Source organism: Corallococcus sp. CA049B, assembly GCF_003611685.1.
In the GTDB taxonomy this organism is placed as follows: Bacteria; Myxococcota; Myxococcia; order Myxococcales; family Myxococcaceae; genus Corallococcus; species Corallococcus coralloides.
Genome location: NZ_RAWC01000007.1, coordinates 1 through 96,275, shown reverse-complemented (window position 1 = coordinate 96,275; position 96,275 = coordinate 1). Strand labels below are relative to the sequence as shown.

Genomic DNA, 96,275 nt, shown 5'->3' with positions numbered 1-96,275 from the left:
GTATAAGAGACAGGAGTGGGCATCGTCATGTGGAACAAGGCGCCGCCCCTCCAGCTGCGCTCCAGCCCCGAGCAGGGCAACAACGTCTTGGGGAGCCTGGCGTTCAACACCCCCGTGCAGGTGATCGCGCAGATGCCCGGCGGCTGGCTGTCGGTGAGCACGCGGGACGGGCGCGTGGGCTTCGTCTCCGCTGACTACGTCTGGTCCGCGCCGCGCCACCCGATGCCCGAACCGAACGCCCGGCTCCACCGGGTCGTCAGCGGCGTGAGTGGCACGGCCATCGCCATCGCGGAGGCCTACTACGGCGACGTCGCGCACGCCTGGGGCGCGGACCTGCGCTTCTTCGTGGCCGTGCTCGCCCAGGTCAACCGGCGGGCCATTCCCAACACCACGGCGGGCTGGAAGTCGCTCGAGTTCAAGGCCGACACATACATCTGGATCCCCAGCAAGGAGTTCGCCAAGGGGCTGCGCGGCAGCGTCAACTCGGGCTCATACAGCTTCAACGTGGTGGACGCGTTCGCGGCCGGCTTCCAGCGGGTGTCCGAGCTGCTGAGCGACATCTGGGAGGCCATCAAACTGTCGCTGAAGTACATCCCCGAGGCGGTCACCCGGCACGTCGAGCAGGCCCTGCGCACCGTCCTCATCGCGCTCCTGGAGATGGCGGTGGGCGCCATCCTCTTCCTCGCCATCTGCACGGCGGTGGGCGCCGCGCTGGGAGCGCTCGCGGGCGGAGCGGGGGCCGCGCCGGGTGCGGCCGCGGGGTTCGAGGTGGGGCTCGCGCTCCTGGAGTGGATGGGGTTGGCCTTCCTGGCCAGTTGGATCTTCAGCTCGCTCAAGAAGATTGGCGCCGCGTTCGGGAAGTTCTTCAGCAAGGTGTGGGACGCGCGCGGGAACGCGCAGCGGCTGGACGAGGCGGCGCAAGAGCTGGCCGAGACCATCGGGGTCCTCGCGGGCGTCCTGGTCGAGGCCCTGGCGATGTGGGCCGCGGCCAAGGGCGTTGGCGCCGCGCTCAAGGCGCTCAAGGGCACCGCGGTGGAGAAGGCCTTCGGTTCGACCCGGCTTTCGTCCTGGCTCAAGGAACGCGCCGCCAATCACTCGGCGGGCAAGTCCAAGGTGCCCGGCCCCAGCCAGGTCGTAAAGCGCCTGCGTGAGCGCGAAAAGCCTCCCTCGCCGACCATCGCGGAGCTGGCCGAGCAGGCCGCGCCCCTCTACGAGAAGGAGCTGACGCCCGCTCGCAACCTGATTGCACGGGTGTTCAAGGAGATGGGCTCGGTGCAGGCGCGCGCGAAGGATCCCGTCTCCGCGGCCAACCGGTTGCAACGCGCGGTCGACAGGTTCGGGGCGAAGGTCTCCACCGTCCAGGAGGCCATCACCCACCTCTGGGACGCCATTGGGACGCGGCTCGTCCTGTCGGACACCTCACCAGCGGCGATGACGCGGGTGGTGAACCGGCTCGCGGAGGCCATCCGGCTGGGGGAGGTGGAGGTCATCGAGATCAACAACCTCCATGGGCCCGGCGGGAAGCCCTACTTCACCGCCGAGCACCTGGAGGCGTTGCAGATCGCGGCGTTCGAAGGCGGGAAGCCGCCCCTGCGCATCACCGAATCCAAGCTGATGGACAGCGGCTACACGGTGGTGTGCGCCTACCTGAAGCATGGCAACGGGGTCCGGGGCGAGCTGCAGATCATCGGCAAGGAGGTGCTGACGATCGCCAACGCCGAGCACATCCCCTACGACGTGATGCTGGGCAAGCCGCTCGTTCGCAACGTGCCGAAGGCCGCGGAGGTCGAGCTCCAGAACCTGGTCAAGCCCGTGGAGACGGCCATGTCCGCGCTGACCGAGGCGCAGCAGGCGCAATACCTCCAGTACCTCAATCAGGCCTATATCCACGCCCGCATGATGGAGCTCGGGCAGGCGTCCAACACGCCCCCGCTGCCCCCGGGGCTGAGTCCGGTCTTGAGCATCGAACGGATCCAGGCGCTCGAGCGCTCCATCGCGGCCATCAAGGCCAAATACAAGCAACCCTGAGGAGCCCCATGCAGATCGTCCTGAACGAACAGAAGCTGCAACAGGCGATTGGCGCCGCGCTCCACGAGCTGTCGGGGCGCGCGCTCCAGGGCGTGCCCGACACGGGGGCGTTCACCGCGCTGAGCACGCGCTTCGCGGGCGGAGCGCTCGTGGACGGCGTAGGCGATGTCGAGTTCCGCGTGGCCCCACTGACGGGGGACAAGGGCAAGCTGGAGCGCTTCTTCGAGGTGCGGGTCTCCACTCCGAGCGGAGGCAGCCACTCCTCCACCTGGGTGTTCTACGGGAAGACGGCCGCGCTCAAGGATGTGCTCAAGAACGAGGCGGCCCTGAAGGGGAAGATCCGCGCGGCCATCGTGGCGGAGGCGGAGTCCCTCCAGCGCCATGAACTGGCGTGAGGGGTTGGCTCACGCGTCGCTGAAGCTCGCCGTAACGGCGTGATGGTCGGAGGCCGAGCCCACGTCCACCACGTGAGCTACGAGCAGCCGCCGGGCCAGCGCGGGTGAGGCGAAGACGTAGTCGGTGCGGAAGTCGATGACCTCTCCCTCGCGTTGGCGCCGGGCGGTGGCCCACGGGGAGGAGCCTGGCTTGAGGCGCAGCGTATCCAGCCAGCCAAAGGACTCCAGGTCATCGATGACGTCGAAGCGTGGCGGGTGGCCGTACTTGTCCACCCGCGCGCGGCGGACGCGGTCGGCCAGGTCCACCGGATAGGGGTCCGCGCGAGACAGCGAGTTGAGGTCCCCGGCCAGGATGAAGTCCCGGGCACCGAAGGCAGCGGGGTCGATCAGGGAGCGCAGGTAGCGCGCCTCCACGAAGCGCAGGGCCTCATGGTGCGAGTCGAAGTGGGCCGCGAAGAGGGTCAGCGGCTCCGCGCCCGTCTCCAGCTCGCATTCGAGGAGGCAGTGGCCGATGAAGTGGGCATTGGCGTGGGCGCGGACCGAGCGCAGGGGCAAGCGGCTGGCGACGGCGACATGGTAGCGGCTGCCGCTGGGACGGGGACGCGCGGTGCCCAGCCGCACGTGGGCCTCGGTGGCGGGGAGGTCGAGCGCGGCGGCGACCTGACGGAGCCGCTCGCCGTCCTCCCAGCCCAGACACTCCTGCAGCACGAGCACGTCCGGGTTCTCACGGGCGATGAGGGCCAGGAGCAGCGGCATCCGGTCCTCGCCTCCCATCAGGATGTTGAGCGTCATCACCTTCAGCGGCATGCCGGGCAGCCTACCCCTGCGCGATCTTACGGCGGGGCCTTCGTCGGCTGAAGGACTCCGGGGTTGACAGGGCGGGCCCCTGGCCCTCTTAACTCCGCGCGCCACTGCCCTTTCAGGAGCCCCATGAGCCCGCTTCTCCATGACCCCGCTTCGGGTCACCTTCCACAGGACCTGCTCGCCGCCATCCAGGATGCCTATGTGCCGGCCGGGATGACCGTCACGACCCAGGCGGTGCGCGAAGAAGAGAGCGCCGAGTATGGCGCCTGCCGCCTGGGGCTCAATGGCCGGGAGGTCGTCTTCCGTGTGGCCAAGACGACGCCCACCAAGATCGGCCAGTTCGTGACGCTGTGGAAGCGCCCCACCCCTGGCGCGGAGATCGCCCCGCTCGACAGCGATGACGGCGTGGCGATCGTCGTGGTGAGCGTGGCCGATGCGACGCACCGCGGGCAGTTCGTGTTCCCCCGGAAGACGCTGTTGGACAAGGGCGTCATGTCCCGCGCCCAGCAGGGCGGCAAACGCGCCATCCGCGTCTACCCGCCCTGGTCCAAGCCCGTGGTGCCGGAGGCCATCCGCACCCAGAAGTGGCAGCTTCAATACTTCCTCTCGCTGCCACTCGAAGTGGGCACCGGACAGGCCCGGCTCCGCCAGCTCTTCGCCGCGTGAGCCCCCACGCTCAGGGCGCCGTCCTGCGGTCCCAGCCCTCCGCGCCCGAGTCGACCAGCTGGCGCAGCTGGACCTCCAGCCCCGGGGTGAACGGCGGGTAGACGTGCTGTCCCGCATGCCGGAACTCGGTGGCGCGCGCGTAGTCCGAATAGAAGTGCGGCGCCGCCCCCAGGAACACGTCCATGTCGTTCTCCCCCACGATCTGCAACATGGGGAGCGACAACGGCCGGTCCGGGCGGAACAGCCCCTCCTCCTGATGAAGCGGCGAGCGCCAGGGCGACATGGCGACGAAGAAGCGCACCGTTCCCAGGCCCTGGTCCTCTCCACGCGCCTGGAGGTGGAGCGCCACGGACGCCACCGCCGCTCCCTCGCAGAAGCCCGCGATGCCGTCGAAGGGCCCGTACCTCCGCACCACCTCGCGCAGGTATCCCAACGTCAGCGCCCACTGCTCGCGGACCTCCGGGGTCACCTCGAACGCGGTGCCGTGGTGGTGCCGCGCGTAGAGCGCCTCGAAGCCCGCGCGCCACTCGCGGTAGCGAGCCCCCTTGTCGTAGAGCCCCGTGCTGACCAGCTGGCTCAGGCCCACCTGCTCCAGTTGCAGCGCGTTGGTGAAGGCCGGCATCTCGTACGGCGCGTCCGGCACGACGAAGTCCAGATGCGAGCGGTCGATCCACCCGGTCCGCTCCAGCAGGATCCGCGCGAGGCGCGCGTTGGTCCCCTGCCCCGGAAGGAACAACACCCTCGGGCGGCGCGGCACGAACACCGACAGGTCGCCCAGCTGGGGGTGGCGGCTGCGCTGCTCGACGGGCGCGCGCGGGTTGCGGCGGTGCACGAGCGAGAGCGCCGGGCCCAGCAGCGCCCACAGCTCGCGGCCCTCCTCGCCGGTGCCGCCCAGCATGCGGCTGTAGCGCTCCCACTCGGCTTCCCGCTCGACCTGGAAGCGCTCGAAGGGGAGCAGCTCCAGGGTGCGCTCGGACAGCACGCGCTTGGCCGGCTCGATGAAGTCCCACAGCTCCAGCAGCACGCGCTCGGCGTCGGTGCTGGTGGATGACGCGGAGGTGAGCCGGGCCAGGGCGCGCGCATGCGCGTCGCGGTCGTCTCGGAAGTGCACGTAGGCGGGCGCGAAGGCCTGCACGAAGAACGCGTAGCTGGCGCACATCAGGGAGCGGACCCTGCGCGGCACCTGCGCCCCGTCGTTGTAGGTGATGAGGTTCGGGTCGCCGTTGATCCACAACCCCTGCACGCGGCTGCCCTCCCCGAAGAGGCCGAGCAGCACCGAATCATCGGTGTGCGAACCCAGGCACTTGAGGAAGACGTCGGCCTTGAGCGTCTCTCCCGCCTGGGTCACCACGGCGTCGGCGGTGAGGTGGTCCGTCTCTCCCACGACGATGCGCAGCCGGCCCATGCGCTGGGCGAGGAAGTAGAGGTCGGAGCCGGCGGGAACGGTGGACTGGTCCATCGTCCACTCTCCCGTCGCGTCACGCGCCAGGCAGTCCAGAGACTCCACGTCCACGCCACACGCGGCGTAGAAGGGGCGCATCACGCTCACCACGTCGGACACGGGCATGACGCCCTTGCTCGAGTTGAGCAGCCAGTTGCAGAACGTGGAGAGCACCATGTGCTGCTGACGGCACAGCAGCGTCACGTGCCGGGCGCCGTTCTCCAGGGCGGTGCGCATGTTCTCCACGGCGAACGCGCCGTGCCCCACGATGACCACCGAGGCGCCCTGGAACGAGGCCAGCGGCGTGTCGTTGGAGATGCCCAACCCGATGTGCCCCTGGAACGCGTCCTCGCCCGGGAACGTGTGCTGGCGGGGGCGGTGCAGGCCGCCGGTCATCGCGGCCACGCCGGACACGCGCATCCGCTGCGTCCGCCCTGCGCGCTGGTAGGTGACTTCGTATTCGGCGTCCGCGACCTTGCGCACGGCCTGGACGCGCGACTCCAGATACACGGGGCCCAGCAGGGACCCGGCCATGTCCTGACAGCCGGTGAGGATCTCCTGCTGTGAGGGGAAGCTCGTCCTCCAGCTGTGGCCCCCGGGCGACGGCATCGTGGTGCTGTCGAAGTCGTAGGCCGGCGAGTCGATCTGCAGCTTGGACGACGCATTGGCCAGCGTGCGCCAGACGCCGCCCACGCGCGGAGCCGCATCCATCACGACCACGGACGTCCCGGCCTTCTCCAACTGCCGGGCGAAGCTGAGGCCCCCCATCCCCGCGCCAATCACCAGCACCGGCAGCTGGGGCCGGGGCGCCGAGGCCACGGGACGCGCTGCCACGGCGGCGCGAGGCGCCAGGGACGCCAGGTGACGGGCCATCGTGCTGATGCTCGGGTATTCGAAGACGAAGGCCGCCGACAGCTCGACGTTCAGGCGCGAGGCGAGGCGGTTGCGCAGGGACACGCTGCCCAGCGAGTCCAGCCCGCTGTCCAGCAGGGACGCGTCGTCCGCGACAGGCCGCCCCACGGACTCAGCAGCCGCCTGACGGACCATCGCGAGCAGGTCCTCCGCCGCGACGAGGGTGGCGCTCGGAGCGGGTTCGGTCCCCGGCCGGGCCGGACTCCCACTGCCCTTGGGCCGGAGACGGGAGAGCAGCGGCAACTCCAGCCGCAGCCGGCTCCAGTCGATGGGCGAGACGCACACCGCGCCCCGTTTACCGGTGGCCAGCAGCTGCTCCAGCACCTCGGACCCCAGCGCGTCGCTGATGCTGCCGAAGCCTCCGGTCTCCGCGCGCCGGGCCGCGTCGTGCCGCGCCGCCATGCCGCCGTCGGACCAGGCACCCCACTGCACGGACAACACCGGCTCGCCTGCCGAGGACCACTTGCGCGCCAGCACATCCAGGGTCGCGTTCGCCGCCGCGTAGCTGCCTTGCCCCACGGAGCCGAAGACCGCCGCCGCGGACGAGAAGAGCACCAGGAAGTCCGGCGGACTGAACACCTCCCGCAGGTTCCTCGCTCCGTGCACCTTCGCTCCGTAGGCCTGACGCAGCTTCTCCACCGACTGGCTCGGGAGCGTCCCGTCGCTCAGCACTCCGGCCGCGTGGACGACGCCGCCCACCGTGGGCCAACCCGAGTCCTCCAGCCAGGCCTTCGCCTCGCGCACGCTCTCTACACGCGAGACGTCACACGCCACGCTCGCCACTTGTGCCTTCGCGCGCAGTGCTTCCAGCTCCGGCGAAAGCGTGGCTCCCGCCGTGCGCGACAGCAGCAGCACGTGCGTGGCTCCGCGCTCCACCAGCAGCCGGGCCACCACCTTGCCCAGCGCGCCCTGCCCTCCGCTGATGACGTACGTCGCGTCCGGACGCACCTGGAGGCGTTCGGCGGTGCCGATGTCGCTCGTGCGTCGCAGGCGGGGAACCCTCACCACTCCCGCCCCGTCCACCGACAGCTCGTCCTCCGCGTCATCGCTCGTCGCCAGCGTGAGCAGCTTCGCCAGCGTGCTCCCCGCTTGCTCGATGCAGCGCACCCGGAGGTCCGGACGTTCCAGACGGAAGGTCCTCGCCAGGCCCCACAGGCCCGCGTCGTCCTCGCTCCCGGCTTCCGTCACGAATACGCGCCGGTCGGCCTGGGCCGTCTGGAGCAGCCGCAGCCCCAGCGCCACGTCCTCTTCCGCGCCATGGCTCCAGAGCGCCACCGTCGTCCAGCGCTGGTCGGACAGCGCGGCCTGCGCCTGCGCCTCATCCTCCACGACCACCGCCTGCCAGCCCGCGGGCAGTTCTCCTTCCGGTGTCCTTCGCGTCAGCAGCAGGTGTGCGCCGCTACCGCTGGGACGTGTCTCGATTGGCGGAACGGGCGTCCACGCTGTCTCATAGACGCAGGTGGCGGGTGTCGCCTGCTCCACCGGCGCGGCCTTGGCGGCTCCCGGTTTCGATCCGGGCCGGGCCCATCCCAAGGGGACGTGCCGGAACAAGCCGGGCCCTCGTCCCCACCGGAGCGCCTGACTCGATGCCACCCATTGCGGCCCGGCCTCGCCCACGATGCGCTGTGCAAGCTTGAGCAGCGTGGAGCCCGGTCCCAGCTCCACGACCGTCTTCGCCGGCCCTTGCGCCCACGCCGTCTCCACCGCCCGCAGGAACAGCACCGGACTCAGCAGCTGCTCCGCCCAGTACTCCGCCGTGCGCAGCCGCGAAGTCTCCACCGCGCCCGTCAGCGTGGAGATGAACCGCACGCCTTGCGGCTCGCGCAGCTCCACCTCTTCCAGCCGCTGACGGAACGCCGCCGCCGCGGGCGCCATCATCGGTGAGTGGAACGCGTGCGACACCGCCAGCATCGTGTGGGCCACGCCCAGCACTTCCGTGACGAACCGGTGCAGCGCGTCCTTCGGGCCCGCCACCACCGTCGTCGTCCGCTCGTTCTCCGCCGCCACCACCAGCTCCGCTGGCAGCAACGGCCGGACCAGGTCCGCCGGACTCCTCACCGCCGCCATGCCGCCGCGCGGGCACTCCGACATCAGCCGGCCTCGCAGCGCGGCCAGCTCCAGCGCCTGCTCCGCGCTCATCACCCCTGCCACCGCCGCCGCCGCGAACTCGCCGACCGAGTGCCCCAGCACCGCCGAGGGACGCATGCCTCGCGCCTGCCACATCGCCGCCTGCGCCAACTGGAGCGCCACGATGGCCGGCTGCGCGTACTGCGTCTCCTGCACCTGCGCCGCCATGTCCTTGTCGTCGGAGAGCAGCAGCTTCAGCAGCGGCACCTCCACCTTCGACTCCAGGAACGCCGCGTAGCGGTCCAACGTCTCCTTGAAGACGGGGTTGGCTTCGTACAGGCCCTTCGCCGCTCCCGGCACCAGCGAGCCCTGTCCGGTGAACATCCAAAGCACGGTCATTCCCTGCCCCCCACTTCCTTCGCGAACGCATTCGCCCGGCCTGACGCGGCCGCATCCCAGGATTCAAGTACGACGTGAGCATTGGTGCCGCCGAAGCCGAACGACGAGACACCCGCGACGAGCGGCCGCTTCTCACCGTTCCGGCCCAGCGCCGTGGGCCGGGTCGGAATGACGGCGGAGAAGCCCGCGAGGTCGATCTTCGGATTCAGCGTCTTGAAGTGCACGTTGCCGGGCGCTTCCCGGCGGCGCAGCACCTCCACCGCCTTGATGAGCCCCACCACACCCGCGGCGCCCTCCAGGTGGCCGATGTTGCTCTTCACCGCGCCCAGGACCACGGGCTTGTCCCGCTGGGACCCCAGCACGTTCTTCAGCGCTTCGACTTCAATCGGGTCGCCCAGCGACGTGCCGGTGCCGTGGCACTCGACGTAGTCCACGTCGCGTCCCTCCAGCCCCGCCACGTCCAGCGCCTGCCGGATGACCGCCTCCTGCGCCAGGCCATTGGGCGCCGTCAGCGAAGCGCTGCGCCCGTCCTGGTTCACCGCCGTGCCGCGAATGACGGCCAGCACCTCGTCGCCATCCGCCAGTGCGTCACTGAGGCGCTTGAGGACGACCGCGCCCACGCCCTCGCCACGGCAGTAGCCATCCGCGGCCGCATCGAAGGTCGCGCAGCGGCCCTGGATGGACAGCATCTTGGCTGCGGAGCAGCCCACGAACGAGCGGGAGTGCAGCATCACGTTGACGCCACCCACCAGCGCCGCCGAACACACGCCGCCGCGCAGCTTCTCCACCGCCAGGTCCACCGCGACCAGGGACGACGAACAGGCGGTGTCCAGCGTCATGCTGGGCCCCGTGAGCCCCAGCAGGTACGAGATGCGATTGGACGTGATGGACGCCGACGACCCCGCGCCGAAGAACGGATCCGACAGCTGGTCCTCGCCGTTCATGTGCGCCCAGTCGTGGTTCATCTGGCCCACGAACACGCCGATGCGTGACGAGCGCAGGCGCTCCTTGTCGTAGCCGGCGGCATGGAAGGCCTCGTAGGCGACCTCCAGCAGCAACCGCTGCTGCGGATCCATGGCGCGAGCCTCCGCGACCGGGATGCCGAAGAAGTCGTGGTCGAAGCTCTCCACCTCGTTCATGAAGGCGCCGCGCCGGGTGTAGCTGCGTCCCACCGCGTTCGGATTGGGGTCGTACACCGCGTCGATGTCGAAGCGGGACGAGGGGATGTCCGTCACGCAATCCCGCCCCGCGAGCAACATCTCCCACATCTCGTCCGGTGACAGGACGTCTCCGGGCAGACGGCAAGCACGGGACACGATGGCGATGGGTTCCTCGGAGCGCCGCGGCTGCCGCTGCGTCCGGGGGCGAGGGGCTGGCGTGCTCGGAGTCGTGCTCTCCAGCCGTGCGGCGAGCGCCGCGGCCAGCTCCTTCAATGTCGGGTGATTGAGCACGAACACCGCGCCCACCGTGAGGCTCAGTTCGCGGCTGAGGCTCTGGGCCAGTCCGACCGCGCCCAGCGAGTCCAGCCCCTGCGCCATCAGCGGTTCGTCGTCGATGACCTGGCCGCCCGCGGACAGGCCCATCGACTCCGCCGCCACGCGACGCACCAGCGCGACCAGCTCCGCCATCGTCGGGCCGCCCTTGGCCTCCGCGCGCTTCGGGCCCTGCGTCTCGACGCGCCTGGTCCGGAAGCGCGACACCAGCGGCAGCTCCAGTTGCAACCGGTTCCAGTCGATGGGCGAGACGCACACCGCGCCCCGCTTGCCGGCGGCCAGCAGCTGTTCCAGCGCCGCCGTGCCCAACGCGTCACTGATGCTGCCGAAGCCTCCGGCCTCCGCTCGCTTGTAGGCCTCTTGCCGGGCCGCCATGCCGCCGTCGGACCACGCACCCCACTGCACGGACAACACCGGCTCGCCTGCCGAGGACCACTTGCGCGCCAGCGCATCCAGCGTCGCGTTCGCCGCCGCGTAGCTGCCCTGCCCCGAGGAGCCGAAGACCGCCGCCGCGGACGAGAAGAGCACCAGGAAGTCTGGCGGGGTGAAGACCTCCCGCAGGTTCCTCGCTCCGTGCACCTTCGCTCCGTAGGCCTGACGCAGCTTCTCCACGGACTGGTTCGGCAGCGTCCCGTCGCTCAGCACTCCCGCTGCGTGGACGACTCCGCCCACCGTGGGCCAGCCCGAAGCCTCCAGCCAGGCCTTCGCCTCACGCACGCTCTCCGCACGCGAGACGTCGCACGCCACGCTCTCCACCCGTGCCTTCGCGCGCAGCGCTTCCAGCTCCGGTGAAAGCGTTGCTCCCGCCGTCCTCGACAGCAGCAGCACGTGCGTGGCTCCGCGCTCCACCAGCAGCCGGGCCGCCACTGTCCCCAGTGCACCCTGCCCTCCGCTGATGACGTACGTCGCGTCCGGACGCACCTGGAGGCGTTCGGCAGTGCCAATGTCGCTGGTGCGCCGCAGACGAGGGACTCGCACCACTCCCGCCCCATCCACCGACAGCTCGTCCTCCACGTCATCGCTCGTCGCCAGCGTGAGCACCTTCGCCAGCGTGCTCCCCGCGTGCTCGATGCAGCGCAGCCGCACCTCCGGGCGCTCCAGACGCACCGTCCTGGCCAGGCCCCACAGTCCGGCGTCGCCGTCGCTGCCCGCTTCCGTCAGGAACACCCAGCGCTCGGTCTGGGCCGTCTGGAGCAGCCTCAGCCCCAGCGCCACGTCCTCCTCCGCGCCGTGGCTCCAGAGCGCCACCGTCGTCCAGCGCTGGCCCGACACCACCGGCAGCCACTGTTCTTCGTGCTCCGCCATCAGCACCTGCCAACCCGGCGGCGTCGCCCCCTCGATCTTCACGCGCGACAGCAGCAGCCCGGTTCCCTCGCTCCTGACGGGCAGCAGGTTGGGCGCGGGCACCTGGGGCGTCCACTCCGTCTCGAAGAGGCTGTCGTGGAGCTGCGTGTCCACGTTCGCCTGCCGGCACGTCAGCCCCTCCAGGACCGCATACACCTCACCGGTGTCGCCGAAGAGCGTCACCGTTCCCTCCACGCTCCTGGCACCGCGCTCCGTCACCCGGGCGTAGGCCCACAGCTTGCGCGGCTGCTCCTCCACGGAGAACAGCCGGGCGCTCTGGACGCTGAACGGCAGGCAGACGCCACAGGTCTTCAGGCCGCACAGGCCCAGCAACTGGATGCCCGCGTCCAGCGTGGCCGGATGCAACAGCGTCAGGCTCCGATCCACCACGGAGCTGTGCTCCACCTCGATCCGCGCGATGGCTTCCTCTTCACCCAGGTGCAACCGCGTCAGGTTGCGGTAGCCACGACCGAAGTCGGCCCCGAGCCGGGACATCGTCTCGTACACCGCCCCCACGTCCTCCGGAGCGCAGCGGCCGAGCACGGCGTCAACATCCACGTCGCTGGTCATCAGGTCGATGCTGTTCAGGACCCGCGCGGAGCGGCAGCTCGCCACCTTCTCAGGGAAGGCTCCCTGCCCGCCCTCCACGATCCACTGGCCGCCGCTTTCGACACAACGAACCCGAGTGCCTTCACCGCTCACCACGAGCGGACGCGGCATGATGATGTCTTCCACCTGGACGCCAGGGGCCTTGATGCCGTCCGCGCCCTGCTTCAGGAGCGCGGCGCCGCCCAGCAGCGTCAGGTGGCTCGCGGCGGGCACCAGCACCTGCTCCGCGATGCGGTGGTCCTTCCAGCGCTCCGCCTGCTCTCCCGCGAGCACGGCCACGAAGCCGCCGTCCTCCTTGCGGCTCAGGAACGGATGCGGCAGCCGCCGCCACGGCAGGAAGCGCGGCGCGTACTCCATGCGCGCCCGCCGCTCCGCCACCGCGCCAGCGTACGACTCCAGCACCACGTGGGCGTTGGTTCCGCCGAAGCCGAAGGACGACACGCCCGCCACGAGCGGTCGCGTGTCCCCCTTCTTGCCCAACGCCGTTGGCGCCGTCGGGATCACAGCGGGGAAGCCGCTCAGGTCGATCTTCGGATTCAGCGACTGGAAGTGCACGTTGCCAGGCGCTTCCCGGCGGCGCACCACCTCCACCGCCTTGATCAGACCGGCCACTCCGGCCGCCCCTTCCAGGTGGCCAATGTTGCTCTTGATCGCCCCCAGCACCACGGGCTTCTCGCGCCGCTCCCCCAGGACGGTCTTGAGCGCCTCGACTTCAATCGGGTCGCCCAGCGACGTGCCGGTGCCGTGGCACTCGACGTAGTCCACGTCGCGCCCCTCCAGCCCCGCCACGTCCAGCGCCTGCCGGATGACCGCCTCCTGCGCCAGGCCATTGGGCGCCGTCAGGGACGTGCTGCGTCCATCCTGGTTGACCGCCGTGCCGCGAATGACGGCCAGCACCTCGTCGCCGTCCGCCAGCGCGTCACTGAGGCGCTTGAGGACGACCGCGCCCACGCCTTCGCCCCGGCAGTAGCCGTCCGCGGAGGCGTCGAAGGTCGCGCAGCGGCCCTCGGAGGACAGCATCTTGGCGGAGCAGCAGCCGACGAAGGTGCGGTGGTGCAGCATCACGTTGACGCCGCCCACGAGCGCCGTCGAACACACGCCGCCGCGCAGCTTCTCCACCGCCAGGTCCACCGCGACCAGGGATGACGAACAGGCGGTGTCCAGCGTCATGCTGGGCCCCGTGAGTCCCAACAGGTACGAGATGCGGTTGGACATGATGGAGGACGACACGCCGGCCCCGAAGAAGGGGTTCTTCGCCTCGGTCTCCCCGCAGACGATCATCCAGTCCTGATTGGCGACCCCGACGAAGACGCCCGTGGGGGAGCCTCGCAGGCGCTTCTTGTCGTAGCCCGCATCGTGGAAGGCCTCGTAGGCCACTTCGAGCAGCAGGCACTGATGCGGGTCCATCGCCCGCGCCTCCGCGACCGGGATGCCGAAGAAGTCGAGGTCGAAGCTCTCCACCCCGCTCATGAAGGCGCCGCGCCGCGTATAGCTGCAGCCCGCCACGTCCGGGTTGGCGTCGAACACCTCGTCGATGTCGAAGCGGGAGGACGGAATCTCCGTCACGCAGTCCCGTCCCGCGAGCAGCATCTCCCACAGCTCGTCCGGGGAGCGGACGTTGCCGGGCAGACGGCAGGCGGTGCCCACGATGGCGATGGGCTCCTCGGAGCGCTGCATCCGAGGACGCGGAGCCGGGGTGCTCGACGCCGAGTTCTCCAGCCGTGCGGCGAGCGCCGCGGCCATCTCTTCCAGCGTCGGGTGATTGAGCACGAACACCGCGCCCAGCGTCAGGCCCAGCTCGCGGCTGAGGCTCTGGGCCAGTCCGACCGCGCCCAGCGAGTCCAGCCCCTGGGCCATCAGCGGCTCGTCGTCGATGACCTGGCCGCCCGCGGGCAGGCCCATCGACTCCGCCGCCGCGCGACGCACCAGCGCGACCAACTCCGCCATCGTCGGGCCGCCCTTGGCCTCCGAGCGCTTCGGGCCTTGCGTCTCGACGCGCCTGGTCCGGAAGCGCGACACCAGCGGCATCTCCAGTCGCAGCCGGTTCCAGTCGATGGGCGAGACGCACACCGCGCCCCGCTTGCCGGCGGCCAGCAGTTGCTCCAGCACGGCCGTACCCAGCGCGTCACTGATGCTGCCGAAGCCTCCGGCCTCCGCTCGCTTGTAGGCCTCTTGCCGGGCCGCCATGCCGCCGTCGGACCAGGCACCCCACTGCACTGACAGCACCCGCTCTCCCGCTGCCGACCACTTGCGCGCCAGTGCGTCCAGCGTCGCGTTCGCCGCCGCGTAGCTGCCCTGCCCCACGGAGCCGAACACCGCCGCCGCGGACGAGAAGAGCACCAGGAAGTCCGGCGGGGTGAAGACCTCCCGCAGGTTCCTTGCTCCGTGCACCTTGGCCCCGTAGGCCTGACGCAGCTTCTCCACGGACTGGTTCGGCAGTGTCGCGTCGCTCAGCACTCCCGCCGCGTGGACGACTCCGCCCACGGAGGGCCAGCCCGAAGCCTCCAGCCAGGCCTTCGCCTCGCGCACGCTCTCCACACGCGACACGTCACATGCCACGCTCGCCACTTGTGCCTTCGCGCGCAGCGCTTCCAGCTCCGGCGAAGGCGTTGCTCCCGCCGTCCTCGACAGCAGCAGCACGTGCGTGGCTCCGCGCTCCACCAGCAGCCGGGCCGCCACTGTCCCCAGTGCACCCTGCCCTCCGCTGATGACGTATGTCGCGTCCGGGCGCACCGACAGCTTCTCGGCACTTCCGACATCCGCGCAGCGCCGCAGGCGGGGGACTCGCACCACTCCCGCCCCATCCACCGACAGCTCTTCCTCCGCGTCATCGTTCGTCGCCAGCGTGAGCAGCTTCGCCAGCGTGCTCCCCGCGTGCTCGATGCAGCGCAGCCGCACCTCCGGGCGTTCCAGGCGCACCGTCCTGGCCAGGCCCCACAGTCCGGCGTCGCCGTCGCTGCCCGCTTCCGTCAGGAACACCCAGCGCTCGGTCTGGGCCGTCTGGAGCAGCCTCAGCCCCAGCGCCACGTCCTCCTCCGCGCCGTGGCTCCAGAGCGCCACCGTCGTCCAGCGCTGGCCCGACACCACCGGCAGCCACTCCGCCTCGTCCTTCACCACCAGCGCCTGCCAGCCGGAGGGCAGCGGTCCCTCGACGGCCTCACGCATCAGCAGCAGGTGCGCGCCGTCCTGTTCCGGATGCAGCCGTGGCGTCGCAGCCGACGTCACCCACTCCGTCTCGAAGACACTCTCTTGGACTCGCGTATCCACGCTGGCCTGCCGGCACGTCAGGCCCTCCAGGATCGCGTACACCTCGCCGGTGTCACCGAAGAGCGTCACCGTTCCTTCGACGCTCCTCGCGCTGCTCGCTGTCACCCGGGCGTAGGCCCACAGCTCGCGCGGCTGCTCCTCCACGACGAACAGCCGGGCGCTCTGGACGTTGAAGGGCAGGCAGACCCCGCAGGTCTTCATTCCCCACAGGCCCAGCAGCTGGATGCCCGCGTCCAACGTCGCCGGGTGGATCAGCGTCAGGCCCCGGTCCATCACGGACGGATGCTCCACCTCGACCCGCGCGAGGGCCTCTGCCTCGCCCAGGTGCAGCTGCGTCAGGTTGCGGTAGCCGCGTCCGAACTGCACGCCCTGGCGAAGCAGCAAGCCATACAGCGCCTCCACGTCCGCCGGAGCACACCGGCTCCGGACGGCTTCGACCTCCACGTCCGCCCGAGCGGCCTCGGCACTCCCCAGGAGGCGCGTGGCCCGGCAGCTCGCCACGAACTCACGGCTCCCGGCCCGCTCCTCCTGCACGCTCCACTGGCTGCCATTGGCGACACAGCGGACGATGCTCGCTCCGCCCACCACCAGCGGACGGGGCATCACCACGTCCTGGACCTCCACGCCCACGGACCGGGAGGCATCGCGCCCCTGCTTCAGGAGCGCGGCGCCGCCCAGCAGCGTCAGGTGGCTCGCGGCGGGCACCAGCACCTGCTCCGCGATGCGGTGGTCCTTCCAGCGCTCCGCCTGCTCCCCCGCGAGCACCGCCACGAAGCCGTCTTCCTCCTTGCGGCTCAGGAACGGATGCGGCAGCCGCCGCCACGGCAGGAAGCGCGGCGCGTACTCCAGGCGCGCACGCCGCTCCGCCGCCGCGCCGGACTTCCCGTACGACGCCAGCACCACGTGGGCATTCGTTCCGCCGAAGCCGAACGACGACACACCCGCCACGAGCGGCCGCGTGTCCTCCCCTGTCGCCAGCGGCGTCGCGCCCGTCGGAATCACGGCGGGGAAGCCGTTCAGGTCGATCTTCGGGTTCAGCGACTGGAAGTGCACGTTGCCGGGCGCTTCCCGGCGGCGCACCACCTCCATCGCCTTGATGAGGCCCACCACGCCGGCCGCGCCCTCCAGGTGGCCGATGTTGCTCTTGATCGCCCCCAGCACCACCGGCTTCTCGCGCCGCTCCCCCAGCACGCTCTTGAGCGCGCCGACCTCGATGGGGTCGCCCAGCGACGTGCCGGTGCCGTGGCATTCGACGTAGTCCACGTCGCGCCCTTCCAGGCCCGCGACCTTCAGCGCCTGCCGGATGACCGCCTCCTGCGCCAGGCCGTTGGGCGCCGTCAGCGAGGCGCTGCGTCCGTCCTGGTTGACCGCCGTGCCGCGAATGACGGCCAGCACCTCATCGCCGTCCGCCACGGCATCGCTCAAGCGCTTGAGGACGATGGCGCCCACGCCTTCGCCACGGCAGTAGCCATCCGCGGCCGCGTCGAAGGTCGCGCAGCGGCCCGCGGGCGACAGGGCCTTGGTGGCACAAGCGCTCACGAACATGCGGTGGTGCAGCATCACGTTGACGCCGCCGACCAGCGCCAGGGAGCTGATGCCGTTGCGCAGCTTCTCCACCGCCAGGTCCACCGCCACCAGCGACGAGGAGCAGGCGGTGTCCAGCGTCATGCTGGGGCCCGTGAGTCCCAGCAGGTACGAGATGCGATTGGAGGCAATGGACCCGGAGACGCCCGCGCCGAAGTGCGGGCTATGGGCCTCATGGTCGCGGCCCATCGTGGTCCAGTCGTCGTTCGCCAGACCGATGTGCACGCTCGTCGGTGAGCCCTTCAGCCGCTTCTTGTCGTAGCCCGCGTCGTGGAAGGCCTCGTAGGCGACCTCCAGCAGCAGGCGCTGCTGCGGGTCCATGGCCCGCGCTTCGGACACGGAGATGCCGAAGAAGTCGTGGTCGAAGCCCTCCACCTCGTTCATGAAGGCGCCGCGCCGGGTGTAGCTGCGGCCCGCCACGTCCGGGTTGGCGTCGAACACCTCGTCGATGTCGAAGCGCGACGCCGGGATGTCGGTGACGCAGTCCTTGCCGGCGAGCAGCATGGCCCACAGGTCGTCCGGAGAACGGACGCCCCCGGGCAGGCGGCACGCGCGGCCCACGATGGCGATGGCCTCCGTGCCCTGCTCCCGGGCGGGCGGGGCCAGGAGGTCGCGCTCGATGCGCGCGGCGAGGGGTTCAACGTGCTTGTGGAGGAGGTTGAAGTGGTGCCCGTCGCTCCGGATGAGCTCCATCCCCGGGCACATCGCGCGGCAGCGCTCCAGCGCGCCCGCGTCATCCTGGAAGGAGCGCGACGCCTCACGCATCATCTCCGACTGGCGCTCCCACGGCGGAATCGCGCACTGGAAGACGAGCACCGGCGAGCGGACCACGTCCGACGGCGTGTAGTGCTGCACCAGCAGCTCGAAGGGCGCGGGGCCCTCCGGCGCGACGAACGGCGGCATGTGCCGGGGGTCCAGCATCACGACCCGGGCGAGCTTGCCTTCGCGCTCCAGCTGCAGGCCCATCTCGAACGCGACGGCCGCGCCGAAGGACAGGCCTCCGACGGAGTAGGCCTCACCCGGCGCGGTGCGCTCCATGGACAGGCGCAGCTCCGCGGCGATCCCTTCCAGGTTCGTCACCGCCGGGTCGATGACCGCCGGGATGCCCGGCATGGCGGCGTAGACCGGCACCGACATCGCGGCGGCCAGGGCCCCGAAGGTCTTCTCCGCCGTGCCCATGACGCCGCCGACGAGGAAGAGCGGCGGGCCCTGGGTGCGGCCGTTCAACAGCGTCCACAGCCCCTCGGGGTCCGCCGTGGGCGCGGACCGGGCCTGGAGCTGTTCGAACAGGTGCTGGGTGACGTCCTCCTCGGTGGGGTAGTTGAAGGCGAAGTGGACCGGCAGCTCCACCGTGTCCGGAAGACGTGCCAGCAGCTGCCGGCGGAACTGCACCAGGTCCAGCGAGGAGAAGCCCGCCTCCATGAAGGAGCGGTTGACCTCCACCGAGCTGGACGGAATGAACTGGAGGACGCAGTCGCGGACCAGCTGCTGCAACGCCAGACGGCTCCAGGTCTGCCGCTTCGTCGAGCCACCCGGCCCCGCCAGCAGCTCGAAGCGAGGGCCCTTCAGGGTGAGCCGGCTCCAGTCGATGGGCGAGACGCACACCGTTCCCCGCTTGCCCGTGGCCAGCAACCGCTCCAGCACGGCCGTGCCCAGCGAGTCGCGGATGCTGCCCAGTCCCTCGGCTTCCGCGTGCTTGAACGCCTCGTGCCGCGCCGCCATGCCGCCGTCGGACCACGCGCCCCACTGCACCGACAGCACGGGCTCGCCCGCTGACGACCACTTCCGCGCCAGCGCGTCCAGCGTCGCGTTCGCCGCCGCGTAGCTGCCCTGCCCCGCGGAGCCCAGGGCCGCCGCCGTCGAGGAGAAGAGCACCAGGAAGTCCGGCGGGCTGAACGCGTCCCGCAGGTTCCGCGCCCCGTGCACCTTCGCTCCGTAGGCCAGCCGCAGCTTCTCCGCGGACTGGTTCGGCAGCGTCCCGTCGCTCAGCACTCCCGCCGCGTGGACGACTCCGCCCACGGAGGGCCAGTCCGACGTCTCCAACCAGGCCTTCGCCTCGCGCACGCTCTCCACACGCGACACGTCGCACGCCACGCACTCCACCCGCGCCTTCGCCCGCAGCGCTTCCAGCTCCGGCGAAAGCGTTGCCGCCGACGTCCGTGACAGCAGCAGCACGTGCGTCGCCCCGCGCTCCACCAGCAGCCGGGCCACCACCTTGCCCAGCGCCCCCTGCCCTCCGCTGATGGCGTAGGTCGCGTCCGGACGCACCGGCAGCTTCCCGGTGCCCTCCAGGCCCGTGCAGCGACGCAGCCGGGGAACCCGCACCACCCCGGCCCCGTCCACCGACAGCTCGTCCTCCGCGTCATCGCTCGAAGCCAGCGAGAGCACCTTCGCCAGCGGACCGTCCGACTGCTCGATGCAGCGCACCCGCAGGTCCGGCCGCTCCAGCCGGGACACGCGCGCCAGGCCCCACAGGCCCGCGTCGTCTTCGCTGCCCGCGCCGGTCACGAACGTCCATCGGTCGGCCTGGGCCGTCTGGAGCAGCCGAAGCCCCAGCGCCACATCCTCTTCGGTGCCGTGCCCCCAGAGCGCCACCGTCGCCCAGCGCTGGCCCGACACCACCGGCAGCCACTCCGCCTCGTCCTTCACCACCACCGACCGCCATCCCTCGGGGAGCGCTTCGGCCAAGGCCTCACGCGTCAGCAGCAGGTGCGCGCCGGCCTTCCGGGCGCCCTCCGTCGAGGGAGGCAGGGGCATCCACGTGGTTTCGTAGACGCAGTTCGCGGGGGTGACCTGCTCCACGGCGGGAGCGGACCTGGGCGAGGCGAACTTCGACACCGGCTTGTTCCAGCCCAGCGGCACGTTCCGGAACAGCCGAGGCCCCGGGCGCCAACGGGTCGCCTGACTCGACACAACCCAGCGCGGCCCCGCTTCGCCCATGCTCCGCTTCGCCAACTGGAGCAGCGTGGAGCCCGGCCCCAGCTCCACGACCGTCTTCGCCGGCCCTTGCGCCCACGCCGTCTCCACCGCCCGCAGGAACAGCACCGGCTTCAGCAACTGCTCCGCCCAGTACTCCGCCGTACACAGCCGCGAAGTCTCCACCGCGCCCGTCAGCGTGGAGATGAACCGCACGCCTTGCGGCTCACGCAGCTCCACCCCTTCCAGCCGCTGGCGGAACGCGTCCGCCGCCGGCGCCATCATCGGCGAGTGGAACGCGTGCGACACCGCCAGCATCGTGTGCCCGACGCCCAGCACTTCCGTAACGAACCGGTGCAGCACTTCCTTCGGGCCCGCCACCACCGTCGTCGCCCGCTCGTTCTCCGCCGCCACCACCAGCTCGGGTGGCAGCAACGGCTGGACCTGATCCACCGGTGCCCGCACCGCCGCCATTCCACCGCGCGGGCACTCCGACATCAGTCGGCCTCGCAGCGCGGCCAGCTCCAGCGCCTGCTCCGCGCTCATCACCCCTGCCACCGCCGCCGCCGCGAACTCGCCGACCGAGTGCCCCAGCACCGTCGAGGGACGCATGCCTCGCGCCCGCCACATCGCCGCCTGCGCCAACTGGAGCGCCACGATGGCCGGCTGCGCGTACTGCGTCTCCTGCACCTGCGCCGCCATGTCCTGGTCGTCGGAGAGCAGCAGCTTCAGCAGCGGCACCTCCACCTTCGACTCCAGGAACGCCGCGTAGCGGTCCAGCGCGTCCTTGAAGACAGCGTTGGCTCCGTACAGGCCCTTCGCCGCTCCCGGCACCAGGGAGCCCTGACCCGTGAACAGCCAGAGCGAGTCCGCGGGCGGCGGCTCCTGGCTCAGCGCGGGAGCCACATAGGACTCCAGCACCACGTGGGCGTTGGTGCCGCCGTACCCGAACGAAGAGACGCTCGCCACCAGGGGAGCCCCCGTCGTTCCCAGCGCCGTCGGCCGGGTGGGGATGACGGCCGCGAAGCCCTCCAGGTCGATCTTCGGGTTCAGCGACTTGAAGTGCACGTTGCCCGGCGCTTCCCGGCGACGCAGCACCTCCAGTGCCTTGATGAGGCCCACCACACCCGCGGCCCCTTCCAGGTGGCCGATGTTGCTCTTGATGGCCCCCAGCACCACCGGCTTCTCACGCCGCTCACCGAGGACGTTCTTCAGCGCTTCGACTTCAATCGGGTCGCCCAGCGACGTGCCGGTGCCGTGGCACTCGACGTAGTCCACGTCGCGTCCTTCCAGCCCCGCCACGTCCAGCGCCTGCCGGATGACCGCTTCCTGCGCCAGGCCATTGGGCGCCGTCAGCGAAGCGCTGCGCCCGTCCTGGTTCACCGCCGAGCCGCGAATCACCGCGAGCACCGGGTCCCCGTCCGCCAGCGCGTCGCTCAGGCGCTTGAGCACGACGGCGCCCACGCCTTCTCCGCGGGCGATGCCGTTGGCGGCGCTGTCGAAGGTCGCGCAGCGGCTGTCCACGGACAGCATGCGCGCCTGACAGGTCATCACGTAGGGCGTGGCGCTCAGGATCATGTTGGCGCCGCCGGCCACGGCCATGCGACACGCGCCCGAGCGCAGCTTGGTGATGGCCGCATCCACCGCGACCAGCGACGACGAACAGGCCGTGTCCACGGTCATGCTCGGGCCGGCGAGGTCCAGCGCGAAGGAGATGCGGTTGGAGGAGATGGACGGCGCGGAGCCCGTGCCCGCGTAGTCGGTGACGTGGCCGAAGTCCGTCATCCAGTCGTAGTTCATCTGCCCGATGAACACGCCCGTGGAGGAGCCGCGCAGGCGGTCCTTGTCGTAGCCGGCGGCGTGGAAGGCCTCGTAGGTGACCTCCAGCAGCATGCGCTGCTGCGGATCCATGGCGCGCGCCTCCGCGACCGGGATGCCGAAGAAGTCGTGGTCGAAGCTCTCCACCTCGCTCATGAAGGCGCCGCGCCGCGTGTAGCTGCGGCCCACCGCCTCCGGGTTGGCGTCGTAGATTTCGTCGATGTCGAAGCGCGACGCGGGGACCTCCGTCACGCAGTCCGTCCCGCCCAGCAGCATCTCCCACAGATCATCCGGAGACAGCACGTCCCCCGGCAGCCGGCACGCGCGGCCCACGATGGCGATGGGCTCCGCCGCGTCCACCGCCGAGGCCTCGCGCCGCACTGGAGCTCGCGGCGCCACGCGCCCGGCCCGGTACGCGGCGAGCTTCACCGCGCTCGGGTGGTTGAAGACCAGCGTGTAGGAGAGGCGCGTGTTCCAGGCCGCCGACAGCAGGTTCACGAGCCGCACGGCGAACAGCGACGACAGGCCCTGCTCCGCCAGGTTCTGCGTGGCGGAGAGCGCATTGGCCGGCACGCCCAGCACCTGCGCGGCGAGTTGCAGGATGAGCGCGACCTCGCTGTTGCCCTCCACCGGCTCGCTGTCCTGGGTGCGAGCCTGCGAGGCCATCGCCAGCTGCCGCAGCGTGCGCGTGTCCACCTTGCTGTTGGCCGTCAGCGGGAGCGTTTCGAGGACGCGCCAGCGCTGCGGCACCATGTAGTCCGGAAGGTACTTCTCCGCGTGCTGCCGCAGCGCCTCCTCCAGCGCCTGCGCATCCGTGCCCGGCTCCCGCACCGTCACGAAGCCGACGAGCCGGCCGCCCTCCCCAGGCAGGTGCACGACGGCGGCGCGCTGCACCGACGGCAGCCGCTCCGCGCAGTGCTCGATCTCGGCCAGCTCGACGCGGTGGCCGCCCACCTTCACCTGCGAGTCCTTGCGGCCGACAATCTCAATCTCGCCGTTGGGCAGGTAGCGGCCCAGGTCGCCCGTCGCGTACAGCCTTCCGAACGGGGTCGCGGCGAGGAACTTGCTGGCCGTGAGCTCCGGGTCGCGGAAGTAGCCGCGCGCCAGGCCCACGCCGCCGATGTAGATGTCCCCGACGACGCCCGCCGGCCTGTAGCCGAACCGCGCGTCCAGCACGTGCATGGTCTGGTTCGACAGGGGCCGTCCGTAGGGGACCAGCTCCGTCCCCAGCTCGCGCGACTGCCGGGTGATGACGTGGAAGTTGGACCAGATGGAGGCCTCCGTCGCGCCGCCCAGGGCCACGAGGTGGAGGTCCGGGAACTGGGACAGCGCGTGGTCCGCCATCGTCATGCTGATGGCGTCGCCGCTGAGCATCGCGACCTTCAAGGGCAGCGCCGCGCCCGGCGGACGCGCGGCGATCAGCATCTCGAAGGAGGTGGGGACGGTGTTCCAGACCGTCACCTGGTGCTGGTGCAGCTGCTGCCACCAGTAGTCCGGATCCCGCGTCCCGTCCGGCTTGCAGACCACCACCGTGCCCCCGGCCCCCAGCGTCCCGAAGATGTCCCAGACGGACAGGTCGAAGCTGAGCGAGGAGATGGCGAAGGTGACCGTCCGCGCCCCCAGCCCGAAGCGCGCGTTGATGTCCAGGCACGTGTTGACCGCGGGGCCGTGCGAGATCTCCACGCCCTTGGGCGCGCCCGTCGAACCGGACGTGAAGATGACGTAGGCCAGGTCCTCCGGATCCACCGACACGGGCGCAGGCACGCGCCCGGCCTCCCGGGCCGCCAGCGTCAGGTCCACGCTCAGCGTGAGGATGGCGTCCGAGCCGCCCTGCGCGCGATGCCAGCCACGGTCCTCCGACACGCACTTGTCCTGCACCAGCGCGATGCCACAGTCCGCCACGGTGAGGATGCTCCGCAGGCGATCATCGGGGTGGCTCGGGTTGAGCGGCAGGTAGTACGCGCCGGTCAGCAGGATGGCCGTCGTCGCGACGACCTGCTCCCACCCCTTCTCCATCACCACGGCCACGCAGGAGCCCCGGCCCACGCCGGCATCCTGCAAGCGCACCGCGGCGGCGCGCACCAGCGCCATCAGCTCCGCGTACGTCAGCCGGACGTCCTGGTCGATGACCGCCAGGGCCCCGGGCGTCGCCTCCGCGGCCCGCAGCACCAGGCCGTGCAGCAGGCGCGGCAGCTGGCCATCGAACTCCACGTGCGTCTGGTTCGCGCCCACGCGCAGCGCCAGCACCTCGGGAGGAAGCACGGAGGGGCTCAGGTCGCCCTGGGCCACGCGCTCCAGCTGGTGCCGGAAGCAGTCCAGCATGTCGCGCATCTGCTCGCGGTCATGGACCTGGCTGTCGTAGTCCCAGTTGATGCGCAGCTCGCCGTCCAGCTCGTAGACCTGGTGGTCCAGGGTGATCTGCGGCGTCTGCGTCTGCTGGAAGTGGAGGCCCGTGCTGCAGCCCGCGAAGTCCACGGGCGAGTCGATGATGCCGAGGAAGGACGTGAAGACGATGGGGAAGCTCAGGTGCGGATCCGCGCGGTGCTTGCGCAGCATGCGGACGCCCTCCAACCCGCTGAGGTCGCCGTGCTCGAGTCCCTGGCTCAGCTCGCGGTGGATGGCGAGCGCCCGCTCCGCGAGGCCCGTGTACCGGCCCGTGATGGGACACAGCAGGACGTTGGTGAACTCGCCGACGGTGCCGGTGAAGTCGTTGCCGAGCGACACCGGCCGCTCCGACATGGTGACGGTGACCGTGAAGTCCGGCTCCTCGGCATAGAGCCCCAGCACCTCCGAGAAGACGGCCAGCAGCAGCGCGTTGGAGGTCACCTGCAGCGCGCTCGCGTGGGCCTTGAGCGCGTTCCAGCGCTCGGTGCCCAGCGCGATGGACTCACGCTGGAAGTCCACGCCCTGCCCACTCCCACCCTTGCGGCGCGGCAGCTGCGGCGGCGGGGGAATCGCGTCCAGCCGGGCCGTCCAGTAGTCCAGCGACGCCGCGGAGACCTGCTTCGTCCCCAGCTGGTCGCAGTAGTCCCGGAACGCGAGCGCGTCCGGCTCGGCCACTGACGAGACGTCTTGCCGCAGGAGCGCGGCATAGCGCCGGGCGACCTCGCGGCAGAGGATCATGGCGCTGGTGGCGTCCATGAAGAGCATGTCGAGCAGCAGGTGGACGCGGACGGTGCGCGCGTCCACGCGGCTCAACTGGAGGTCCCAGTGCAGGTTCGTCCGGGAACGGAACGCCGTCATGCACTCCTGGCGTCGCTGCTCCAGGTCCACCACCGGGAGCGCCTCCAGCCGCACGGGCTCGCGTCGCTCGGGCTCCGGGAGGACACGCTGCCGGGTGCCCTCCACGATGACCGCGTGCAGCATGGGGTGCCGCGCCACGACCCGGCGGACCGCCTCCTGGAAACAGGCGACGTCCAGGTCGGTGATGTCGAACTCGGAGTAGACCTGACAGGGACAGTCCTGGCTGGCGCCAATCACATAGGACACCTGCATCGGCGTGAGCTCGAAGGTCTCATCCGCGCCGGAAGGCCTGTTCTCATTTCTCAGATTTGAAGACACGGACTCTTCAAGTCTGGGAATGAGCGCCGCCGCCTGCGCCACGGTCAGGCCATAGAGCACCTGATACGACGGCATGGGCGAAAGCGAGCCGCGCACGCGAGTCGCCGTCAGCGAATCCATGCCCAGGTTTCCGAGCAGGACCCCTGATTTGCGTTCGAGTTCAGCGGGCGCGACGCCCATCAATGAAGCAAGAAATTCAACGGGCGTGAGCGTGCGCGACGGCTGCGTCATTTCCGGGTCCCCATCCCCAAACAGCAGATCGAAAAGCGGGCTCGGCTTAGCAATGACGGAAAGTGAACACAAGAACCAGGAGGGTCACGAAAGCTCCTGGCACATGGCTCGCTGAATGGTTCGCGGACATCGGCCTCTCCGCACGACCGCCTCGAACAACTGCTGGAGATAATGGGCCCATGACCTCTTCCGACAAGACCGCCGCTCAGCGCCGTCCGAACATCGCGGACAGCCATGACCTGATCCGCGTCCAGGGCGCTCGCGAGAACAACCTGAAGGACGTCAGCGTGGAGCTGCCCAAGCGGCGGCTCACCGTCTTCACCGGCGTCTCCGGCTCCGGCAAGTCGTCGCTCGTCTTCGGCACCATCGCCGCGGAGTCGCAGCGGTTGATCAACGAAACCTACAGCGCGTTCGTCCAGGGCTTCATGCCCACGCTGGGCCGGCCCGAGGTCGACGTCCTGGAAGGACTGACCACCGCCATCATCGTCGACCAGGAGCGCATGGGCGCGAACTCCCGCTCCACGGTCGGCACGGCGACGGACGCCAACGCGATGCTGCGCGTGCTGTTCAGCCGCCTGGGCAAGCCGCACATCGGTTCATCCAACGCCTTCTCCTTCAACGTCCCGTCGGTCCGCGCCACCGGCGAGATGACCGTCGAGAAGGGCGAGGGCAGCAAGACCGAGAAGAAGGTCTTCAACGTCACCGGCGGCATGTGTCCGAAGTGCGAGGGCATGGGGCAGGTCAGCGACATCGACCTGACCCAGCTGTACGACGACAGCAAGTCGCTCAACGAGGGCGCCCTCACCATCCCTGGCTACAACGTGGACGGCTGGCTCGTGCGCATCTTCGGGGCCTCCGGCTTCATCGACCCGGACAAGCCGATCCGCAAGTACACCAAGCAGGAGCTTCACGACTTCCTCTACAAGGAACAGACCAAGGTGAAGGTCGACAAGATGAACCTCACCTACGAGGGGCTCATCCTGCGGATCCAGAAGTCGTTCCTGTCCAAGGACGTGGACGCCATGCAGCCGCACATCCGCGCGTTCGTGGAGCGTGCGGTCACGTTCACCGCCTGCCCCGAATGCAAGGGCACCCGGCTCAGCGCGGCCGCCCGTTCTTCCAAGATCAAGGGCATCAACATCGCCGACGCCTGCGCGATGCAGATCAGCGACCTGGCCGAGTGGGTGCGCAAGTTGGACGCGCCGTCCGTCGCGCCGCTGCTGGCGTCGCTGCGGCACACGCTCGAATCGTTCGTGGAGATCGGCCTGGGCTACCTCAGCCTCGACAGGCCCGCCGGCACGCTGTCCGGCGGCGAGGCGCAGCGCACCAAGATGATCCGCCACCTCGGGTCCTCGCTCACCGACGTGACCTACGTCTTCGACGAGCCGACCGTCGGTCTGCACCCGCACGACATCCAGCGGATGAACGAGCTGCTGCTGCGGCTGCGCGACAAGGGCAACACCGTGCTCGTGGTCGAGCACAAGCCGGAGATGATCGCGATCGCCGACCACGTCGTCGACCTGGGCCCCGGGGCCGGCACCGCCGGTGGCGAGGTGGTCTTCGAAGGCACCGTCGCGGCCCTGCGCTCGAGCAACACGCTCACCGGGCGCCACCTGAGCGACCGGGTCGCCCTGAAGTCGTCCGTGCGCAAGCCGTCGGGCGTCTTGAAGGTGCGCGGCGCCAACACGCACAACCTGAAGAAGGTCGACGTCGACATTCCGCTCGGCGTGCTCGTGGTGGTGACGGGCGTGGCCGGGTCGGGCAAGAGCTCGCTCATCCATGGCTCGGTGGGAAACCGGGACGGGGTGGTGTCCATCGACCAGGCTCCGATTCGTGGCTCGCGGCGGAGCAACCCGGCGACGTACACCGACCTGCTGGAGCCGATCCGCAAGGCGTTCGCCAAGGCCAACGGCGTGAAGCCCGCCCTGTTCAGCGCCAACTCGGAGGGCGCCTGCCCGACCTGCAACGGCGCCGGCGTCATCTACACCGACCTGGCGATGATGGCCGGCGTCACCACGGTCTGCGAGGACTGCGAGGGCCGGCGGTTCCAGGCGTCGGTGCTGGAGTACAAGCTGGGCGGGCTCAACATCGCCCAGGTGCTCGACCTGCCCGTGAAGGACGCGGTCGCCTTCTTTGGCTCAGGCAAGGCGCAGACGCCGGCCGCGTCCGCCATCCTCCAGCGCATGGCCGACGTGGGACTCAGCTACCTCCGGCTCGGCCAGCCGCTCACCACGCTGTCGGGTGGCGAGCGGCAGCGGCTCAAGCTCGCGACGCACATGGGGGACGAAGGCGGCGTCTACGTGCTCGATGAGCCCACCACCGGTCTGCACCTGGCCGACCTCGAGCAGCTGCTCGGGCTGTTGGACCGGCTGGTCGACTCCGGGAAGTCCGTCATCGTGATCGAGCACAACCAGGCGGTGATGGCGCACGCGGACTGGATCATCGACCTGGGGCCGGGCGCGGGCCACGACGGCGGACGCATCGTGTTCGAAGGAACCCCGGCCGACCTGGTGGCGGCGAAGTCGACGCTGACCGGCAAGCACCTGGCGGAGTTCGTCGGCGGCCCTCGCAAGGCCGCCCGGTAGCCGCGACGGAGTGGTAGCCTCTCCCCGGCAGTCGTCCCGACACCGGGGAGAAACATGGCCATCACGATGTCACCGCAGGAGTACGCCACGGCGTTCCGCATTCTCGCGGCGTCCGCAAGGCATCCGACGAACATCCACCAGATCGTCACGGAGCGGCTGTTCCCGGGTCTCCCCGAGCACCCCACCCTGCTGGATGTCGGAGCGGGGGCGGGCAAGGTCGCGGAGCGGCTCGCTCCGCACTTCGACTCGCTCACCCTGCTCGAACCCCACCCCGAGCAGAGCTCCGGCTTCCATCATGCGAAGGCGACCGTCATCCCCGTCTCCCTGGAGCGGTACACCTCCAATGACAGATATGACCTGGTCGTCTGCTCACACGTGCTGTATCACGTCCCTGTCTCGGAATGGGGCGGCTTCATTGACAGACTGCTCGGCTTCGCGCGGCCCGGCGGGAGCTGTCTGATTGTGATGGCCGCGGCCCGGGGGCCGACCCATGCGATGTGCCGGGAGTTCTCCGACACCCTGCACTTCAGCGAGGAGGTCGTCGCCGAAGTGCAGCGGAAGCACCTGCCCCACGAGACCATCGCGACGATGAGCGGGTTCGCCGCGCAGACCTTCGAGGAGATGTACACGCTCTGCCGCTTCCTCGTGCTGGAGGGGTGTTACACGGCCGCGCAGCTGGCGGCCCTGAACCCGGACGAAGCGGGGAGGCTCGATGCGCGAATCCGTGCACATGCCGAGCGCTGCCAGCAGCCTGACGGAACGTACCAGCTGGAACAGGATGAGGATGTGATCCTCATCCGCCGGTAGCCGTACCGCCAGGCCCTGCCGCGCCAGGGATTGGGCGAAGGGAAGAAACACCACTTCGCCCCCCCCGCATGGACAGTGTCTGGAGGGAACCCGGGCGACGGGGCACCTCCCGCGTATCCTGGCGCGATGAACGCCCTTGCCCTGCTCGCCCTGGTGGTCCCAGCCGCGTCGACTGACGACGGCTCGCCGCAACCCTGGTTCACGGTGGGCCCCCTGCTGAGCGTGAGCCGCCGCCAGCAGGACACCGCCTGGGGCGTGGGCCTGGAGTCCACGCTCAACGTGGCGATGCACAACAACCGCACGCGCACCTTCAAGTCGGGCGCCGTGGGCGTCTTCGGGCAGGGGCAGTGGATGGACGGCGACCACGCGCGGCTGTGTGGTGGAGTCCAGGGCACCTTCCTGATCTTCGGGCTGGAGACCGGCGTGGCCCACGAGACGGGGACGGCGGCCCACCGGCCCACGACGTCGCTCCACCTGGCGCCCTTCCTCGGCTTCGTCTACGGCTCCGTGGGCGTCCGCTTCAGCCTCCCCTTCCAGGACGGGCGGGACCTGTCAGGCCGCCTCCCGTATGGCCGGGAGATAGGCCTCACGCTGACCCTCAAGAAGCCTTTCTCCCCCATGCTCTGATGTCCGTGGGGGGAGTCAGGCGTTCGTCGCGCAGAGCAGCGTCTGTCAACGGATGGGCCTGGGCACGAAGTTGGATTTCGGCTCGCGGTTCGCGGGGAAGACGGTCCAGCTGCGGTTCCGCTTCGGCTCTCCCTCCCTGATTGCTTCAGGCATGCGGAACCCGGGGCCTCATCCCGTATGCTCCGCGCCCCATGTCCCTGAACCTGAACGCCCGAAGCGCGCTCGCCGCGGCCTCGCTCCTGCTGACGCCCCCGGCGCTGGCACAGGCACCGCAGGATGGCGCGCCGCCCGCGGAAGCGGCCCCGCCCGCGCAGGCCCAGCCCGTCATCACCCGGCCTCCGGAGCTGCTGCAGCAGGTGGAGGCACCCTATCCTCCCGAAGCGCTCGCGGAAGGGCTCACCGCCTCCGTGCGCCTCATCATCACCATCGCCGCGGACGGCTCCGTGTCGGACGTGCTGCCCACGGAGCCCGCGGGCCATGGCTTCGACGAGGCGGCCATGGCGGCGGTGCGCCAGTTCCGCTTCTCGCCCGCGGAGGTGGACGGTGTGCCCGCGCCCGTGCAGGTGGAATACATCTACCACTTCACCCTCAACGCCCCTCCGGAGGAGGCCCCCGGACCGGAGCAGGCCCCGGTGGCGCGGAAGGCCACGCTCAAGGGCCAGCTGATTTCGCGCGGCAGCCGCTCGCGCGTGGCCGGCGCCACCGTGCGCTGCGGTGACGACCCGGAGGCGCCCGAGGCCCTCTCCGACGAGGACGGCCGCTTCAGCCTGGAGGTGCCCCCAGGCGAGTGCGCGGTGCGCGTGGTGGCGTCCGGCTACCAGCTCTACCAGACGAAGGAGCAGCTCCAGGAGGACGAGACGACGGAGGTGAACTTCTTCCTCGCCCCCACTGGCGGCGCGCTGGAGACCGTCGTGCGCTCCGACCGGCCGAAGAAGGAGGTCGTGCGCCGGACCATCACGCGCCAGGAGGCGCAGCGGACGCCGGGCACCTTCGGCGACCCCATCCGCGTCATCCAGACCCTGCCGGGCGTGGCGCGTGCGCCCTTCATCTCCGGCCAGCTGCTGGTGCGCGGCTCCAACCCCGGACAGACGGCGACGATGATGGACGGGGTCGGCATCCCCCTCCTCTTCCACCTGCTCGGCGGGCCCTCGGTGGTGAACGCCGAGTTCATCGATCAGCTCGACTTCTTCCCGGGCGGCTACGGCAGCCAGTACGGCCGCGCGGTGGGCGGCATCGTGGAGGTCGGCACGCGCAAGGGCGCCGCCGACACGTTCCACGGCTCGGTGAAGGTGGACCTGCTGGACGCGGGCTTCTTCCTGGAAGCGCCCGTGACGGACGGCATCAGCGTGGCCGCCGCCGCGCGGCGCTCGTACATCGATACAATCCTCCCCGCCGTCCTCCCCAAGAGCGAGGGCAGCACCCTGTCCGTGGTCCCCAAATACTGGGACTACCAGCTGCGCGTGGACTTCGGCGCGAAGCGGGGAGCCCGCTCGGAGGAGGAGGCCCAGGCCCTGGCGGGCGGCGCGCGCAGCACCGGCTACGTCATGGCCTTCGGCAGTGACGACCAGCTGCGCCTGGTGACCGGAGGCCCGGAGACCGAGCGCGACCTGACGGTGGACACGCACACCCTCTTCCACCGCATCAAGGGCGACTGGACGTACCGCAAGGGCGCGCTCACGTCCGTCTTCACGCCGTACGTGGGCTACGACGGCACCAGCTTCAGCTTCGGCGCCGCGAAGCAGGACGGCGTGGGCTACACGGTGGGCGCGCGCGAGGTGCTGGGCCTGGAGCTGTCCTCCAACCTCACCGTGCGCACCGGCCTGGACCTCGTTTACGAGCACCAGTCCTTCGACGTGGAGTTCCCCGCCCCGGAGAACTTCGAGTACGTGGCCTTCCCCGGCGCCGGGTCCGTAGGCGAGCTGCTGGTGGAGCACATCGGCCTGGGCTCCTTCGACGGCGCGCTCTTCGTGGAGGCGGACCTGAAGGTGGGGAAGTTCATCTTCACCCCCGGCGTGCGCGCCAACTACCAGCGCGCGGGCGACGCCCGGAACGTGGCGTTGGATCCCCGCCTGTGGGTGGCCTTCAATGCCACCGAGCGCACCCAGCTCAAGGGCTCGCTCGGCCTCTACAGCCAGCCGGGTGAGACGTTCCGCTTCATTCCCCTGCCGTACGGCAATCCGGACCTCGCCTACCAGCGCGCGTTCCAGAGCAGCCTCGGCGTGGAGCACCGGCTGACCGACGTGTTCAACGTCGACGTGACGGGCTTCTTCAACCGCCGCTTCAGCAACATCGTGTCGCCCGGGCAGCTCATCTCCCTCCCGGGCGGAAGCGTGTTCCAGGTGCCGTACTCCAACGACGGCATCGGCCGCGCCCTGGGCGTGGAGGTGATGGTGAAGAAGCAGCGCGCGTCCGCGACGGACAAGTGGTCCGGCTGGTTGTCCTATACCTTCAGCAAGTCGCTGGACGGGCGCGCGGGCCCCATCCCCGAAGGCAGTGGGGGCTTCGGTCCCACCGGCGACGATACGGCGTATGGCCTCAGCCCCTTCGACCAGACGCACATCCTCACGCTGGTGAGCACCTACGTGCTGGGCAACGGCTGGGAGCTGGGCGGGCGCTTCCGCTACACCACCGGCCGCCCCACGACGCCGCTCAACCACACGTTCGACCAGTACCAGGTGGACAGAAACCGCTTCACCGGCATGTACGGTCCCTATGCCTCGGCGCGCATGGGAGGGTTCCATCAGCTCGACGTGCGGCTGGACAAGAGCTGGCAATTCCAGAGCTGGACGCTGGGGGCCTACATCGACGTGCAGAACCTCTACAACGCGGAGAACGTCGAGTTCACCTTCAACGACTACCGGCAGCGCCGGGAGTACGAGGTGCCCGGCATCCCCATCCTCCCCGTGGTGGGCGTGAAAGGAAGCTTCTGACATGAGAGCCCTGCTCAACACCGGAAGTCTGCTGCTGCTGGCGCTGACGGCGCTCGCCTGCGTCGAACCCGAGGACAAGCCGTCGAGCGTGCACGACCTGCGCGTGCTCGGCGTGTCCACGGAGCAGCCGGAGCTCATCGCCTCCACCTGCGAACAGACGCCGGAGGCCTTCGACGAGCTGGCGGCGGAGGTGACGTACCGCGCGCTGCTGGTGGATCCCGCCGGCGAGGGACGCCCCATCCAGTACCAGCTGTGGGCCTGCGCGGCGCAGGACGACCGCACCTGCGCGAACGAGGCGGACCGCGCCCTGCTCGCGGAGGGCACCACGACCGCGGGCGAGCTGACGCTCCCCATCCGTCCCGGCGCGGCCCGGGTGTCACAGGACAAGCTCCTCCTGGAGCGCGTGCTGGCGGAGGACGCCTACAAGGGGCTGGGAGGCATCCGCATGCCGCTCGTCCTGAGGGTGTCGGCGGGCGATGAAGAGGTCTACGCGCAGAAGCTGATGGTCTTCTGGTGCCCCGTGGTGGAGGGCATGACGGCCAACGTGCAGCCCGTGCTTCCGGGCCTGCGGGTGGACGACGTGCCCTGGCCGGAGGGTGAGCCCCTGGAGCTGAGCGGCCCCGGGCCCTTCGTGATGACGTCCGAGGACGTGTCGGACCGGGAGGAGGCCTACGTGGTCCCGGGCCTGCGCCTGCAGGCCGTGAACCTCAAGGAGGCGTGGGAGATCGCCTGGTACACCACGCTCGGAGAGTTCAACCTGTCGGAGACGGGCGGCGCGGACTTCGGAGGCCAGCAGGGGCGCCACCGCGTGGAGTGGGAGCCGGCGGAGGGCGCGCTGTCCCAGGAGGTGACGTTCTGGGCCGTGGTGCGGGATGGGCGCGGCGGCAGCTCCTGGCTGGTGCGCCGGGCTCGCTGGAGCCCCTGAGCACCGCCGTCCCTCCCGAGCGCCACGCTCAGCGCGGCGCGGCGCTGGCGATGAGGTCGTTGATCATCCCCGGCATCTCCGTCGCCGCGCCGACGTCGAACCGGTCGACGCTCATGAAGAACCCGACCCCGCGAACAGGTGAGAACGCCAGGTAGTTGAACACGCCGCTCGTGGCCCCGGCCTTCTGGAGGATGAACGGCCGGTCGCCGCCAGGCATCATCACGACCCAGCCCAGCCCCATCGCATCCATGTGGCCGGACTCGTCGAGGCCGAGGACGGGGTGCAGCCCGTCACGCTGTACGTAGGTTGCGTGGTTCAACAACCGCGCCTCCGTGTCGGTTCCACCGGCCTCCAGGTGCCACTGGAGCCACCGGAGCAGGTCCCCCGGCGTCGAGTACAGGCCGCTGGCGCCCCGAGGCGTGGAGTCGTGGGTCGGCTGGCCGTTGCCGTCCGCCATGGGCCACGGCTTGCCGTCAGGCTGGTAGCCGCCGAACAGGTTCTGGGTGCGGTCGTCGGTGCACCCGAGCTTCCACGGCGGCGCGTTGTACGAGGTGTGTTCGAGCTGGAGCGGAGCCAGCACCTCCTGCTTCAACAGCTCGTAGAAGGACGCGGCCCGGGACGGGTTGCACTGTGCGACCAGCGCCCGGGACAGGGCGTTGAAGCCGACGTTCGAATAGAGCGCCCCCGTTCCCGGCGGAAACAGCACGGACGGCAGCTCCTCCGGCGCCGGCGCTTCGAGCCCGATGTTCGGTGAGACTTCACGGGGCAGGCCGCTCGTGTGCGTGACGAGGTCGATGAGGCGGATGGCCGGATTCTGGGCGACCTGGGTCGTGAAGCGGGCCTCCCCCTTCGCGACCATCCTGGCGAGCAGGTGTCCCGTGAAGGCCTTGGTGATGGAGCCGAGCGGCACGAGCGTCCGTGCATCCGGCTCCAGGCAATCCCTACCAGCCCAGCCCAGGACCGCGCTCGCGAAGGAGCCATCGGAGCCCCGGACGATGGCGCCCATCACCAGCTTGGGGAGCTGGTACTTGAGCTGGAAGACATCACCCGCGAACGCAGCGCCCTCCACGAGCGGCTGGAGCCGGGCATGGGCCGCCGGGAACGGCGGCAGCTTGCTCAACTGGTATTGCCAGATGTCTTCCCGCAGCCCGTCGGTGAACGGTTTGGCGTAACCGTATGCATCATCCAGGGGCGAGGGTGCGGTGCCGGCTCCCTGGTAGAGCCCGAAGAGGAGCTGGGGACTCTTGCCGTCCGTGCGCATGTAACAGGTGAAGTCCCGGCTCGCGCGCGTCAGCCCCAGATAGACCAGGGTCTGGCGCGGCTCCGCCGGGGTCAGCTCCAGCCGCGCGACATCCGCATACGTCTTCTCGCCGGGGAGGATCCGGGTCCCCGCGGGGATGAGGCACTCCCCCGAGGCGAACCCCTCGAAGCCGGTCACGAAGAGGGTCTGATTCGCGAGGGTCAGGACGCGGAGGATGGGATTGGGATTGGCCACGGTGCTCTCCATTTCACTGCGAGAGTACACGGGGCCAGGCCCCATCAGGTGAGCCAGCGGACCGGTACCTCGCAGTCGTGCCGGTCCGCGGGTCAGTACACCCGCCCACCACCGGGTCCCACCTTGGCCCCGGTCAGAAGAACGCACGCAAGGGGGCGGCGGATGAAACGGATGAAAGCGGCGTTGTTGTTCCTGTCGTTGGGCGCGGGCATGGGCTGCACCAGCACCTACGATCCGTACTACTACGACGGCGTCTATTACGATCCGTACTACGGGGCGTATGACGCGGCCTGGAGCTATGCCTGGGTCGACCCTGTCTACGGCTATTGGTACTACGCCATCGGCAACGTGCAGGCCATGGCCACCGTCGACCCCGCCACGGCGGCGGCCCAGCTCGCGGCGAATGCCTCCACCGCCTTCACGCCCTCCGGCTGCGCCACCGCGACCGCGACGGGCGCGACGGTGAACTACACCTTCAACGACTGCACGGCGGAGGTCTCGCTCACGCAGATCTCCGGCAACGTGGAGGTGGTGCTCTCCGACAACCAGGGGCAGCTCGCCGCCACGGCCACCTCCAGTGAGCTCACCATCAACGGAGAGCCGTACAACCTCTCCCTGCAGATCGCCGGCGCCCCACCTGACGGCGACCAGCGCAAGGTGAACGTCACCTCCAACAGCTTCTCGCCGAATCGCTTCGATTCGCGAACGTCCCAGAGCACGGTCACCTGGACGGCGGGCAGCGGGTGCATCACCGTGGACAGCACGTCACAGGCCACGAAGGGCAACCTCAGCTCGACGACGACCGTGTCCGGCTACCAGCGCTGCGACCACCAGTGCCCCACGGCGGGGATGGTGCAGGTGAACACGAGCGAGGGGACGTTCACCGCGACGTTCGACGGCACCAACACCGTCAAGGTCGTCGCGCCGAACGATGACGTCAAGACGTACGACCTCGACTGTTGAGCACCGGGGGCCCTTGGCCCGCGCATTGCTCAAGGGCAGGCCCGAGGGCTCCATTGACGGCGCTCCGGGTCTCCACGCCCTTCCCGGAGCCGTTGCACCGTGGCAACTGCGCCACGGTGCGCGGCTGTGTCGCCACACGCCACCATGTCCCGACCGCACTCCCCCTTCGCCTCCATCCCGAGCCGCCACGGACTGCTGCCCGCGCTCCTGTGCAGCATCCTCGCGGTGGACCTGCTGGCCCTGCGGCTCGACTGGAGCGAGCGCGCCAGCTTCGCCTTCCTGTCATGGAACCTGTTCCTGGCCTGGGCGCCGTACACCCTGGCCCTCGTCGCACGCGGGCTCATGGTGCGAGGCCTGGGCCGTCCGTGGCTGCTGGCCCCGCTGGCGCTCGGCTGGCTCGCGCTGTTCCCCAACGCGCCCTATCTAGTCACCGACTTCATCCACCTGAAGCAGCGGCCCGTGGTTCCGCTCTGGTTCGACGCCGCGCTCCTGGCCCTGTTCGCCGCCACCGGGTGGCTGCTGGGCCTGCTGTCCCTGGACATCTGGAAGCGGTGGCTGGAGGAGCGCTGGGGCCGCACGGCGGCGTGGGCCTTCGTCGCCATCACGTCCGGCCTGTGTGGCTATGGCATCTACCTGGGCCGCGTGGAGCGCTGGAACAGCTGGGACGTGCTCTCGGAGCCGGGCCGCCTCTTGCGCGCCATGGCCTCACACGTGAGGGATCCCCTGGCCCATCCCGCCCTGCCCTCGCTCACCCTCTTCTTCGCCCTGCTCCTGCCGCTGTCCTACGCCGGCTATGAGGCGCTCCTCGCCCGCCTGGGCCGCCAGCGCGTCCCGCTGGAGCGCTGACGAGGAGGCCCCGGGCTTCCTCAAGCTGCTCAGCGCTTCAGCAGCATGGGGATCCACGCGAGGAAGAGCTTCGTCATGAACCTGACCGACAGGAAGCTCGAGTGGTTCGGAACATCGTTGGGGAGCTCCACGCCCGCGGGCCTGTACCGGGTGCAGGTGCGCAGCTCCAACGGAGGCACCTCGCCGGGGAACCGGTTCCGGTAGACCGAGTACCAATGCGGCCCCGAGCCCATGTCCATGAACATCCCCGAGTTGCAGCACGTGGCGACGAGCCGCCTCGTCTCTGAAGCGTCCTTGAGCTTGAAGCCCGACAGGAGCGACTCCCCCCGGGAGACCCGGAGGCGATCCTTCCGGTAGAGGAGGAAGTCCGTGCCGCCCAGGGGGCCGCGAGGCGACGGCGCGTTGGGAAGGGCCTCGATCCGGCGGCCCCCCTCCTGGCAGTCGTCGCAGAAGCACTCGACGTGGATGATGGGCGGGCCCCGCCCCTCGAGCTCCACCTGGCCACAGGCGCAGGTGGCGGTCCGGATGACGTCGTTCTTCTCGGGCATGCGCCTCCTCTATTCCGGCGGAGGCGCAATCACGAGCGCTTTCGCCGGCCTACCGGAACCACCTGAGCCCGGCCACTGCGTCACCGCCGTGCTCGTAGTACTCGACGACGACGGAGTGCTCACCGGCGCGCATCCAGCGGGCCTGCATGTAGCTGGTGGAGGATTGGTCCTTCCAGCCGTTGATGATGCGGCTGCCATCCACGAAGACCCGGATGCCGTCATCCGCCTGGGCCAGGAAGAAGTACAGGCTCGTCGCGAAGTAGAACCGCCCCGTCCAGCGCACGGAGAAGTCCTCCGCGCCCACGCCCTCCACGGGGTTGCCCGCCCCCCAGTTGTTCATGAGCGGTGCCGCCTCGCAGCGCACCACCACCGGGACGCCCGCCAGCTCCCGGTTGGTGAAGTACTCCGCGCGGTACTGCCCCGCCGGGCACTCCGCGGGCGCGACGGGTTCGAAGAAGGCCGTGGCGCCCACGTCCTCCGTGCCCACCTGGAGGGTGTGCTCCGCGGGCCCGCCGTCGGACCAGCTGACGAAGCCGTAGGGCCCCTGGGGTGACGGCGCGAAGAGCGCGTGCGAGGAGCCCGCGACCACGGAGCGCACCAGCGGTGAGGGGCTGGCAGTCCCGTCGAACACCAACTCCAGCCCGGGAGGTGACGTCTCCAGCGTCACCTGCACCTTCTGGGGCAGCAGCGTCACCATCCGGCTGCCCGTCAGCCCCGCGGAGTCCGTCGCGGTCAGCGTCAGCGCGAAGCGGATGTCGTCGCCATGGTCCGGGACGGTGAAGGAGCCGCTGGGGCCCTGGCCCTCGGCGTAGGGATGGGAATGGCACGCGCCCGGCGTGCAGTGCACCAGGGTGAGCGTCCACGCCATCCGGCCGGCGGGGATGGCGCCATCCTCCGCGTCGCTCGCCGAGCCCGCGAACGTCACCACGTCTCCCACCTTGAAGCGGAACGCCTCCGACGGCGAGTGGATGGACACCACCGGCGACAGGTTCCCCACGGAGATGCGCACGGAGGCCGTGTGGCTGCCGCCATGCCCGTCGCTGACGGTCAGCCGGGCCACGTAGAGGCCGGCCACCTCGTACAGGTGCTCCGGGTTCGCCACGCCCGACACGGAGTTGCCGTCACCGAAGTCCCACACGTACTGGAGCGCGTCGCCGTCCATGTCGCGGGAGCCGGCGCTGGAGAAGAACACCCGCAGGGGCGGCCCGCCTTCGCGCGGCGTCGCCGAGGCCACCGCGACCGGCGGCGTGTTGGTGGCCGGGTAGCGGATGCGGCGCAGCTCTCCCGCGAGGATGTCCACGACGTAGAGCTGGGAGCCCGGTCCGCTGCTCAGGTCGACGACGCCGCCCGCCTCCGTGGAGAAGAGCGCGACGCTGTCCGGCACGAGCTGATCATTGGCATCCACCCGCAGCGCGCGGATCCATTGCTGGGGGTAGTCCGCGAAGAAGTAGGCGCCCCGCCACTGCTCCGGGAAGGCCGGGTCCTGGATGAAGGCGCCGCCCGTGGCCGTCTGGCCCTCGGCATGCGTCCAGGAGTACAGCGGCGGCCGCACCGCGCCCGGCCCCCGGGCATACAGCGCCTGGCACACGGCCTTGGGCTCATAGCCGCGCTGGCGCCCCGGGCCCTCGTAGCAGGGCCAGCCGAAGTTCGCGCCCGGGGTCGCGACGTTGATCTCCTCGTGCTCGTTCCAGCCGACGTCGCCCACGTAGGGCGTGGCGGTGCCCGGCCGCAGGTTGAAGCGGTACGGATTGCGCAGCCCCAGCGCCCACACCTTCGAGCGGTTGGCCTGGCCATTCCCAGTCCAGAACGGATTGGACGGCACGCCTTCGCCAGAGCGCGTCACGCGCAGCACCTTGCCCGCCAGCGAGTCCAGGTCCTGCGCCCGCAGCGCGTCGTCATCCACCGCGTCGAAGCGGGCCCCGTCCCCCAGCGACACGAAGAGGGTGCCATCCGGCGCGAACCGGACGTTGCCCACGGAGTGCGAGGCGCTGTCCGAGGGGAGGCAGTCGGAGCCGGGAGGATGGTCCTTGCAGGAGCCGGCCACCACGGTGCCCAGCAGCACCGACTCGCTGGCGGGCGAGGCCGTGTCCCCTACCGCCGTGTAGCGCGCCAGGCGCGACGTCTTGGGCCCGTCGTCGTCCGTGGCGTCGTCGTCGTAGGTGTAGAGCAGGTAGACGTAGCCGTTCTGCTCGAAGGCGGGGTCCACCGCGAGCCCCAGCAGGCCCCGGTCATGGTGGCTGTTCACCCTCGCGCTGAGGTCGAGGAAGGGCGTGGGCAACAGGACGCCGTCCTTGACCAGCCGGACCACTCCCGCCTTCTCCGCGACGAGGATGCGCCCATCCGGCAGGTGCGCGAACGTCGTGGGGTAGTGCAGGCCGCCCACCACGAGCTCGGACGTGAAGCCCCCCGGCAGGGCCCGCGAGGCGGGCTCCGGAGCCCTGGCCCCCGCCAGCAACACCCAGCCCAGCCCGAGACAAAGACAGATGGCGAATGGATCCGGCCAGCGGCGCGGCAAGGACATGGGGCCCCCTCCAACGGGTGCGCAAAGAGTGGGCGCAAGCTGGTGCCTCCGCTCCCTCCAGCCACTCGCCCCGGGGCCATGGACCGCTGTCACCTTGCGCGCGACCTCCCAGCCGAAGAGGGCCGAGGCCGCGCGGCCTCCACGTCAGCGCCGGGAGGTGCGTCCCCAGCGGAGCGTCAGTCCGGCGTAACCGGTCGGCTGACGGCGGCCGTCCCTCACGTCGAACGGGAGCTCGATGCCGCCCTCCGCCCGCAGCTCGAGCGAGGGATTGAGCCGGTACGCCACGCCCAGCGAACCGCCCGGCGCGACCATCAGGTGCGAGCCGGCGAGCCGGCCCTGGAAGACGGTGAGCGGTCCCGCGAAGGCCCCCATCAGCGAGGCGCCCCCGGTCAGCGTCCACCGTCCATTGAGCCGATAGTCGACCAGCGTCTGGGCTCCCAGGCGGAAGTTGACGGGCTCCGTGGAGTTGTTGGTGACGGGCACGTACCAGACACCCGCGCTCGGGGCGACCGACACGGTCCAGGGTGAGCGCTCCATCAGCCGATGCCGGGTCCCGAGCTCCAGGCCCAGCAAGGTGAGGCGGCCGCCCCAGTCCCAGTTCTCGCCGGCCCCCTTGCGGAAGGTGAGTTCGGGGTTGGGCAGATAGGCCCGCTCCCGGCCGCGCTCGAAGGCAATCGCGTTCACGGAGACGCCCACCTCGGTCGTCCCCACCGGGGTCGTCGCCGCGCCCAGGTTCCGCGCGCCGCTCAGACAGCCGGGAGCACCCAGGAGCAGCGCCCCCATCCACAGGGCTCGCATGAGAGGCCTCGGCGTCATCGCGGCCATGCGAAGCGCACCCAGACCGGCTGGTGGTCGCTCCCGGAGGGGCGCTTGTCCACGCCGCGCTCCACCGGAGTGAGCCCCCGGGCGAAGACGGAGTCCAGCGGCAGGCCGCCGATGACGGAGTCCACGGTGTCCCCCACCCCTTCGGAGGCCCACTGGAAGCCCCACCGCGAGAAGAGCTTCACGGTCTGCGTCAGGCTCCCCGGGTCGGAGGTGTTGAAGTCACCGGCGATGACCTGCGACGGCGCCGCGCCTTCAATCGCCTGGATGACGGTCTCCGCCTGATCCAGCCGCGCGCCCAGCCCGACGATGGGGGTCGCGCCGTGCACGGAGACCACCTGGAACGGGGTCCCCTGGATGTCCACCGTCGCGGCCACCCCGATGCGGTGTTGCTGGTGATACGGGTCGTCGTGGGGGAGGTTGATCTTCTGGTCCGCGGTGATGGGCCACCGGCTCAGCACCGCGTTCCCGAAGTCATCCCCGTCCTTGGCCACGGAGGCGGGGTAGTAGACGTAGGACATCCCCAGCTCCCGGGCGATTCGCTCCACGGAAGGAGCGTCCATCTCCTGCATCGCGATGACGTCCGCGTTGGAGAGCGGCGGGCTGGACAGGGACGCGACCGCCTCGGTGACCTGCTCGGCGAACGCGAGGTTGTACGTCACCACGGTGACCGAGGAGGGGGGCTCCACGGCGGTGGGCTGCACGGGCCGGTAGTCCCCGCTGTAGCGAGGCCCCTCCGCATCGGAATAGCTCGCCATGATGGGGCACCCGGTCAGGAGCCCGAGTATCAGGAGCGCCCCCAGCCAGACGGCCGGGCGTGCTTTTTCACACCGCAAGGACTGACTCATTCCGGCAACGAACGCCGCGCAACCCCCAAGACTTCCACGGGGATGAGGCCCATGCCTGCATGCTCGGGGGGGCATACAGTTCACCATTGGCTGATGCGCACGCCTGCCCCTCCCGCGAGCACGGCCTGGAATGTCCGCGCCAACTCTCGCGCAAGACCCGGGCCCTGTATTCGCGCCGGTCCACCGGACCTATCCATTCGCCTCGCGCGGCGGGCCGGAACCTTCCGCGCTCGCCGTACTACCCGCGGTACCCACGAGGCAGCTGAATGAACCAGGAACAGTTCTCCATGCAGGGGCAGCAGATGTTCGCCGAAGCCCTGAAGGCTCGGATCGTCGACGCCGTGCACGAGCGCGTCGTGTCCGGTCTGGAGGAGCGGATCGGCGCGGAGATCCGCGAGCGCGTCAGCGACGCGATTCGCGGTGCGGTGCGTGAGCGCATGGTCAACATGCCGCAGGGGGAAGGGGTCGGGATGCCGTTCGACACGGAGCAGATCGCGGAGGCCATCCACCACCGCCTCACCGACGTCATCCATGAGCGCATCGTGAGCGGCGTGCACGAGCGCGCCCGCGAGGTGCTCCGCGAGCGGCTGGGCGAGGCGCTGCGCTCCGCCCTGGCGGAGAACTGGATGAGCATGCAGCAGGGGCACGGGAACTTCGACCCGCAGCGCATCGCCGAGCGCGTGCGCATCAGGCTGGAGGACGTCCTGCGCGACCGGCTGGGCAACGTGGTGCGCGAGCGCGTTCGCGACGCCATGCGCGAGCGGCTGGGCGAGGCGCTGCGCTCCGCGATGATGGAGCGGAGGATGGGCATGGAGGGCTTCGGGATGGACCCCGAGCGCATCGCGGACACCCTCCGCACCCGGCTCGCCGACAACGTGTCCGAGCGCATCAACACCGTCGTGCGCGAGCGCATCCGCGAGGCGCTGAAGGAGCGGCTGACGGACATGCTGCGCTCCGCGCTGTCCGAGCGCCGGATGCAGATGGGGCAGATCGACCCGGAGCGGCTCGCGGACACCCTGCGCGACCGCGTCGCGGACAGCATCCGCGAGCGCGTCCAGACCGGCCTGCGTGAGCGCGTGCGCGACGCCCTGCGCGAGCGCCTGGGCGACGAGCTGCGCGCCCGGATGACCGAGCGCACCCAGGGCGTGATGGGCTTCCAGCCCCAGGGCGTGGGGATGATGGACCCCGAGCGCATCGCCGAGGCGCTCCGCGGGCGCCTGGTCGACGCGCTCCACGAGCGGCTGTCCAGCAACCTGCGCGAGCACCTGCAGGAGGCGCTGCGCGACCGGCTGGGTGACGCCCTCCGCGAGTCGATGGGCGCCATGGGCCACACGATGCGGGGCGGGTACGGGGAGCAGCACATCGGCGGCTACGCCGCGCAGGGCCCCGGCCCGGTCGACACGGAGAACCTCGTGTCCGCCATCCGCGAGCGCGTGGGCGAGGACCTCCGCGAGCGCATGGCGAGCATGGTCCGCGAGCGCGTCGCCGAGGCGGTGCGCAAGGAGCTGAAGAACGGCGTCGGCGGCGGCACCCAGCCGCTGGCCTGACGGACACCCACTCCGAAGGCTGAAGGCTCCCTCCCCTCCTCCATCGCTTCAGGAGGAGGTGGAGGGAGTTGCTGTCCGCCGTCACGGGCTCGTCTTGCGCTTCTCGAGCTGGGCCATGTAGAGCGCCCGCTCCTCCGCGAAGGCCTTCGCGACGCCAGGCCGCTTCTGCAGGCGCGCGAAGTAGGCGCTGAGCGCGGGCCACTGCTTCAAATCGATGGGCGTCGCCACGCTCCAGCCGAGCACCGTCACCAGGTACGCGTCCGCGACGCTGAAGCGCTCCAGCAGGAACTCGCGTCCGGTGAGGTGCTTCTCCAGGTAGGCGAGCCGGGCGGTCCCCCTCTCCAGGGCATAGGCCTTGGCGCCCTTCCTGCGAACGCAGGTAGGCTGGTGCAGCACGCGCGGGTCTACGAGGCTGTTGTTGAAAGGACCGAGGCTCTACGCAACGAGGCGCCCACGGAGCCGCAGACGGTTGTGGATGCCACCTCCCGGTTCCAGGCCCAGCGGTACAAGTGGAAGCCTACGCCCGAGGACGAGCGCGCCCTTCGTGACGTCGTCAACCGGCGAGTCGGCTGGAAAATCGTGCCGTAGGACTGCGAGCCGCGACGACCCAGCGTCATGAATACTTCCAAGCCACACTCGGCATTACGTCGCTGCGAGTGAGCGAGGCGCGCGCGGGGTCGGCGAGATCCTTGAGCGTCACCCTGGGGACTCTCATGCCTGGTTGGGCGAGCGCGTGACCGAACACTGCTGACACGCCCTGTCAGCACACCTCGGGCACAACCTTGGGATGCACAAACCAAGGAGACGCACGATGAGCCCCTTCACCATTGCCATTTCCGATTCCGAGCTCGCCGACCTTCGGTCGCGGCTGAAGGCAACTCGCTTCCCCGCAACGGTCGAAGGCGTCGGCTGGGACGATGGCACCGATGCCGAGCTGCTCAGGCAATTGGTCACCCACTGGGCGGAGCGGTTCGACTGGCGCACCGCCGAGCAGCGCCTCAACGCGATTCCGCAATTCATCGAGGAGATCGATGGCGAGCGGGTTCATTTCGTTCAAGCGCCGGGTCAGGGCGAAACCCGCATTCCCATCGTCCTTGCCAATGGCTGGCCATCGAACCTCGTCGAGTTCCTGCCGCTCATTCCGCTGCTCACCGCCGAGCGAAACGGGGTGTCGTTTGACGTCATCATTCCCTCGCTGCAGGGCTTCGGCTTCTCGGGCCGGCCGACGAAGAAGGGCATGAACATGAGTCGCATGGGTCATCTCTGGGCCGAGCTGATGACCCGGCTGGGCTACGAGAAGTTCCTCGTTTCGTGCTCGGACTTGGGCTCCGGGGTCTGCTTCAGCCTGGTCCGCAACCATCCCGGCCGTCTCATGGGTGCGCACTACCTCAACGTCTTTTCGGGATACCCGCGGCCGGAGGCGCCGACGCCCGAAGAAGTGGACTACTTCCGGCGCGTCGATCTGTGGTCCTTTACGGAGGGCGCCTACATCATGCTTCACGCAACCAAGCCGCAGACGCTCGCCGTCGGCCTCAACGACTCACCTGCCGGCCTGGCATCGTGGATCATCGAGAAGTTTCACAGCGTGAGCCGGCTGCAGGACGGCCGCCTCGAGTCGGTCTATTCGCTCGACGACCTCTGCACCCTGCTCTCGGTCTACTGGTTCACCCAGACGATTGGGTCATCGGTTCGGCTGTACAAAGAGGCCTTCGCCGATCAGGAACTGCTGCTGCCGATGCCCCGCCACGACGTGAAGCATGGCGTGCTGGTACCCGCCGACGTCGACAATCCCGCGCCACGCGCCTGGGGCGAACGGCACTTGCAGAACCTTGTCCACTGGACCGAGGCGCGGCAGGCCGGTCACTTCGCGGCACTCGAGGCTCCGGAGCACTACGCGGCCGATATCCGGGCTTTCTATGACACCATAAGGTGAGCCGCGCGCGCATGGACAAGACCGAACGCCTCTTCGCAGTCATGGACGTACTTCGCCGGCACCGCCGCCCCGTCACCGCAGCGGCTCTGGCCGAGGAACAGGGTGTTTCCGTGCGCACGCTCTATCGCGACATGCGGACGCTCATCGGTCTTGGCGCGCCCATCGTTGGCGAAGCGGGCGTGGGCTATATGCTGAAGCCGGGCTTCTTCCTGCCGCCGCTGATGTTCACGGCCGAGGAACTTGAGGCGCTGGTGCTCGGCTCCCGCTGGGTCGAGGCCCAGCCGGATGCCGGCCTTGCCGGGGCGGCGCGCAATGTGCTGGGCAAGATCGCCACCGCCTCGCCCGACGATCTGCGCGACCGAATGAAGGACACCGGGCTCTGGCCCATCCTGACGCGCGGTGGGTCTGCGCCCGTCCCGGTGCTCGGCCTCGTGCGCGGGGCCATTCGCGAAGAGAAGGCGCTCCTCATCGTGTATACCGACGGGAAGGGCCAGCCGAGCCAGCGCGACATTTGGCCGGTGCAACTCGCGTTTCACGAGGGAAAACAGATCGTCGCCGCCTGGTGCTGCTTGCGCCAGGCCTTCCGCCATTTCCGCGTCGACCGCATCACCGCAGCCTCGGCGACCGAGGCCCGCTACGGCCGCCAGCGGTCCGTGCTGGCGCGGGAATGGCGGGAAGAATGGGAACGCCTGTATCCCGACTGAGTGCAACTCCTCCGCACCTGGGCAAGGGGGACCTCGTCGTGAAGCGGCTCGCGTCCGGGCCCTTGCGGCGCCCCTGGCGGATGGCCTGGAGGAAGGAGGTGGGAGACGCCGCGCTCCGCCTCCACGCCGCGCTCGAGCCCACGGTGCCCCGGGGACTGGCGGTGGGATAGCGTGCCGTGGCCGTCCGCGGCGGAGTCACCCCATTCCGAGAGGTGTCTATGATTGACCTCTTGAAGAAGGCGGGGAAGACCTTGCTCGCCTTTGCCACGGGCGCCGTGGGGAGTCCTTGAATACCCGGGAACGCTTAAACGCTAGCTCTCCCTGAAGCCTGGCGGAGTCTGATATTGCGTCCTTGCCGGTGCCGCCTCTTCGCAGGCGCCGCGCTCCGAAAGGAACACCCCCAAATGAGCATGCTTTCGAGAAGGTTCCGTCGCGTCGCCATCGCGCTGGTCGGTGCAGGTGCATGGCTTTCCGCGGGTTGTGGCGAGCTCCCCGCTCCGCAGGAGAACCCCCCGTCCCAGGTCGTCATCCAGGACGCGGCGGTGCTGAACGACCCGGCGAGCACGGCGTGGAGCTTCCACCGGCTGGTGACCACGATGAGCGGCCCGGTGGCGCCCTCCGCCTTCGTACGCGACAACCTGCCGCGGTGGGCGGGGCAGGACGCCCCCACGCAGTCGCTCGTCGCGCGGCTGCTCGAGACGTGGCCGACGCTGGCGGACGGTTCGCTGGACCTGGCGAAGGCGCCGCTGCGGCTGGAGTCCATCGTCCATCAGCCGGCAGCGCTCGACGTCGCGCGCGGCAGCGCCGGCGAGGGCCGCTTCGTCTTCGGCGGCGTGGACGCGAGCGGCCATCCGCTGGGCCTCACCGTCACGCTGAGCTACGCCCTGGCGGCGCGGACTCCGGCGGAGGCCCGGGAGTGGACGCAGCGCTGGCAGGACCTGGCCTCGCGGACGCCGGGCTCCGAGGCGTTCAAGGTGGAGCTCCAGGCGCTCACCGAGCGCATCACGGCCTCGCCGGGCCAGGGGCGGGCCGCCGCAGCTTCGCCGGACCCGCGCACCCAGGCGCGCGCCCTGCTGCTGGATGACACCACGCCGCCCACCGTGGAGATCAGCTCACCGGCCCCGGCCAGCTTCCTGCGTGGCACGTACGTGGTCACGGCGAACGCCTCCGATGACGAGGGCGTCACGCAGGTGGACTTCTACGACGGCGCGACCCTCATCGGCTCCTCCATCGCCGCGCCCTTCAGCGTGAACTGGAACACCACGGGCGCGACCTCCGGCAACCACACGCTGACGGCACAGGCCTTCGACGCGGCCGGTAACTCGACGACGTCCAGCGCCGTGACGGTGCTGGTGGACAACTTCGCGCCGGTGGTGAATCTGGGGGTTCCCCAGTACAACCCCACGAGCCAGTACTACGTGCGCGGCATCGTCACCGTGGGCTGGTCGGTGACGGACCAGAGCCTCTCGGGTGTGGCGCAGACGGAGTTCATGCAGGAAGGGGTCGTCAAGGCCACGGCGCCCGGCCACTCCGGCTTCACCTACAACTTCACCTGGGACACGCGGGTGCTGGGCAACCGCTCCTACTCGCTGGCGCTCCGCGCCACGGACAACGCGGGCAACGTCCAGATGAGCACCCGCAGCCTCATCGTCGACAATCAGCTGCCCACGTCCGTCCTCACGTCGCCCGCCAACGGGGCGGTGGTCAGCGGCAATGTCACGCTGAGCGCCAACGCGAGCGACAGCCAGGCGCTGCTCCAGGTCATCTTCGAGATCGACGGCGTGGCGACCTACTTCATCGGGGCCGGCAACCCGTTCACCCGGACGTGGGACACCACGGGCAAGTCGGGCACGCACACGATTGTTGCCATTGCCTCCGACCGCGCGGGCAACAGCCGCCGCAGCAACGCGGTGACGGTGACGGTGCCTTGAGCTGAGGGAGCAGGATTGTTCCAGGGCCGTCAGGGCGTGGGGCCGGGAGAGACCTGCGTCGCCGCGGCATCCAGCCGCAGCGTCCGCGTCACTCGCGTGCCCTCGTCCAGGCCCTCACCGAAGGGCACGGGCATGCTGTCCTCCGGGCGAGCAGGAAGCCCCTGCGTCACCGACGCAGGCACCGCGTAGGTGTGCTCGCCCACCCTCACGGTGGGGCTGCCGCCGGCCGTCAGCTCCAGCTCCAGGTCGAAGCCCCCGGAGGACGGCACCCAGTAGCGAAACAGCACGCCCTGGGCCGCGTTGCGGGTCCGCAGCGTGTCGCCCGGGGCCTGCTGGCCCGCGAGCCGTGCCGACACCACCGCGTCCCCTGGCAGCACCTGCACGTCCACGAAGGCCACGTCCGGACGGGACGGGGTGATGTGGAGCGACACCTTCCGGTGCCCGCCCGCCCCTGCCTCCAGCCGCGTCTCGACCGCGGGCCCCCGCATGTCCTCCCCGGGCGCCGGTGCCGGCGAGTTCCAGAACGGCCCCTTCACCTCCGGCAGCGCGTCCACGGCCTCCCGCTTCGGGTCGCCGCCCAGGTACGCGCGCGTCCAGTCGTTGAGCACGGGATCCGACGACACCCAGCGCGCCGTCCTCGCGTCCGCGTCCACCAGGTACAGCAGGCCCGTGGGGCGCGGGTTTCGCGCGTCGAAGCGCTGACCGACGGCGAGCGACACCAGCAGGCCCAGGCCGAGCAGCGCGGCCCCGCCCGACGCCCACGGCAGCCCCCGGCCCGCCAACCACAGCCAGCCGGGCGCGAGCAGGCAGATGCCGAGCATCAGCAGGTCGGAGGGCACCGCGGCCCGCTCCAGCGGCAGCACCGTGAAGAAGGTGGCCAGCACGGAGGGCAGCAACAGCAGGAGCGGCAGCGCCGCCAGTCCCCACATCGGCACGTGCCATCGGGGGAGCGGCTCCGTCCCCCGGCCTCCCAGCCACAGGAGCAGCAGGACCATGCCCGCGAAGGGCCAGAGGAACAGCGCGCTCGCGCCCGGCAACACGATGCTCACCGCGATGCAGATGACCGCCCAGGGCACGCAGCCGCCCGCCGCCAGCTCCATCACCGGCGCGCGCCGGCGGAGGTACAGCCCGACGCCCATCGCCGCCATCACCCACAGCACCACCGCGAGGATGAAGCGCGCGTTGTCCTGCGTCTCCGAGCGGCTGAGGGCACGGAAGCCGGGCTGGAGGGCCTTCAGCAGCGGCCACGCGAGCCGCGCGAGGCTGCTGGCCAGGAAGCCCACGACCAGCAGCACCACCGACTCCCGCAGCACGGCCCACAGGCGCAGCTGCTTGCGCTGGCGCGCCCGGAAGATGGCGAACACGAACAGGCCGCCCCAGAGGGCCGCCAGCGGGGCGGCCCAGGACCGGGGGTAGTGGACGCGCAGCGGGCCTGCGTTGAAGTAGATGAGCTCCTCGCCCTCCGGCACGGACGCCTCGCGGGAGATGCGCCGGGTGAGCGCGAGCAGCGTGTCGCCCTGCTGCTGGAGGAGCCCGTCGGAGACGGCGTCCACGGTCTCCTTGCGCGAGTGGTAGGCCTGCGTGCCCTCCACGTTGGCGAAGTTCAGCCCCTGCCAGCCGCCCTGCCGCAGCGCCGTGAAGTCCGTGGCGTTCTTCATCCGCTGATACACGGCCGTGAAGAGCGAACCGGCCCCGACGTCCGGGGCCTCCTCGGCGAGCCTGCGCACGAGCCAGCCGCCGCCGGGGGAGACCTCGAACATCAGGAGCGGCCCCGCGTTGCCGCGCGCGTCCACGTTGAGGACCACGCCGGACTCGCGGGCCCAGGGGTGGGAGGCCACGAAGGCCGTGCTGCCCAGCAGGTGCTGCTCCTCCGCGTCCGTGAACAGGAACAGCACGTCCCCCGCGAGCGCCGGCCCCTGCTGGAGCGCGCGCGCCACCTCCAGGATGGACGCGACGGCGGCGCCGTTGTCGGACGCGCCCGGCCCCGTGGGCACGGAGTCGTAGTGGGCCACCAGCATCACGGTCGTGCCCTTCGCGCCGTCCTTCGCGCGAAGCCGGCCCACGACGTTCTCCACGTTCGCGGCGGGCCGGGGGATGCCCTGTGCGGGCGCGAAGACGGGCTCGCGTTGGACCTGGACCTCCGCGCCCACGTCACGCAGGCGCGCTTGCAGGTAGTCGCGCACCTCCGCGTGCCTGGGCGTTCCGAGGGCGTGGGGTTCGGCGCCAATGAAGCGCAGGTGCTCCCGGGCTCGTTCGGCGGAGAACCGCTCCCCGGGCGCGGAGGCGGGCACCGGCGCCGGCAGGGAGCTACCGCGCAGCACCAGCAGGATCACGCCCAGGCCGAGCAACGCGGTCACCCCGCGTGCAACCGACGACGCGCGAGGGGAGGCACTCCGGTCCAGGCCCGCGGTCGGGGCGGTGTCGCTCATGTTTCAGTCCTTCAGGCGTGCCCACCCATCCGGGGGCCGCGGGGGGTTCGCGGAGTCCCCGTCGAAGGGGGTGTCCATCGCGCGGGCACTCTACGTCACCCGGAATCCGACGGACACGCCGACGTCACGCCCCTGCCTTGTGCTCCAGTGTTCAGCGCCGCCGCAGCCACGAGAACAGCGTGTCACCGCGCCGCTCCAGGTCCCGGCCCTGAAGTGGATTCTGCTCCACCCATTCGAGGTAGCCTTCCAGGTCGCTCCGGGCCTCATCGAGGGAACGGCAACCGGCGACCACGTCCAGCAGGGCCTGCTCCGCTCGCTCGACGTGGTTCTGGGGGGGATTCAACGACTCGCGCATGGCCGTCTCTTCGACCCCGAGCACCGCCGCATTTCCGAGGGACTCCACAAGAGGTTTCGCACCGGGCGTGGCGAAATGAATCCGCTCGGTGGGGCCACGAATCTCGGATTTCACGATCCCGGTCGGAAGCGGCTCGCTCCGGTAGACGAAGTATTCGAGTCCGCCCCCCTTCGGGGGCCACTGCGTCGGCAGCACGGGAGCGATCTCCGCGCCCAACATGTCCTGCCCCAGCGCCTCTCGAGCCTGCTCCGCGAGCGCGAGGGAGGTCCGCGTTGAGGCACAGGTGTCGTCCTTCGGCGCCATCGGATGAGCGTCCTTCACCTGAGCCGGCGCTTGGTGACGCACGACTTCCTTCGGCGCCTTCTCCAGACAGCCGAGGAGCGGCAGCGTCACCAGAACCCGTGCGATGCTGAGCGGGACCCTCATTCGTTCTTCAGGCGCATTTCGCGCTCGACCTCCGATTGGCTGGACAGCGGCGCCCCAACCTCCCTGCGACATGGATGACGCCCATGAGGCCGGTGTCGGTCGTGCCTAGGACTGTCCAGATGGGAAAAATTTCGATTCACCACTGGAGTGAGTACCTCGCATCGGGCGCCTTCGTGCGTTACTGATGTACCTCCCCCCGTTCGCTCCGAGCGGGCTCTATGGATGCACAGACCACGACGGGCTTACGACATGCTGCTCACCAGCTTCCAGCTGCAAAACTACAAGAGCTTTCTAGAACATCCCCCTATTGTCTTCGGCCATGGCTTCAACATCATCATCGGCAAGAACAACGCGGGAAAGACAGCACTTATCGAAGGACTGGCGCTCCAGTTTGGGGACAAGCCACATCGAAGCTCGAAAACAGTTCCCACCCCCACTCACCAGATCTCAAAAAAATCCATCGCCAAATTCACAATTACCGTGAGCCACAATGAAATACAATCATTCATGGCAAACCCGGCGAACACATTCTACATGCCGACCCCCCACCCCCACCTATGCGATCTGAGCGCAAGAGGCATTGCCGAACTCCTCGATGCTCAAGCCCAGATTGAGATTACATTTCAGCGCAAACCGGGCGGCTCCCTAACGACTATAGGTGACCGCGCTCTTGGACTATATCCTTCGGACCACTCCACATTCGGATGGACTCTGATTGACGACGAACCTATCAGTGGACATCAAGTTCGGATTGACAACGACAGTAGCCTGTATCTCGGAAATGTCTTGGGGCAGAGCTACGTGTCTCGGCTCTATGTTTTCAAGGCGGAGAGACTGAATATCGGCAGGGCGCCTGTGGGTGCAAAACGCCAGCTTGCTTCCGACGCAAGCAACTTGCCCGAAGTCCTTGGGGTCCTACAGGGCAATCCCTCCAGATTCCAACGCTACAACCAGCTCGTCCGACGAGTACTCCCTCAAGTCGAACATGTGACCGTGCGGCCAGTACAGGATGGAAAGTTCGTTGAAATCCTGGTCTGGAACGAGCCTCCCGAACAGGAGCGGGAAGACCTTGCGGTCCCTCTCTCCGAGTGTGGCACTGGCATCGGACAAGTGCTCGCAATGCTCTATGTCCTGGTGACTGCGGACTCCCCCAGGACCATCGTCATTGATGAGCCGAACAGCTTCCTGCACCCGGGTGCCGTCCGTGCACTCGTCGAAATCCTCCGAGAACACCCCCAGCACCAGTACATCGTGTCCACTCACTCGTCCGAGCTCATCGCGGCCAGTGCGGCGTCCACGATCCATGTCTTGCGGAAGCAGGCCAGCGTCACGACTGTCGAACAAATCGACGCCAAGGAAGCCAACCAGCTACGCATGCTGCTCCTCGAAGTCGGCAGCAAGCTCTCCGATGTCTTCGGCGCGGACTGCGTCCTGTGGGTCGAGGGCAAGACCGAGGAGATCTGCTTTCCCATCATCATGGAAAAGCTGTTGGGCCCGACTCCTGGCCTCAAAATCAATGGAGTCCTCCATACCGGAGACTTCGACGCCCAGGATGCACGCTCGGCATTCCGCATCTACGAACGATTGACCGAAGGCCAGGTGCTTCTGCCCCCTGCCGTGGCCTTCATCTTTGACCGCGAGCTCAGGCCCGAGAGTTCCCGCATAAACCTCATTCGCCAGAGCCAGAACAAGGTCGCATTCCTCGGGCGGCGCACCTACGAGAACTACCTCCTGTATGCGAATGCGCTGGCGGCGGTCATGAACACGTCCCCCGCCTTCGCGGACCAGCCTATCGATCCAGCCCGAGTCCAGGCATGGCTCGACGCGCACTCGCAAGACGACAAGTATTACATCAGAGCCAAGACCCGGGACTTCATGGCCGACGTCGATGCACCCAAGCTGCTGTCGGACCTGTTTTCCGAGCTGTCCGAGGCGAAGCTCGAATACAATAAGGTGCAGCACTCCGTGGCGCTCACCGAGTGGCTTCTCCAGCACCATCCGGCCTCCTTCCAGGAGATTGTCACCCTTCTGAAGGACAAGCTCGCCACGCGCCCGGCGGCCTCAAACTGATTCCTCAGAGCCAGGGCCCGGAATCAAAAGGTTCCGGGCCCTGAATCTCTTCAAGGCATCACCTACCGCTCAGATTGTCTTCTTCCCTGGCAGGTCGAAGCGGTCCAGGTTCATCACCTTGGTCCACGCGGCGATGAAGTCCTGCACGAAGTGCGCTTCGCCGTCGTGGGCCGCGTAGACCTCCGCCAGCGCGCGCAGCTGCGAACTCGAGCCGAAGACGAGGTCGGCGATGGTCGCCGTCCAGCGCAGCTCACCCGTGGCGCGGTCGCGGCCTTCGAACAGGTTCGGCGCCTTCTCCGTGCGCTTCCACGCGGTGCGCATGTCGAGCAGGTTCACGAAGAAGTCCGGCGTCAGCTTGCCCGGACGCTTCGTGAACACGCCGTGCTGCGTGTGGCCGTGGTTGGCGTCCAGCGCGCGCAGGCCGCCCACCAATGCCGTCATCTCCGGCGCGGTGAGCGTGAGCAGACTCGCGCGATCGATGAGCGCGGCGGCGGTCGTCGCTTCGGCCCCCGCCCGGACGTAGTTGCGGAAGCCGTCCGCCGCCGGCTCGAGCACCAGGAACGATTCGACGTCCGTCTGCTCCTGCGAGGCGTCCATGCGGCCCGGCGTGAAGGACACGGTCACCTTGTGGCCGGCGTCGCGCGCGGCGGCCTCGACGGCCGCGGTGCCGCCCAGAACAATCAGGTCCGCCAGTGACACGCGCTTGCCGCCGCGCTGCGCGCCGTTGAACTTCCGCTGGAGGGCTTCGAGCCTGGCGAGCACCTTCGCGAGCTCGGCGGGCTCGTTGGCCTCCCAGTCCTTCTGCGGCTCCAGGCGGATGCGCGCGCCGTTCGCACCGCCGCGCATGTCGCTTCCCCGGAACGTCGTCGCCGAAGCCCAGGCCGTCTTGACCAGCTGTTGGATGGAAAGGCCGGAGCCGAGCAGCTCGGCCTTGAGCGCGTCGATGTCCGCGGCGTCGATCAGCGGATGGTCGACGGCCGGAATCGGGTCCTGCCAGAGCAGTTCCTCCTTCGGCACCAGCGGGCCCAGGTAGCGCGACCTGGGTCCCATGTCGCGATGGGTCAGCTTGAACCAGGCGCGCGCGAAGGCGTCGGCGAACTTCGCCGGGTGGGCCATGTAGTCGCGGGAGATGCGCTCGTAGACGGGGTCGAAGCGCAGCGCCAGGTCGGCGGTGGTCATCATCGGCGCGTGGCGCTTGCCGGGCACGTGCGCGTCCGGCACGGTGCCGGCACCGCTGTTGCCCACGGGCTTCCACTGCTGCGCGCCGGCCGGGCTCTGGGTCAGCTCCCACTCGTAGCCGAACAGCGTCTCGAAGTAGGTCATGTCCCACTTCGTCGGCGTGGGCGTCCACGCGCCCTCCAGGCCGCTGGTGGTGGCGTGCTCGCCGATGCCGCTCTCGTAGGTGCTCTTCCAGCCCAACCCGAGCTCCTCGACGTTCGCGCCCTCCGGCTCCGCGCCAACGTGGTGCACCGGGCCCGCGCCGTGGCACTTGCCGAAGGTGTGCCCCCCGGCGACGAGCGCGACGGTCTCCTCGTCGTTCATCGCCATGCGCGCGAACGTGTCCCGGATGTCACGCGCGGAGCCCACCGGATCCGGCTTGCCGTTCGGGCCCTCCGGATTGACGTAGATGAGGCCCATCTGCACGGCCGCCAGCGGGTGCGCGAGCTCACGCTCGCCGCTGTAGCGCTCGTCGCCCAGCCAGGTGGACTCCGGACCCCAGTCAATGGAATGCGGCTCCCAGATGTCCTCCCGGCCGCCGCCAAAGCCAAACGTCTTGAGGCCCATGGAGTCCAGCGCCACGTTGCCCGTGAGGATCATCAGGTCCGCCCACGACAGCTTGCGGCCGTACTTCTGCTTGATGGGCCACAGCAGGCGGCGCGCCTTGTCGAGGTTGCCGTTGTCCGGCCAGCTGTTGAGGGGCGCGAAGCGCTGGTCACCCGAGCGCGCACCGCCACGGCCGTCGAAGATGCGGTAGGTGCCCGCCGCGTGCCACGCCATGCGGATGAAGAACGGTCCGTAGTGGCCGTAATCCGCCGGCCACCAGTCCTGCGAGTCGGTCATCAACGCGTGCAGGTCCTTCACCACCGCGTTGAGGTCGAGCGTCTGGAATTCCGCCGCGTAGTTGAAGTCCTCGACCATCGGATCCGACAGCGAGGAATGCTGGTGCAGCATCGCGAGGTTGAGCTGGTCCGGCCACCACTGCGCGTTCGTGCGCGCACGGCTGGGGCCGTGCGCGACGGGGCACTTCAGTTCGTCGGTCATGCCGGAACCGTAGGCCGGCGTCGCGTTCGCCGGACTCCCGTTGTTCGGATGGGTTCAGCGGCCGTTTGCTACCGAACCCAACCGCTCACGCCCGCGGGTGGGCGGAGTCATAGACTTCCTGCAACTGTTCGAAGGTCACGTGGGTGTACTTCTGGGTGGTGGAGAGGCTCGCGTGACCCAGCAGCTCCTGGATGCTGCGGATGTCCGCGCCGCCGCCCAACAGGTGCGTGGCGAACGAGTGGCGCATCGCGTGCGGGCTCACCTTGCGCGCCAGGGCCAGCTTCAGCACGTACGCGTCCAGGTGCCGGGCGATGCTGCGGGCCGTCAGCCGGCCGCCCTTGAAGTTGAGGAAGAGTGCGTCCGGGTCCTGCCCCTCTCGCACCTCGGCCAGCAGCTCGCCGCGCCTCGCGAGGTACGCCTCCAGCGCGCGGATGGCCTTCACGTTGAGCGGCACCAGCCGCTCCTTGCTGCCCTTGCCCATCACCCGGACGATGCGGCTGCTCCGGTCCACGCCCAAGAGGTCCAGGCCGCACAGCTCGCTGATGCGCAGGCCGCCGCCGTAGAGCATCTCCAGGATGGCCTTGTCGCGAAGCCCCAGCACCGTGTCCACGTCCGGCATGTCGAGGATGGCGAACACCTCCTCCACCGGCAGCACCTTGGGCAGCGACTTCGGCAGCTTGGGGCTCTTCACCAGCTTGGCCGGACTGGCGGACAGCAGCTTCTGCCGCACCAGGTACTTGTAGAACGACTTGATGCTCGCCAGCCGCCGCGCGCGGCTCGTGGGCGCGTGGTCCACCGCGAGCGTGCCCAGGTAGCCACGGATGGCCGCGTGCGTGCCCGCGAGCAGCGACAACTTCATCCGCTCCACCAGGTAGCGCTCATAGTCCTTCAGGTCGATGAGGTAGTTGCGCACCGTGTGCGGCGACGCGCCCTTCTCACCTTCGAGGTGGACCTTGAACTGCTCCAGCAGCGGGGACAGGGTGGACATGGTCGGCGAAGCCTAGGGGGCTCACGGAGCCTCGCAAGATTCACGTCCGAGCGCGAGCGTCCGCCGCTCGTGGCAGCATGGACGGCATGACGGTGGACCTGCGAATCGCCTCCTACAACATCCTGGCGGATGCCTACGTCAAGCCCGAGTGGTTCCCGCACACGCCCGCGGACCTGCTCCGGCCGCGAAGCCGACACGCACCGTTGGTTCAACGAATCGTGGGCCTGGACGCGGACATCCTCTGCCTCCAGGAGGTGGAGCCCGACAGCTTCGCCGCGCTCCAGGAGGGCCTGAAGCCGCACGGCTACACGGGGGTGATGGCCCAGAAGGGGCAAGGCCGCCCCGATGGCTGCGCGGTGTTGCACCGCCTGGAGCGGAGTCCGGGCCACCGTGCCCACTCCTTCAGGGACCGGCTGGAGGACGGACGCATCTCCGGGCATGTGGCGCTGGTCGTGGACTTCGACGTCGGCGGAGCGCGGCTTCGCGTGGCCTGCACACACCTGCGCTGGGACCGGCCCGACCGGCCGGTGGAGCAGCACCAGGGCATGCAGCAGGCCACCGAGCTGATTGACGAGCTGGTCCGCGAGGATCCGGAGGCCCTGTGGATCGTGTGCGGCGACTTCAACGCCCAACCCGGAGAGCCGCTGGTCCAGGCGTTCGAAGCGGCCGGACTGCGGGACGCCTACGCGGGGCGGCATCAGCCGACCTGCAACGCGAACGGCATCCCCAAGACCATCGACTTCCTCTTCCACTCCGCCGCGCTGCGAGCCCGGCCAGACCCCTTGCCAGCGCTGGACGAGCGGACGCCCCTGCCCTCGGAGCAGGAGCCCTCCGACCACCTGCCCATCTCCGCGCGGCTGCTGCGCTGAGGTGCCGCGGCGGATGCCCTCTCTGCCAAGGTGAGTGAGACAGTCCGTACCCAGCAGTTTCGTGTGCAGGGCGATCCAGGCAGGAACGGTGAAACCAAACGAGTAGGCTCGCGGCATGAAAATCATGCCCAGCGAGACTCCGTCTCCCACGCAGCAGCTGTTCGCGGCAATCAATGGCCATTGGATCACCCAGGTCGTCGGCACGGTGGCCCGTCTGGGGATCGCGGACCTGCTCGTGGGCGGCCCCCGCGACAGTGATTCGCTGGCGGCGGAGCTGGGCGTCCACCCGGGCGCCTTGTTCCGGCTGATGCGCGGCGGCATCACCGCTGGCCTCTTCGCGTCCCCCTCCGAGCGGACCTTTGCCCTGACACCGATGGGCGAAGGGCTGCGCTCGGACGTCCCGGGCTCGCTGCGGGCGGTGGCCATCATGCAGAGCGACAAGTCCCACTGGTTGCCCTGGGGACACCTCTCCGAGGCGGTTCGCACCGGAAGGGCTCCCGTGCAGGCCGCGCTGGGCTCCGACATCTGGGAGCACTTCGCCCGGAACCCTGACGAGGCGGAGCACTTCGCCCGGGCCATGGGCAACCTGTCCGGCCTGGTGGGCAGCGAACTGACGCACCACATCGACTTCGCCCCCTTCGCCCGCGTGGCGGACATTGGAGGCAGCCACGGCGACCTGCTCTCGCAGGTGCTGCGCGCCCATCCCTCCTGCCGGGGCATCCTCTTCGACCTGCCCCAGGTCGCCGAGGGCGCGAAGGCGATGCTGGAGTCCCGGGGGCTGGCCAGCCGGGTGGACGTGGTGGCCGGGAGCTTCTTCGAGCCCGGCATCCCCGCGGCCGATGCCTATCTGCTCAAACACATCCTCCATGACTGGGAGGATGACGCCTCCCTCACCCTCCTGCGCCGGATCCATGAGGCGGCGCCCGCCGGGGCACGGCTCTTCGTGCTGGAGATGGTGATTCCGGACAACCGCAACCCAGACCCCACGCACCTGATGGACCTCAACATGCTGGTGCTCACAGACGGACGCGAGCGCACCCGGGACGAGTTCCAGGCGTTGTTCGCCGCGACCGCCTGGAAGGTGGAGCGCATCATCCCCACCCGGAGCGGGGCCAGCATCATCGAGACGGTGAAGGCCTGATTACGACCCATCTGGTGTCTCAACGATCTGGTGCGGCACTGGGTGCTGATGACGGATTGACGCAGGATTGCCCACTGAACGCTCGGACCACGAAGGCCGGGAGCGAATCCCTCTCACCCGGCGCAACGCTATACACTCCCGGGCATGGCCCTCGAGTCCCCTGCCCTGCGTGCAGTCATCCTCGGTTGTGCCCTGCTGTCGTCCTCGTGCTCGGACACGTCCGGGCCCCCGCGGCCCCCACCTCCCGAGGAACCCTGGGACGGGACCTATACGCCCCTGGTCGACCCGACGGACTGGATCGACCGGGGCGAGTACGCGCCGTGTGCGTTCACACCGCCCCCGGGGACCGTCGCCGACTGCGACGACCCGTCCCTCTTCGACCTGTCGAAGTGTGACACCGCCTCGCTCGCCACCCTGGAGCCCCATGGCATCTACCAGGTGGACATGCGCCACGCCTCGGGCCTCGCGGACTTCGCCGGCATCCGGGTCCCCGAGGACGGCGGCACCGCGACCCTGAACTACCTCCCGACGCTGCGGAGTTCTCCGGTCACGAGGCAGCAGCTCCCGGGAGCCTTCCGCTTCTCCGCGCAGTACACCTTCCGGGACACCGTCCGGAACCTGCTCTTCGCGGGCTGCGGCGTCACCGGGCCCGGGCTGGTGACGGGGTGCTTCGCCCGCTGCACCGACGGCAAGGTCACCACCTCGGGCACCTTCGAAGCCGCGAGGATGACCTGGGCGCGGGGCGAATCCGAATCCTCGGGAGGACTGCGGCTCCTGTCCGAGACCCATGTCCAGACGGTGCGCCCGGTGGATGTGTATGTCCACCGGGGCCACGCCTACGTCGTCTCCATTGACGACCCGCGCACCCAGGCCCCGGGAGGGCTCGCGGTGGTCGACGTCCGGGACCCGAGCCATCCCGTCATCACGAAGCGGATCACCCTCCCGGGAGACTCGTACTGGAACGCGGCCTGGGCCAAGGACGACGCGCTCTACATCGCCAGCAAGAGCTCGGGCGTCATCGTCTTCGACATCACCGACCCCGCGGACCCGACCTTCGTGCGCAGCGTGCCCGGCCGCGGCCCCATCGACGTCCACACGCTGTTCGTGGAGGGCCACCGGCTCTACGCCGTGTCACCGGGTCCCGCCCCCACTGGCGAGACGCTGATTTTCGACATCTCCACGCCACTCCAGCCCGTCCTGCTCAATCGCTTCACCGCCGCCGACACGACGTCCGCGTTTCCCTCGGCGCATGACTCCTTCGCCTATCAGGACAGGCTCTACGTCAACCACTTCAGCGCGGGCTACGTCGTCTACGACGTGAAGGACCCGATGAGCCCACAGGAGCTGGGCCACTACACGTTCGAGAGTGACAACAGTTACGCGACGAGCCACGCGAGCGCGGTGGGCACCTTCGCGGGGAAGACCGTCGCTTTCGAGGGCGGCGAGTACCAGGGCGCCCACCTGCGCGTGCTGGACGTCACGGACCCCACGAACATCCAGCTCATGGGGCGCTACAAGCTGCGCCCGCAGACCTCCATCCACAACATGATCCTCAGGGGCAAGCGGCTCTACATCGCTTACTACCAGGAAGGACTGCGCGTGCTGGACGTCTCCGTTCCCCCCCAGCCGCGCGAAATCGCCTGGTTCAACACCTTCCGTGAGTCCGACCTGAACCGGGGCGATGACCTGCTCGAAGGCGCCATTGGCATCCGCGTTCCCGGAGACGGCCAGGTGTACGTCGTGGACACCTCCCGGGGGCTGCTCATCTTCAACGAGCCCTGAGCTGGCGCGATGGGGTCCGAATTGGGGATGATGCCTGCCTCCTCATGAGGCAGGTGTCGATGCGAGCCGTTGTGGTGATGTGGTTGTGGGCTTCAGTGGTTGGGGCAACGGAGTTGTCCAACGAGTTCTCGCTGGAGTCGCCTCGGTACGGGCGGCTGCTGGCCAGCGTCCGGTCGTCACGCGCCGCGACGGGTGGTGGCGTCACGCTGCTGGTCTGGAGCGATGAGCGGCGCGGGGAGCGCAGCGCCTTCTATGGCACCGGCCCGGAAATCTATGCCGCGCGCATCGACGCGGACGGCAACGTGCTGGACCCGGCCGGCATCCCCCTGTGCACCGCGTCCTACGCGCAGGAAGCCCCCGCGGTGACGTGGGACGGCAAGCAGTTCCTCGTCGTGTGGCAGGACTACCGGGACAACCGCAACTACGCCATCTACGGCGCGCGGGTGAGCCCCGACGGCACCGTCACCACCCCGCCCGATGGCTTCCGCATCTCCGCCCCCATCCCAGCCATCGGCGGTGAGTGGGAGGAGCAACCGGCGGTGGCCTCCTCCGGAGGGGTGAGCCTGGTGGTGTGGCAGCGCCGCACTCGCAGGACGTCTGACAACGACCTCCTCGGGGCCCGCATCCGCGACGACGGCACCGTGCTGGACCCCACCCCGCAGGTGCTCGTCTCTGGCACGGGCAATCAGGCGAACCCCACCGTCGCGGGCGGTCCCGATGGCTATCTCGTGGTCTGGCAGGATGGCCGCCACCAGGTGGGCGAGACCCTCGAGTGGGACATCTATGCGACGCGGGTCGCGCTCTCGGGCGAGGTGATGGACGCCGCGGGCCTCCCGGTGAGCGTCCTCGCTTCGAGCTACCAGACGTATCCCCGGGCCCTCTTCGACGGGACGAACTACCAGGTGCTGTGGGGCGACAGCCGGAACTCCAGCTACGGCGACTTCTACGGGGGACGGGTGAGCGTCGCGGGTGAACCGCTGGACGGCACCGGGGTGCGAATCACGCCGGCAAGCAGCGACTACAAGCAGGGCCCGGCCATCGCCTTCGACGGGACGCAGACCTGGGTCGTCTGGCGCGCCGCGACCGGCTCCTACGATGAGCACTTCTACGGGGTGCGCTTCGGCAGGGACGGCGTGGTGAAGGACACCACGCGGGTGCCCCTGTTCACCCACTCGGGGCAGAAGACGTTGCAGGACCTCTACTTCGACGGCGCGCGGCTGCGCGCGGTGTGGACCGAGTACGTCGGCGTGTACGGCCTCAAGTCCGCGCGCTTCGAGACGGACGGCACCGTGGTGGATGGAGCGGGCCGCTTCCTCGCCTGGGGCGCCAACTTCCAGGACGCGCCGAGCGTGGCCTCCGCGGGAGGCACCGGGCTCATGGCGTGGCGGGACCAGGTGGGCGAGGAGGCCGCGAGAACCGCCAGCATCCGGATCCAGCCGCTGGACGCCGACGGCCAGCCCACGGGTGACGTACGGGTCTTCTCCTCCCCGACCTACGTGGGCAGGCCGGCGGTGGGCGCCGGCGACGGCATGTACCTGGTGGCCTGGGGCCAGCAGGGGAGCTCCGGCTATGACATCAAGGCCCAGCGGGTGCGGCCGGACGGAGCGCTCATCGACGCGCAGCCCCTCACGCTCGCCACCTCCACCCTCTCCGGCCCCGCCTCCGTCGCCAGCGCCGGGAACACCTTCTTCGTTGTCTGGGAGGCGACGGGCAGCCGCATCACCGGGGTGATGCTTCGCGAGGACGGCTTGGTGTCGAGCCTCATCCAGCTTCCCAGGCCTGCCTCCAACACCCAGACGCAGCTCCAGCCGAAGGTTGCCTTCAATGGCACGCACTTCCTGGCTGTGTGGGCGAACTACAACGGCGACTACGACATCCACGCCGCCCGGGTGAGCCCCACCGGACAACTGGTGGATGCGGTCCCGCGGATCATCTCCGCCGCGGGCTCCTTCCAGTACGAGCCGGACGTCGCGGCGCATGGCGACTTCCTGGTCACCTGGTCGGACTACCGCAGGGGAGGAGGCTTGCCGGAGATCCGCGCCGCGCGCGTGGCGAGCGACGGCACGCTGAAGGACCCGGACGGAAAGGTCATCGTCTCGGATTATTCGCTGAAGCGCTTCGCGCAGCCGATGTTCGACGGCTCCGGCTTCACCCTCCTCTGGCAGCAGGGCTCGGAGGCATTCATGGGTCTCAAGCTGGCGCGCGTGTCCCTGGACGGGACGGTGTTGACGCCCGCGCCGCTGGACGTGTGGCCCTCTCAGGACAACGCGAGCCCGGCGACCCTGTCCCTGCTCGCGCCCCACAAGGCGGTCATCGTCTACCAGCGCTTCGACTCAGGTCCCGGCCTGTACGTGAACCGCGTGCACGGGCGGGTGCTGAGCATCACACCGGACGAGCCCACGCCGGACGCCGGCAGCGGTGACGCGGGCCAGGACAGCGGCGTGGATGCTGGCACCGACGGTGGGGGCGGCGACACGGATGGTGGCGGCGACGCGGGAACGGACGGCGGCGTGGATGCAGGCACCGACGGCGGCACGCGGCCGGACGCGGGCACGACGGTCGATGCGGGCACGGCGGTCGATGCGGGCACGGGCTCCCCGGAGGAGCCCGAGGACTCCGGCTGCGGATGCTCGTCCGCGGGAGCGCCTGTCTGGGGCTTCCTGCCGCTGGCCCTGCTGCTGCGCCGCCGCCGCGCACGGGCGGCGTAAGGAAGCGGCCGGCGAGGCGTGGTTGCGCGAGGTGGCCCGGCAGGTGTCTGCTGCCGGGCCCATGTCACGCAACACGCAGTGGAAGGTGGCCGGCTTCGGTGTGTCGGCCCTGGTGCTCGTCGCCGCGCTGGTCCTCGCCAACGGAACACCCAAGGTCCATGAACCGCTGTCCCTGGAGGCGAGCGACCGGGATGAATACGCCCAGCAGGCCCTGGCGGCCCTCCGCGCCGCGGACCCCACGGGCGAGCTGAGGTACGACCCGGAGCAGTTCCTCATCCAGCGCTACACCCCGGACGGCGGTCTGGGGATGTCCCTCTTCCTCGCGAACTTCTACCGCGAGTACCAGGACACCCCGCCCGAGCGGCGCGGCGAGGTGCTCGCGCGGTTGGGGCGAGCGGGCGTGCTCCCGGAGGCCGCGGCCACCTACGAACAGGCGCGTCCCCTGCTGATGCTCGTGGTGCGTGCCCGCGACACCTTCGAGGCGTTCTCCCAGCAGGCCGGTGAGTCCGCCCCGGTGTCCTGGCGGCCCGTGGGCGAGGTGCTGGCGGAGGCGCTCGTCCAGGACACCCCGGACGCCATGCGCTACGTGCCCACGGAGGAGCTGGCGCGCTGGGGCATCACCTACGAGCAGGCCCGCGCCGACGCGATGATCAACCTGCGGCGGCTGGAGGCCACGCCGCTGCGGCACCTGACCCTGGGCGTCTGCGCCATCTTCACGAACGACAGCTACGGAGCCTCACGGCTGCTGCTGGACGAAGTGGTGCGTGGCTGCGAGGTGAAGGGCGATCCGGTGGTGGTCGTCCCCAACCGGGACACGGTGCTCATCACCGGCGCCGACGACGCCACGGGCCTGCTCACGCTGGCCGAGGCCGCGCTGGAGGGCGTCCAGGCACCGCGCCCCGTGGACGGGAGCGCGCTGCGCCTCACCGCCGACGGCTGGAGGCCCTTCCTCCCCGGCCCCAAGAGCCCGGCGCGGAGCATCCTGGAGAAGCTCGCGTTCACCAGCCGGGTGCGTGGCTACCAGGACCAGACCGAGCGGCTGCGGAAGCAACAGGAGCAGGAGCACGGCGAGGTCTTCGTCGCCGGCCTGATTCCAGCCAAGGACGACCGGGGCCGCTTCTTCGGTCAGACCGTCTGGTCCAATGAGGGCGAGTCGCTGCTCCCGCGAGCGGACGTCATCCTCTTCGTGGACGCGGCGCTGGGTCCGGACGCGCCCCCGGTGGCCGCGGTCCGTTGGGACCTGGTGGTGCGCGACGCCGGAACGCTGCTGATGCCCGAGCTGGGCGTATACCCGGAGCGCTACCGCGTGACGGGCTTCCCCTCCAAGGAGCAGCTCCAGCGCTGGAAGGTGGACCCGACAGCCATGGACGTGCCCTGAACCCGCCCCGCGGGCGCTATGCTCCCGCGGCCCCCAACCCGGAGATTGGCCCCTGGCGCTCGTTCCCCTCTACAAGCCGCAGGACCTGGTGAAGAAGGCCTCGAAGCAGGCCGTCTTTCCGGCCCTCAGGGTCGCGCCACCGCCGTCCCAGCAAAAGTCGCTCGTCGGGTTGAAGCGCCTGATGCACGAGCGCAACCTGGACCCGCACGGACTGGAGGCCACGGTCTACGACACGCAGGGCTGTGTGCTCAGCGGGGCGCTGCACGAGGCCGCCGACCTGTCGGAGAACACGAACCCCATCACCGAACCGGGCACCGGCATCATCTTCAACGGGGACCACAACCTGCTGTCCCTGGAGGTGGGTGGCCCCGTGGTGGCGCAGTCCTTCGACATCTACTACCTGCACTGGGGCTTCGACAGCACCCACTGCGTGCGGCTGGGCTCGCACGCGAACTACTTCGTCACCGCCGCCCTCCAGGGGTGCTCCATCTTCGTCACTGGAGATCCGGCCTCGCCGACGGTGTACCACCTGAACGCGAACTCGGCGGGAGCGAACGCGCCCAACGACGCGGCGAGGTACCAGGCGAAGGTCCAGGTGATGCAGGCCCGCTTCAACGCCGCCCGGAAGGTCATGGGCGGCAGCCAGCAGTCGTCGGCCTCCGCGTCGATGCATGACTACATGCCCGGCATGCTGAGCACTGCGGGCACCGCCCAGCTCGAATACGAACGCGGCGTGAGCGGCGCCTCCTGGTACCACGTGGGCACGCACGCCTTCCGGTCGTTCTGGAAGGTGGACCAGGACGAGCTGATCCAGTTCGGCACCGTGTTCGGGGTGCGGGAGTCGGGGCGCTGGTCCTTCTACTTCCAGAAGCGCAGCCGCCACGACTACCGCTACAAGACCTGGACGTCCGGCCGCACCCGCCACTCCGAATGGAGCGCGGAGTGCCACCGGTTCTGGCCCGCCTGAGCGGCATCTGCTCAAGTGCCATCCGCTCACTTCCCTGGGAGGCAACGGATGGACGGCACGTACAAGTCATTGCGCATCGAGAAGGCCGACGGCATCGCCGAGCTGGTGCTCACCGGCCCGGGCAAGGGCAACGCCATGGGCCCCGACTTCTGGCGGGAGATGCCGGAGGCGCTCCGCGCGCTGGACGCCGACGACGACGTGCGCGTGCTCCTGGTGCGAGGTGAAGGCCAGAACTTCACCTACGGCCTGGACCTGATGGGGATGATGGAGTCCCTGGGGCCGCTGCTCACCGGCGAGAGCAACCTGGCGCTGGAGCGCAGCCGGCTGCTCAAGCTGATTGGGGAGATGCAGCAGGCCACGGAGGGGATGGCCCGGTGCAGGAAGCCCGTCATCGCCGCGGTGCATGGCTGGTGCATTGGCGGGGGCATGGACCTCATCGCCGCGTGTGACTTCCGGTACTGCTCGCAGGAGGCGAAGTTCTCCCTGCGCGAGGTGAAGGTCGGCATCGTCGCGGACCTGGGCGCGCTCCAGCGGCTGCCGCGCATCATCGGCGAGGGGAACACGCGGGAGCTGGCCTACACCGGCGGCGACGTGGACGCGGCGCGCGCGCTGCGCATGGGCCTGGTCAACGAGGTCTTCGCCTCCCCCGAGGCCCTGCTCACGGAGGCGCGGGCGACGGCGAGGCGCATCGCGGACAACCCGCCGCTCGTGGTCCAGGGAGCCAAGCAGGTGATGGAGTACTGCGCGGACAAGTCCATCGCGGACGGGCTGCGTTACGTGGCGGTGTGGAACTCGGCGTTCCTCCAGTCACTGGATTTGACGGAGGCCTTCTCCGCCTTCGCCGAGCGCCGTCCGCCCAAATTCCAGGGCCGCTGAAGACAGCATCTTCTTCTCACGCAGCCGCGGTCACTTCGACTGGTGGTCCGAGCGCCGGTTCTTCATCAAAGCGAAGTGACTTCTCCGCGCGTGTTCACGGCCCTCCAAGTCAGGAGGAGCGCGTGCTCCGGTGCGGCAGGTCGACTCCGCACCTGAGTGCTTCAGCCCCCTGACAGGCATACATGCCGACAAGGGCAGTGCTCGGCGAGCGTCGCGAGAAGCGTGCTTCCGAGGCAGCATCTCCCAGGGGATGCCGCTTCGGAGCACGAAGACGATGGCTTCCAGCGCCACTCGGTCATCCGCCCGAGGGTGCGCAGAGGGAGCTCACCGCTCGCAGCGCAGCGCGACCGCGTGCGGGTTGTCCAGGTAGTCCTGCCAGAACTCCTGGCCGTACCGGGCAATGCCCTCGGGGGAGCATTCCGGGCGCATCCAGGTGAGGTGGTGGAAGCCCGCCTCGCGCAGCGCGCGCTCGTACGTGTCACGGCTCCAGTGGGAGAAGTGGATGGTGAAGGGCGTCTTCGCGTGCAGCTCCGCGGAGATGCCCTGCCCTTCCCGGGGCGACTCCGGGAAGTCCAACATCGTGATGCCATACCGGGTGCTGTTGGGCCCCTTCGCGCTGAACCCGGGGTTGAAGGTGTACGTGACGAAGCGGCCCCCGGGCTTCAGGTGGGCGTGGATGTTCCGGCACATCCGCAGCAGGTGTTCGGGCGATTGCGCATAGTGCAGGAGATAGACGGCCGTCACGCAATCAAAGACACCCAGCGGCGCCATGTCGGCCACGTCCGACACGTGGTACTCGATTCCCAGGGGCTGGGCCGCTTCATGTTGCCGGGCGACGCGGATCATCTCCTCGGAGATGTCCACACCGGCCACCCGGTTCGCGCCCCGCGCCTGGAACTGCCGCGTGTAGAGTCCGTCACCACAGGCCACGTCCAGGACGGACTGTCCCTTCACGGAGCCGAGCGCTTTGAAGAAGGTGTGGCCTTCGAGGTACTCCGAGCGCACGGGCAGGACATCCCAGTCCGACAGCTTCACGGCGATGTCATCGTATTGTGCCGCCATTCCGCACGACCTTTCGTGGCATCCCACTTCCACGGAAAGAGTCTACTCCGGAGATCACGGCGGTAGACTCGCGCCATGGAAAACACGCCTGGCGACAGTCCGTCCCCCACGCAGCAGCTCCACCTGGCCATCACCAGCTACTGGCGCACCCAGGTCATTGGCACCGTGGCCCGCCTGGGAATCGCGGACCTGCTCGCGGAAGGGGCCCGCGACAGCGATTCGCTCGCGGCGGAGCTGGGCGTCCACCCGGAGGCCCTGTTCCGGCTGATGCGCGCCGGGCTCGCCACGGGCCTCTTCGTGGCCTTCGCCGAGCGGACCTTCGCCCTGACCCCCATGGGCGAAGGCCTGTGCGCGAACGTCCCGGGCTCACTAAGGGAGCTGGCCATCATCCAGAGCAGCCCGTCGCATTGGCTCCCCTGGGGACACCTCCCGGAGGCGATTCGCACCGGGAGCTCGCCCATCCAGGCGGCGCTCGGTGTCGACATCTGGGAGCACTTCGCCCGGCATCCCGACGAGGCGGAGCACTTCGCCCGGTCCATGGGGGACTGGTCCGAGATGGTGTCCAGCCAGGTGGCCCGGCACGTCGACTTCTCCCTCTTCGCCCGCGTGGTGGACATTGGCGGCAGCCACGGAGACCTGCTGGCGCAGGTGCTGCGCGCCCATCCCACCTGCCGGGGCATCCTCTTCGAGCTGCCCCAGGTCGCCGAAAGCGCGAAGCCCTTCCTGGAGTCCCGGGGGCTCGCCAAGCGGGTGGACGTCGTGGCCGGGAACTTCTTCGAGCCCGGCATGCCCGCCGCCGACGCCTACCTGCTCAAGCACATCCTCCACGACTGGGAGGATGACGCCTGCTCCAACATCCTGCGCCGGCTCCATGAGGCCGCCCCGTCAGGAGCCCGGCTCTTCGTGGTGGAGATGGTGATTCCGGACAACCGGACTCCTGACATCACCCACCTGATGGACCTCAACATGCTGGTGGTCGCCAACGGGCGCGAGCGCACCTACAACGAGTTCCAGGCCCTGCTCGCCGCGACCGGCTGGAAGGTCCATCGCCTCATCCCCACGCAGAGCGGGACCAGCATCCTGGAGGCGGCGAAGGCCTGAGTGACGGGGCGGCGCCGCGGGCGCCGCCCCCTTTTCATCCGTGCGAGGGATTACAGCCGGACCTGGAGTTCGTAGCGGCGGTTCTTCGCCTTCTTCGCCTCGGTGTTGTCCGGCTTCACCAGCATGCGCTCGGAGCCGTAGCCCACGGCGGTGATCTCTCCGCGGGGGATGCCTCGCGCGACGAGCTCCTTGACGATGGCCTCCGCGCGCTGCTCGCTGAGCGTCTTGTTCTTCGCGGCGTCACCCGTCGAGTCGGTGTGGCCGGAGACCTCGAACTTGTAGCTTTTGACGCCAGCGGCGACGAGCTGCTTCTTCGCGTCCACGAGGGCGTTGGTCAGCTTCTTGAGCTTCGCGTCGCAGCCGGGGGCCAGCTCGGCGGTGCCCGTCTTGAAGCTGCACTGGTTCTTGCGGCCCTCGTCCGTGAGCTTCGTGTTGACGCGCTTCTCCACGGTGGACTTGCCGGCGTCGCCCGCGGCCTTCTTGATGGAATCGAAGGGGCTTTGCGCGGCGGCCACGCCAGGGACGGCCAGCAGCGATACGGCGATGCAGAGCGCCTTGAGCTTCATCCGTTGGACTCCTTGGGCTCCAGGGGGAAGGGAGCCGGAGCCAGACGCTGCCGGGGGTGGCTCGCCGCGTCCAGTGACACGGCGTGGGCCGTGGGGGCGCCTGCCTCCTACTCACCCCGCTTTTTCTTCCCCCGCGCGACTTCTGTAGCCAGGGCGTCCAGCTTCGGCGTCCAGAACGCACGGAAGCGGTCCAGCCAGGCGTCCACCTCCGCCAGCGGCGCGGCGTCCACGGCGTACAGGCGCCGGGCGCCATCCACCCGCACCGTGGCGAAGCCGTTGTCCCGCAGGACCTTCAGGTGCTGCGAGACCGCGGACTGCGTGATGCCGAACTCGCGCTGGATGACGTCCACGACCTCGCCCGAAGCGTGCTCGCCTTCCGCGAGCAGCTCCAGGATGCGGCGGCGGACCGGATCGCCGAGGACGTCGAAGGCGTGCATCAGCCCCCTGTATAGAACGCGGCCGTGCGCTCGGCCATCCCTCGGGCCACGTCCGGCGCCTCGCCGGCCGCCACGTGGGCGTCCGCCCAGGACCGGGCGCTCGCGCGCATGAAGGTCTTCGCCTCGTCGGAAGCCGCCCACGACGCGGCGGCCTCCGCGGCCACGTCCTTGCCCGTCTCCAGGTACAGGCCCAGTCCCAGGAAGCTCAAATCCCAGCCCACGCCCGTGGCGCCAGGACCGAACTGGCTCCAGAACTGTTCCACGTCCGCGGAGTGCACGATGTGCTCCAGCGTCAGCCGCGTGCCCTTCCCTTCCGGCGCCAGGCGAAGGGTCACCCAGCTCATGCCGCCGTTCATCTCCCAGGTCAGGTCGAACGCCTCCGGCTTGTCACACCGGGTGATGGTGCCCCCCGCGTTCCCCTTGATCTGATAGCGGCCGCCCTTCCGCAGCTGCCCCTCGACGGGCGAGAACCAGCGCGGGATGCGTTCAGGGTTGGTGACCGCGTCCCACAGGTCCTCGATGTGGGTGGGGTAGACGCGCTGGGCGACGACCACGTGGGCCGGCTTGCCTTCGTAATCGCGTTCGACGCACGCGCGGAACTGGGCGCCAATCAGGGTGTGAAGCATGTGCGGACCTCCTCCGTTCACAGACTCACTACAGTCCGCACTAATATTAGTCAATTCTAATACGATTACATGACCGCCGGCCCTCCCCCGACTTTGCGCGGGATGAAGCTGTAGCCATCAGTCCCTCGTGTCGTCCACGAGCTGCACGGGGATGCCGGGCTCCGCGGCCTCTCCGTCCACGTCCTGGAGGTCCAGCGGGCCAGTGGAGAGGACCCAGACATCCAGCGTCGCGTCTTCGTCTGTGTTCCCCACGCATGCCAGGGTGATGGCGCAGGCGGGGCACGTGCCGGTGACGCCGAGCCGGGCCTTCAAGGACGGATGAAGCGCCTCCACGTCGAGGGGGCGCAGGTAGGTGAACCGGAAGGTGTCCGCGCCGATGGCCACCGCGCCGTCCGGGGACTCGCTTCGCTCCTGGTCGCGAAGCTCCATCGGTCCCCGGCCCGCGAAGTACGCGTAGCGGTTGCCCCGCTCGGGCGCGAAGCCCACCTTCGCGAAGACCGGCTCGTAGGTCCTCGTGTCCTGGAAGTGGCGCCGCTGGAGGGCGTACCAGGCCTTCAGGTTCGACCTGCACTCCGCCGCGCGGGCACGCTGGCCGAACCGGACGAAGTTGCGGACCGTGTTGACCGCCACCAGGCCCAGGCACGAGCAGGCCAGCACACCGAGGGCGATGAAGAACCACTTCCGGAGGGTCCCTGGCGCCTGATGACTCACGGCCTCACTCTTCGCCCGCGAAGGAGGAGACCACCCGCTCGATGACGTCGCGGCCGGCCTCGTCCTTCGCATCGGCGGTGGCCCAGATCAGCCAGTCGCCGTTGACCGTGCCGGAACCCTGCTTCCCTTCGGGCACCTGCTTCTTCAGCCTCACCTCCGCCGCGCTCGCTTCGGCATAGCCGTCGAACAGGTAGACCGAGGCGCGGGCCGAGCACGACGTCCAGGCCTGGCCGAACCCCGCCAGGGCTCCGAGCTCCTGGACGGCGGGGACCGGCTCGGCCGGAACGACGGCGTCGCCGCCGGTGCCATGGCGCAACAGCGCCTCACCGCGCGCAAGAGAGGGGGCATCCGGCTTCATGGGGCTCCTTCGCGGCAGGTGCTCGTCGCCGGTGTCATCCGCGCGCCGTGACGGACCGCTTGCACACGCGCAGAGCAGCAGCGGGAAGAACAACACGAGGCGTCGTCGCATGGGGGCCCGCGATAGCACCTTCCCGCACCGCACCACCAGCCGCCCTCCCCGTCACTCGTTCAGCCAGCGCGCGGAGGACACCTTGTCGTTGAAGCCCCAGGCCTTGCTGTTCAGGTTGGCTTCGTGAAACGCACCGTCGCCCACGAGGTCCCGGTAGCTGCCTTTGTAGTTCGAGTCGTCGTAGAGCCGCACCCGGTAGCCCGGCGGAATGCACCAGCGGAGATGGAGTGCATGGGTCTCAATACGTCGTGTCCACGACCCATGCATTGGCCACGCCACGTTCCGCCAGGAGCGCTGGCGTCCGGGTCAGGATGACGTGGCGTTCCTTGTGATCCATCTCCACGTCATAGCTGTCCGTCGCGAAACCGAACTCCCTCCTGACGGAAGGCTCGATACGCCTCACCTCCTCCTCCCAGGCTCCCTCCAGGTAGATGTTCTTGTGCTCGGAGTTCCTGGGCGGCTGGGTATGGAATGCTCCATCCCTGACGCGAACGTAGACCACGTCGTAACCCAGACACTCCACCGGCACCCTCTTGTTGGACGTCAGCTTCACCGTTTCGGCATGAACGGTCTGGAAGTGGCTCTCTGTCGTGGCCCGTTCATCCAACACGAACAGCGTGAATCGCATCCGCCACACGATGGTGTTCGACTGCTCCCGCATGGTCTCGATGGACTCATTGAGCACCTGCGCGATGAGGGTCGACTTCTGGATGCGCCGGCCTTCGATCTCGGAGCGCTTTTCGAGCTCCGTCTCCAAGGGAGGGGTGATGTGGGCGAGATAGACGTGGGTGTCCGTCTCGATCAGGAACCCCACACATGAATTCAACCCCGAGGTGTTCAGGAACAGTTCGAGGTTGCCCTTCCTCGGCACGCCAATCCCGATTCCAGCCTGCACGCTGACGATCATCTGTGTGCGCTCCCTGGCTCCGCGCTACGGATCCTGCGGCCACTGCGGGCAATTCGGACCGGTGCGGAAGGCTCCCGGCTGGAGGGACTCCCAGTGATAGCACAGCCTGTATTCCCAGATAAAACGCCCTACCCCGCGCGGTGGGTCCGCCGCCATGCATCCACGGAGATGGGGGCCCCCTGAACGCCCGCGAGGACAAGCCTCGCGGGCGTCAAATCATCCTTCGAGGGACTCGAAGGATGCGCGTCAGTCCCAGCGGCTGGTGAGCTTCAGCTTCCACTCGCGCAGCTTGCCGTTGCCCACGCCCGACGGGTTGACGATGTGCAGCTTCCACAGGCCGTTGATGGTGCCGTCGCGGGGGATGCCGCGCGTCACCGGGATGCGCTTGGGCGGCGTGCCCTCGTTGGGGCCGTCCCACAGGAGCGCCGTCTCACCACCCGGATCCTCCAGCGTGAGCACCAGCTTGGACGGGTTGTTGTGCGCCAGGTCCAGCTCCACCGTGATGTCCTCCGGCACCGTCGCCAGGCCCACCACCGGCTGCGTCGCCGTCAGCGGCGTCGTGTTCCCCTGCAGCGTCAGGTCCGAGTACGCCGTGAACTCGCCGGACATCCACGCCGGCCGGCACCAGCCCTCCGTCGCGCCCGAGTCCAGGCCGTGGCACGCCAGCCCCTCCGCACACGGCACGAAGCGCGAACACGACGTGTCGTTACCCGGGATGGGCAACGTCGTCACGCAGCGGCCGTAGGGGCTGGAGCCGTCGTTCGGCTTGCCCTCGCAGTGGAGGTTCGGCCCGCAGGTCCCCACGCCGGTGCAGGCGTCGCCCTCCTCGCCCTGCTGCGTGGCAGCCTTCAGGTTCTGGAGCGCGGGCGCATCCACGAACGCCAGCCGGCCCAGCGTCAGGATGTCGTAGAACGGCCGCGCCGCCACCATCGCGTTCGCCGCCGCCGCGGGCACGTTGTACGTGGACTGCAGCGCCGCCAGCGACTGCGTGTTCACCACCGCCAGCGCCCGGCGCGCCTCCGACACGTTGAAGGACACGCCGTGGAACGTGCCCACCCAGCCGTCCACCGGCAGCTCCACCCGGCCCGTGCCCCGGGCGTACGCCTCCAGCGCCGCCAGCGCCGCGGGCCCCACCTGGGGCAGCGCGTCCACCTGCTCGATGGAGACGAAGCGCTTGTCATCCGCCGTGTGCGGGATGCCGTCCGGCCCGTAGCGGTAGTTGATGATGCTCTGCGCCGCCAGCGCGTTGAGCGGCACCTGCGTGTCCAGCGTGTTGAAGGTCAGGCCGTACTCATTGAGGAACAGCACCACCCCGATGCCCGCGGGCGTGCCCGAGGCCAACTCCTGCGTCTGCACCGCCAGCGCGTCAGCCGGCGTGTCCGACACCGCGGCAGCGCCGCAGCTCAGGAGGAGGGGAACCGAGGAAAACGACAGAAAACGACGGAGTCTGGAGTTCATGGCGTCCATGTACTCCAAGACAGGCCGCGTGTCGGTGACCGTTCAGGTTCTCTCCTGATACAGCGCGATGACGCCGTGGACCTGGTCGGTGACCTGCTGGAGGCGGTCCGCCGCCGCGTGGGTGGCCTCCACCCGGACCACCGAGGCCTGCATCAGCGCGGTCAGGTCCGACACGGCGGTGAAGATTTGGGAGACGCCCGCCGACTGCTGGCTCACCGACGCCGAAATCTGGCGGACCGCGTCCGCGTTGCCCTTCACCAGCCCGGACAGCATGCCCAGCCGTTCGCCGGAGGCGCGGATGGTCTCGATGCCCCGGGCCATGCGTTCGCCGCCCTGGCGGGTGAGGTCCACCACCCCCTGGATTCTGGAGCGCGTGTCCTCCAGCACCGCGCGCACCTGTTGCGTGGCCGTGACGGACTGGGACGCCAGGCCCCGCATCTCCCGCGCCACCACCGCGAAGCCCCGGCCCACCTCCCCGGCCCTCGCCGCCTCGATGGCCGCGTTGATGGCGAGCACGTTGGACTGGTCCGCCAGGTCCTGCACCGTCCGGGTGATGCCGGCGATGCGCTCCGTGTACGCCGCCAGCCCCTGGACGCGCTCGGAGAGGTCCGCCGTCTGCGCGCGCAGGTCCGCCAGCCCCTCCACGCTCCGGCCGATGGCGTCCTCCACCGCCGCGCCCACGTCCCCGGCCTGCTGCGTGGCCTCCAGCACCCGCGCGGCCTGCTCCGAGGCCAGCAGCGACGTCTGGCGGATCTCCTCCGCCGTCGCCCGCGTCTCCTCCAGCGCGCGGGCCTGCCGCGTCAGCTCCTGGCGCTGCTCGCCGGTGGACTCCGTCAGCGTCGTCACCGAGGCGCGCAGCGCGTCCGCGGAGCTCATCAGCGGCCGGACGACCTGCTCCTCAACCGCGCTCCGGGACAGCTCCAGCTGCGCCTCGCGCCGCGCGGACTCCCGGAGGTCGCGCTGGCCCTGCACGCAGGAGGCGATGAGGAACAGGTCCTCGAACGCCACCCACGCGGTGTGCTCCATCCACCGCCAGGACTCGCGGGCGTGCATGCCGAAGATGGACTCCGGCCAGAACAGGCCGCGCATGAAGTGGTCCGCCGCCACCACGCCGCTGAAGGTGAGCAGCACCTTCCAGTCCCGGTAGATGGAGATCAGCGCCAGCGAGCCGAAGATGTGGAAGTGCGTCTCGATGCGGCCGCCCATCAGGTGGATGAGCAGCCCGGACATCAGCGCCTGCCCCACCGCGATGACGTGCCGCGTGGACTCGCGGCCGGGCCGCGTGAGCGCGAGCACCACCGGCAGGCCGCCCAGCAGCAGGCCCAGCCCCACCGCGGCCACCACGTGGGAGTGGACCGTGCTCTCCAAGCCCGCCCAGGCCCGGGGCGACAGGTACACCGCCGCCACGATGCCGCCCAGCCACTGCAACACCATCAGGACCACGAAGGTCCGGTCCGTCCGCCGGCCCAATGACAGACACTGCGCATCGAACAACTGGCGCGCGCGCTCGGACACGGCTGCTTCGGACAGCTGGGTTCTCATCATGTGTCATCACCCGCGGGCGTGAGGGGTGTCTGGAGGGCACAGCCAAAGACTGGCGCGGTGACGGGGCCGGAGAGCTCCGCGTCCAGGAGGTCCCGGATGGCGCCTCCCCCCGCGCTGTCACCTTCGTGGCCCCGAGTGGGGGTGATGCCGCCAGCGAAGCGCTCCACGCCGTCCGGCGAGAAGAGGACCAGCTGTCCCGAGGTGCGCGCCCCCAGCTCACGCGCCACCTGCCCGTCCACGTCCGCCACCACCTCCACCCCCGGCAGGGCCACGGCGCGCGTCCACAGCTCCGAGCGCTCGAAGCCCGGCGGGGCCTCACGCGGCGCCCAGACGAACACGCGCGTGGAGAGCCGCGCGCCGTGCCGGTCCAGGAGCTTCGCCAGCTCCGCCAGCGTCGCGCGGGAACACGGGCACCGCGGGTGGAGGAAGACGAGCAGCGTCCAGGCGCCCGGCGCCCGCGTGAACCGCTCCGGCAACCGGACAGGGGGCGTGGCCGCGGGCCCCGCCGCGTTCGCGTGGGACCACACGAGTCCGAGCCCCAGCACGCTCGCCACCAGCCAGCCGCCCACCAGCCACGGCAGCGCCTGGCGCCGGAGCGCGCTGTGTTTCAGACCCTCCTCAAGGGATGCCCGGGCCGGGGCATCCGCGGGGCCATGCGAGACGACCGGGGCGGCCATGCACGGTCATGCTGAAGAGTTCCCGTGCCAATGGCAACGCGTATTCAAGCAGGCAAGTCTATACAAACCTGAAACATGCAATAACAGCAAATCCAGATGTTGGCCTCTTCCGGGAGAGAAGCCTGGGCCTCCAGCCCTGAATTCTTGTTATCACCGTTCCCAGAGCCGGATTTCGGTGCCCGCGCGGCGCACGAGCAGCGGGCTCGAGGCGCCGTCCACCGGCTCGATGCGGCCCGGAAGCGTCGCGGACTGGACGCACCTCCATCCGCGCCTGACGAGCGCCGCGTGCACCTGGGCGCCGAAGCCGCCGCCATAGGACGTGAGCAGGTGGGACGCGCGCAGCCGGTCCAGCAGGTCGCGGCTGGCGTCGTCGGACAGGTAATAGAGCACCTCCGCCAGCAGCACCAGGTCCGCCTCCAGCGCCACGTCCTCCGCGCTGGCCTCCACGATGCGTACGCGCGGAAGCCCCCCCAGCCGCTCGCGCAGGCGCGTGACGAAGCGGGGCTCGGACTCCACGGCGCGGACGTTCGCGTCCGGGAAGAGCGTCAGCAGGTGCCCGGTCATCATTCCCTCGCAGGCGCCCACGTCCACCACGCTCCGGGGTGGGCCCGCGTGGCGCAGCGTCCCGAGCACCTTCGCGGTGAGGGCGAAGCGCTCGCCCTCGTAGGTGGAATGGGCGAAGCCCCAGGGGTCCGCGAGCTCCGCGAAGACCTCCGGCTTCGTGAGGGACAGGGCGCGCACCACGTCTCCGGCCCGCACCTCGGTGAAGGCCTCGATGCCGGGCCCGTCACGCACGGGGTCCGTGCACGCGCCGGAAGCGGCTCCGTCCGGACGCTCCCGGTAGAGCGCGTTGAGCAGCGACAGCTTGCGCTGGAAGGCCGCGTCGTCCAGCACCGTGCAGGCGGTGGGCCTGGCCCCCGTGGCGGGCACCCACAGCCGCTCGAAGACGCGGCTGACGAGCAGCGCCACCTCGCGGTGCAGCGGGGCGTCCTCCTGCGGGCTGTGCGTGTAGACGCGGGCGTCGCCCTTCAAGCGCCGCTCGCGGCACCACGGCCCCACCTCCGACGGGGACAGCAGGAGCTGCGTGCTCCGCGCGCCCAGGGCGCGGCCCACGGCCTCCAGCTCCCGGCCCGCGCCCCCGTCCTCCGTCACCACCGCGACGTCCGCGCCTGTCGCCACCGTGCTGAACAACCGCACGACGTCCTCCGGGTGGGCCACGACGATGAGCGCCGGAGCCTGCTCGTTCTCAGCCATGTTCCGCGCTCCACTCTGAAAGGGATGGGTTGAGGGCTCCGGGCGATGCGCGCCGGGCCAGGTCTGTCTCCACCGGGCGCCGTGCACGCCATGAGCACGGCCCCGGTTTCACGTGACGGCGAGCGTGAGGCTCAGCCATGGGCCGCGCTCCAGTCGGACACGTCCTGCGCCTGCTCCTTCGGGAAGCGCAGCAGCGGCAGCAGTTGCTCGCGGATGAGCGGCTCCCAGCGCAGGCGCTCGGTCAGCGCCCAGCCCGTCGCCAGCAGGAGGCGTCCTTCGTGCGCGTCGCGCGGAAGGCGGCGCACCACCTCCTCCGCCACGCGCTCCGCGGTGCGCAGCTCCTGTTCCCGCAGGACGCCCGCGGGCAGCGCCTTCCAGGTCTCCACCGAGTGCGCCAGCCCCGCTGCCCTCGCGTCCGCCACCGGATCCGACACCACGAGGTTCGGATGCGCGGCCTCCGACAGCCCCTGCCGCTCGCACACCGCCTTCAGGGCGCGCCGGGCGCCGCTGACTCCGGAGATGACGCAGATGGCGCCGCAGCCCAGGGCCTCCAGCTGCGCCAGGCCATAGGACTCATACAGCGACTGCCCCAGGGACACGTCCGTGGCGCGGTGCAGGTCGTCCCGCGTGAAGTCCAGGCCCGCGGGCCACGTGGGCTGGTTCACCAGCGCGATGTGCAGGCCCGTGTCCTTCGCGTTGAACGCGTCCACCCTCGCCTTCAGGGCGCGCAGGTTGTCGGACGGCTCCGCCTCGCTCCACTCCGTCACCATCATCAACAGCGCGGGCTTGCGCTCCGGTGGCAGCAGCGTGGCCAGGTGCTCGCACACGTCCACGTCGCGCCAGAGCCCCTTGCAGACCTCGTCCCGCGCGATGTGCGTGAGCAGCAGGCGGAAGTCCTTCCCCCACGCCTTGCGCGCATGGGCCAGCACCTTCGCCCGCGCGGCCTCCTTCGCGTCCCAGCCCGTCTCGATGGGCCGGTGCCCGTGGGGCACCACCGTCACCGGTTGGAGCGCATAGCGCGCATCCAGAAAGCGCAGCTCGTCCGCCACGGACGCGCTCACCGCGCCCACGCGGTCGCACAGGTGGCCGTTGCGCAGGATCTGGAAGTTGGGCCAGGCGCCCACTGGGTACACGTCGTCCAGCGTCTTCCCCTGCTCCAATCCCAGACGTTGGATGTTGTAGAAGCGCGCGTCGGACGCGCCCTGCCCTGCCTCGCCGTACTCCACAAGCACCCGGGGCGTGCGCACCTCGCCCGCGTAGTACACGGTGCGGCACCAGCGCCGCCCGTCGAGCAGCGCCTTGTACGCGAGCGGCAGCGACAGGTGCTCCTGCGCCAGGATGACCGTCCCCGCGCCGTCCTTCGGGCGCAGCCGCTCCAGCGCGTCGAAGACGGGCTCCGCGAGCACGATGGCCAGCATCGCGTCATGGTCCAGCGCGGGCGCGTCCATGAGGCCGTGCCGGACGGCCTTGCGGAACAGGCGGTTGACCCAGGGCGCCGCGCCCAGCCGCGTGCCGAAGCGCTCGCGCCACACGCGCGACAGCCCGCGCCACGCCGCCGGACGCGGCCCCCGGCAGTCGAACGGGAGGTCCACCCCGAGCAGCGTGTGCAGCCGCGCGAGGAAATTGGGCAGCGTGCCCATCCTCACCCGGTAGCCCCGGAGCACGTCCGTGAGGTCCACGAGCAGCACCTCCACCGGACCGCCCGGAGCGTCGCGCCGCCCGTAGATGAACGACACGTCGTGCCGCGCCTCCACCGGCCGGAAGACGCGCGCCCACCGCTCCGGGTTGTCCCGGCGCAGGCCGCTGTAGAACACCTCGCCGTGCGCCTCCAGGTCGCGCGCCAGCGACTCCTCCGGCGCGTAGCTCCCCAGGCCGCACGGCCGCACCGTGGGGCTCACCAGCAGCGTGCGAGGGAACGCCTGACGGTACTCGGGCTCGGACAGCAGGTGCTCCAGCACCACGCCCATCCCGCCCAGCGTGCGCGTGGCCTCATAGGAGAGGTGCACCAGCATGTCGTCGTCCGCCCCGGGCGCCCAGGGCTCCCTCGTGCTCATGGCGCCACCGTCCAGACGCGCTCGGCCAGCCCACGGCCCGAGCCCAGCCGCCGCGCGTGTGACTCCACCGCGGGCAGCGTCTGGGGTTCCAGCTGGCTGGCGTAGAAGGACAGCCCGCGCAGCTTCGCGGACCACAGCGTCGTCACGTCCAGACACCGGGGCGACAGCCCGAGCGCCCACGCGTAGTCGACGATCTCATCCTCCGGGTGGTGCGCGGAGTACGGCAGGTCCTCGTAGTAGACGACGTTCCGCTCTCCGCGCAGGGCCCGCACCGCGTCGCGGACCAGCAGGTGGTCCGCGTGGCTGGAGATGCCCAGCGGCACGTAGCAGACCGCGTCCGGGGATACGCCCGCCAGCACCTCGCCCAGCGCCAACATCACGCGCGAGGCCAGCGCCGACCGCGCCTCCTCCGACTCCGCGGGCCCGCCCGGCGGCGCGCGCAGGCTGGTGTCACGGAAGCCCAGGTGCACCAGGTCCAGCCCGTGCGCCCGCGCGAACCTCCGGTCCTCGCCCATCCGCAGCGACGTCACCGCCATGGCCCGCGAAGGGTCCACCGGCAGCACGAACTCCCAGCAGCTCTGGGAGAAGACCGTGACGAGCGTGGGCACGACGCCCCGGGGCACGCCGAGCAGGCTCGCGTACGCTCCCAGCGCCACGTCGTCCGGATGCGGGGAGAAGAAGACGTGCTCCGGCCCGTCGTCCCTTCCGCTGCGCGCGCACTCAGCCACGGGCGCCTCCCGCGAGCGGCGGCGCGGGCCACGCGTCCAGCGGCAGGTCGTGCAGGTCGCCCTCGGGCGTCACGAAGCCCAGGACGACCACGCGCTCGCCGTCGTTGTGCACCGTGTGCCGGAACGCCCGCACCGGCGCGTCCAGCTCGCGCGTCAGCCCTTCGGAGAAGCGGCCAGAGGTGATGAGCCAGTGCCCCTCGTCGTTGGGCATGAGGCGCGGCGTGTTCCCGTCCAGCCACACCAGCCCCGGCCGGGACTCGCCCAGGTTGAAGGTGAAGAAGCTCTTGTCCGAGTGCGGCTCCGACGCGTGCGCCACCACCTCCCGCCTGCGCCGCGCCGTGCTGGGCGCGTGGTACTTCACGAACCGCACCGCCCCCTCCGTGCGGCGGCGGAACAGCCGCGTGAGCCCCCCGGGGCGCAGGCCGTAGCCCAGCTCCAGCGCCTCCAGCAGCACGACGCCCACGGCGTGGCAGGCGTCATACGCGTCCTCCGACGCCTCCAGCAGCTCCCGCACCGGCTCCGGCACCAGGCGGCGGCGGAACACGGTCCACGTCGCGGGCTTGGCCATGAAGGCCTCGATGGGCTGCCGCACCACCGGCGACTCCGGGTACCAGGTGGCGTTGTAGCCCGTCTGGAACACCGTGGCCGCGGGCAGCAGCGCGTGCAGGTACGGATGCGCCAGCAGCGCGTGCTGGAAGGTTGCCTCGTAGCGCTCGTACATCCCCGCCAGGGCGTGGCGCTCCAGGAAGGCCGAGGGGCGCTCCAGGTAGAAGAAGCCGCGCTCGGACAGCTGGGTGATGAGCCGCCGCGCGAAGGACTCCCGCTGGCGCGGCGTCCCGGACACGAAGTCCTCCAGCTTGAGCGGCCGGATGCCCGAGAAGCGCTGGGGCTGACGGCGCACGAGGCCGTCCCGCGCGGAGGTGAAGGGTCTGGGTGGCAGGGACGGGGCCGGTGTCCGTGTCGCGGTGGCGGGCATGGGAGGTCGGGTCGTCATGGGTGGGAATCAGGCTGGAACGTGTCGCAGGCTACGGGTGGCGTCTGACATGCGTGGATCCCCCCGGACCCGGACCCGGGTCCAATGCCTCTCAAACCCAGTCACCTCCCAGGTCGCCCGGCGCACACGCTCCGTCACTCACGCGCGCGGGGGCACGCGGCGCGGACGGAGGCCATCCGTCCACCTGGAGACATCTCCTTTTCCTCTCTGGAGGATGACCCGGACCGGTGGGTCCGGAAGACACCGCCGGGAGCGCCGCTTTCACCGGCTTGTACGGGTGGGAACAGCGATTGCGACGCGGGGGCCGGTACCTTGACGGAGGCCCCCGCGCTCACGCCCAATCCCTGTCATGCCTCCGCATCCGAGACGTCTGCTCATCCCGCTCCTCATGGCTGGTACCTGCGCCTGTGCTCGCGCGCCTGGCTCGCGGGACGTGGAGGCCCTGGCGGCCCTGCGGGTGGAGGCCATCCGTCCGCCGATGCCGGCGCCCCGCGCGGCGCGGGTGGAGCGCCCGGTGACGACGGGGCTGCGCCTGGACGTGTTGCCGGACCGCGCGCACGTCTTCGTGGACGGCAGGGCGATGGGGCTCGCGCGGCACCTGGGGACGCTGCTGCCGCTCTCGCCCGGGGTCCACCAGGTGAGCGTCCGGCTGGAGGGCCACGACACGTGGCGGGCCGAGGTGATGGTGGGCGACCGGCCGGAGCCCATCCAGGTGACGTTGACCGCTTCGCCGTGACGCGAAGGGGGCCGTGACGCGCAGCGCACCGTCAATCCGAGGGGGAGGCACAGGCGTGAAGCTTCCAAAGAGGAAGGGCCGGCTGTTCCGGTTGCCGTTCGCGGACGCGCCGGAGTCGCGCGCGCGGCTGTGGAAGAGCATGACGGAGCACGGCCTGTTCGTCCCCGAGGACACGCCGCAGCCCATCGGGACGGAGTTCGCGCTCCAGGTGGCCTTCCAGGGGGACGGGCCCGCCGTCTCCGGCCGCGTGCGGGTGATGGAGCACGGCGTGTCCGGCTGGGTGCGCGGCTACTTCGTGAAGTTCGTCGCGCTGGACGCGGGCAGCCTTCCGCTGCCCCTGAGTCCTCGCGAGCCGCTCGCGCCCGCGACCGAGGGGACTCCGGCCGCTGGCATGGCCGCCGGTGTTCCCGGGGGGAACGCGGATTCGTGGCGGGAGGAGCCGACGCCGGTGGGCATCCGGCCTCGCTCCACGGTGGGTGGTGCGTCCGCGCTGAATGACTATTCGCACCTGGAGCTGCTGCACGCTCGCGACCCGGAGGCGTGGCAGGGCGGGCTGCGGCCCTTTGACGCGTTCGGGCCGTACCAGCTGCTCCAGCGGCTGGGCACGGGCGGCATGGCGGAGGTGATCCTCGCCCGGCGCACGATGGCGGAGGGCGTGGACAAGCTGGTGGCGCTCAAGCTGGTGTTCCAGGAGTACGCGCGGCACCCCCGCCTGTCGGAGCTGTTCCTCACCGAGGCGCGGCTGAGCGCCACGTTGCAGCACCCCAACGTCATCCAGGTGTTCGACGTGGGCAGCGCGGCGGGCCGGCCCTTCATGGCCATGGAGTACGTGCACGGCCGCAACGGCGCGGACCTGGTGCAGGCGCTGCGGCAGCGCGGGCGTCCGCCGCCGGTGGCGTTGGCTGTGACGGTCGCCATCGAGCTGGGCAAGGCGCTGGAGTACCTGCACGGGCAGCGCGACCTGGACGGGCGCCCGCTGCACCTGGTGCACCGTGACGTGAGCCCGGGCAACCTGCTCGTGGGGCTGCACGGCGAGGTGAAGCTGGTGGACATGGGGGTGGCGTCCGCCAGCATCGCGAGCGGGAATGATCTGCTGGTGGTGGGCAAGCGCGCGTACATGGCGCCGGAGCAGATCGCCGGAGGCCACCCGGAGCCCGCGTGGGACATCCACGGCATGGGGCTGGTGCTCTATGAGCTGCTCACGCTGCACCGGGCCTCGGAGGCCTCGAGTGGCACGGAGGGGCCCGCCGGGCTGTTGAAGCCGTCGCATTTCAATCCCCAGGTGACGCCGGAGCTGGAGCGGCTGGTGCAGTGGGCCACCGCGCCGGAGCCGTCCTCGCGGGCGCCCAGCGCGAAGGTGCTGCGGCATGCGCTGGAGCGCGTGCGGAGCACCCTGCCTCCCTTCGACCTGGTGCTGACGATGCACGAGCTGTTCGGCGAAGCGCTGGACCGGGGCCGGCGCGAGACGGAGGTGCTGATGGGGACCGCGCGGGGCAAGGACCGGCCGCACGCGTTCCCGCGCTACCGCCGGTGGCGCAACGCCGTGGAGCAGCGCATTCCGGTGGCCGCGAAGCTGGCGGTCGCGCGGCATGGGAGTGCGCTGCGGTGGAGCGCGCTGGCAATCGCCGTCCTCTGCGCGACGGGGGCGGCGCTGATCTGGCCGCTGCGCGCGACGGAGGCGGAGCTGGCCGGGCACCTATCCCGCGCGGACCGGCTCATCGCGGTGGCGAAGCTGTCGGGCGCGGGCGAGGACACGGCGCTGGCGCAGCTGCAGGCCGCGCGGGCGCTGCGGCCCGGGGATCCGCGCGTGCGTTCGCGACTGGCGGCGCTGGCGGATGCGTTCGAACGGCTGGCGGCGGAGGCCACCCAGCGGGGGGACGTCACGGAGGCCATGGCGCATCTGCGCGCCGCGCTGGAGGCGGCACCGGAGCGGAGCGCGACGCGCGTCCAGCTCCGGCTCCTGGAGGAGGAGCTGCGCAAGGCACCTTCGGGTTGGAGGGTGCGATGAGCGCGGCGGCCCTGGCGAGCCATCGGGCGTGGGAGCTCCGTGGGAATGAGGGCATGAGACGTCGAGGCACATTGGGGTGCGTCCTGCTTCTGATGGTCGCGGGCTGCTCGCGAACTTCGGACGAAACGGGCGCGGTGGAGACCGTGTCGCGGGAGCTGTCCGCCATCGTGGCCACCTGTGCTGTCGCCCGCGGCCCTGTCGAAACGCTGCGCACGGCGAATGCCTACTGGGAGCCGTTCGAGGCGGGCGCCACGTTCCGCTCCGGCGACTGGGTGCGCACCGGGCCGGAGGCGTCCACGCGCATCGAGCTTCGAGGCGGTGGCCGCATCGAGTTGGAGGAGCGCACCGTGGTGATGGTGGAGCGGCCCGCGCCTCCGGAGGGCGGCGGTTCGGTGGTGGCGCTGGAGTCAGGGACCGCCCGGGGTCTGCTGCCCGAGGACGCGCTGCATGACGGTCCGCTCGTGCTTCGCGGCGACAACGGACGGCAGGTGGCGCTCACGGTGGAAGCTCACTCGGGCCCCACGGAGTTCCGCGTCACCCGCACCGCGCGCGGCATGCACCTCAGCGTTTCCCGCGGACGGCTGCTGCTGTCCGAAGGCATGCACCGCCGCACGCTCGAGGCCGGCACCTGGCTGGACGTCGCACGCGGACTGGAGGATGCCGAGCACGATGGCTCGCCCTTCCCCACCAGCCTCTCGCCGGGCGTGGACGCGCGCATCGCGTGGAACCCGGAGCTGCGCATCCCGTTGAGCTGGAAGCCGCTGGATGGCGCCCGGAGCTACCAGGTACAGGTGGCGCGTGACATGGGCTTCACCCGGCGCGTCGTGGACACGCAGGTGGAGGGTCCGGACTTCACGTTCGTCCCGCCGGAGCCCGGCATGTTCGTCTGGCGCGTGTCCGCGCTGGATGAGGCCGGACGGCCGGGCGAGTCCGGCTTCGCTCGCCGCATCTTCGTGGAGCGCCAGCGGCCCCGGGGCCTGCTCGTCGTGCCGCGCGAGGGCTACGAGGTCCCGGATGGCTCCAGCGCCGAGGACCTCGTCTTCGCGTGGCAGTCCACGGGCGGTGAGCCACGCTACCGGCTGGTCGTCGCGCGCGACCGCGAGCTGCGGCAGCCGGTGATTGTACGCGAGGGCAGCCCTCAGCAGGTGGTGCTGCCCGGCCTGGCGCCCGGTGAGTACTACTGGGGCGTGTACGTGGCGGAGGATCCGCCCGTGCCTCTGTTCCAGAAGGCTCGCAGGCTGGTGGTGCGCGGGCCTTCCAGGGCGCTGTCACGCGACGCGCTCCTCCCCATGGACCCTTGAGCCCTGCCATCCGCTGACGCGTCATGCGCCTCCGCTGACATGTCACACGGCGACGTGCCGTCGCACGTCCAGGGCAACAGCCAGGGCGCCTGAACGCGGCACGTCGATTGCTGTCCCGCTCCGCACTTGGAACAGGAGAGTGCATGCGCTTCATGAGCGGAGTCGTCGTCGCGGTCGGTCTTCTCGGGTGCGGAGGTCCGGAGGCCGAGCAGGCCCCCTTCGAGACAGTGGGTCACGCGGACCAGGAGATCGTTGGAGGCGTCGAGGCCCGGCCGAACTCGCACCCCTGGATTGTCAGCCTGCAGCAGTACGGCAGCCATTTCTGCGGGGGCAGCCTGGTGCGAGTGAGCCCGAACCGGGAGGAGAGCGACATCGTCCTCACCGCTGCCCATTGCGTCTATGACGGCTACTCCAACGTCACGGCGTCCGCTGGGGCGCATGACTTGTACCGCCCCACGTCCACGCAAGTGACAGCCCGGGTGGCGGTGGCCGTCTACCATCCCCAGTACAATCCGGACACGACGCTGAACGACATCGCCGTCCTCAAGCTCGACAAGCCCATCAAGTTCGACACGAGCGTCGCCGGGGCTTGCGGCCAGTCCTCGGGCATGCGCCCCAACCTGACCGCTCAGCTCGCGGGCAGCAACACGCGCGTCCCTGTCTGCCTCCCAGCCTCCGGAGCGCGCGTCGCTGAAAACACGATGGCGACGGTCGCGGGCTGGGGCCTGACACGGGAAGGTGGCTACGACACGTCCAGCATCCTGCTGCAGGTGGACGTCCCCGTCCTCAGGCATCAAGACGTCGCCAACAGCTACAGGTCCCAAGGAATCGTCATCGACGAAAATGCCATGTTCGGGGCTGGGTATCAGCAGGGGGGCAAGGACGCATGCCAGGGCGACAGCGGCGGGCCGCTCGTCGTCAAAGGCTCACAGGGCTACGTGCTCCAGGGCATCGTGAGCTTCGGGGTAGGCTGCGCGCGGGCAGGGCTGCCCGGCATCTACACGCGCGTCTCCAACTACATCCCGTGGCTCAACGCGCAGATCCGGACCCTCAGCGCCGTCAGGTAGGGCGCGCGGGGCCTTCCACCTTGACTGCTGCCAACACCACCGCGCCTTGAGGCGGCAAGCGGCCCACCCGGCCTTTATGATGCGCGCCGTGTCACGGGCCGTCCGCCGCCAGGCGCCGGTTCCCCTCTGTCCTGGGTGAATGCATGTTCGTCGCTCTTGGAGTCCTCGCTGGCGCCGCCGTGCTCGTGCCCGCCGCGCGCCGGTGGTTGATGCACCGGGTGGGCACACCCCGCGCGAGCGAGCCCTTCGACGGACACGTCTACCGCATCGGCAAGGCCGTCATCGCCGAACGGCGCTGCGAGCAGCCCCGCGCCACGGTCATCGTCATGCACGGCTTCGTGGCGGACATGCGCTACTTCACGCACCACTACCGCGAGCCCGACCTCCAGCTCATCCTGCTGACGAGCTGCGACTACCACCTGCCCATCACCGACCCTCGTGAGGCGTCCGCCCCCTGGGCGAAGGTGCCGGCGGAGCCCGAGGGCACCATCGCCCATGACGCCGCGGTGCTGGTGCAGGCCCTGGAGCACCTGCCCCGCACGGACGTCGTGCGCGTCCATGGACATTCGCGCGGAGGCGCCGTGGTGCTGGAGGCCGCGAAGCTGCGGCCGGACCTCTTCGAACGGGTGGAGGTCGTGCTGGAGGCGCCCGTGCTCCCGCAGGCCCGCCCCTACCGGAGCCTGACGCCCTCGCAGCTCTGGCTGCTGCCGTTCCTCATCCCGTTGTGGCGGCTCGCGCCCATCGCGAAGCACAACCGGGGCGCGTGGGGGCCGCTGGAGAATGCTCGCAAGCGCGAGCTCATCATGGCCTTCCCGTTCAACCCGAAGCGGGTCGCGACGATGATGGCCAACCTGCGGGACATCGAAGCCTGGAGCCAGACGCGCGATGCGTCCCTGTTCGGCAACGTGCGGCGCGGCACGGTGCTCGTCCCGGGGAAGGACCGGGTGCTGGAGTCCGCGTCCATGCGGGAGAGCGCCTGGCGCGCGAAGCCGGGGCTCAACGTGGTGGAGCTGGACGGGTGCAGCCACTTCGTCCTGTGGGACCGTCCGGATGCGCTGCCCGTGCTGACGCGCACGCCGGAGCGGTCCACCGGCAACGATTGAGCCTTCGCGCGGGGCCGCGCTACGCGCTCTTGCGCCGGCGCATCATCGCCTCGTACGAGCGGCCCACGCCCTGGGAGAGGATGAGCAGCTCGCCCACGTCCGGCGGGGTGAACTGCTCCGCGCCGTTGTCCACGTAGAGCAGGTGCACCACCTTGCCGCGCACGAGCAGCGGCAGGATGACCGCCGTCGAGGGGAAGCCTCCGCCAATCAGGCGGTAGAACATGCCCATCGCCGCGTCGCGCTTCACCGGGCCGACGAAGTGGGAGCGCAGGTCGCGCACGAGGCGGAAGGTGCTCTGGTCGCGCAGCGGCACGCCGATGCGGCGGACGCCTTCGTCGCTCACGCCCTGCCCCATGCCGTGCCAGCCGGTGACGAGGTTGCCCTGCACGGACAGCAGCAGGCACCGGCGCCACTTGCCCATGGCGAAGCGGAGCACCGTGCGGGCCACGTCCTCGCGGTCCGAGCTGCGTCCCAGCTCCGCCTGGGCCTCCGGGAACGTGAGCGGCGTGGGAGGAGGGGCCACCGGCTTCGCGGCCACGGGCGGAGTCGGCGCGGCTCCCGGAGGCATCGCGCCCGCCGCACCGGCCTGGACCGCGACGTGCGCGGGCACTCCCTGCGCTCCGGCCTGCGCCGCGACGTGCGCGGGCACTCCCTGCGCTCCCGCCTGCGCCGCGACGTGCGCGGGCACTCCCTGCGCTCCCGCCTGCGCCGCGACGTGCGCGGGCACTCCCTGCTTCGCCGCGCCCTGCCCCGCGGCGCGGGCCGCCTGCGCGGGCACTCCCTGCGCCGGGACGGACGGCGCGATGTGCGCGGGGATGTCCACTCGCGGCGGCACGGGCGCTCCAGGACGCGCCTGCGCTGGCATCGCGGGCCGGCCCTGGGGCGGCGCGGCCACGGGCGCCTCCACCACCTCCTCGCCGGTGATGATGATCTCCCCTTCCAGCACGTCCGCTTCGGCTTCCGCATCCGAGCCGCCGCGCAGCGCCTGCGCGTAGACGGACTGGAACTCCTCCTCGCTCATCAGGTCCGGAGGCCGCTCCGCCGCCTTCCGCAGCTCCGCCGCGGCGCCCTTCGCGGGCCTCGGGCGGACGGCGTTCATGTCGATGGCCCGCAGCTGCCGGAACGCCTTCGCGTGCCGCCGGAGCAGCTGGTTCATCCGGAACTCGGGGATGACCACCGGCACCACGCGCTTGCCCGTCTTGAACGCGATGGCGTCCAACGTCGTGAAGTCATGCGGGTTCACCACCGCGACGCTCAACCGCGTCGCGTCCGCCCGCATCGGCAGGTACTCCTTGTCGTCCGCCTCGTTGGGGTTCACCAGCGCCACGGCCTTCGGGTCGGGCACCATCTCCCCGGACGCGTAAGCGCAGTTGTGCAACCGGCCCAGCGCCTTGGCCAGGTCCTGCTCGGACAGGAGCCCCAGCTCCACCAGGTTCGTCCCCAGCCTGCCGCCGTGGACCACCTGCGACTCCAGCGCCTCCTCCAGCCCCGCCGCCGACACGAGGCCGTCCTTCACGAGCAGTTCACCCAGGCGCATGGGGCCGCTTGTAGCCATGCCCCGTCACCCTCCGCAAGCACCCGGCCGGGCACGCCCCCCTAGTCGTCCGGGTGGTGGCTCAGCCCCACCCGGTTGCCCTCCGGGTCCCTCACGTAGAGCGTCCAGCGCGTCTCATGCTCCAGCGGCACGCCCGCGCGAGCCAAGGTCTCCACCACCCCACCCCGCGCCTCGCGGGGAATCCGGAACACGAGCATCAGCAGCCCCGGCGCCGGATGGCGGAACGGCCCCCCTTCCGGCATCCCGTCCACCGCCTCGATGGCCAGGAAGGCGCCCCCTGGGACGCCGACCCAGACACTCCGTAGGGTGCCGTCCTCCCGCAGGTGGCGCTTCAGCTCCGGAAAGCCCAGCAGGTCGCGATAGAACGCCGTCACGCGCTCCACGTCCTTCGCCTGAATCGCCACGTGGTGGAAGCCCTGAACGTCCGTCATGGAGTTGATGGTAGGGTCTGCCGGCCCATGGCGCGACTGCTCATCGTGGAGGACAACCAGGAACTCGCCTCCCTCATCGCCACGGTCGCGGAGACCCGAGGCCATGAGGCGCTCACCGTCTTCACGGGGGAGTCCGCGCTGGAGGCCCTGGGCCCCCACTCGCGCTTCGACGCCGCGCTGGTGGACCTGCTCTTGCCGGACATCCGCGGCAGCGAGGTGCTGGGCGCCCTGCGCGCGCACGGCATCCCCGCCATCGCCGTCAGCGGTGTCTACAAGGGTGACCGCTTCGCCCAGGAGGCCACGCAGGTCCACGGCGCCTGCGCCTTCTTCGAGAAGCCCTTCGAGCTGGACTCCGTGATCAACGCGCTGGAGGAAGCCGCTGGCGTGCCGCCCGTGACGCACGGCGAGCTGCTCGACGAGGTGGACCTGCTCGTCCTGGAGGAGCTGGTCCAGGAGACGCCGTCCGCGGAGGAGGAGCCCGCGCTCGCGTCCGTCCTCTCTCCGGCCGAGCCGGCCGAGCCCTCCGAACCCGCACCCCCGGAAGAAGCCCCCGGCGTGTCGGAGGCCCTGCCCCTGCCCTTCGCGCAGCGCGACGCCGTGTGGACGGAGGCCGCGCCCGCGCCCGTGCGGCAGCGGCGACAGCTTCCGGAGTGGTCGCTCGGCGGAGACCTGGCGCACACGTCGGTGCCGCGGCTGCTCAACGCGTATTACGAAGCGCGCCACCACGGCGAGCTGAAGCTGCGCCAGGGCACGGTGCTCAAGGTCGTCTACTTCGAGGCGGGCCGCGTGGTGTACGCCGCCTCCAACCTGGCCCCGGAGCGCTTCGGCCGCTTCTGCCTGCGCAAGGGCGCGCTCACGGAGGCGCAGCTCGCGGAGGCCACGGGCTACGCGCGCGAGCACTCGCTGCGCACCGGCGACGCCCTGCTCAAGCGCGGCCTGCTGAGCCCCAAGCAGCGCCGCCAGCTGCTGGAGGAGCAGGTGAAGGACATCCTCTGGTCCACCTTCGCGTGGACGGAGGGCGGCTACGGCTTCAGCCCCATGCGGCCGCAGCGCGCGGACCTGGTGCCGCTGTCGCTCTTCCCCGGCGACCTCATCCTGGAGGGCGTCACGCGCACGGAGACGCTGGTGGCGCTGCGCCAGCGCATGGCGCCCGGACGCCGCCTGTTCCCCACGGCGGATCCGCCCTACGGCCTGCACGAGCTGAAGCTGGCGGGGCCCCAGGCGATGCTGCTCGCGTTCGCGGACGGCACGAAGACGGTGGAGGACCTGCTCGCCCTCACGGATCTGTCCGAGCGCGAGGCCCTGGCCACCCTGCGCGGCCTGGAGCTGTCCGGCGTGCTGGAGGAGCGTCAGCAGACGCCCAACCGCCGCCAGCGCATCAGCTTCGGGCTCTGACACCCCGCCGGCGCCGCGCGGCCCACGCCAGCGCGCCCAGCCCGAACGCCGTCACGCCCGAGCCGCCACCGGAGCACCCGCAACCCGACGTGGAGGCAGGCGGCGGCTCCGAGTGCGACACGACGACCTCACGCAGCGACGCCGTGCCCGAGTACTTCGGCGGAGCCAGGAGCGCCGTGCGCACCACGTACGTGAGCTTCGCGGTCGCGCCCGCGGGCAGCGGCACCGGCGCCACCTCGAAGTGCTGCGCGGACACGTCCACCGGCGTCACCGGCTGGCCATCCAGCGTCACGCTCTGGGGCACCACCTGCGCGCCGGTGACGCTCTCCCGGTAGTGGATGGAGCTCACGTCGCAGGCGGTGTCATTGCGCAGCGTCACCGTGACGCCCACCTGGCCGGAGTTGATGCCCTCGCCCGTCTCCGTGCGCCGCTCCACCGTCACGAAGGGCCGCGCGCCAATGCGCACCGAGTGCTCGCGCGCCGCCCCGCTGGCGCCTTCGCCCACGGCCGACACGTTCAGGGTGACGAGTTCGCCCACCAGGGACTCCAGCTGCGTGTCCACCGTGGCCAGCGACACCGAGTCCTCCTGTGCGACGAGCGACGCCATCTCCGGCCCTCCGGTCGGGTTCCACTTCAGGTTCACCGCCGAGCAGGCCCCTTCCGGAATCGTCTGGCGCAGCGTGCCCCGGGCGCCCTCGCCGCAGGTGGCGATGAGCTCACCGCTCAGCTCGCCCAGCACCACGTCGCGCGCAGGCTGGGAGAAGTCCTTCGTCGCCTCCGGCGCCACGACGCCGCCCTCGTGCACGCGCGCGCGCACGGTGTAGTTGCCACTGCCGCACGTGGGGGGCAGGTCCAGCGCGAAGTCGCCTCCGCCTCCGGCGGCCGTCCACGTGTCGAACACCTTGCTGGGGTCGGCCGGGTCCTCCAGCGTCACCACCGTGGTGAGGGGGCGCATGCCCGTGCAGTTGAGCGGCGGATCCGTCTTCACGTGGCCGCGCAGCATGCGCTCCTCCGCGAGGTCCAGCTCCACCAGGGTCCTCACCGCGTCCAGGGGCACCCAGCGCGGCTTCACGGTGACCTCCACGTCGGACGTGGGGCTGTCGAGGACGAAGCCGTCCACGGTGATGCGGTTGAAGGCGCGCAGCTTCAGCTTCAGGGTCTCTTCGCACGTCGCCCCGGCGAGCAGCACGGAGGTGCCCTCGACGGGGTCCTCGCCCACGGGGCGCCGGTCGTTCCCCAGGAGGGCCGTCACCGTCGCGTTCGAGGGATTCTCCAGGACCGACCAGAACGTCGACACCGGCGGCAGTCCTGGCGTTCCGGGAGAGCCCCCGCACAGGTGGGTCGCCTGGGGAATCAAAGCCGCGCCGGAGAAGACGTCACGCGAGGCGCTGGTGAACGGAGCCTCGGGGGGGCCCCAGGGGTGGAGCCGCACCGGGACCTTCGTGGGCTCCGAGGTCAGCGCGCCGTCATCCGCGCGCACCTCGTAGTCGAAGGTGGCCGTGCCCGGCTTGCAGCGGTCCTCGCGGGTGGAAGGGGGCGTGAACGTGGCCACGCCCGCGTTCACCGCGAGCTTGGGTGCCCCGGTGGGCTCCGTCCAGGTGTACCTGACGGGCTCGCAGCCCGTGGTGCCCCGCGTGGCGGTGAAGGTGCCGGAGGGCCCTCCCATGAAGAAGTCGTTGCCCTCCGCATCCACCTGGGGCGCGCCAGGCTTGATGGCGTGATTCAGCACCAGCTTCACTTCCTTCAACGTGTCGTGCGCGCGCAGGCCGTCGGAGGCCACCACGTCCAGGAATGACGTCTCGGACGCACAGACTCCCACGGGCGCGGTGAGCGTCAGCTTGAGTCCGCTGTCCTCGCGCGAGTCGAGCGGCGACTGGGCGAGGGTGATCCGGCTGCCCGGCGCACGCACCGCGGCCGACAGCAGCACCGCGTCCCCGTCCGGGTCGCGCAGCCTGAGCTCCACGTCCTGGGTCGTGCCCTCGTCCACGCTGAGGGTGGAGGGGAGTTCGCTCACGCTGGGCGGGCTCGCGTTCCGGTAGATGAGGACGTTCTGCGCGGGCCCGTTGAGGATGGCCACGCAGTAGGACGCGTCCGCGCAGGCCATCCGCGACGCGGGATGGGAGACGGTCACCGGCAGGTCCGTATTCTGCCGCCAGAGCGTGCCCGGGAGTGCGGGCGGAACCACCGGCTCCGCGCTGTACGCAGCCACCTTGCCGTCCGGCTGCTTGAGCAACAGCAGCCCGAAGCCCGTCGCCTCGCTGGAGCCGCTCGTCACATCCAGCGCGAGCGCATCGACCGAACCGGGGGCCAGCGGGATTGGCTCGAATGGATAGCCGGCCCCCCCCAGCGTCCCGCGGAACAGGCCCACGTCGTTGCCGAAGAACGCGAGCGGCTGGTTCGGCGTCTCGCCCGGCACGAGCGCCACGCCGTGGGCCCAGTTGGGTGGCGTGATGCCCGTGGCCACGTAGGACACCACGTCCGTGCCCCGGTACCAGAGGAAGTTCGCCTTGGCCGCGGACACGGCGAACAGCGCCTGCGGAACCCCGTCCGCCTGCGGGGGCAGCACCGCGAGCTGAGGCTGGGCGCTCAGGCCGCTCAATGGGGGCGTCAGGGTGCCCCACTCGGCCGTGCCTTCCTTCGGGAGCAGCGAGGTCCGGAACTGCGGTGTCAGCAAGGGCCCTTCGGCGGCGACGGCATACCCCACGCCCCCGTCGGCTGTAACGCGCGCGGCCCTTACCGCGTAGTCGCTGCCGTCATTGGGGAACAGGCGCTTGTTGTCATCCGTGGGCGAGCAGCCCCCCAGGCTCTGGAGCGTCCCGTCCAGACGGATGCCCACCACGCAGTTCGCTCCGCGTAGGAAGCTGCCCGCCATGCCCATGTTCAGGGTCGTCACGACGCCATCGCGCGACACGTACAGCTGACTGTCGGTCGCCACGGCGAAGAAGCCAGGCCGGAAGACGGTGACGTCCTTCGGAATGCCCGTCTGGGTCCCGATGTGGGTCCACTCCGCGCGAGCCACGCCCGCGCACAACCCCAACCCCAGGATGATCCACCCGACTCGCACGTTCGACGTCCCTCTGCCCGGCGACTACCAGGCCACTTCCGCCCGGAAATAGAGGCGATCCGGAGCATCCTCCGATTCGGCCTCCAGACCCAAGCCGCTGAAGCCCAGGACCGTGTACCCCAGGGCCACCCGCAGGCGCTCGTCCAGCCGGTAAGCCACCTCTGGCCGGAGCGCCGTCAGGCCCTGGTCGTCCGCCGCGGAGGTGCGCCGGGCCGCCTCCACCGCGACCTCCAGTCCGCCCACAAGCCGCACCGAGGGCCGCAGCGTCCCCGTCCACACCCAGCGCGAGGACTCGCCCAGGCTGGAGCGTCCCACGTGCAGGCCGGACGCCACGGAGAGCCGCTCGCCCAGCCGCACCGCCGGCATCAGCGACACCGTCTGGAGCACCCGGTCCCCGAAGGCGAAGCGGGCGCCCGGGGACAGCTCGCGCGTGAGGCCGTAGCGGGCCACCACCAGCCACGGCCCGGGCCGCCAGACGAGCGCCGCGAACCCTTCCGCGAACCGCGCCTCCAGCCCATCCCGGCCCGCGGTGTGCGCGAAGTCCAGCCGCCCGGAGGCCGTCACGTCCTTCATCAGCTGGCCCTCCGCGGACAGCGCCAGCACCACCTGGGTGCGGTCCACCGGGCCGGAGGCGCCGCGCGCGGGAGTGCCCTCTTCGTGGCGCAGCTCGGCGCGCACGTCCGCGCGGAAGCGCTCGCGCAGCCACTGCGCGGACACGCTGGCCACGTCGCGCGTGAGGTCGCTTTCGATGTCCAGCGGGTTGCGCACGCCGCGCTCGTAGCGGGCGCCCACGTTGAAGCCGCTCTGGCCCACCGCGTACTGGAAGCCCACGGCGCGGGCCCGGCGGATCGCCTGCGCGTCGTGCGCGCTCACGTCCTCCACGAACAGGGTGGTGCCATCCCCCACCTCCGTGCGGGCCCCCGTCACCGCGCGGCCCGCACCGAAGTCCGGCCCGTCCACGTCCACGGAGTAGCCGCCGTAGTAGGTCTCATTGCCGCGCCGCGCGCGCGCGTCCAGCCAAGCCTGGGGGCCCAGCTCCGGCCCCCAGCCGCCCTTCACGCCCACGGACGTGTCGTTGTCCAGGTTCACGGCCACGCCCGCGGAGGTGAACGTGTCGTTCATCCGGCCCAGGCCTTCGCCGCGCTCGTGCAGCCGCTGCCGGTGGCCCGCGGACACGGTGAGGCGGGACGTCAGCATGCGGGACACCGATACGCCCAGGGACGTCCGGCCGCCTTCGAGCGCGGCGCCCTGGCCGGGCACCTCCGTGGCGCGCAGCCAGCTGTCGCGCAGCTCCAGGCGCACGCTTCCTTCGTTGCGCTCATAGGCCACGGCGGCGCCCAGCGTGCGGGCGCCGAAGGGCGTGTCCTCGAAGGGCAGGCGCGGATCCGCCGAGCGCCGCTCGTCTCCCACGAGCGTGAGCGCCACCGGACCCACGGGCTGGGTGACACGCAGGGACAGTTGCCGGAAGCGGGCCGCGTCCAGGTGCGCGCCATCGGAGAAGCCCTTGGAACGCTCGCGCCACACGGCGGCCACGGCGCCGCCATTCCCGGGGCCCAGCACGCCAGGGCCACTCAAGCGCAGGGTCACCGCGCCGCCGTGGTCATCTTGCGTACCCACCGGGCGGAGGAAGGACAGGCCGCCGTCATCCGACACGCCGAAGACGGAAGGCTCCACCGCGAGGCCCCGGCTGCTCGCGGCCTCCGCGAGGAGCGAGTAGCCCCACAGCTCCGTCTGCCCCCGCCCCGATAGGAGCTGGAAGGGCGCCCCCAGCCGGCGCTCACGCACGGCGGACACTCCGAGGGTGGAGTCACGCCAGCGCGCCCAGGCCTCGCCGCCCACCGAGTCGCGCGGGTCGCCCGTGTGCAGCACGGCGTAGTCCACGACGAGCACCGGCTCCGGCGCCTGGGTGAGCGCGTCCGTGCGCAGGAGCGACGCGCCGGTGAGGAACGACAACGGGCGCGCGAGGAGGATGCGGCCCGCGAGGTAGTCGATGTCGTAGTCGCGCCCCCGGACGAGGTGCTGTTCGCCGAGCGGCAGGCCGGTGACGCCGTCGCGCACCTCCACGCGCACCAGCTCGGAGCCCTCCGCCACGGTGCCGCCGCCCAGGTAGTAGAGGCTGCCGCCGGTGGCCCGAAGCTCCTCGTGCGCGGGCGTCGCGGCCAGGCCGCGCGTGGGGTCCACCAGCCCGCCAGCGAACGCGTCCAGCCCCACGCTCACGGGGCCCAGCTGTTCGCGCAGCTCCGCGTAGGGGCCGAAGAGGGGGCGGTGGTAGCGGCCCACCTCGCGGTCCTGCAGGAGCGCGCGGTAGGTGCCGAAGCCCGCGCGGCCGTACTGCTCGTGCCGCGCTTCCAGGCGCAGGCGCCCCTCCGCGGGGTTGGGCGTGAGGGACACGGACTGGTCGCCCCACTCCGCCGGAGCGAGGTCGGGGTCGGGCCAGCGGTCGAAGCGCTCGGGCAGCCGGGGGCGAAACCAATCCGCGAGCGGCGCGTCGTCCAGTTGGCGCAGGTCGGTGTCGGCCAGGTCCAGCTCGCCCACCACCTGCACGGGGCCCAGCTGGGCCTCGCCGTGGAGGGCGCCGCGCCCCCGCAGCCGGAAGCCCCCGCCGGCCGGCGCGATGCTGGCCTCCACGTCGAGCAGGCCCACGACAAAGGGTTGGGCGCTCGCTTCGACCGTCACGGACACGGCGATCCAGGGCCGCTGTGGCGGAGCCATCGAGATGGGGACGGTGTTGCGTCCCGGCACGAGCCTCACGGGCAGGCGGAGCTCGCCTTCGGGGCCCGCGACGAGCTGGATGTCAGGGGTCGTCACCTGGGTGCCAGGGGCCACCTCCAGACGCAGGAAGGTGTCTCCCGTGGCCAGGGGTACGTCCGGGGACAGCCCGCGCACGGCGCCCACGCGCACCTTCTCGCGGGGAATGACGAGGAAGCCGTGCTCACCGCGCCGGACCACGTCGAAGGACTGCTGGGCGAACTCCACCGCGCCGTCGGGCGAGGTGGTGGTGATGGCGATGACGTTGTCCCGGGCCGGATACAGCAGCACGCTCGCGAGCCACGCGCCGGAGGCGTCCACGGTGGCGTCCACGTCGCCCGCGTGGACCCGGTCTCCCGGAGAGGCCTGTCCGCTGATGAGGAAGCGCAGGTTCCCGTGGTCGGCGGCGCGCGCTTCGGGAGGCCGGCCGGGAGCGGAGGTGGTGGGGGCCTCGTGGGGG

The 96,275-nt window shown here is 70.2% G+C and carries 61 protein-coding genes; 29 read left to right on the top strand and 32 right to left on the bottom strand.

The features are described from left to right. Nucleotides 1-15: 15 nt before the first annotated feature. Nucleotides 16-2,028, top strand: a complete 2,013-nt coding sequence (locus tag D7W82_RS02845) for an SH3 domain-containing protein (RefSeq protein WP_233587256.1) — start codon at nt 16-18, stop codon at nt 2,026-2,028. Between the two features lie 8 nt (nt 2,029-2,036). Further along, nucleotides 2,037-2,423 (top strand): hypothetical protein, encoded by a 387-nt coding sequence (locus D7W82_RS02840; protein WP_120616840.1) that lies wholly within the window; start codon nt 2,037-2,039, stop codon nt 2,421-2,423. A 9-nt stretch (nt 2,424-2,432) separates the two neighbouring features. Here the strand turns inward: D7W82_RS02840 and D7W82_RS02835 are convergent, their stop codons facing one another. Beyond that, nucleotides 2,433-3,230 carry an endonuclease/exonuclease/phosphatase family protein gene (locus tag D7W82_RS02835; protein ID WP_120616839.1) on the bottom strand — a complete coding sequence of 266 codons (798 nt, stop codon included), beginning with the start codon at nt 3,228-3,230 and terminating at the stop codon, nt 2,433-2,435. A gap of 123 nt (nt 3,231-3,353) precedes the next feature. Between D7W82_RS02835 and D7W82_RS02830 the strand changes: the two genes are divergently transcribed. Further along, nucleotides 3,354-3,893: a MepB family protein gene (locus D7W82_RS02830; protein WP_120616838.1), complete on the top strand. Its 540-nt coding sequence runs from the start codon at nt 3,354-3,356 to the stop codon at nt 3,891-3,893. Nucleotides 3,894-3,903: 10 nt separating this feature from the next. Here D7W82_RS02830 and D7W82_RS42285 read toward each other — a convergent pair whose 3' ends face one another. Both D7W82_RS42285 and D7W82_RS41240 read right to left on the bottom strand, forming a co-directional pair. Next, nucleotides 3,904-8,712, bottom strand: coding sequence for an SDR family NAD(P)-dependent oxidoreductase (locus D7W82_RS42285; RefSeq protein WP_120616837.1), 4,809 nt, complete (start codon nt 8,710-8,712; stop codon nt 3,904-3,906). Then, nucleotides 8,709-25,535 carry a non-ribosomal peptide synthetase/type I polyketide synthase gene (locus D7W82_RS41240; protein WP_233587255.1) on the bottom strand — a complete coding sequence of 5,609 codons (16,827 nt, stop codon included), beginning with the start codon at nt 25,533-25,535 and terminating at the stop codon, nt 8,709-8,711. The genes D7W82_RS42285 and D7W82_RS41240 overlap by 4 nt, the downstream gene beginning before the upstream one ends. 179 nt (nt 25,536-25,714) lie before the next feature. On the opposite strand from D7W82_RS41240, the gene D7W82_RS02760 reads away from it, so the two are divergent. From D7W82_RS02760 to D7W82_RS02740, 5 genes are all read left to right on the top strand, one after another. Beyond that, on the top strand, nt 25,715-28,120 hold the full coding sequence (locus D7W82_RS02760) for an excinuclease ABC subunit UvrA (RefSeq protein ID WP_120616836.1): 2,406 nt from the start codon (nt 25,715-25,717) through the stop codon (nt 28,118-28,120). Between the two features lie 54 nt (nt 28,121-28,174). Then, nucleotides 28,175-28,927 carry a bifunctional 2-polyprenyl-6-hydroxyphenol methylase/3-demethylubiquinol 3-O-methyltransferase UbiG gene (locus tag D7W82_RS02755; RefSeq protein ID WP_120616835.1) on the top strand — a complete coding sequence of 251 codons (753 nt, stop codon included), beginning with the start codon at nt 28,175-28,177 and terminating at the stop codon, nt 28,925-28,927. 126 nt (nt 28,928-29,053) lie between these two features. Next, on the top strand, nt 29,054-29,554 hold the full coding sequence (locus D7W82_RS02750; protein ID WP_120616834.1) for a hypothetical protein: 501 nt from the start codon (nt 29,054-29,056) through the stop codon (nt 29,552-29,554). A gap of 191 nt (nt 29,555-29,745) precedes the next feature. After that, nucleotides 29,746-32,484, top strand: coding sequence for a TonB family protein (locus tag D7W82_RS02745; protein ID WP_120616833.1), 2,739 nt, complete (start codon nt 29,746-29,748; stop codon nt 32,482-32,484). Between the two features lies 1 nt (nt 32,485). Then, nucleotides 32,486-33,409 carry a hypothetical protein gene (locus D7W82_RS02740; RefSeq protein WP_120616832.1) on the top strand — a complete coding sequence of 308 codons (924 nt, stop codon included), beginning with the start codon at nt 32,486-32,488 and terminating at the stop codon, nt 33,407-33,409. A gap of 28 nt (nt 33,410-33,437) precedes the next feature. Here D7W82_RS02740 and D7W82_RS02735 read toward each other — a convergent pair whose 3' ends face one another. After that, nucleotides 33,438-34,904: a serine hydrolase gene (locus D7W82_RS02735; RefSeq protein ID WP_158617571.1), complete on the bottom strand. Its 1,467-nt coding sequence runs from the start codon at nt 34,902-34,904 to the stop codon at nt 33,438-33,440. 162 nt (nt 34,905-35,066) lie between these two features. Here D7W82_RS02735 and D7W82_RS02730 point away from each other — a divergent pair, with 162 nt between their 5' ends. Continuing rightward, a complete protein-coding gene (locus D7W82_RS02730; RefSeq protein WP_147439194.1) occupies nt 35,067-35,867 on the top strand; it encodes a hypothetical protein in 801 nt (266 codons plus the stop codon). Nucleotides 35,868-36,011: 144 nt separating this feature from the next. Continuing rightward, nucleotides 36,012-36,713 carry a DUF1361 domain-containing protein gene (locus tag D7W82_RS02725; RefSeq protein WP_120616829.1) on the top strand — a complete coding sequence of 234 codons (702 nt, stop codon included), beginning with the start codon at nt 36,012-36,014 and terminating at the stop codon, nt 36,711-36,713. Nucleotides 36,714-36,742: 29 nt separating this feature from the next. On the opposite strand, the gene D7W82_RS02720 is transcribed toward D7W82_RS02725, so the two are convergent. The 4 genes from D7W82_RS02720 to D7W82_RS02705 all read right to left on the bottom strand — a co-directional run bounded on the left by D7W82_RS02720 (nt 36,743) and on the right by D7W82_RS02705 (nt 41,362). Then, the gene (locus D7W82_RS02720) at nt 36,743-37,261 is read right to left on the bottom strand and encodes a GFA family protein (RefSeq protein ID WP_233587254.1); all 519 of its coding nucleotides are present in this window, start codon (nt 37,259-37,261) and stop codon (nt 36,743-36,745) included. A gap of 49 nt (nt 37,262-37,310) precedes the next feature. Next, a complete protein-coding gene (locus tag D7W82_RS02715) occupies nt 37,311-39,782 on the bottom strand; it encodes a PQQ-dependent sugar dehydrogenase (RefSeq protein ID WP_120616828.1) in 2,472 nt (823 codons plus the stop codon). Nucleotides 39,783-39,926: 144 nt separating this feature from the next. Beyond that, on the bottom strand, nt 39,927-40,580 hold the full coding sequence (locus D7W82_RS02710) for a hypothetical protein (RefSeq protein WP_233587253.1): 654 nt from the start codon (nt 40,578-40,580) through the stop codon (nt 39,927-39,929). A gap of 14 nt (nt 40,581-40,594) precedes the next feature. Continuing rightward, on the bottom strand, nt 40,595-41,362 hold the full coding sequence (locus D7W82_RS02705; protein WP_233587252.1) for an endonuclease/exonuclease/phosphatase family protein: 768 nt from the start codon (nt 41,360-41,362) through the stop codon (nt 40,595-40,597). Nucleotides 41,363-41,718: 356 nt separating this feature from the next. On the opposite strand from D7W82_RS02705, the gene D7W82_RS02700 reads away from it, so the two are divergent. Continuing rightward, nucleotides 41,719-42,999 carry a hypothetical protein gene (locus tag D7W82_RS02700; RefSeq protein WP_120616825.1) on the top strand — a complete coding sequence of 427 codons (1,281 nt, stop codon included), beginning with the start codon at nt 41,719-41,721 and terminating at the stop codon, nt 42,997-42,999. 81 nt (nt 43,000-43,080) lie between these two features. On the opposite strand, the gene D7W82_RS02695 is transcribed toward D7W82_RS02700, so the two are convergent. Continuing rightward, nucleotides 43,081-43,395, bottom strand: a complete 315-nt coding sequence (locus D7W82_RS02695) for a glutathione binding-like protein (protein WP_233587251.1) — start codon at nt 43,393-43,395, stop codon at nt 43,081-43,083. A 415-nt stretch (nt 43,396-43,810) separates the two neighbouring features. On the opposite strand from D7W82_RS02695, the gene D7W82_RS02685 reads away from it, so the two are divergent. The 3 genes from D7W82_RS02685 to D7W82_RS02670 all read left to right on the top strand — a co-directional run bounded on the left by D7W82_RS02685 (nt 43,811) and on the right by D7W82_RS02670 (nt 47,567). Beyond that, nucleotides 43,811-44,932: an epoxide hydrolase family protein gene (locus tag D7W82_RS02685; protein ID WP_120616823.1), complete on the top strand. Its 1,122-nt coding sequence runs from the start codon at nt 43,811-43,813 to the stop codon at nt 44,930-44,932. A gap of 11 nt (nt 44,933-44,943) precedes the next feature. After that, nucleotides 44,944-45,636 carry a YafY family protein gene (locus D7W82_RS02680; RefSeq protein WP_120616822.1) on the top strand — a complete coding sequence of 231 codons (693 nt, stop codon included), beginning with the start codon at nt 44,944-44,946 and terminating at the stop codon, nt 45,634-45,636. A gap of 404 nt (nt 45,637-46,040) precedes the next feature. Continuing rightward, nucleotides 46,041-47,567, top strand: coding sequence for an Ig-like domain-containing protein (locus tag D7W82_RS02670; protein ID WP_120616821.1), 1,527 nt, complete (start codon nt 46,041-46,043; stop codon nt 47,565-47,567). 29 nt (nt 47,568-47,596) lie between these two features. Here the strand turns inward: D7W82_RS02670 and D7W82_RS02665 are convergent, their stop codons facing one another. Both D7W82_RS02665 and D7W82_RS02660 read right to left on the bottom strand, forming a co-directional pair. Then, nucleotides 47,597-49,996 carry a M20/M25/M40 family metallo-hydrolase gene (locus tag D7W82_RS02665; RefSeq protein ID WP_120616820.1) on the bottom strand — a complete coding sequence of 800 codons (2,400 nt, stop codon included), beginning with the start codon at nt 49,994-49,996 and terminating at the stop codon, nt 47,597-47,599. 151 nt (nt 49,997-50,147) lie between these two features. Beyond that, nucleotides 50,148-50,777, bottom strand: coding sequence for a hypothetical protein (locus D7W82_RS02660; RefSeq protein ID WP_120616819.1), 630 nt, complete (start codon nt 50,775-50,777; stop codon nt 50,148-50,150). A gap of 249 nt (nt 50,778-51,026) precedes the next feature. Here D7W82_RS02660 and D7W82_RS02655 point away from each other — a divergent pair, with 249 nt between their 5' ends. Further along, nucleotides 51,027-52,847, top strand: a complete 1,821-nt coding sequence (locus D7W82_RS02655) for an ATP-binding protein (protein WP_158617570.1) — start codon at nt 51,027-51,029, stop codon at nt 52,845-52,847. A 69-nt stretch (nt 52,848-52,916) separates the two neighbouring features. On the opposite strand, the gene katG is transcribed toward D7W82_RS02655, so the two are convergent. Then, the gene (katG, locus tag D7W82_RS02650; RefSeq protein ID WP_120616817.1) at nt 52,917-55,109 is read right to left on the bottom strand and encodes a catalase/peroxidase HPI; all 2,193 of its coding nucleotides are present in this window, start codon (nt 55,107-55,109) and stop codon (nt 52,917-52,919) included. Nucleotides 55,110-55,194: 85 nt separating this feature from the next. Continuing rightward, nucleotides 55,195-56,097 carry a tyrosine recombinase XerC gene (locus D7W82_RS02645; protein WP_120616816.1) on the bottom strand — a complete coding sequence of 301 codons (903 nt, stop codon included), beginning with the start codon at nt 56,095-56,097 and terminating at the stop codon, nt 55,195-55,197. A gap of 77 nt (nt 56,098-56,174) precedes the next feature. Between D7W82_RS02645 and D7W82_RS02640 the strand changes: the two genes are divergently transcribed. The 7 genes from D7W82_RS02640 (at nt 56,175) to D7W82_RS02615 (ending at nt 65,818) form a co-directional block, all read left to right on the top strand. Then, complete coding sequence (locus tag D7W82_RS02640) at nt 56,175-56,966, top strand: endonuclease/exonuclease/phosphatase family protein (protein WP_120616815.1); 792 nt, start codon at nt 56,175-56,177, stop codon at nt 56,964-56,966. Nucleotides 56,967-57,081: 115 nt separating this feature from the next. Further along, nucleotides 57,082-58,107, top strand: a complete 1,026-nt coding sequence (locus tag D7W82_RS02635) for a methyltransferase (protein ID WP_120616814.1) — start codon at nt 57,082-57,084, stop codon at nt 58,105-58,107. A 144-nt stretch (nt 58,108-58,251) separates the two neighbouring features. After that, nucleotides 58,252-59,889, top strand: coding sequence for an LVIVD repeat-containing protein (locus D7W82_RS02630; protein ID WP_120616813.1), 1,638 nt, complete (start codon nt 58,252-58,254; stop codon nt 59,887-59,889). Nucleotides 59,890-60,002: 113 nt separating this feature from the next. Next, nucleotides 60,003-62,597 carry an MYXO-CTERM sorting domain-containing protein gene (locus tag D7W82_RS40385; protein ID WP_158617569.1) on the top strand — a complete coding sequence of 865 codons (2,595 nt, stop codon included), beginning with the start codon at nt 60,003-60,005 and terminating at the stop codon, nt 62,595-62,597. 61 nt (nt 62,598-62,658) lie between these two features. Beyond that, nucleotides 62,659-63,975: a DUF1444 family protein gene (locus D7W82_RS02625; RefSeq protein ID WP_158617568.1), complete on the top strand. Its 1,317-nt coding sequence runs from the start codon at nt 62,659-62,661 to the stop codon at nt 63,973-63,975. Between the two features lie 88 nt (nt 63,976-64,063). Beyond that, a complete protein-coding gene (locus D7W82_RS02620) occupies nt 64,064-64,942 on the top strand; it encodes a hypothetical protein (RefSeq protein ID WP_147439193.1) in 879 nt (292 codons plus the stop codon). A gap of 48 nt (nt 64,943-64,990) precedes the next feature. Then, the gene (locus D7W82_RS02615; RefSeq protein ID WP_120616810.1) at nt 64,991-65,818 is read left to right on the top strand and encodes a crotonase/enoyl-CoA hydratase family protein; all 828 of its coding nucleotides are present in this window, start codon (nt 64,991-64,993) and stop codon (nt 65,816-65,818) included. Nucleotides 65,819-66,142: 324 nt separating this feature from the next. Here the strand turns inward: D7W82_RS02615 and D7W82_RS02605 are convergent, their stop codons facing one another. Next, nucleotides 66,143-66,880 (bottom strand): class I SAM-dependent methyltransferase, encoded by a 738-nt coding sequence (locus D7W82_RS02605; RefSeq protein ID WP_120616808.1) that lies wholly within the window; start codon nt 66,878-66,880, stop codon nt 66,143-66,145. 75 nt (nt 66,881-66,955) lie between these two features. Here D7W82_RS02605 and D7W82_RS02600 point away from each other — a divergent pair, with 75 nt between their 5' ends. Next, the gene (locus D7W82_RS02600) at nt 66,956-67,981 is read left to right on the top strand and encodes a methyltransferase (RefSeq protein ID WP_120616807.1); all 1,026 of its coding nucleotides are present in this window, start codon (nt 66,956-66,958) and stop codon (nt 67,979-67,981) included. Nucleotides 67,982-68,031: 50 nt separating this feature from the next. On the opposite strand, the gene D7W82_RS02595 is transcribed toward D7W82_RS02600, so the two are convergent. The 14 genes from D7W82_RS02595 to D7W82_RS02535 all read right to left on the bottom strand — a co-directional run bounded on the left by D7W82_RS02595 (nt 68,032) and on the right by D7W82_RS02535 (nt 80,407). Then, complete coding sequence (locus D7W82_RS02595; RefSeq protein ID WP_120616806.1) at nt 68,032-68,547, bottom strand: OmpA family protein; 516 nt, start codon at nt 68,545-68,547, stop codon at nt 68,032-68,034. A gap of 107 nt (nt 68,548-68,654) precedes the next feature. Continuing rightward, the gene (locus D7W82_RS02590; protein ID WP_014396181.1) at nt 68,655-68,984 is read right to left on the bottom strand and encodes a helix-turn-helix transcriptional regulator; all 330 of its coding nucleotides are present in this window, start codon (nt 68,982-68,984) and stop codon (nt 68,655-68,657) included. Continuing rightward, nucleotides 68,984-69,610, bottom strand: coding sequence for an SRPBCC family protein (locus D7W82_RS02585; RefSeq protein ID WP_120616805.1), 627 nt, complete (start codon nt 69,608-69,610; stop codon nt 68,984-68,986). The genes D7W82_RS02590 and D7W82_RS02585 overlap by 1 nt, the downstream gene beginning before the upstream one ends. Nucleotides 69,611-69,727: 117 nt before the next feature. Further along, complete coding sequence (locus tag D7W82_RS02580) at nt 69,728-70,321, bottom strand: fimbrial protein (protein WP_158617567.1); 594 nt, start codon at nt 70,319-70,321, stop codon at nt 69,728-69,730. A 4-nt stretch (nt 70,322-70,325) separates the two neighbouring features. Then, complete coding sequence (locus D7W82_RS02575) at nt 70,326-70,679, bottom strand: hypothetical protein (protein ID WP_120616803.1); 354 nt, start codon at nt 70,677-70,679, stop codon at nt 70,326-70,328. 162 nt (nt 70,680-70,841) lie between these two features. Next, nucleotides 70,842-70,982, bottom strand: a complete 141-nt coding sequence (locus D7W82_RS40380; RefSeq protein ID WP_158617566.1) for a hypothetical protein — start codon at nt 70,980-70,982, stop codon at nt 70,842-70,844. 46 nt (nt 70,983-71,028) lie between these two features. Beyond that, on the bottom strand, nt 71,029-71,697 hold the full coding sequence (locus D7W82_RS02570) for a hypothetical protein (RefSeq protein WP_120616802.1): 669 nt from the start codon (nt 71,695-71,697) through the stop codon (nt 71,029-71,031). A 246-nt stretch (nt 71,698-71,943) separates the two neighbouring features. Then, nucleotides 71,944-73,155, bottom strand: a complete 1,212-nt coding sequence (locus D7W82_RS42280; RefSeq protein WP_120616841.1) for a proprotein convertase P-domain-containing protein — start codon at nt 73,153-73,155, stop codon at nt 71,944-71,946. 42 nt (nt 73,156-73,197) lie between these two features. Further along, nucleotides 73,198-74,700 carry a methyl-accepting chemotaxis protein gene (locus tag D7W82_RS02560; protein ID WP_233587250.1) on the bottom strand — a complete coding sequence of 501 codons (1,503 nt, stop codon included), beginning with the start codon at nt 74,698-74,700 and terminating at the stop codon, nt 73,198-73,200. Further along, nucleotides 74,697-75,377, bottom strand: coding sequence for a RedB protein (locus D7W82_RS02555; RefSeq protein ID WP_120616800.1), 681 nt, complete (start codon nt 75,375-75,377; stop codon nt 74,697-74,699). The genes D7W82_RS02560 and D7W82_RS02555 overlap by 4 nt, the downstream gene beginning before the upstream one ends. Before the next feature lie 150 nt (nt 75,378-75,527). Further along, nucleotides 75,528-76,631 carry a class I SAM-dependent methyltransferase gene (locus D7W82_RS02550; protein WP_120616799.1) on the bottom strand — a complete coding sequence of 368 codons (1,104 nt, stop codon included), beginning with the start codon at nt 76,629-76,631 and terminating at the stop codon, nt 75,528-75,530. A 131-nt stretch (nt 76,632-76,762) separates the two neighbouring features. Continuing rightward, nucleotides 76,763-78,685 (bottom strand): glycosyltransferase, encoded by a 1,923-nt coding sequence (locus tag D7W82_RS02545; RefSeq protein WP_120616798.1) that lies wholly within the window; start codon nt 78,683-78,685, stop codon nt 76,763-76,765. After that, entirely contained in the window at nt 78,682-79,413 is a 732-nt protein-coding gene (locus D7W82_RS02540) for a PIG-L deacetylase family protein (protein ID WP_120616797.1), read from the bottom strand. Before D7W82_RS02540 ends, D7W82_RS02545 begins: the two co-directional genes overlap by 4 nt. Beyond that, a complete protein-coding gene (locus tag D7W82_RS02535) occupies nt 79,406-80,407 on the bottom strand; it encodes a hypothetical protein (protein WP_147439192.1) in 1,002 nt (333 codons plus the stop codon). The genes D7W82_RS02540 and D7W82_RS02535 overlap by 8 nt, the downstream gene beginning before the upstream one ends. 388 nt (nt 80,408-80,795) lie before the next feature. Here D7W82_RS02535 and D7W82_RS02530 point away from each other — a divergent pair, with 388 nt between their 5' ends. From D7W82_RS02530 to D7W82_RS02510, 5 genes are all read left to right on the top strand, one after another. Then, the gene (locus tag D7W82_RS02530) at nt 80,796-81,143 is read left to right on the top strand and encodes a PEGA domain-containing protein (protein ID WP_158617565.1); all 348 of its coding nucleotides are present in this window, start codon (nt 80,796-80,798) and stop codon (nt 81,141-81,143) included. A 55-nt stretch (nt 81,144-81,198) separates the two neighbouring features. Beyond that, entirely contained in the window at nt 81,199-83,151 is a 1,953-nt protein-coding gene (locus D7W82_RS02525) for a serine/threonine-protein kinase (RefSeq protein ID WP_147439191.1), read from the top strand. A 53-nt stretch (nt 83,152-83,204) separates the two neighbouring features. Then, entirely contained in the window at nt 83,205-84,452 is a 1,248-nt protein-coding gene (locus tag D7W82_RS02520) for a hypothetical protein (protein ID WP_147439190.1), read from the top strand. Nucleotides 84,453-84,595: 143 nt separating this feature from the next. Beyond that, nucleotides 84,596-85,519 carry a serine protease gene (locus tag D7W82_RS02515; protein ID WP_120616792.1) on the top strand — a complete coding sequence of 308 codons (924 nt, stop codon included), beginning with the start codon at nt 84,596-84,598 and terminating at the stop codon, nt 85,517-85,519. Between the two features lie 143 nt (nt 85,520-85,662). Further along, nucleotides 85,663-86,622, top strand: coding sequence for an alpha/beta fold hydrolase (locus tag D7W82_RS02510; RefSeq protein WP_120616791.1), 960 nt, complete (start codon nt 85,663-85,665; stop codon nt 86,620-86,622). Between the two features lie 19 nt (nt 86,623-86,641). On the opposite strand, the gene D7W82_RS02505 is transcribed toward D7W82_RS02510, so the two are convergent. Both D7W82_RS02505 and D7W82_RS02500 read right to left on the bottom strand, forming a co-directional pair. After that, nucleotides 86,642-88,159, bottom strand: coding sequence for a general secretion pathway protein GspE (locus tag D7W82_RS02505; protein ID WP_120616790.1), 1,518 nt, complete (start codon nt 88,157-88,159; stop codon nt 86,642-86,644). Between the two features lie 59 nt (nt 88,160-88,218). Next, complete coding sequence (locus D7W82_RS02500) at nt 88,219-88,608, bottom strand: VOC family protein (protein ID WP_120616789.1); 390 nt, start codon at nt 88,606-88,608, stop codon at nt 88,219-88,221. A 27-nt stretch (nt 88,609-88,635) separates the two neighbouring features. Between D7W82_RS02500 and D7W82_RS02495 the strand changes: the two genes are divergently transcribed. Beyond that, nucleotides 88,636-90,003, top strand: coding sequence for a response regulator (locus D7W82_RS02495; protein ID WP_120616788.1), 1,368 nt, complete (start codon nt 88,636-88,638; stop codon nt 90,001-90,003). Here the strand turns inward: D7W82_RS02495 and D7W82_RS02490 are convergent. Both D7W82_RS02490 and D7W82_RS02485 read right to left on the bottom strand, forming a co-directional pair. Further along, a complete protein-coding gene (locus tag D7W82_RS02490; RefSeq protein WP_147439189.1) occupies nt 89,987-93,067 on the bottom strand; it encodes a hypothetical protein in 3,081 nt (1,026 codons plus the stop codon). The two genes, D7W82_RS02495 and D7W82_RS02490, sit on opposite strands and share 17 nt — an antisense overlap. A 24-nt stretch (nt 93,068-93,091) precedes the next feature. Beyond that, nucleotides 93,092-96,275 (bottom strand): flagellar motor protein (locus D7W82_RS02485; protein ID WP_120616786.1); only part of this gene is annotated, 3,184 nt, incomplete at its 5' end.

Excerpts from the sequence above, each read along its gene's own strand:
- D7W82_RS02840 (WP_120616840.1), top strand. The coding sequence starts at position 2,037 with ATGCAGATCGTCCTGAACGAACAGAAGCTGCAACAGGCGATTGGCGCC.
- D7W82_RS02835 (WP_120616839.1), bottom strand. The coding sequence starts at position 3,230 with ATGCCGCTGAAGGTGATGACGCTCAACATCCTGATGGGAGGCGAGGAC.
- D7W82_RS02830 (WP_120616838.1), top strand. The coding sequence starts at position 3,354 with ATGAGCCCGCTTCTCCATGACCCCGCTTCGGGTCACCTTCCACAGGAC.
- D7W82_RS42285 (WP_120616837.1), bottom strand. The coding sequence starts at position 8,712 with ATGACCGTGCTTTGGATGTTCACCGGACAGGGCTCGCTGGTGCCGGGA.
- D7W82_RS41240 (WP_233587255.1), bottom strand. The coding sequence starts at position 25,535 with ATGACGCAGCCGTCGCGCACGCTCACGCCCGTTGAATTTCTTGCTTCA.
- D7W82_RS02760 (WP_120616836.1), top strand. The coding sequence starts at position 25,715 with ATGACCTCTTCCGACAAGACCGCCGCTCAGCGCCGTCCGAACATCGCG.
- D7W82_RS02755 (WP_120616835.1), top strand. The coding sequence starts at position 28,175 with ATGGCCATCACGATGTCACCGCAGGAGTACGCCACGGCGTTCCGCATT.
- D7W82_RS02750 (WP_120616834.1), top strand. The coding sequence starts at position 29,054 with ATGAACGCCCTTGCCCTGCTCGCCCTGGTGGTCCCAGCCGCGTCGACT.
- D7W82_RS02745 (WP_120616833.1), top strand. The coding sequence starts at position 29,746 with ATGTCCCTGAACCTGAACGCCCGAAGCGCGCTCGCCGCGGCCTCGCTC.
- D7W82_RS02740 (WP_120616832.1), top strand. The coding sequence starts at position 32,486 with ATGAGAGCCCTGCTCAACACCGGAAGTCTGCTGCTGCTGGCGCTGACG.
- D7W82_RS02730 (WP_147439194.1), top strand. The coding sequence starts at position 35,067 with ATGAAACGGATGAAAGCGGCGTTGTTGTTCCTGTCGTTGGGCGCGGGC.
- D7W82_RS02725 (WP_120616829.1), top strand. The coding sequence starts at position 36,012 with ATGTCCCGACCGCACTCCCCCTTCGCCTCCATCCCGAGCCGCCACGGA.
- D7W82_RS02720 (WP_233587254.1), bottom strand. The coding sequence starts at position 37,261 with ATGCCCGAGAAGAACGACGTCATCCGGACCGCCACCTGCGCCTGTGGC.
- D7W82_RS02715 (WP_120616828.1), bottom strand. The coding sequence starts at position 39,782 with ATGTCCTTGCCGCGCCGCTGGCCGGATCCATTCGCCATCTGTCTTTGT.
- D7W82_RS02710 (WP_233587253.1), bottom strand. The coding sequence starts at position 40,580 with ATGCGAGCCCTGTGGATGGGGGCGCTGCTCCTGGGTGCTCCCGGCTGT.
- D7W82_RS02705 (WP_233587252.1), bottom strand. The coding sequence starts at position 41,362 with ATGGCGAGCTATTCCGATGCGGAGGGGCCTCGCTACAGCGGGGACTAC.
- D7W82_RS02700 (WP_120616825.1), top strand. The coding sequence starts at position 41,719 with ATGAACCAGGAACAGTTCTCCATGCAGGGGCAGCAGATGTTCGCCGAA.
- D7W82_RS02685 (WP_120616823.1), top strand. The coding sequence starts at position 43,811 with ATGAGCCCCTTCACCATTGCCATTTCCGATTCCGAGCTCGCCGACCTT.
- D7W82_RS02680 (WP_120616822.1), top strand. The coding sequence starts at position 44,944 with ATGGACAAGACCGAACGCCTCTTCGCAGTCATGGACGTACTTCGCCGG.
- D7W82_RS02670 (WP_120616821.1), top strand. The coding sequence starts at position 46,041 with ATGAGCATGCTTTCGAGAAGGTTCCGTCGCGTCGCCATCGCGCTGGTC.
- D7W82_RS02665 (WP_120616820.1), bottom strand. The coding sequence starts at position 49,996 with ATGAGCGACACCGCCCCGACCGCGGGCCTGGACCGGAGTGCCTCCCCT.
- D7W82_RS02660 (WP_120616819.1), bottom strand. The coding sequence starts at position 50,777 with ATGAGGGTCCCGCTCAGCATCGCACGGGTTCTGGTGACGCTGCCGCTC.
- D7W82_RS02655 (WP_158617570.1), top strand. The coding sequence starts at position 51,027 with ATGCTGCTCACCAGCTTCCAGCTGCAAAACTACAAGAGCTTTCTAGAA.
- katG (WP_120616817.1), bottom strand. The coding sequence starts at position 55,109 with ATGACCGACGAACTGAAGTGCCCCGTCGCGCACGGCCCCAGCCGTGCG.
- D7W82_RS02645 (WP_120616816.1), bottom strand. The coding sequence starts at position 56,097 with ATGTCCACCCTGTCCCCGCTGCTGGAGCAGTTCAAGGTCCACCTCGAA.
- D7W82_RS02640 (WP_120616815.1), top strand. The coding sequence starts at position 56,175 with ATGGACGGCATGACGGTGGACCTGCGAATCGCCTCCTACAACATCCTG.
- D7W82_RS02635 (WP_120616814.1), top strand. The coding sequence starts at position 57,082 with ATGAAAATCATGCCCAGCGAGACTCCGTCTCCCACGCAGCAGCTGTTC.
- D7W82_RS02630 (WP_120616813.1), top strand. The coding sequence starts at position 58,252 with ATGGCCCTCGAGTCCCCTGCCCTGCGTGCAGTCATCCTCGGTTGTGCC.
- D7W82_RS02625 (WP_158617568.1), top strand. The coding sequence starts at position 62,659 with ATGTCACGCAACACGCAGTGGAAGGTGGCCGGCTTCGGTGTGTCGGCC.
- D7W82_RS02615 (WP_120616810.1), top strand. The coding sequence starts at position 64,991 with ATGGACGGCACGTACAAGTCATTGCGCATCGAGAAGGCCGACGGCATC.
- D7W82_RS02605 (WP_120616808.1), bottom strand. The coding sequence starts at position 66,880 with ATGGCGGCACAATACGATGACATCGCCGTGAAGCTGTCGGACTGGGAT.
- D7W82_RS02600 (WP_120616807.1), top strand. The coding sequence starts at position 66,956 with ATGGAAAACACGCCTGGCGACAGTCCGTCCCCCACGCAGCAGCTCCAC.
- D7W82_RS02595 (WP_120616806.1), bottom strand. The coding sequence starts at position 68,547 with ATGAAGCTCAAGGCGCTCTGCATCGCCGTATCGCTGCTGGCCGTCCCT.
- D7W82_RS02590 (WP_014396181.1), bottom strand. The coding sequence starts at position 68,984 with ATGCACGCCTTCGACGTCCTCGGCGATCCGGTCCGCCGCCGCATCCTG.
- D7W82_RS02585 (WP_120616805.1), bottom strand. The coding sequence starts at position 69,610 with ATGCTTCACACCCTGATTGGCGCCCAGTTCCGCGCGTGCGTCGAACGC.
- D7W82_RS02575 (WP_120616803.1), bottom strand. The coding sequence starts at position 70,679 with ATGAAGCCGGATGCCCCCTCTCTTGCGCGCGGTGAGGCGCTGTTGCGC.
- D7W82_RS02570 (WP_120616802.1), bottom strand. The coding sequence starts at position 71,697 with ATGATCGTCAGCGTGCAGGCTGGAATCGGGATTGGCGTGCCGAGGAAG.
- D7W82_RS42280 (WP_120616841.1), bottom strand. The coding sequence starts at position 73,155 with ATGAACTCCAGACTCCGTCGTTTTCTGTCGTTTTCCTCGGTTCCCCTC.
- D7W82_RS02560 (WP_233587250.1), bottom strand. The coding sequence starts at position 74,700 with ATGATGAGAACCCAGCTGTCCGAAGCAGCCGTGTCCGAGCGCGCGCGC.
- D7W82_RS02555 (WP_120616800.1), bottom strand. The coding sequence starts at position 75,377 with ATGGCCGCCCCGGTCGTCTCGCATGGCCCCGCGGATGCCCCGGCCCGG.
- D7W82_RS02550 (WP_120616799.1), bottom strand. The coding sequence starts at position 76,631 with ATGGCTGAGAACGAGCAGGCTCCGGCGCTCATCGTCGTGGCCCACCCG.
- D7W82_RS02545 (WP_120616798.1), bottom strand. The coding sequence starts at position 78,685 with ATGAGCACGAGGGAGCCCTGGGCGCCCGGGGCGGACGACGACATGCTG.
- D7W82_RS02535 (WP_147439192.1), bottom strand. The coding sequence starts at position 80,407 with ATGACGACCCGACCTCCCATGCCCGCCACCGCGACACGGACACCGGCC.
- D7W82_RS02530 (WP_158617565.1), top strand. The coding sequence starts at position 80,796 with ATGGCTGGTACCTGCGCCTGTGCTCGCGCGCCTGGCTCGCGGGACGTG.
- D7W82_RS02520 (WP_147439190.1), top strand. The coding sequence starts at position 83,205 with ATGAGACGTCGAGGCACATTGGGGTGCGTCCTGCTTCTGATGGTCGCG.
- D7W82_RS02515 (WP_120616792.1), top strand. The coding sequence starts at position 84,596 with ATGCGCTTCATGAGCGGAGTCGTCGTCGCGGTCGGTCTTCTCGGGTGC.
- D7W82_RS02510 (WP_120616791.1), top strand. The coding sequence starts at position 85,663 with ATGTTCGTCGCTCTTGGAGTCCTCGCTGGCGCCGCCGTGCTCGTGCCC.
- D7W82_RS02505 (WP_120616790.1), bottom strand. The coding sequence starts at position 88,159 with ATGCGCCTGGGTGAACTGCTCGTGAAGGACGGCCTCGTGTCGGCGGCG.
- D7W82_RS02500 (WP_120616789.1), bottom strand. The coding sequence starts at position 88,608 with ATGACGGACGTTCAGGGCTTCCACCACGTGGCGATTCAGGCGAAGGAC.
- D7W82_RS02495 (WP_120616788.1), top strand. The coding sequence starts at position 88,636 with ATGGCGCGACTGCTCATCGTGGAGGACAACCAGGAACTCGCCTCCCTC.